110 protein-coding genes, 1 pseudogene and 1 riboswitch (2 of these 112 cut by a window edge) are annotated in these 113,093 nt (G+C 65.5%); of the genes and pseudogenes, 39 read left to right on the top strand and 72 right to left on the bottom strand.

Annotated elements, in window-relative coordinates:
- The 6 genes from J3485_RS04720 to rfbB all read right to left on the bottom strand — a co-directional run.
- A protein-coding gene (locus tag J3485_RS04720; protein ID WP_206951401.1) for an SDR family NAD(P)-dependent oxidoreductase crosses the window boundary here: on the bottom strand, window positions 1-391 show its 5' portion. Its footprint begins 326 nt before the window's first position; the window shows 391 of its 717 coding nt (coding positions 1-391); it begins with the start codon at window positions 389-391; its stop codon lies off the left edge, out of view.
- Window positions 392-401: 10 nt separating this feature from the next.
- Complete coding sequence (locus tag J3485_RS04715; protein ID WP_242538483.1) at window positions 402-1,202, bottom strand: aldolase/citrate lyase family protein; 801 nt, start codon at window positions 1,200-1,202, stop codon at window positions 402-404.
- Between the two features lie 191 nt (window positions 1,203-1,393).
- On the bottom strand, window positions 1,394-2,320 hold the full coding sequence (gene rfbD, locus J3485_RS04710) for a dTDP-4-dehydrorhamnose reductase (RefSeq protein WP_206951399.1): 927 nt from the start codon (window positions 2,318-2,320) through the stop codon (window positions 1,394-1,396).
- Window positions 2,321-2,331: 11 nt separating this feature from the next.
- Window positions 2,332-2,886, bottom strand: a complete 555-nt coding sequence (gene rfbC / locus J3485_RS04705) for a dTDP-4-dehydrorhamnose 3,5-epimerase (RefSeq protein ID WP_206951398.1) — start codon at window positions 2,884-2,886, stop codon at window positions 2,332-2,334.
- Window positions 2,883-3,764 carry a glucose-1-phosphate thymidylyltransferase RfbA gene (rfbA, locus tag J3485_RS04700; protein ID WP_206951396.1) on the bottom strand — a complete coding sequence of 294 codons (882 nt, stop codon included), beginning with the start codon at window positions 3,762-3,764 and terminating at the stop codon, window positions 2,883-2,885. Before rfbA ends, rfbC begins: the two co-directional genes overlap by 4 nt.
- A 14-nt stretch (window positions 3,765-3,778) precedes the next feature.
- A complete protein-coding gene (gene rfbB / locus J3485_RS04695) occupies window positions 3,779-4,840 on the bottom strand; it encodes a dTDP-glucose 4,6-dehydratase (RefSeq protein WP_206951395.1) in 1,062 nt (353 codons plus the stop codon).
- A gap of 186 nt (window positions 4,841-5,026) precedes the next feature.
- Here rfbB and J3485_RS04690 point away from each other — a divergent pair, with 186 nt between their 5' ends.
- Complete coding sequence (locus J3485_RS04690) at window positions 5,027-5,875, top strand: symmetrical bis(5'-nucleosyl)-tetraphosphatase (protein ID WP_206951394.1); 849 nt, start codon at window positions 5,027-5,029, stop codon at window positions 5,873-5,875.
- A 224-nt stretch (window positions 5,876-6,099) separates the two neighbouring features.
- Window positions 6,100-6,666, top strand: a complete 567-nt coding sequence (cysC, locus tag J3485_RS04685) for an adenylyl-sulfate kinase (protein WP_206955648.1) — start codon at window positions 6,100-6,102, stop codon at window positions 6,664-6,666.
- 17 nt (window positions 6,667-6,683) lie between these two features.
- Here cysC and J3485_RS04680 read toward each other — a convergent pair whose 3' ends face one another.
- The 8 genes from J3485_RS04680 to J3485_RS04645 all read right to left on the bottom strand — a co-directional run bounded on the left by J3485_RS04680 (window position 6,684) and on the right by J3485_RS04645 (window position 13,450).
- Entirely contained in the window at window positions 6,684-7,502 is an 819-nt protein-coding gene (locus J3485_RS04680) for a lysophospholipid acyltransferase family protein (protein WP_206951392.1), read from the bottom strand.
- 49 nt (window positions 7,503-7,551) lie between these two features.
- Window positions 7,552-8,829: a dihydroorotase gene (locus J3485_RS04675; protein WP_206951391.1), complete on the bottom strand. Its 1,278-nt coding sequence runs from the start codon at window positions 8,827-8,829 to the stop codon at window positions 7,552-7,554.
- A 74-nt stretch (window positions 8,830-8,903) separates the two neighbouring features.
- Window positions 8,904-9,935 carry an aspartate carbamoyltransferase catalytic subunit gene (locus J3485_RS04670; RefSeq protein ID WP_206951390.1) on the bottom strand — a complete coding sequence of 344 codons (1,032 nt, stop codon included), beginning with the start codon at window positions 9,933-9,935 and terminating at the stop codon, window positions 8,904-8,906.
- 92 nt (window positions 9,936-10,027) lie between these two features.
- Entirely contained in the window at window positions 10,028-10,543 is a 516-nt protein-coding gene (gene pyrR / locus J3485_RS04665; RefSeq protein ID WP_206951389.1) for a bifunctional pyr operon transcriptional regulator/uracil phosphoribosyltransferase PyrR, read from the bottom strand.
- The gene (gene ruvX / locus J3485_RS04660; protein WP_374192434.1) at window positions 10,530-10,961 is read right to left on the bottom strand and encodes a Holliday junction resolvase RuvX; all 432 of its coding nucleotides are present in this window, start codon (window positions 10,959-10,961) and stop codon (window positions 10,530-10,532) included. Before ruvX ends, pyrR begins: the two co-directional genes overlap by 14 nt.
- Window positions 10,961-11,539, bottom strand: coding sequence for a YqgE/AlgH family protein (locus J3485_RS04655; protein ID WP_206951386.1), 579 nt, complete (start codon window positions 11,537-11,539; stop codon window positions 10,961-10,963). The genes ruvX and J3485_RS04655 overlap by 1 nt, the downstream gene beginning before the upstream one ends.
- A gap of 300 nt (window positions 11,540-11,839) precedes the next feature.
- Complete coding sequence (locus tag J3485_RS04650; RefSeq protein WP_206951385.1) at window positions 11,840-13,219, bottom strand: hypothetical protein; 1,380 nt, start codon at window positions 13,217-13,219, stop codon at window positions 11,840-11,842.
- A 60-nt stretch (window positions 13,220-13,279) separates the two neighbouring features.
- Window positions 13,280-13,450, bottom strand: a complete 171-nt coding sequence (locus J3485_RS04645) for a rubredoxin (RefSeq protein ID WP_206951384.1) — start codon at window positions 13,448-13,450, stop codon at window positions 13,280-13,282.
- Window positions 13,451-13,714: 264 nt separating this feature from the next.
- Between J3485_RS04645 and J3485_RS04640 the strand changes: the two genes are divergently transcribed.
- Complete coding sequence (locus J3485_RS04640) at window positions 13,715-14,581, top strand: hydroxymethylpyrimidine/phosphomethylpyrimidine kinase (protein WP_206951383.1); 867 nt, start codon at window positions 13,715-13,717, stop codon at window positions 14,579-14,581.
- A 192-nt stretch (window positions 14,582-14,773) separates the two neighbouring features.
- On the opposite strand, the gene groL is transcribed toward J3485_RS04640, so the two are convergent.
- The 9 genes from groL to J3485_RS04595 all read right to left on the bottom strand — a co-directional run bounded on the left by groL (window position 14,774) and on the right by J3485_RS04595 (window position 20,796).
- On the bottom strand, window positions 14,774-16,414 hold the full coding sequence (gene groL / locus J3485_RS04635; RefSeq protein ID WP_206951382.1) for a chaperonin GroEL: 1,641 nt from the start codon (window positions 16,412-16,414) through the stop codon (window positions 14,774-14,776).
- Window positions 16,415-16,459: 45 nt separating this feature from the next.
- Window positions 16,460-16,750 (bottom strand): co-chaperone GroES, encoded by a 291-nt coding sequence (gene groES / locus J3485_RS04630; protein ID WP_206951381.1) that lies wholly within the window; start codon window positions 16,748-16,750, stop codon window positions 16,460-16,462.
- 309 nt (window positions 16,751-17,059) lie between these two features.
- Entirely contained in the window at window positions 17,060-17,416 is a 357-nt protein-coding gene (locus J3485_RS04625) for a hypothetical protein (protein ID WP_242538482.1), read from the bottom strand.
- A 123-nt stretch (window positions 17,417-17,539) separates the two neighbouring features.
- On the bottom strand, window positions 17,540-18,007 hold the full coding sequence (locus tag J3485_RS04620; RefSeq protein ID WP_206951380.1) for a hypothetical protein: 468 nt from the start codon (window positions 18,005-18,007) through the stop codon (window positions 17,540-17,542).
- Between the two features lie 273 nt (window positions 18,008-18,280).
- The gene (locus J3485_RS04615; protein WP_206955646.1) at window positions 18,281-19,078 is read right to left on the bottom strand and encodes an anti-sigma factor family protein; all 798 of its coding nucleotides are present in this window, start codon (window positions 19,076-19,078) and stop codon (window positions 18,281-18,283) included.
- Window positions 19,078-19,596 (bottom strand): sigma-70 family RNA polymerase sigma factor, encoded by a 519-nt coding sequence (locus J3485_RS04610; protein WP_206951379.1) that lies wholly within the window; start codon window positions 19,594-19,596, stop codon window positions 19,078-19,080. Before J3485_RS04610 ends, J3485_RS04615 begins: the two co-directional genes overlap by 1 nt.
- A gap of 27 nt (window positions 19,597-19,623) precedes the next feature.
- Window positions 19,624-19,773 carry a hypothetical protein gene (locus tag J3485_RS04605; RefSeq protein WP_206951378.1) on the bottom strand — a complete coding sequence of 50 codons (150 nt, stop codon included), beginning with the start codon at window positions 19,771-19,773 and terminating at the stop codon, window positions 19,624-19,626.
- A 271-nt stretch (window positions 19,774-20,044) separates the two neighbouring features.
- The gene (locus J3485_RS04600) at window positions 20,045-20,314 is read right to left on the bottom strand and encodes a hypothetical protein (protein ID WP_206955877.1); all 270 of its coding nucleotides are present in this window, start codon (window positions 20,312-20,314) and stop codon (window positions 20,045-20,047) included.
- Window positions 20,315-20,379: 65 nt separating this feature from the next.
- Window positions 20,380-20,796 (bottom strand): MarR family winged helix-turn-helix transcriptional regulator, encoded by a 417-nt coding sequence (locus J3485_RS04595; RefSeq protein ID WP_206951377.1) that lies wholly within the window; start codon window positions 20,794-20,796, stop codon window positions 20,380-20,382.
- Between the two features lie 253 nt (window positions 20,797-21,049).
- Between J3485_RS04595 and J3485_RS04590 the strand changes: the two genes are divergently transcribed.
- The gene (locus J3485_RS04590; RefSeq protein WP_206955645.1) at window positions 21,050-22,039 is read left to right on the top strand and encodes an LLM class flavin-dependent oxidoreductase; all 990 of its coding nucleotides are present in this window, start codon (window positions 21,050-21,052) and stop codon (window positions 22,037-22,039) included.
- A 113-nt stretch (window positions 22,040-22,152) separates the two neighbouring features.
- On the opposite strand, the gene J3485_RS04585 is transcribed toward J3485_RS04590, so the two are convergent.
- Window positions 22,153-22,821 (bottom strand): DUF2239 family protein, encoded by a 669-nt coding sequence (locus J3485_RS04585; RefSeq protein ID WP_206951376.1) that lies wholly within the window; start codon window positions 22,819-22,821, stop codon window positions 22,153-22,155.
- A 253-nt stretch (window positions 22,822-23,074) separates the two neighbouring features.
- Between J3485_RS04585 and J3485_RS04580 the strand changes: the two genes are divergently transcribed.
- The 4 genes from J3485_RS04580 (at window position 23,075) to J3485_RS04565 (ending at window position 26,294) form a co-directional block, all read left to right on the top strand.
- Window positions 23,075-24,052: a metallophosphoesterase family protein gene (locus J3485_RS04580; RefSeq protein ID WP_374192433.1), complete on the top strand. Its 978-nt coding sequence runs from the start codon at window positions 23,075-23,077 to the stop codon at window positions 24,050-24,052.
- Window positions 24,049-24,444 (top strand): cupredoxin domain-containing protein, encoded by a 396-nt coding sequence (locus tag J3485_RS04575; protein ID WP_206951374.1) that lies wholly within the window; start codon window positions 24,049-24,051, stop codon window positions 24,442-24,444. The genes J3485_RS04580 and J3485_RS04575 overlap by 4 nt, the downstream gene beginning before the upstream one ends.
- Window positions 24,445-24,637: 193 nt before the next feature.
- Window positions 24,638-25,312: an RNA polymerase sigma factor gene (locus tag J3485_RS04570; RefSeq protein WP_309476976.1), complete on the top strand. Its 675-nt coding sequence runs from the start codon at window positions 24,638-24,640 to the stop codon at window positions 25,310-25,312.
- On the top strand, window positions 25,299-26,294 hold the full coding sequence (locus J3485_RS04565) for an anti-sigma factor family protein (protein ID WP_206951372.1): 996 nt from the start codon (window positions 25,299-25,301) through the stop codon (window positions 26,292-26,294). Before J3485_RS04570 ends, J3485_RS04565 begins: the two co-directional genes overlap by 14 nt.
- 84 nt (window positions 26,295-26,378) lie before the next feature.
- Here J3485_RS04565 and J3485_RS28805 read toward each other — a convergent pair whose 3' ends face one another.
- From J3485_RS28805 to J3485_RS04515, 8 genes are all read right to left on the bottom strand, one after another.
- The gene (locus J3485_RS28805; protein WP_242538481.1) at window positions 26,379-28,415 is read right to left on the bottom strand and encodes a hybrid sensor histidine kinase/response regulator; all 2,037 of its coding nucleotides are present in this window, start codon (window positions 28,413-28,415) and stop codon (window positions 26,379-26,381) included.
- Window positions 28,416-28,586: 171 nt separating this feature from the next.
- Window positions 28,587-29,171, bottom strand: a complete 585-nt coding sequence (locus J3485_RS04545) for a PqiC family protein (protein ID WP_206951370.1) — start codon at window positions 29,169-29,171, stop codon at window positions 28,587-28,589.
- Window positions 29,168-30,490 carry an MlaD family protein gene (locus tag J3485_RS04540; RefSeq protein WP_206951369.1) on the bottom strand — a complete coding sequence of 441 codons (1,323 nt, stop codon included), beginning with the start codon at window positions 30,488-30,490 and terminating at the stop codon, window positions 29,168-29,170. Before J3485_RS04540 ends, J3485_RS04545 begins: the two co-directional genes overlap by 4 nt.
- Window positions 30,487-31,692 (bottom strand): paraquat-inducible protein A, encoded by a 1,206-nt coding sequence (locus J3485_RS04535; RefSeq protein WP_206951368.1) that lies wholly within the window; start codon window positions 31,690-31,692, stop codon window positions 30,487-30,489. The genes J3485_RS04540 and J3485_RS04535 overlap by 4 nt, the downstream gene beginning before the upstream one ends.
- 168 nt (window positions 31,693-31,860) lie before the next feature.
- Window positions 31,861-32,094: a YXWGXW repeat-containing protein gene (locus J3485_RS04530; protein ID WP_206951367.1), complete on the bottom strand. Its 234-nt coding sequence runs from the start codon at window positions 32,092-32,094 to the stop codon at window positions 31,861-31,863.
- Window positions 32,095-32,190: 96 nt separating this feature from the next.
- The gene (locus J3485_RS04525; protein WP_206951366.1) at window positions 32,191-33,339 is read right to left on the bottom strand and encodes a DUF1501 domain-containing protein; all 1,149 of its coding nucleotides are present in this window, start codon (window positions 33,337-33,339) and stop codon (window positions 32,191-32,193) included.
- A 3-nt stretch (window positions 33,340-33,342) separates the two neighbouring features.
- Window positions 33,343-34,731 (bottom strand): DUF1800 domain-containing protein, encoded by a 1,389-nt coding sequence (locus J3485_RS04520; RefSeq protein WP_206951365.1) that lies wholly within the window; start codon window positions 34,729-34,731, stop codon window positions 33,343-33,345.
- Between the two features lie 161 nt (window positions 34,732-34,892).
- Window positions 34,893-35,222 (bottom strand): YbjQ family protein, encoded by a 330-nt coding sequence (locus J3485_RS04515; protein WP_206951364.1) that lies wholly within the window; start codon window positions 35,220-35,222, stop codon window positions 34,893-34,895.
- A gap of 179 nt (window positions 35,223-35,401) precedes the next feature.
- Here J3485_RS04515 and J3485_RS04510 point away from each other — a divergent pair, with 179 nt between their 5' ends.
- Complete coding sequence (locus J3485_RS04510) at window positions 35,402-35,887, top strand: aminoacyl-tRNA deacylase (RefSeq protein WP_206951363.1); 486 nt, start codon at window positions 35,402-35,404, stop codon at window positions 35,885-35,887.
- Window positions 35,888-35,919: 32 nt separating this feature from the next.
- Here J3485_RS04510 and J3485_RS04505 read toward each other — a convergent pair whose 3' ends face one another.
- The 4 genes from J3485_RS04505 to J3485_RS04490 form a co-directional block, all read right to left on the bottom strand.
- Window positions 35,920-36,444, bottom strand: coding sequence for a periplasmic heavy metal sensor (locus tag J3485_RS04505; RefSeq protein ID WP_206951362.1), 525 nt, complete (start codon window positions 36,442-36,444; stop codon window positions 35,920-35,922).
- Entirely contained in the window at window positions 36,441-36,899 is a 459-nt protein-coding gene (locus J3485_RS04500; RefSeq protein WP_374192405.1) for a hypothetical protein, read from the bottom strand. Before J3485_RS04500 ends, J3485_RS04505 begins: the two co-directional genes overlap by 4 nt.
- A 20-nt stretch (window positions 36,900-36,919) precedes the next feature.
- Window positions 36,920-37,528, bottom strand: a complete 609-nt coding sequence (locus tag J3485_RS04495; protein WP_242538664.1) for an RNA polymerase sigma factor — start codon at window positions 37,526-37,528, stop codon at window positions 36,920-36,922.
- Between the two features lie 84 nt (window positions 37,529-37,612).
- On the bottom strand, window positions 37,613-37,876 hold the full coding sequence (locus J3485_RS04490) for a hypothetical protein (RefSeq protein ID WP_206951359.1): 264 nt from the start codon (window positions 37,874-37,876) through the stop codon (window positions 37,613-37,615).
- 100 nt (window positions 37,877-37,976) lie between these two features.
- Between J3485_RS04490 and J3485_RS04485 the strand changes: the two genes are divergently transcribed.
- Window positions 37,977-38,192: a DUF3311 domain-containing protein gene (locus tag J3485_RS04485; protein WP_206951358.1), complete on the top strand. Its 216-nt coding sequence runs from the start codon at window positions 37,977-37,979 to the stop codon at window positions 38,190-38,192.
- Window positions 38,189-39,664: a sodium:solute symporter family protein gene (locus J3485_RS04480; protein WP_206951356.1), complete on the top strand. Its 1,476-nt coding sequence runs from the start codon at window positions 38,189-38,191 to the stop codon at window positions 39,662-39,664. The genes J3485_RS04485 and J3485_RS04480 overlap by 4 nt, the downstream gene beginning before the upstream one ends.
- A 37-nt stretch (window positions 39,665-39,701) precedes the next feature.
- Here J3485_RS04480 and J3485_RS04475 read toward each other — a convergent pair whose 3' ends face one another.
- On the bottom strand, window positions 39,702-40,907 hold the full coding sequence (locus J3485_RS04475; RefSeq protein ID WP_206951355.1) for a glycosyltransferase family 4 protein: 1,206 nt from the start codon (window positions 40,905-40,907) through the stop codon (window positions 39,702-39,704).
- Between the two features lie 322 nt (window positions 40,908-41,229).
- Here J3485_RS04475 and J3485_RS04470 point away from each other — a divergent pair, with 322 nt between their 5' ends.
- Window positions 41,230-42,018 carry a sulfite exporter TauE/SafE family protein gene (locus J3485_RS04470; protein WP_206951354.1) on the top strand — a complete coding sequence of 263 codons (789 nt, stop codon included), beginning with the start codon at window positions 41,230-41,232 and terminating at the stop codon, window positions 42,016-42,018.
- Between the two features lie 131 nt (window positions 42,019-42,149).
- On the opposite strand, the gene J3485_RS04465 is transcribed toward J3485_RS04470, so the two are convergent.
- Window positions 42,150-43,901, bottom strand: a complete 1,752-nt coding sequence (locus J3485_RS04465; RefSeq protein WP_206951353.1) for a S10 family peptidase — start codon at window positions 43,899-43,901, stop codon at window positions 42,150-42,152.
- 588 nt (window positions 43,902-44,489) lie between these two features.
- Window positions 44,490-45,722 (bottom strand): oligosaccharide flippase family protein, encoded by a 1,233-nt coding sequence (locus J3485_RS04460; protein WP_206955642.1) that lies wholly within the window; start codon window positions 45,720-45,722, stop codon window positions 44,490-44,492.
- Window positions 45,723-46,022: 300 nt separating this feature from the next.
- Between J3485_RS04460 and J3485_RS04455 the strand changes: the two genes are divergently transcribed.
- Entirely contained in the window at window positions 46,023-47,435 is a 1,413-nt protein-coding gene (locus J3485_RS04455) for a glycosyltransferase (protein ID WP_242538480.1), read from the top strand.
- 43 nt (window positions 47,436-47,478) lie between these two features.
- Here the strand turns inward: J3485_RS04455 and J3485_RS04450 are convergent, their stop codons facing one another.
- Window positions 47,479-48,771 (bottom strand): acyltransferase family protein, encoded by a 1,293-nt coding sequence (locus J3485_RS04450; protein ID WP_206955640.1) that lies wholly within the window; start codon window positions 48,769-48,771, stop codon window positions 47,479-47,481.
- A gap of 340 nt (window positions 48,772-49,111) precedes the next feature.
- On the opposite strand from J3485_RS04450, the gene J3485_RS04445 reads away from it, so the two are divergent.
- Both J3485_RS04445 and J3485_RS04440 read left to right on the top strand, forming a co-directional pair.
- Window positions 49,112-50,512, top strand: a complete 1,401-nt coding sequence (locus tag J3485_RS04445) for a hypothetical protein (RefSeq protein ID WP_206951351.1) — start codon at window positions 49,112-49,114, stop codon at window positions 50,510-50,512.
- Window positions 50,509-51,669, top strand: a complete 1,161-nt coding sequence (locus tag J3485_RS04440) for a glycosyltransferase (RefSeq protein ID WP_206951350.1) — start codon at window positions 50,509-50,511, stop codon at window positions 51,667-51,669. The genes J3485_RS04445 and J3485_RS04440 overlap by 4 nt, the downstream gene beginning before the upstream one ends.
- On the opposite strand, the gene J3485_RS04435 is transcribed toward J3485_RS04440, so the two are convergent.
- Together J3485_RS04435 and J3485_RS04430 are read right to left on the bottom strand one after the other, a co-directional pair.
- Entirely contained in the window at window positions 51,659-53,380 is a 1,722-nt protein-coding gene (locus tag J3485_RS04435) for an FAD-dependent oxidoreductase (protein WP_206951349.1), read from the bottom strand. The two genes, J3485_RS04440 and J3485_RS04435, sit on opposite strands and share 11 nt — an antisense overlap.
- 160 nt (window positions 53,381-53,540) lie before the next feature.
- A complete protein-coding gene (locus tag J3485_RS04430) occupies window positions 53,541-54,275 on the bottom strand; it encodes an LbetaH domain-containing protein (protein WP_242538479.1) in 735 nt (244 codons plus the stop codon).
- Window positions 54,276-54,450: 175 nt separating this feature from the next.
- Between J3485_RS04430 and J3485_RS04425 the strand changes: the two genes are divergently transcribed.
- The 6 genes from J3485_RS04425 (at window position 54,451) to J3485_RS04405 (ending at window position 59,919) form a co-directional block, all read left to right on the top strand.
- A complete protein-coding gene (locus tag J3485_RS04425; protein WP_206951348.1) occupies window positions 54,451-55,020 on the top strand; it encodes a hypothetical protein in 570 nt (189 codons plus the stop codon).
- Window positions 55,021-55,278: 258 nt separating this feature from the next.
- Entirely contained in the window at window positions 55,279-55,398 is a 120-nt protein-coding gene (locus J3485_RS29630; protein ID WP_445267848.1) for a lariocidin family lasso peptide, read from the top strand.
- A gap of 149 nt (window positions 55,399-55,547) precedes the next feature.
- Complete coding sequence (locus J3485_RS04420) at window positions 55,548-55,781, top strand: hypothetical protein (RefSeq protein WP_206951347.1); 234 nt, start codon at window positions 55,548-55,550, stop codon at window positions 55,779-55,781.
- Entirely contained in the window at window positions 55,771-56,262 is a 492-nt protein-coding gene (locus J3485_RS04415; RefSeq protein ID WP_206951346.1) for a lasso peptide biosynthesis protein, read from the top strand. Before J3485_RS04420 ends, J3485_RS04415 begins: the two co-directional genes overlap by 11 nt.
- Window positions 56,240-58,168, top strand: a complete 1,929-nt coding sequence (locus J3485_RS04410; protein ID WP_206951345.1) for an asparagine synthase-related protein — start codon at window positions 56,240-56,242, stop codon at window positions 58,166-58,168. The genes J3485_RS04415 and J3485_RS04410 overlap by 23 nt, the downstream gene beginning before the upstream one ends.
- Entirely contained in the window at window positions 58,165-59,919 is a 1,755-nt protein-coding gene (locus J3485_RS04405; protein WP_206951344.1) for an ABC transporter ATP-binding protein, read from the top strand. The genes J3485_RS04410 and J3485_RS04405 overlap by 4 nt, the downstream gene beginning before the upstream one ends.
- Here J3485_RS04405 and J3485_RS04400 read toward each other — a convergent pair.
- The 9 genes from J3485_RS04400 to J3485_RS04360 all read right to left on the bottom strand — a co-directional run bounded on the left by J3485_RS04400 (window position 59,858) and on the right by J3485_RS04360 (window position 72,094).
- A complete protein-coding gene (locus J3485_RS04400; RefSeq protein WP_206951343.1) occupies window positions 59,858-61,132 on the bottom strand; it encodes a glycosyltransferase WbuB in 1,275 nt (424 codons plus the stop codon). The genes J3485_RS04405 and J3485_RS04400 overlap by 62 nt on opposite strands.
- Window positions 61,129-62,316: a glycosyltransferase family 4 protein gene (locus J3485_RS04395; protein ID WP_206951342.1), complete on the bottom strand. Its 1,188-nt coding sequence runs from the start codon at window positions 62,314-62,316 to the stop codon at window positions 61,129-61,131. Before J3485_RS04395 ends, J3485_RS04400 begins: the two co-directional genes overlap by 4 nt.
- Before the next feature lie 6 nt (window positions 62,317-62,322).
- Entirely contained in the window at window positions 62,323-63,276 is a 954-nt protein-coding gene (locus J3485_RS04390) for a GDP-L-fucose synthase family protein (protein WP_206951341.1), read from the bottom strand.
- 10 nt (window positions 63,277-63,286) lie between these two features.
- Window positions 63,287-64,414, bottom strand: a complete 1,128-nt coding sequence (gene gmd / locus J3485_RS04385) for a GDP-mannose 4,6-dehydratase (RefSeq protein WP_206951339.1) — start codon at window positions 64,412-64,414, stop codon at window positions 63,287-63,289.
- 58 nt (window positions 64,415-64,472) lie between these two features.
- Entirely contained in the window at window positions 64,473-66,716 is a 2,244-nt protein-coding gene (locus tag J3485_RS04380; protein ID WP_206951338.1) for a polysaccharide biosynthesis tyrosine autokinase, read from the bottom strand.
- A 79-nt stretch (window positions 66,717-66,795) separates the two neighbouring features.
- Window positions 66,796-67,944: a polysaccharide biosynthesis/export family protein gene (locus tag J3485_RS04375; RefSeq protein WP_206951337.1), complete on the bottom strand. Its 1,149-nt coding sequence runs from the start codon at window positions 67,942-67,944 to the stop codon at window positions 66,796-66,798.
- Between the two features lie 58 nt (window positions 67,945-68,002).
- On the bottom strand, window positions 68,003-69,400 hold the full coding sequence (locus J3485_RS04370; RefSeq protein WP_206951336.1) for an undecaprenyl-phosphate glucose phosphotransferase: 1,398 nt from the start codon (window positions 69,398-69,400) through the stop codon (window positions 68,003-68,005).
- A gap of 36 nt (window positions 69,401-69,436) precedes the next feature.
- On the bottom strand, window positions 69,437-70,945 hold the full coding sequence (locus J3485_RS04365) for a mannose-1-phosphate guanylyltransferase/mannose-6-phosphate isomerase (RefSeq protein ID WP_206955639.1): 1,509 nt from the start codon (window positions 70,943-70,945) through the stop codon (window positions 69,437-69,439).
- A gap of 150 nt (window positions 70,946-71,095) precedes the next feature.
- Entirely contained in the window at window positions 71,096-72,094 is a 999-nt protein-coding gene (locus J3485_RS04360) for a GlxA family transcriptional regulator (RefSeq protein WP_206951335.1), read from the bottom strand.
- Window positions 72,095-73,240: 1,146 nt separating this feature from the next.
- Between J3485_RS04360 and J3485_RS04355 the strand changes: the two genes are divergently transcribed.
- From J3485_RS04355 to J3485_RS04345, 3 genes are all read left to right on the top strand, one after another.
- The gene (locus J3485_RS04355) at window positions 73,241-75,253 is read left to right on the top strand and encodes a hypothetical protein (RefSeq protein WP_242538478.1); all 2,013 of its coding nucleotides are present in this window, start codon (window positions 73,241-73,243) and stop codon (window positions 75,251-75,253) included.
- Between the two features lie 175 nt (window positions 75,254-75,428).
- The gene (locus tag J3485_RS04350) at window positions 75,429-77,522 is read left to right on the top strand and encodes a hypothetical protein (RefSeq protein WP_242538477.1); all 2,094 of its coding nucleotides are present in this window, start codon (window positions 75,429-75,431) and stop codon (window positions 77,520-77,522) included.
- Between the two features lie 191 nt (window positions 77,523-77,713).
- Window positions 77,714-78,826 (top strand): helix-turn-helix domain-containing protein, encoded by a 1,113-nt coding sequence (locus tag J3485_RS04345; RefSeq protein ID WP_206951333.1) that lies wholly within the window; start codon window positions 77,714-77,716, stop codon window positions 78,824-78,826.
- 60 nt (window positions 78,827-78,886) lie between these two features.
- Here the strand turns inward: J3485_RS04345 and J3485_RS04340 are convergent, their stop codons facing one another.
- The 7 genes from J3485_RS04340 to xdhA all read right to left on the bottom strand — a co-directional run bounded on the left by J3485_RS04340 (window position 78,887) and on the right by xdhA (window position 88,344).
- Complete coding sequence (locus J3485_RS04340; protein WP_206955636.1) at window positions 78,887-79,840, bottom strand: LysR substrate-binding domain-containing protein; 954 nt, start codon at window positions 79,838-79,840, stop codon at window positions 78,887-78,889.
- 35 nt (window positions 79,841-79,875) lie between these two features.
- Window positions 79,876-80,517 (bottom strand): DsbA family protein, encoded by a 642-nt coding sequence (locus J3485_RS04335; protein ID WP_206951332.1) that lies wholly within the window; start codon window positions 80,515-80,517, stop codon window positions 79,876-79,878.
- A 28-nt stretch (window positions 80,518-80,545) separates the two neighbouring features.
- Window positions 80,546-82,126, bottom strand: coding sequence for a TAXI family TRAP transporter solute-binding subunit (locus J3485_RS04330; RefSeq protein WP_206951331.1), 1,581 nt, complete (start codon window positions 82,124-82,126; stop codon window positions 80,546-80,548).
- Between the two features lie 65 nt (window positions 82,127-82,191).
- Entirely contained in the window at window positions 82,192-83,307 is a 1,116-nt protein-coding gene (locus tag J3485_RS04325; protein WP_206951330.1) for an NADH:flavin oxidoreductase/NADH oxidase, read from the bottom strand.
- 425 nt (window positions 83,308-83,732) lie between these two features.
- Window positions 83,733-84,299 (bottom strand): xanthine dehydrogenase accessory protein XdhC, encoded by a 567-nt coding sequence (gene xdhC / locus J3485_RS04320; RefSeq protein ID WP_206951329.1) that lies wholly within the window; start codon window positions 84,297-84,299, stop codon window positions 83,733-83,735.
- Window positions 84,296-86,707, bottom strand: coding sequence for a xanthine dehydrogenase molybdopterin binding subunit (gene xdhB, locus J3485_RS04315; RefSeq protein WP_206951328.1), 2,412 nt, complete (start codon window positions 86,705-86,707; stop codon window positions 84,296-84,298). The genes xdhC and xdhB overlap by 4 nt, the downstream gene beginning before the upstream one ends.
- A 77-nt stretch (window positions 86,708-86,784) precedes the next feature.
- Window positions 86,785-88,344 carry a xanthine dehydrogenase small subunit gene (gene xdhA / locus J3485_RS04310; RefSeq protein ID WP_206951327.1) on the bottom strand — a complete coding sequence of 520 codons (1,560 nt, stop codon included), beginning with the start codon at window positions 88,342-88,344 and terminating at the stop codon, window positions 86,785-86,787.
- A 279-nt stretch (window positions 88,345-88,623) separates the two neighbouring features.
- On the opposite strand from xdhA, the gene J3485_RS04305 reads away from it, so the two are divergent.
- From J3485_RS04305 to J3485_RS04295, 3 genes are all read left to right on the top strand, one after another.
- Window positions 88,624-89,832, top strand: coding sequence for an MFS transporter (locus tag J3485_RS04305; protein WP_206951326.1), 1,209 nt, complete (start codon window positions 88,624-88,626; stop codon window positions 89,830-89,832).
- A gap of 299 nt (window positions 89,833-90,131) precedes the next feature.
- Entirely contained in the window at window positions 90,132-91,526 is a 1,395-nt protein-coding gene (locus tag J3485_RS04300; RefSeq protein WP_206951325.1) for a selenium-binding family protein, read from the top strand.
- On the top strand, window positions 91,495-92,199 hold the full coding sequence (locus tag J3485_RS04295; protein WP_309476975.1) for a hypothetical protein: 705 nt from the start codon (window positions 91,495-91,497) through the stop codon (window positions 92,197-92,199). The genes J3485_RS04300 and J3485_RS04295 overlap by 32 nt, the downstream gene beginning before the upstream one ends.
- A gap of 24 nt (window positions 92,200-92,223) precedes the next feature.
- Here the strand turns inward: J3485_RS04295 and J3485_RS04290 are convergent, their stop codons facing one another.
- Together J3485_RS04290 and J3485_RS04285 are read right to left on the bottom strand one after the other, a co-directional pair.
- Window positions 92,224-93,441 (bottom strand): pyridoxal-phosphate-dependent aminotransferase family protein, encoded by a 1,218-nt coding sequence (locus J3485_RS04290; RefSeq protein ID WP_206951324.1) that lies wholly within the window; start codon window positions 93,439-93,441, stop codon window positions 92,224-92,226.
- A 166-nt stretch (window positions 93,442-93,607) separates the two neighbouring features.
- Complete coding sequence (locus tag J3485_RS04285) at window positions 93,608-94,129, bottom strand: plasmid fertility inhibition factor family protein (RefSeq protein ID WP_206951323.1); 522 nt, start codon at window positions 94,127-94,129, stop codon at window positions 93,608-93,610.
- Window positions 94,130-94,292: 163 nt separating this feature from the next.
- On the opposite strand from J3485_RS04285, the gene J3485_RS04280 reads away from it, so the two are divergent.
- Complete coding sequence (locus tag J3485_RS04280; RefSeq protein ID WP_206951322.1) at window positions 94,293-95,114, top strand: crotonase/enoyl-CoA hydratase family protein; 822 nt, start codon at window positions 94,293-94,295, stop codon at window positions 95,112-95,114.
- Between the two features lie 87 nt (window positions 95,115-95,201).
- Here J3485_RS04280 and fahA read toward each other — a convergent pair whose 3' ends face one another.
- From fahA to J3485_RS04260, 4 genes and pseudogenes are all read right to left on the bottom strand, one after another.
- Complete coding sequence (gene fahA, locus J3485_RS04275) at window positions 95,202-96,515, bottom strand: fumarylacetoacetase (RefSeq protein ID WP_206951321.1); 1,314 nt, start codon at window positions 96,513-96,515, stop codon at window positions 95,202-95,204.
- On the bottom strand, window positions 96,512-97,861 hold the full coding sequence (gene hmgA, locus J3485_RS04270; protein WP_206951320.1) for a homogentisate 1,2-dioxygenase: 1,350 nt from the start codon (window positions 97,859-97,861) through the stop codon (window positions 96,512-96,514). Before hmgA ends, fahA begins: the two co-directional genes overlap by 4 nt.
- A gap of 50 nt (window positions 97,862-97,911) precedes the next feature.
- On the bottom strand, window positions 97,912-98,127 hold the full coding sequence (locus J3485_RS04265) for a hypothetical protein (protein WP_206951319.1): 216 nt from the start codon (window positions 98,125-98,127) through the stop codon (window positions 97,912-97,914).
- Window positions 98,128-98,220: 93 nt separating this feature from the next.
- Window positions 98,221-98,448 (bottom strand): annotated as a pseudogene (locus tag J3485_RS04260) (DUF2783 domain-containing protein); the annotation flags it as partial.
- Window positions 98,449-98,665: 217 nt separating this feature from the next.
- Between J3485_RS04260 and J3485_RS04255 the strand changes: the two are divergent.
- Window positions 98,666-99,481, top strand: a complete 816-nt coding sequence (locus tag J3485_RS04255; protein WP_206955633.1) for an EAL domain-containing protein — start codon at window positions 98,666-98,668, stop codon at window positions 99,479-99,481.
- A gap of 40 nt (window positions 99,482-99,521) precedes the next feature.
- Here J3485_RS04255 and J3485_RS04250 read toward each other — a convergent pair whose 3' ends face one another.
- A complete protein-coding gene (locus tag J3485_RS04250; RefSeq protein ID WP_206951318.1) occupies window positions 99,522-100,349 on the bottom strand; it encodes an IclR family transcriptional regulator in 828 nt (275 codons plus the stop codon).
- Window positions 100,350-100,452: 103 nt separating this feature from the next.
- On the opposite strand from J3485_RS04250, the gene J3485_RS04245 reads away from it, so the two are divergent.
- The 4 genes from J3485_RS04245 (at window position 100,453) to J3485_RS04230 (ending at window position 103,210) form a co-directional block, all read left to right on the top strand.
- A complete protein-coding gene (locus J3485_RS04245; protein ID WP_206951317.1) occupies window positions 100,453-101,643 on the top strand; it encodes an acyl-CoA dehydrogenase in 1,191 nt (396 codons plus the stop codon).
- Window positions 101,644-101,821: 178 nt separating this feature from the next.
- Window positions 101,822-102,124 carry an ElaB/YgaM/YqjD family protein gene (locus J3485_RS04240; protein ID WP_206951316.1) on the top strand — a complete coding sequence of 101 codons (303 nt, stop codon included), beginning with the start codon at window positions 101,822-101,824 and terminating at the stop codon, window positions 102,122-102,124.
- Between the two features lie 150 nt (window positions 102,125-102,274).
- Window positions 102,275-102,661, top strand: a complete 387-nt coding sequence (locus J3485_RS04235) for a phage holin family protein (RefSeq protein ID WP_206951315.1) — start codon at window positions 102,275-102,277, stop codon at window positions 102,659-102,661.
- Between the two features lie 156 nt (window positions 102,662-102,817).
- Window positions 102,818-103,210 carry a DUF3318 domain-containing protein gene (locus tag J3485_RS04230; protein ID WP_242538476.1) on the top strand — a complete coding sequence of 131 codons (393 nt, stop codon included), beginning with the start codon at window positions 102,818-102,820 and terminating at the stop codon, window positions 103,208-103,210.
- Between the two features lie 62 nt (window positions 103,211-103,272).
- On the opposite strand, the gene J3485_RS04225 is transcribed toward J3485_RS04230, so the two are convergent.
- The 7 genes from J3485_RS04225 to glyA all read right to left on the bottom strand — a co-directional run bounded on the left by J3485_RS04225 (window position 103,273) and on the right by glyA (window position 108,339).
- Window positions 103,273-103,818 carry a type IV pilin protein gene (locus tag J3485_RS04225; protein ID WP_277991590.1) on the bottom strand — a complete coding sequence of 182 codons (546 nt, stop codon included), beginning with the start codon at window positions 103,816-103,818 and terminating at the stop codon, window positions 103,273-103,275.
- A gap of 99 nt (window positions 103,819-103,917) precedes the next feature.
- Window positions 103,918-104,535: a pilus assembly PilX family protein gene (locus J3485_RS04220; RefSeq protein WP_206951313.1), complete on the bottom strand. Its 618-nt coding sequence runs from the start codon at window positions 104,533-104,535 to the stop codon at window positions 103,918-103,920.
- Window positions 104,532-105,380, bottom strand: coding sequence for a PilW family protein (locus J3485_RS04215; protein WP_206951312.1), 849 nt, complete (start codon window positions 105,378-105,380; stop codon window positions 104,532-104,534). The genes J3485_RS04220 and J3485_RS04215 overlap by 4 nt, the downstream gene beginning before the upstream one ends.
- Entirely contained in the window at window positions 105,380-105,847 is a 468-nt protein-coding gene (locus J3485_RS04210; protein WP_206951311.1) for a type IV pilus modification PilV family protein, read from the bottom strand. Before J3485_RS04210 ends, J3485_RS04215 begins: the two co-directional genes overlap by 1 nt.
- Window positions 105,844-106,431 (bottom strand): GspH/FimT family pseudopilin, encoded by a 588-nt coding sequence (locus J3485_RS04205; RefSeq protein WP_206951310.1) that lies wholly within the window; start codon window positions 106,429-106,431, stop codon window positions 105,844-105,846. Before J3485_RS04205 ends, J3485_RS04210 begins: the two co-directional genes overlap by 4 nt.
- A gap of 174 nt (window positions 106,432-106,605) precedes the next feature.
- Entirely contained in the window at window positions 106,606-107,085 is a 480-nt protein-coding gene (gene nrdR / locus J3485_RS04200) for a transcriptional regulator NrdR (protein ID WP_206951309.1), read from the bottom strand.
- Between the two features lie 6 nt (window positions 107,086-107,091).
- Window positions 107,092-108,339 (bottom strand): serine hydroxymethyltransferase, encoded by a 1,248-nt coding sequence (glyA, locus tag J3485_RS04195; protein WP_206951308.1) that lies wholly within the window; start codon window positions 108,337-108,339, stop codon window positions 107,092-107,094.
- A gap of 160 nt (window positions 108,340-108,499) precedes the next feature.
- Window positions 108,500-108,599, bottom strand: a riboswitch (ZMP/ZTP riboswitch).
- 279 nt (window positions 108,600-108,878) lie between these two features.
- Between glyA and ybgC the strand changes: the two genes are divergently transcribed.
- From ybgC to pal, 6 genes are all read left to right on the top strand, one after another.
- Window positions 108,879-109,349 (top strand): tol-pal system-associated acyl-CoA thioesterase, encoded by a 471-nt coding sequence (gene ybgC, locus J3485_RS04190; RefSeq protein ID WP_206951307.1) that lies wholly within the window; start codon window positions 108,879-108,881, stop codon window positions 109,347-109,349.
- Window positions 109,350-109,502: 153 nt separating this feature from the next.
- Window positions 109,503-110,180: a protein TolQ gene (tolQ, locus tag J3485_RS04185; protein ID WP_206951306.1), complete on the top strand. Its 678-nt coding sequence runs from the start codon at window positions 109,503-109,505 to the stop codon at window positions 110,178-110,180.
- Between the two features lie 10 nt (window positions 110,181-110,190).
- The gene (gene tolR / locus J3485_RS04180; RefSeq protein ID WP_206951305.1) at window positions 110,191-110,640 is read left to right on the top strand and encodes a protein TolR; all 450 of its coding nucleotides are present in this window, start codon (window positions 110,191-110,193) and stop codon (window positions 110,638-110,640) included.
- Window positions 110,637-111,659, top strand: a complete 1,023-nt coding sequence (gene tolA, locus J3485_RS04175; RefSeq protein ID WP_206951304.1) for a cell envelope integrity protein TolA — start codon at window positions 110,637-110,639, stop codon at window positions 111,657-111,659. Before tolR ends, tolA begins: the two co-directional genes overlap by 4 nt.
- Window positions 111,660-111,770: 111 nt before the next feature.
- A complete protein-coding gene (gene tolB, locus J3485_RS04170; protein WP_206951303.1) occupies window positions 111,771-113,063 on the top strand; it encodes a Tol-Pal system beta propeller repeat protein TolB in 1,293 nt (430 codons plus the stop codon).
- A gap of 19 nt (window positions 113,064-113,082) precedes the next feature.
- Window positions 113,083-113,093: the beginning of a peptidoglycan-associated lipoprotein Pal gene (pal, locus tag J3485_RS04165; protein WP_206951302.1), read on the top strand. The gene runs 502 nt beyond the window's last position; only the first 11 of its 513 coding nucleotides appear in the window; the start codon lies at window positions 113,083-113,085; the stop codon falls past the right edge of the window.

Here is a 113,093-nt window from a genome sequence, read left to right as displayed (position 1 = left end):
GCCACATCGAACTGACCACGCACAACCGCGCACCGTCGGCGGCAACCCGTTTTTGGCGCAAAAGCGCGTTCAACGAAGCCAATACGAACAAGACGTTCGCCTCGTACATCTGCTGATGCCGAGCCGCATCGAAATCCTCGATGCTGTCGTTGCAGTTATCGCCTTGCGCCCAAACAACGGCGTCCAATTCGGCGAGCGCGGCAGGCGGTTCGGGCTGGTCGAGCGGGGACCACACCACATGGGCCCAGCCGCATGCGGCATCGACCCGATTGGGGGCACGCCGACCGATGCCCAGCACATCCCAGCCGCGCTGCGCGAACCAGGCCACCAGCGCACCGCCGATGGCCCCGGACGCACCGAAGATAGCGATTCGAGGTCGCTTCGATGACACTACCGGCCTCTTACTTGGCGTTCAGAACGTGCCAACGCTCTTCGAGCATGCGAATGCGCTTGTCGTCTTCCTTCTCGATCAAGCCATAGTATTCGCGCTTGTTCTGCAGCCACAGCAATTCGAAGTGAACCGCTTGCAACAGGCCCTGCTCGATGCTCGGCTGATCGACTGCGCCCGCCGAGAAAATGATCTTGCGCGTCTCGAAGCGCGTGAGATAGTTCGCACGCAGACGACGCAACGCCGGCAGGGCATCCATCGACACGCCGCCGCCGACCACGAGCTCCAGCCCCGTTTCCTTGGCGGCCGTGCCGGTGCTCACCGCGTAATCGGTCACCTTGTCGCTGTTGATGTCGTCACGCGAATAGCCGTTGGAGAGCGAGAAGTCGACACGACCGAAAACCACACCATTGAGGCCATTGGGAACGCTCGCGGCGTCTACGAGGCCCTTCAGGTTGTTATATCCGGTGATCGTCTCGAGATTGAACAGGAATTTCGTATCCTGTTGCTCTTCAGCCGAATAAACCTTATTCTTAGCTTCAATGAATTTGCTGACCGCATACGGCGATTCGATCATCGGCGCGATGATGTATTCCACGCCAATCTGCTTGCTTTCGAGCAAGTCGCGAATGGCTTCGCAGCCACCGATCTTCAATCCAACGCCGACACCAGCCTTGCGCGCGATTTCGATCAAGCGCAACAATTCATCGACACGCGTGCCTTCGGCTTCGAACTCGGCCTTCACTGCGAGATAGCCGAATTCTTCCTTCCCGCGACGCAGGATTTCCAACATCTTTCGTTCGCGACTATTCATCAACAACTCCTTTCAATAAAAGCGATACCGTTCTAATCGGCGCAAACCCTGCGACCGGGCGCGAACGTACACCTACCCGCGATCTTCGGCAAGGCTGGAAGTGTACAAGCAAACCCGCCCCCTGGAAAGGCTGGCATCCCTGCTGTTGCCTTACATTAACCAACTGTTACATGCACTCGAGTGCCCTTCTCTCATTGCTTGGTCTCGCGCATTTGCATGCACAGGCGTAGAGCGTCGTCCCAGCGCGGCACACGCAATCCAAACGCGGCTGTAAGCTTTTCCCCAGACAAACGCGAATTGGCTGGCCGTTTCGCAGGAGTTGGATAAGCAGCCGTCGAAATCGGCAATACTTGCGGTACACGCGATAATTCATCGGAATTAATTTCAGCGAAAATTGCCGATGCAAAGCCATGCCATGAGGTCGATCCGGCTGCGGTCAAGTGGTAGGTGCCCGTGCGTGCCGCCCACCATTCAGGCATGTGCCGCGCGGCAAACCCCTGCGCAACCACGTGCGCCGTCAGCGCGGCGATCGTATTGCTCCAAGTCGGCGCGCCGAATTGATCGGCCACGACCTTGAGCTCCGGCCGCTGCGCACCGAGCCGCAACATGGTGAGCAGGAAGTTCTTGCCTCGCAGACCATACACCCAGCTCGTGCGCAGCACGAGGTGTTGCGCACCGCTGGCCGAAACAGCCTGCTCGCCGGCCAGCTTCGTCCGCCCATAGGCGTTCTGCGGATCGGTTGCGTCATCTTCCAAATACGGCGTCGTCTTCGCGCCGCTGAATACGTAGTCGGTCGAATAATGAATCAGCGCAGCACCCAAGCGCTTGCTTTCCTCTGCAAGCACAGCCGGCGCTTCGCCGTTGATGCGCATGGCAAGCTCGAACTCTTCTTCTGCCCGATCGACCGCCGTGTATGCCGCAGCATTGACGATGACATCGGGCCGCACGTCGCGCACGACGCGCCGAAGCCCGTCGAGATCCGACAAGTCGCATCGCGAACGATCCAACCCAACGACACGGCCAAGACCCTGCAGCGCACGCACGAGTTCGAAACCCACCTGCCCGTTCACGCCCGTCACCAACAAAACACGCTCATCGCCAGGCTCGTGCGTCGGCATTTCCGTCCCCATCACGCAAAACACTCGGCATCGGCCAACCGCTTGCCGGCCGTGTCCTTCGCGGCGAGCACGGGCTCGAACTCGATGGGCCATTCGATCCCGATGTCCGGGTCGTTCCAAAGCAGCGTCCGTTCGTGCTCCGGGTACCAGAAATCGGACGTTTTGTAGAGAAATTGCGCCGACTCGGACAGCACGACGAAACCGTGTGCGAAGCCGGGCGGTATCCAGAGTTGGCGGCGGTTATCGCCCGAGAGCACGACGCCCTCCCACTTCCCGAACGTCGGCGAGCTGCGGCGCACATCCACGGCCACGTCGAACACTTCGCCCTCGGTCACACGCACGAGCTTGCCTTGCGGATGGTGGATTTGATAGTGCAGGCCCCGCAGCACGCCCCTGGCTGAGCGAGAGTGATTGTCCTGCACGAATTCGACGCCGGGTTGTACCTGCTCGGCGAACTCGCGCGCGTTGAAGCTTTCGAAGAAGAACCCGCGTGCGTCGCCGAACACCTTGGGCTCGATCAGTTTGACGTCGGGAAGCGCGCTAACGGGAGTGACTTGGATACTCATGCGACTTGATTGGTGAGAATGCTTTGCAGATAGGCGCCGTAGCCGTTTTTCGCAAGCGGCTGAGCGAGCTTGAGCAGTTGCTCGGCATCGATCCAGCGCTGGCGATAAGCGATTTCCTCCGGACAAGCGACCATCAACCCCTGCCGCTTCTGCAACGTGGAGATGAACGTCGCCGCTTCGATCAACGAATCATGCGTGCCGGTATCGAGCCATGCGTAGCCCCGGCCCATGATTTCGACATTGAGCTGTCCATCGGCGAGATAACGCGAATTGACGTCGGTGATTTCGAGTTCGCCGCGCGCCGAGGGCTTGATGTCGGCCGCGATGTCGCACACTTTTTCGTCGTAGAAGTACAAGCCTGTCACCGCATAGCTGGAGCGCGGGCGAGCCGGCTTTTCCTCGATCGAGCGCGCGCGAAACTGCGCATCGAACTCGACGACGCCGTAACGCTCCGGGTCCTGGACGTGATAGGCGAACACCGTCGCGCCGCACGCTCTGGCATCCGCGCGTTCGAGTTGCGCGGCAAGATCGTGCCCGTAGAAGATGTTGTCGCCGAGAATGAGCGCCGACGGCTCGCCGCCGACAAAATCGCGGCCGATGACGAACGCCTGCGCCAACCCGTCCGGGGACGGCTGCACCGCGTATTGGAAGCTCATCCCCCATTGGCTGCCGTCGTGCAGCATCGCCTCAAAGCGCGGCGTGTCCTGCGGCGTCGAAATGATGAGCACGTCGCGCACGCCGGCGACCATCAGCGTCGACAGCGGATAGTAGATCATCGGCTTGTCGTAGACGGGCAGAAGCTGCTTCGATACGACGTGCGTGATCGGGTAAAGCCGTGTGCCCGAGCCGCCTGCGAGAATAATGCCTTTGCGCGCCATAGGTTTCGCTCTCGTCAACTGCGCTTCGCGTAGTTCGTCTCGACCCACTTCCGGTATTCGCCGGATGCGACCTCGTCGACCCACGTCTGATTTTCGAGGTACCAGTGTACCGTTTCGGCAAGGCCGCTTTCGAACGTATGCGCCGGCTTCCACCCGAGCTCGCGCTCGAGCTTGCGCGCGTCGATCGCATAGCGCCGGTCATGGCCGGGGCGGTCTTTGACGAACGCGATTTGATCGCGATGGGAGCCGCTCGGCTTCGGCCGTGCACCGTCGAGCAAATCGCAGATCGCCTGAACGACTTCGATGTTCGTCTTTTCGTTCCAGCCGCCAATGTTGTAGGTCTCGCCGGGCGTGCCGCGCGCGAGCACTTCGCGCACGGCGGCGCAATGGTCGCCGACGTACAGCCAATCGCGCACGTTCCGTCCGTCTCCGTAGACGGGCAGCGGCTTTCCGGCGATGGCGTTCGCGATCACCAACGGAATCAGCTTTTCCGGAAACTGATATGGGCCGTAGTTGTTCGAGCAGTTCGTCGTCAGCACAGGCAGCCCGTACGTGTGGTGGTAGGCGCGCACGAGATGATCGGAGCCGGCCTTGCTGGCCGAATAGGGACTATTCGGCGCGTATTGGGACGCCTCGGAAAACGGGGGGTCGGTGGGCGACAACGATCCGAACACTTCGTCCGTCGACACGTGCAGGAACCGGAAGCCGGCTCGGGCGGCGTCGTCGAGGCCGCTCCAATAAGCGCGCACGGCTTCGAGCAGCGTGAAGGTCCCAACGACATTGGTCTGGACGAAATCGGCCGGGCCGTGAATCGACCGATCGACGTGGCTTTCCGCGGCAAAGTGCACCACGGCCCGCGGCCGGTGCTCCGTCAACATCGCCGCGAGCGCGGCGCCGTCACCAATATCGGCCCGCACGAAAACATGCCCCGAATTGCCTTCCAAGGACTGAAGCGTGCGCAGATTGCCCGCGTAAGTCAGCTTATCGACGTTCAGCACGGCCTCGTCCGATCGGCGCAACCAATCGAGCACGAAGTTGGCGCCGATGAAGCCGGCACCGCCGGTTACCAGAATCATGGAGTCCCTTTGGAAAACGCTTGGCGAGCGATCATGTAAAAGCTTCCGTACAATCGGGTCATGGAATCGACGGCTCGAACGCTCGTTCGCAAGACTGCGGGGAGCGGAAAGGCTCGATTATAAAGCCCGCTCGTAACACTCGCGAAGCGCAGCGAAACTCGACGCGCGCCGCGGCCGACATAAGTCATGATCACAACCCTTGCTACCACACCGTTCGCTTTCGGCGATCTTCAAGGCTGCCATACCCCCTTCAAGCGCCTGCTCTCGCAATTGCCGCTCGCGCCCGACACGCCGCTCTGGTTTGCCGGCGATCTCGTCAATCGCGGCCCCGATTCCTTGGCAACGCTGCGCGACGTCATGGCTTTGGACGAGTCCGCGCGCGCGGTGCTCGGCAATCATGATCTGCACCTGCTGGCCGTCGCAGCCGGCATTCGACCGCTAAAAAAAAGCGATACGCTTGCCGACATCCTCGCCGCACCCGATGCCGGTGAGCTGATCGACTGGCTGCGCCATCGCCCGTTCGCGCATTTCGAGCGCGACCTGCTGATGGTTCACGCCGGCGTGCTGCCGCAATGGGACGTCACGCTCGCGCTCGAGCTCGCTGACGAACTGCAATGCGCGTTGCGCTCGCCGGATTGGAAACAGACGCTCGCGCAGTGGTACGGCAACGAGCCGCGTCGATGGAGCGCCGATTTGAAGCGGGCGGACCGCCAACGCGTCGCATTCAACGCCTTCACGCGCATCCGGTTTTGCACCCCGAACGGGGAGATGGAGTTCGACTGCAGCAATGGGCCCGACGCGGCTCCACCCGGCTACCTGCCTTGGTTCGACGCCCCGGACCGGCGCACAGCCGACGTCACCGTCGTATTCGGCCACTGGGCCGCGCTTGGGCTCATGCTGAAAGACAACCTGATCGGGCTCGATTCTGGCTGCGTATGGGGCAATCGCCTGTCCGCGGTACGACTGGCCCGCCTGCCCCACGAACGCGAAGTGATCCAAGTCGCGTGCGACGGTTGCGTTTCCCGCCCCGAATAGCGCCGCGGCACCCACACCCGGCGGCTCGTAGGGCTCGTAGGATTAGCGGAGCATTAAGTATTTGGTTATGCAGGATTAAACACTTGGTAATGGTTGTAAGCGGTCAAGTGCTTTGTCCCCCACCGCGTTGCTTCATACAATCGTCTTATTGCACTGGGCCGCAGACGCGGCCCTAGTAGGAGACACATTTGCAACGCACTCTTCACACTCTCGCTCCCCACCCGATGCCGCAGACCGATATCTCGACGCGCGAGCCGGGCGGCGTGCTGTGGCTGACCGGCCTGTCCGGGGCCGGCAAGACGACGCTGGCCAAGGCACTGAAGCAACGGCTGACCGACGAACGCTGCATGGCGGTCGTCCTAGACGGAGACGTATTGCGCACCGGCCTGAACGCCGGCCTCGGCTTCAGCAGCGCCGACCGCCGAGAAAACATTCGCCGCACGGCGGAGGTTGCATCGCTGTTCAAGGCCGAAGGCTTCGTCGTCATTTGCGCTTTGATCTCCCCGGCGGCCGCCCAGCGCAAGCTGGCCCGCGCGATCGTCGGCGAGCGTTTCTTCGAAGTACACGTGAGCAGCGATCTGAGCGTATGTGAAGCGCGCGATCCGAAGGGGCTCTACGCAAAAGCGCGTAGCGGCACGCTAGCCGAATTCACCGGCGTCTCCTCGCCCTACGAAGTGCCGACCGCTCCCGACCTGGCGCTCGATACGCGCCATTCCAGCATTGCCGAGTCGCTCGACGAGCTGGACAGTTTCGTTCGCAGCCATATTCGCCTCGCACGGTCGCAAGGCTGACGCCATCGGCATCGCGTTCACGAATCCGCTGACGCGGCCGGACCGGCTGGGAGATCGGGGCTTTGCGCTTCGCGAGGCACCGATTCCGGCGGCGTCTTCGTTCCCGCTTGCAACATCGCCAAACCGGCCGCCACCACCTGCCTCGCCTGCGCCGCCAGTTCGCGCCTGTCGCCGACCGGCGCGATAGGCTCGCCCACGTATAAATGCGCCGTCACCGGCCCGTTGCGCAGGAGCGTGTCGAGCGATTCGAGTAGCGACGTGTCGCCGACATACGCGGGCGCGGTCGATTGGCGCCCTTGCGAATCTTCGTATAGCAGGCAGATCGGCTGGACGGCACATTGAGCCGCGAGGGCCGCCTGGAATAGGTTCGAGTGAAACGGCAGCAACGCGAGGCCGTCCGACGTCGTGCCTTCGGGAAACATGCAAACGCAGCCGCCGGCTTCGAGCCGAGTAGCCAGCTCATGCATGATCCGTTTTGCGTCCCTGCGCTTTTCGCGTTGCAAGAACACGGTATCGAGCTGAGCCGCGAGCCAGCCGATGACGGGCCACGCGCGCACTTCCGCCTTCGAGACGAACGGTGTCGGCCGCCACGCATTGATCACGTAGATGTCGATCCACGAAATATGGTTGCCGACGACGAGCGTGCGTTGGTCGAGCCGCGCCGCGTCGTTGTGTACGACGAGCCGCATGCCCACGAGTTCGAGCAGCTTCAGCGACCAGATGCGATTGATCTCGACTCTGCGCGCAGCCGTGAGTCGCGGAAAACGCGTCGCCACGATCCATGCGCCACACAGCAGATGGAGCGCAAGCCGAAGCTTGGCAAGCATGACCCTCATCGCGATGCTCCCCTGCGTTTGCCTGCGCGCTGCACGCCTGTCACGCCTGTCACGCCTGTTCGTACGCCACGTGACCCGCGACGATCGTCGCGCGCACGCGCGCCGGCAGCTCGTAGCCGAGGAACGGCGTGTTGTGCCCTTGGCTCTTGAGCGCGCGAGGCTCGACGCGCCAATAGGCATTTCGGTCGAACACGCAGATGTCGGCCGCCGCCCCCACCTCCATGCGGCCCACGGGCAGCTTGAGGACGTTCGCCGGCTCGACCGTGATGCGGCTCAGTGCCCGCGCGAGCGGCAGCCGCGCCTCGTCGGCCCACTTTACCGTCAGCGAGAGCAGCAACTCGAGGCCGGTCGCGCCGGGCGTGGCCTCAGCGAACGGCAGCAGCTTTTCATCGTCGTCAACGGGCGTATGCGCCGAACAGATGGCGTCGATCGTTCCATCGGCCAGGCCCGCGCGAATCGCCTCGCGATCGCGCTGTGCGCGCAACGGGGGATCGAGGCGGAACTGAGAATCGAAGTAGCCAATGTCGACGTCGATCAGATGAATGTGATTCGCGCTGACGTCGCACGAAACGGGCAGCCCCTCGGCCTTCGCCTCGCGCACGAGCGCAACGCCCGCGGCCGACGACAAGTGCGACAGGTGAACGCGCGCGCCCGTTGCTCGCGTCAGCTCGAAAATCGTATGCAATGCGATGGTCTCGGCCGCCACGGGCACGCCCGACAAGCCCAAGCGCGACGCGAGCGCGCCGCTTGCCGCCACGCCACCTTGCGCAAGGTAGGCGTCTTGCGGCCTCAGCCATACCGTATAGCCGTAAGTACTCGCATATTGCAGCGCGCGCAGTAGCACTTTCGTATCGACGACGGGCACGTCGGCTTGCGTGAAGCCGATGCAGCCGGCTTCGGTCAGCTCGACCATCTCGGTGATCACGGCACCCTTCAATCCGACCGTCAACGCGCCGAGCGGATGCACGTGTGCGCGATGCAGCTTGCTCGCGCGAAACTTGAGCATTTCGACGAGCCCGGGTTCATCGAGCACCGGGTCGGTGTCGGGCGGGCACGCGAGCGTCGTCACGCCGCCGGCCACGGCCGCCGCCATCTCGGAGTCGAGCGTCGCCTTGTGCTCGTAGCCGGGCTCGCGCAGCCGCGCCGACAAATCGACGAAGCCGGGTGCAACATCAAGCCCCTTCGCGTCGATCGTCTTGTCAGCCTTGAACCCAGCGGGCGCCGCGCCGATCGCGGCGATGGCGCCGTCGGCAATGAAAACGTCCGCCCGTCGCTCGGTGCCCGCTTGCGGGTCGATCACCGTGCCGCCTTCGATATGAATCTTCATGCGCTGCCTTTATTGTCTTTCCGTCGCTCTTCTTGCTGCCGCTTCCGTGCCGCTCGGGCTTCGATGCGGCTTGCTCAATCGTTGTTGCCGGCGACGATGCTCATCACGGCCATGCGCACCGCGATGCCGAACGTCACCTGACTCAGGATCACCGATTGCGGGCCGTCGGCCACCTGCGAATCGATCTCCACGCCACGATTCATCGGGCCCGGATGCATGACGATGGCATCGGGCGCGGCGCGGGCGAGCCGCTCGGGCGTGAGCCCCCAGCTCTTGAAGTACTCCTGTGCCGAAGGCAGCAACGCGCCGCTCATCCGCTCGTTCTGCAAGCGCAGCATGATGATGACGTCGACGTCCTTGAGCCCTTCGTCGAGGTTGTGGTACACGCGCACGCCAAGCTCTTCGAGGCCGCCCGGCAACAGCGTGCGCGGGCCGATCGCCCGCACCTCGGGTACGCCGAGCGTCGTCAGCGCGTGAATGTCCGAACGCGCCACGCGCGAGTGCAGGATGTCACCGACGATCGCCACGCGCAGATTCGTGAAATCGCGCTTGTAGTGGCGAATCGTGTACATGTCGAGCAGCCCCTGCGTGGGATGCGCGTGGCGCCCGTCGCCGGCGTTGATCACGTGCACGTGCGGTGCGCAGTGTTCGGCGATCAGATACGGCGCGCCACTCGACGCATGGCGCACGACGAACATATCGGCGTGCATGGCCGACAGGTTGTTGATCGTGTCGAGCAACGATTCCCCTTTGCTCGTCGACGATGCATTGATGTTCAGATTGAGCACGTCGGCCGATAGACGCTTCGCGGCGATCTCGAACGTCGTGCGCGTGCGCGTCGAGTTTTCGAAGAAGAGGTTGAATACCGACTTGCCGCGCAGCAGCGGCACCTTCTTGACCTCGCGATCGGTCACGCTCACGAACTGCTCGGCCGTGTCGAGAATGTGCGTGACGATCGCGCGCGGCAGCCCTTCGATCGTCAGCAAATGCTTGAGCTCGCCGTTTTTCGTGAGCTGCGGATTGCCTTTCAGGAAGCCGTAGCGAAAGCGTTCGGCGGTTGAAGCCTCGCCGCTCTGATCGGCGCGGCCCGGGGTGGCGGTATTCATGATCGGTCTAATTCAAACGGAGAGGGACGACACGCACGCCGGCACGATACGCGCGCTGTCGAAAAGCGCCGGCGGCAAGTTCGGCGCACGGTTCAATCGGTGCGCTCTTCGGTGCGGAACGTGAACTGCATCTCACTGCCGCGCTCGAGCACGAGCGTCGCGTCGGCGCGAATTTCCGCGTGCGCGCCCACGAAGCGCGCTTCGACCGGCATCTCGCGGCCACTGCGCTCGGCGAGCACGGCAAGCTCGATCGCGGCGGGACGCCCGTAGTCGTACAGTTCGTTGATGGCGGCGCGCACCGTGCGGCCCGTGTGCAACACGTCGTCCACGAGCACGATGCGCCGGTTGTCGACGTCGAACGGCAACGAGGTAGGGCTGGCTTGGCTGTGCAATCCTTTTTTGGCGTAGTCGTCGCGATGCAGCGCGACGTTCACGACACCGAAAAACGTCGCGCCGAGATCGCGCGCGAGACGCTCGGCGAGCCATGCGCCACCGCTGTAAATCCCCGCGAGCACGGGACCGTCGGTAGCCGCGAACGATGCGCCATAGGCGTCGCGGATCTGCGCGAGGAGCGTCCGATAGGACGCTTCGGCATCAGTGCAACTCATCGGAAAGCCCGTCCAGATACTGTTGAAGAATGACGCGCGCCGCCTCGGCATCGCGCATCTGTGCGGCAACGCCGCTCTCGCGCATGTCGAGATCGGCCGCCACCGAGCTGTAACGCTCGTCGACCCACGCGACAGGCAGATTGAAACGCCCGTTCAACTGATTGCCGAAACGCTTGGCGAGCTGCGTCATGGCGTGCGGCGTGCCGTCGGGATGACAGGGAAGCCCGACGACGAGCGCATCGGGCTTCCATTCACCAATGAGCTTGCCGACCGCTTCGAAACGAAACTCGCGATCGCGATTCGGCACGACGACGAGCGCGCGCGCCTGCCGCGTCAGCGCGTTACCGACCGCAACGCCGATGCGCTTTTCGCCGTAATCGAACGCAAGCAGCGTCGCCTCACGCCCGACGCCTTTCATCATGCGTGACCCGCGTCGCCCGAGAGCATCGACGGCGTCACCCCGAGCAGCGCGAGTGCGGCCTCGAAACGATGGTCCGCCGGCACGTCGAAAACGATCGTCGGATCGGCTTCGACCGTGAGCCAGCCATTGCGCGAGATCTCTTCCTCGAGCTGCCCCGCCCCCCAGCCCGCATGGCCGAGCGTGAGCAAGAAGCGCTGCGGGCCTTTGCCGCTGGCAACGGCTTCGAGGACATCCTTCGACGTCGTCATTTCGAGGCCGCCCGTGACGGACATCGAGGACGTATAGGCGCTGCCTTCGACGCTCTCGTGCAGCACGAAGCCGCGCTCGGTTTGCACCGGGCCGCCGAAGTACACGGGAACATGAAGCAGCGGCTCGATCTCGAGCTTCAGATCGATGCGGCTGAAAAGCGATTCGAGATCGATGTCGGTCGGCCGATTGATGACGAGACCGAGCGCACCGCGCTCGCTGTGATCGCAAAGATAGACCACCGTTCCTGAAAAAGTAGGATCCGCCATATTGGGCATGGCGATCAGGAACTGGTTGGTCAGGTTGATGCGATCGTTACTCTTAGGCATGGTTCGAATTTTAGCAAAGACGGTGCATGTTGGACGCCGCAAATGCGCGCCGGCACGCAGGGCGGGCCGTCGGCACAAACACGGCGCATCGAACGCGCCCGCCCAAAGCGGCCCTCACATTGTCCGCACTCTATCATGCATGCCGACGGCGCCCCGCTGCTTTGACCGCTTGGGAGCGCGCTCGTACCCCTTCAAGCGGCGTGTCGGAGCGCGGTTGCGATGCGAAATGGCTGTAACGGGATGGGGAAAACGCTTTTGTGTCCGGCGATAAGGCGGTGAAACTTCGAAGTCTTGCAGCGCTTAAGACATCGAGGATGCCGGCGCGGTAGCGGTAGCGGGAACGGCGCGCTCGATCGCTTGCGTCAACAAAGCGAGCGGCACGGCCGAATCGGGCGGCGCGACGCCGGCGGCAACACGCAGCAGCATCGCACGCAGCGCTTCCCCCGCCTGCTCGACCGGCCGCCGCGCAGGGATCGACAGCGCGGATCCGACGCGCACCGCATAGGCATGCCGGCGCCACGCGAGACCGAGCGCGTCCGCCAGCAGGGCGACGTGGCCAAGACCCAGCGCCTGCGCCGCGGCGCCGAGCCCATAGGCAGCCTGCGCCGCGTGCTCGGCCGGCGCCGCATCGGACGCCGCCGCCGCAAACGCCGCATCGGTGCTCATGGTGAGCGCCGCCATCGACGCGTCGGCCGTTTGCAGGAAATCCTCGTACGCATGGACGTTGACGGACACCACCCCCAACTCGCGCATGACGGCCCCACCCGCCGCCGCTTCCGCCTCGGCTTCGGCCGCCCCCCGCTCCCAGGCGACCTCGGATGCCTGCGTCGCCGCGACGTGCCAGTCGACCGTCAAGCCGTAATCGTTGAGCAACGCCACCGCGTCGGCATCTTCGGCCGCCGCGCCGTAGAGCGCGTAATCGCGCCATAGCAGCGCGAGCGACGCCCGCACGAACGAGCGTGGCGCCAACTGCAAGCCATGCCCTTGCTCTGCGAGCAGCAGATTGCAGCGAGCGTAGAAACGCTTGGCCTCGGGATCGCCCGCTTGGGCACGCCCGTTCACGCGCAACGTGCGCGAGCATGCGCCGGCCAGGCGCCAAACGTCGTACGTATCGGCGCCGGCGAGTTCGGCCACGCAGGCATCGAGTTCGTCCAGCGCGGCCCCCGCGGCGTCATGCCCCTTCAGTACGGGCAGTAGCGCCTGCTCGTAACGCGCGCGCACGCCAGAGCGCGTTGAAGCCGAGATCGCACACAGGCTGGCCGGCGCGATCGGCCGCCCCGCAAGGGCAAGATCCTCGAGTGCCACGACATAGCCTTGGGTATGGTGCGCAACCTGCGCATTCAATTCGCGATAGTGAGCGAAGAGCGTCGGCGAGCAAGCAAGCTCGCGTAGGTTGTGACGGGTCAGGGCCGCGTGGAAATCGGTGAGTGCCGCACGAAATTGCGGCAGAAAGGCGCCGTTAGCGAACGGCGAAGCCAGCACGAGCGCATCGGTGAATCGCTGCGAGGCCAGCCAACCGGCCTGACGCAGCGCCTGTGCCGCCCGCAGCAACGGCCCGACGACCGCGATCTGCGCTTCGCTGGCCTGCAGCGCCTCGGCCAGCGCGGCCTCGGCTTCGCGCACCGCCGCGCCGCGCGGGTTCGGCAAGGCCTCTAGGCTGGGCAGGTCAACGGATGTCATGGCGTCGGGGGCATGCGAAGCAGGTCGAGCGCAAGGGGCTCATACCGCTTCGGCTCGCAATCAGATCTGAACCATCTCGAAATCTTCCTTGCGCGCGCCGCATTCGGGGCACGTCCAGTTGATCGGAACGTCTTCCCAGCGAGTACCCGGGGCGATGGCTTCTTCAGGCAGACCGGCCTCTTCGTCGTAGATCCAGCCGCAAATCAGGCACATCCACTGTTTATATTCCATTCTTGTGTCGCGTCGAAAGATCCGTTGATCAAAGAGCCATGATGGTACCGTTTTGGGGTGCCGCTGGCTAGGAATCCGAGCGAGGCGGGCCTTCGGGGACGGGGCGTCGTCCATCGGTCTTCGCCTCGGCACCTAGCGCGGCTGGCCGCGCAAACGCGCCATCGGCCGTGCCATCCGACCGAATTAGGCCGCATAATGAACCGACCGCGCAGGCGCGCCGGCCGGCCCGCCGCTCTCGGCTTTCACGATAATCGCTCCTACTCCATGCAAAGCGCCGCCCCTCCGATCGTTCTGACCTTCGGCTTATCCGACCCCACCGGCGGCTACGGCCTGCAGGCCGACCTGCTCACGCTCGCCAGCATGGGTTGCCACGGCGTAACGGTCCTCACGGGCTATACGGTACGCGATTCGGCCACCTGCGACGAAGTGACAGGGCTCGACCCCGACGTCGTCGCCACGCAAGCGCGCATGCTGCTCGAGGACATGCCCATCGCCGCATTCAAAGTGGGCGCCGCGACGCGCGCGGAAGTGGTCAGCGCGATCGCCGAGGTCGTATCCGACTATGACGATATCCCGTTGATCCTCGCGCCCGACTTCACGGTCGACGACGAGCACGTGTTGGCGGCTGACGAGTTGCGCGAATCGTACGCCGATCTGCTCGCCCCGCAAACGACGGTCCTCATCGCCGATCAATCGACGCTCATTGCGCTCGCGCAGCCGGACGGCGATGCCGAAGCACCGAGCTTGGACGGCGCGATCGCGCATTTGCTGTCGCAAGGCGCCGAGTACGTGTTGTCGACGCAAACGGGCACGCATCGGTTCGTCAATACGCTGTTCAGCGAAGAGGGCCAACTGCGGCAGGACATGTGGGACCGGCCGCAACATCGGCTCATGGGAATCACGGACACGCTCGGCGCGGCCGTGGCCGCGCTGCTCGCGAACGGGCAGGAACCTGCCGATGCGGTGCGAGAAGCGCAGGAATATTTGTATCAGGCGGTGCGCCAGGCATTTCGTCCGGGCATGGGCGCGTATTTGCCGGATCGTTTTTTCTGGGCGCGCGACGACGACGATGCGCCCTCGCCGCCGCTAATCAGCGGAGATCCATCGAAACATAAGTCGTCTCGCCCCTAGCCTAACCGCTCCGCCCATCGACTCTCGAGACGAATGCGCCCAAAGCAAGTGCGCTCGGCTGGCCCGGCATTCATTTCGAAGGGAATAAAAAAAACCCGCATCGCTGCGGGTTTTTTTATCGGCTGGAGGGACGCACCTTGCGGCGCGCCTCTCATGCGATTTCGGCAGCCAGCCTGAGCCGGCCATCCGAAATTACATGTCCATGCCCATGCCGCCCATGCCGCCGGGCATACCACCAGGCATCGGGGCATCCTTCTTCGGCAGTTCGGCAACGGCTGCGTCCGTCGTCAGCAGCAGGCCTGCCACCGAAGCGGCGTTTTGCAGCGCCGTACGCGTCACCTTCGTCGGATCGACGACACCGGCTTCCACGAGGTCGCCGTACTCTTCCGTCGCAGCGTTGAAGCCGTAGTTGCCCTTGCCTTGCGCAACGGCTGCCACGACGACACCCGCTTCCAGACCGCCGTTGATCACGATTTGACGCAGCGGCTCTTCCATCGCGCGCAGCACGATCTTGATGCCGGCGTCTTGGTCGGCGTTCGCGCCCTTCAGGCCGTCGATCGCCGTGCGAGCGCGGATCAGCGCCACGCCGCCGCCAGGAACGATGCCTTCTTCAACGGCAGCGCGCGTAGCGTGCAGCGCGTCTTCGACACGCGCCTTCTTTTCCTTCATTTCGACTTCCGTCGCCGCACCGACCTTGATGACGGCCACGCCGCCCGCCAGCTTCGCGACACGCTCTTGCAGCTTTTCGCGGTCGTAGTCGGACGTCGCTTCTTCGATTTGCGTACGGATTTGCTTCACGCGCGCTTCGATGTTCACCGCTTCGCCGGCGCCGTCGATGATCGTCGTGTTTTCCTTGCCCACTTCGATGCGCTTGGCTTGACCCAGCTCTTGCAGCGACGCCTTTTCGAGCGTGAGGCCCGTTTCCTCGGCGATCACTTGGCCGCCCGTGAGGATCGCGATGTCTTCGAGCATCGCCTTGCGACGATCGCCGAAGCCCGGCGCCTTGACCGCAACGGTCTTCAGGATGCCGCGGATGTTGTTGACGACGAGCGTAGCAAGCGCTTCGCCTTCGACGTCTTCAGCGATGATCAGGAGCGGACGGCCAGCCTTGGCCACTTGCTCGAGCACCGGCAGCAGATCGCGAATGTTCGAAACCTTCTTGTCGTGCAGCAGCACGAACGGGCTCTCGAGGACGGCGACTTGCTTGTCCGGATTGTTGATGAAATACGGCGACAGATAGCCGCGGTCGAATTGCATCCCTTCGACGACTTCGAGCTCGTCGGCGAGCGACTTGCCGTCTTCGACGGTGATCACGCCTTCCTTGCCGACCTTGTCCATCGCTTCCGCGATGCGATCGCCGATCGACGTATCGCTGTTCGCCGAGATCGCGCCCACTTGAGCGATTTCCTTGCTCGTCGTGCAGGGCTTGCTGACCTTGCGCAGTTCTTCCACGGCGGCGTGCACGGCCTTGTCGATGCCGCGCTTCAGATCCATCGGGTTCATGCCCGATGCGACGTACTTCATGCCTTCACGCACGATCGACTGAGCCAGCACCGTGGCCGTCGTCGTGCCGTCGCCGGCGTTGTCGCTCGTCTTGGACGCAACTTCCTTGACCATCTGCGCGCCCATGTTCTGGAGCTTGTCTTCGAGCTCGATTTCCTTGGCGACCGACACGCCATCCTTCGTGACCGTCGGGCCGCCGAAGCTGCGTTCGAGGACGACGTTGCGACCCTTCGGGCCCAGCGTGACCTTCACCGCGTTCGCAAGGATGTTCACGCCTTCAACCATCTTGGCGCGAGCGCTGTCGCCGAATACGACGTCTTTAGCTGCCATCTTCTAACTCCTTGAAATCTTTGTGGAATACGGTTCTGGACGGGGTTACTTCTGAACGACCGCCATGATGTCTTCTTCGCGCATCACCAGCAGTTCCTGGCCGTCGACCTTGACGGTTTGGCCTGCGTACTTGCCGAACAGGATGCGATCGCCGACTTTGACGTCGAGCGCGATTTGGTCACCCTTATCGTTGCGCTTGCCCGGCCCGATCGCGAGCACTTCGCCTTGATCCGGCTTTTCGGCCGCGGCTTCAGGGATCACGATGCCCGAGGCGGTCTTGGTTTCCTGATCCAAACGCTTCACGATGACGCGATCGTGCAAGGGACGAAGGTTCATGCTTACTCCTCTCTGGGTTTGAGACTGAAGAACGCTGAAAGTAAGGCCGCCGGAACGGCCCGGACGGATTTTTTGTTAGCACTCAAGTGCAGCGAGTGCTAATTATATGGACCGAGTGGGGCAAATTCAAGGGAGGACGAGAAGGACTTTTGGGGTGCCCGCTATGTCAGCGAGGGAAGAAACGAGGCAATGTGGAGCAACGACATCGAACCAAGGGATAACCCTAGGATTCTGTCCCACTGAGGCCGAGCGTCGGGCAAACGTCGATTGGGCCACGAACCGGCTGCAATCGTTCAATTGTTCGAAAGGTTATTTGCCTGCGCCGGTGGACGGTAGGCAAGTAAGCACGAGCACGCTACCTTTGCTCGTCACGGCCCGGACAATCGCCGCATGAGATAGAGACAGGCTCGGTCCGCATGACCATTGCGCAACGAGATCGGCTTTGCAAGCATTGGCCTGTCCGCCTCCCATCGTCGGATCGATCGCGTAACGGCAGGTCTCGAGCGAATCGCAATGTGCCGCGAGATCGCGCGTGACGTTGCCGCGATGTGCGCCGCAGTTGGCGCCGTAAGTGCCGGATTCGATTCGAATGGATTGTGCGAACGCATTCGCTCCGAATCCCAGCATCGCGGCGAGACACATGACCGAGCCGATCTGTCGAAGCATGGCAACCTCGCTCTGGCGGATCGCGCGTGCGATCTCGCCTAAGTCAACTCGCCCGATTGCAACGATGCCGGCCATCCGCCTTGCAGCACGCGCAATGCGCTTGCCGCACGCGGATGGATATCCCTAACGCCGCATCATCCCGCCGCCGAACCCGCGCGCCCCGCCCGCGCCTCCATGCCATCCCGCCGCGCTGGACCAACCACCGCGCCCATGGCCGAAGTGGCCGCGATTCATCGGATGGAAACGGTGGAAACGGTCGACGAATACGAACGAAGCGCCAACGCCGAGCACCACCGGCGCGCCCCAAAACCATGGTCCATCATAATAGTAGTAAGGGTACGGGTAGCCGGCGACAGGATAGAGATTGCCGGCTTCGTCAGTCTGCATGATCTGCCACGTGCCGTCCGGCTGCTGGCACGCCCAACCGCTGATCTGCTGTTCGGCACCGTTGATTTGCGCGTGGCCCGTGACCGGCTGGCATGCCGGGCTGGCCGCCGGGGCGTCGGGATAAGATTGCGCGGCGGCCGGCAGCGCGGAGCCCACTCCAACGCCGCATATCGTCGCGAGAATCACATAAAAGGTCTTGCACATGATTTCGCCCTGCTTCGACCTCCAGCACTGCAGCTCGCACACGCGCGCCAGCGCCGTAAAGACGCGGTCGGTTCGCCTCGGCACGGTGCGCACCTTCACGACGAGTTCCCTACGATGCGCACGAGCAAGCAGTAAACGACCGGCCGCGCGGCACTATTCCGCGTCGGCGAGCGAACGCAGCGCGATTCGATTACCGTTTGTTTCCGCGATGGCCGCGGTGTCGTGAAACAGCAAGGCGCTGCGCAATCTGCACTTGCGCTCACAGCGGCGTACTCATTCCCAGCTCTCGGGTCGGCCGCCTAGCGCACCGCAGACCTCGATTGCGATGGCGCGAAGCTTGTCTTCCGAGATGGGCCCCGAGAGCGCATAGCCCATGTGGTCGTTGACCCAGTAGAAGGTTCTTCGGTTGCCGTCGCGAAAGAGCCGAAACGCTGTCTCATCGCGGGCCACGCCGGTGACGTAAAGCGTGAGGCGCTCTCCGCTCCGGTTCTCGTACATGAATTGCGCAGCCGGCCCCGCTTCGCCCGGCAGCAGGCGCCCTCCGACCAGCGAATAGCCGTATTCCTGCAGTGACGGCACCGACAATCGCCGGTTGAGCCGCGTGGACAGCCACGCAACCAGATGCGCTTCCTCGTTCGCCGCCACTTCCACGGGATGACGCCGCTCGGGCGCATACACCGCGTAAGCGATGTCGGCGCGCCTGGCGAAGCTCACAGGCTCGTTGTGGTTCCAGCCTCGTGTAACCGGTCCGATGAACGATCCGATCGTCAGTGCAATGCCGGCACCCGTCACCAACCAGGCCACGGATCGTGCAAAGCGCTGCCACGCGGGCCGCGGCGCGTGCACCACGACGACCGCGGGCCCCTCGCGGGCGGGCCCACTGCACAAGACTTTGAGCGCGGACTTCTGAGCGCGCCACGCCGCGACCCGCCGGGCCGCTTCGCTGTCTCGCGCCAGATGCGCCTGCACCGGCGCGCAAGCCGAATCGGGCAGTTCGTCGTCGACGAATGCCGAAAGCGCGAGCAGATCGGGCAGGCGTTCGCTCGAAGAGCCGAGATCGTCGTGGTTCATCATGGATTTCTCGCTACTGACAGGGGCGCGCGCTCGTGCGCCGGCCCCTCCGTGAGCATCTCGCGCATATGTTCACGCGCACGAGAGAGCCGCGACATCACCGTACCGATCGGCACGCCGAGCACCGCCGATGCCTCCTGGTAGCTCAACTCTTCGACGCACACCAGCAACAGGACTTCGCGCTGCTTGAGCGGCAGGGCATATAAGGCGCGCTGCACGTCGCGCAAGACCAGTCCGTCCACCTCGCCTGGCGGCGCCTCGAGATTGCGCCACGGTGCGCTCTCCTCGTCGATGGCGATTTCGCGGCGCCCGCGCAATTGGTCGATGTAGAGGTGTCTCAGGATCGTCAGCAACCACGCGCGCAGGTTGCTTTGCGGACGAAACGCCGTCCAGCGCGCAAGCGCACGCTCCGCCGTATCCTGTACCAGATCGTCGGCCCACGCTGCGTCGCCCGTTAGTGCGCGCGCATAGCGGCGCAACTGCGGTAGCCACGCAATCACATCGGCTTCGAAACTCACTCAGCGATCACGGGAGACACCCCGGACTCAATAGCCGCCAGTACCACCGCTGCTGCTGCCACTGCTGCTATCAGACGAATTCATGCCGCCGCCGGTGGAGCATCCGTTCGTCACCACGGAGGCTATCGCCAACGCCAGCATCACGCAAACAGCCGAAACAACGCGGGAAATTTTCATCTGCACGCTCCTCACGTTCCGCTGCTAGAAAACGTCGCAGCAAAAAACACGGCTGGAACATCGCTGTCCAGTTCCAGACGACCTGATGATCGCGCAACGCATCGGATCATCGTCCGCAAGAAACGCTTCGGGCCACGTGTTTATTCCAAAACGCAAGAACGGGCATTCCGGCCGGGTTCGCGCCGAACGCTTTCCGAGGGGAACGTCATCGTCCGTTGCCCGCGCGAGCCGATCACGCGACACGCGTCGATACGCATCGATACGAACGCGCTCAATCCGGTCGAAACAAATCGTATCCGCCGAGCGCGAGCACCGCGCACACCGCAATCAGTGCGACGCTATGTCGGCCGAAATAAAGTACGCACGCCGCAAGCCAACTGGTAGCGCAAAAAGCGGCGATGCGCATCATCTCGGATGGAAGACCCATGTCAATCGTCGTATCGCCGTGCCGGGCGGCCACTTCCTTCGCGGCCATCGTACGCACGGCACGCGCCGGCACTGCCGCCTCCCGCACTTGTCCCTGTAAGTCGGTGTCAGACATGTCGTTACTCCTTCGTTTGTTTACTTAATTAGCTATGCAACTATTGCGTATGAAAAATGATCGTTTCACTTCAAGGCCGAACGCACCGCACGGATCTTGTGCACCGTCTCAGCAAATGCCGCACCACCCATCTGCGCCTTCAACCTCGCCGTCACTTCACCGCTGGCATCGTTCAACCGCTGCTTGATCGCAAGCGCCTGCGCTGTGGGGTAAATCGCCACTTCGCGCCCGTCCCCTTCCACGCGGCGACGTTCGATGTAGCCGCGCGCCTCGAGACCGTCCAGCGCCCTCGTCGCGGTGGGACGCGCGATCGACAGCATGTCGGAAACTTCGTGCGCCAACATGCCCGGGCGGTCGAGAATCGCCCGCAACATGAAACCCTGCGGCGGCGTCACGCCGAACGGCTCGAAGGCTTCGGCCCATTCGCGCTCGAGACGCCGGGCCAACGCCGACGTGTTGAAGTAAAGGCATTGATCGAACATGAACCGAACTGTAGTTCAAGTTAATTAGCTATGCAACCATATCCACACGATGTCCGTGCCATGCGATCCGGACGCCATGCGCCGCCGCCCACACGACGTCGATCGATCGGTGCCCCTCCTGGAAATAGGGCCTCTTTTCCGCAGCCAGCAGCGATGCGGGCCGTTTGGCACAATGCGCTCTCCGTTCTCTTTGCTGCCGCCGCAGCGTCGCCGCACCGCATGCGGCGGCTCGCTTCGCGGCACGATCTCGATGATGATCCCGTTCTCGGTCCTCGATCTCGCACCCGTCCCGCTCGGCAAAACGCCGGCCGATGCCTTCCGCCACTCGCTCGAGCTTGCCCAGCACGCCGAGCGCTGGGGCTACCGGCGTTTTTGGCTTGCCGAACACCACAACATGCCCGGCATCGCGAGCGCGGCGACGGCTGTCGTGATCGGCCATATCGCCGGGGGAACGCAGACGATCCGCGTCGGCTCGGGCGGCGTGATGCTACCGAACCACGCGCCGCTCGTGATCGCCGAGCAATTCGGCACGCTCGCCTCGCTGTATCCGGATCGGATCGATCTCGGCCTCGGCCGCGCCCCCGGCACTGACCAAACGACCGCCCGTGCGCTGCGGCGCGATCTGCACGACAGTGCGGAGCGGTTTCCCGACGACGTGCTCGAACTGCAACGCTATTTCGCCGACCCCGTTGCCGGCCAGCGCGTGCGCGCCGTGCCCGGCGCCGGCTTGAACGTGCCCATCTGGCTACTGGGCTCGTCGCTGTTCTCTGCCCAACTGGCGGCGGGGCTCGGCCTGCCCTTCGCGTTCGCGTCGCACTTTGCCCCCGATCATCTGCTGACGGCACTCCATGTCTATCGGTCGCAATTTCGTCCGTCGGCAGCGCTTGCCAGGCCCTATGCGATGGTCGGCGTGAATCTGTTCGCCGCCGAAACGGATGCCGAGGGCGAGCGTCTTTTCACGTCGCTGCAGCAGCAGTTCATCGCGCTGCGGCGCGGCACGCCAGGGCAGTTGCCGCCGCCGGTGGACGAACTCGACGCGTCGGAGATGGAATTGGCCAACGTCCGGCGTGGGCTCGCCTGCTCGGCCGTCGGCAGCGCCGAGACCGTTCGCGCGGGGCTCGAATCGATCATCGCCCAAACACAGGCCGACGAGTTGATCCTCACCGCGCAGATCTACGATCATGCCGCACGGCTCCGATCGTTCGAAATCGGCGCGCAGGTGCGCGATGCGATGACGGCCTAAACCAAACGTCGAACGACGATGCGGCCACGCCATCGCAGCCGGTAACAGGTTGTCCGGAACACGAGCATCGCAACGAACGCGGCGGCGGACAAGCACCCGACAGCGGCCATGCGTCAAGGCAGCGGTTCGGCCGCGGGTGTGAGCCGCGTCGCGTCGCCGAACGCAAGCCACTCGATATGGCGGCGCAGGTCGACGGGCCAATCGGCGGTGAGCGTGTTTACGCGGGAGGCTTCGTCGGCGAACAGCGCGCGCGTTGCTTCTTCGAAGCCGGCCAAATCGCCGGCCATCGCGGACATGAAGTGGTAGGCCCGCTCGTGCGCCGCGCGCCGCGCATCTCGCTGTGCATGCTTATGACGCGCTTCATCCACGAGCTTGCGCAGCGCCACCGACGCTCCGCCAGGCTGCGCGCCGAGCCACGCCCAATGCCGCGGCAACAGCGTGACCTCGCGCGCGATCACCCCGAGCTTGGGTCGGCCCCGGCCCCGGCCTCGCGTCGCGGCGTCTTCGCCGGCACTCGCCGGCGCTTCATCCGACTGTGGCGGCACGATCGGCGAACATGCCCCCGGCTCCTCGCTCAGCCGCGCCCGCACTTGCTCGTCGGTGCCCCTCGTGTCGACGTCGATCGAGCGGCCCGTCCGGTTATCGAAAATGAGAAGGGGGCCCGCCGAGCCTTCGATACTCGCCCGCTTGGTGGCGAGCGCGACCGTCGTCAGCGTTCCCGACGCGAGATGGCGATGGCCGTCGAAACTCGTAAATAGGCAGGGCTCGAGCAGATGGGACACGGGATGCTCCGAAGGAAAAGGTTGTCGAATATTATCCGGGTGAAATTAACATGTCAATTAATACCCGGATGAAATAATAAGACCCTGGGGCTCGACTCCTCCACCGAGTTCAGCCATGGATTCCGCGAGCGACACCACAAATCGGCTGCGTCGGGAATATCGGCGGCGCTCATCCGGTCATCCACTCCGAGTGCGGTGCTGCCATCTCACGCACGGCGCCTCAACGCACATGGCGCACTCATTTTCGGAGGAGATGAACATGGATCACGATGACGACCGCAGCGGCCGCGCGCCGATAGACCGCCGCCGCTTTCTCGAATGTATGGCGTGGGCCGGTGCCGGCACGCTCTGGACGATGCACGCCGGCGTGTTGCAAGCCCGCACGCTCGGCAGCCCGGGCGATGCCGACGCAGCCGCAACAGCCGACGCGCTAAAGGATGCTTCCTTCAGCTTCGTGCAGATCAGCGATTCGCATATCGGCTTCACGAAAGCGCCGAACCCCGACGTCGCGGGCACGCTCAAGGCCGCGCTCGCGCGCATCGATGCGCAACCCGAACAGCCCGACTTCATCGTCCATACGGGTGACCTGACACATCTGTCGCGCCCCGACGAGTTCGATACCGTCGATCAGTTGATGCGCGGCTCGCGCACGCAGCGCGCGTTCTTCGTGCCCGGCGAGCACGATGTCATCGGCGACAACGGGCGCGAGTTCTTCCGTCGCTTCGGCGAAAAGCAGACCGAGGGCGGCTGGTACAGCTTCGATCATCGCGGCGTGCATTTCGTCGCGCTCATCAACGTGCTGAATCTGAAAGGGGGCGGCCTCGGCTGGCTCGGCCCCGATCAGATCGCCTGGCTCAAGCAGGATTTGGCATCGCGCTCGTCGGAGACGCCGATCGTCGTATTCGCGCACATGCCGATGTGGTCGCTGTACCCGGCCTGGGGCTGGGGCACCGACGACGCGGGCGAAGCGCTCGCGATGCTGCGCCGCTTCGGCTCGGTCACCGTGCTCAACGGCCACATCCATCAAATTCAGCAGAAGGTCGAAGGCCATGTCACGTTCTATACGGCGCGCTCGACCGCCTATCCGCAGCCCGCGCCGGGTGTGGGGCCTGGGCCCGGGCCGCTCAAGGACGTGCCGCCCGGCCAACTCGCGGCCTATCTCGGCGTGCGCGAAGTGCGCCACGTGCAAGCGGGCAGCACGCTCGCGCTGACCGACGAGGCCTTGTCATGAAAGCGTTCGCTCCCGCTCGCCGCTCGCTCTTTCTTGCGCTCGCCGCCACGCCCGTTGCCTTGCTCGCGGCGGCTAGCCTGGATCACGCTGCCTTCGCCGCGTCGAATGGCGGCGATACGGCCATCGCCGGCACAAGCAACGCCACCTACCGCATCGAGATCCAAGGCTTCGCGTTTTCGCCGAAAGAACTCACGGTGCCGGCCGGCGCCCGCATCGTCTGGATCAATCGCGACGACGAACCGCACGCGATCGTCAGCGCGGCCGGTGCATTCAAGCCGTCACAAGCGCTCGATACGGGCGACTCGTTCTCTACCGTGCTCGACAAACCGGGCAGCTACGCCTACTTTTGCGGCATCCATCCGATGATGGTCGGCAAGATCGTCGTGCGCTGAGATGGACGAGCTCTACCCAGGCCGCCCCGGCACCCGCTCGATCTCACCGCGTGCCGTGCGCGACGGCGCGCACGCGGGAGCAGGCAGGTGCCGTGCCGCCGGCCGCGCGACGGCGACCGACGCAATCGAGCCGCGCGGGAATAAACTCGGCCCATCTTCGGTATCGCAGCGGTCAATCCAGGAGGCGCCTACGGTGGCCGAGACCGACAAACAAGCGAGTGCCGCGCACGGCGAGCGCAATCGCACCGCGCACGGCGAGCACGACGAGCACAACGAGGCCGAGCGCAGCCGCCGCTTTCAGCAACTGGCGCTGCCGCATCTCGATGCGGCGTACAACCTCGCGCGCTGGCTCAGCGGCAACGCCGCCGACGCCGACGACATCGTGCAGGAAGCGTTCGTGCGCGCCTTCCGCTTCTTCGCTACGTTCCGCGGCGAGAATGCGCGGCCCTGGCTGCTCGCGATCGTGCGCCGCACGTGGTACACGGAATGGCAGCGGCGCACGCACTCGCGCGAAGTCGCCCCGCTCGATGACGAGTTCGACGAGACGAGCCTGTTCGATCAGACCGCTTCGGCCTACGCCGATCCGCAAACGCTGCTGCTGCAAGGCGAACACGCGCGGCTCGTGCACGAGGCGCTCGCTCGCCTGCCCGTCGAATTTCGCGAGGTGCTGATCCTGCGCGAACTCGAGGACATGAGCTATCGCGACATCGCGGTCGTCGCGGATCTGCCGATCGGCACGGTGATGTCGCGCCTTGCGCGCGGTCGACGCAAGCTCGCCGCGCTGCTCGCGCCTTTGCGCGACGAAAGCCCGAGTATCGACACGGGCATCGACACGATCGCCAAGGAGAGCCCTGATGGACTGCAATGAAGCCCGCCCGCTGCTCGATGCCGCCGTGGACCGCGAGCTGTCGGCCGCCGAGGCGTTGCGCGTCGAGCAGCATTTGGCGACATGCCCCGCTTGCCGGCGCGAAGCGCAGGCGCTGCAGGCCGTCAGCCACGCTGTGCGCGCGACCGATTACTTCCGGGCCCCCGATGCGCTGCGCGCTCGCATCGTCGCCGCCTTGCCGGCCATCGAGCCCATGCGGGAACGGATCCATGAAGACGCGGCGGCGACGACGACACCGCCCCTCTCGCAGCCGAGTCCCGACGAAGCGCCTTCCCGCGAGCGCGAGACGCGTGCCAGACAACGCCGCCCCGGCGTGCTCGGGTGGGCCGGGATTTGGGCCGGGATTTGGGCCGCATGGCGCACGCCGCGCGGCGCACGGGCCGGCTCCGACCCTGTTCGCGGATCCGGCGGCGCGCTCGGCTGGCCATCGGGCGGCGTAGCGGCAGCCGCTGCCGCTACTATCGCAGTCGCGCTTGCCGCGAGCATCGCGCTCGTCGCGCACCGTCCCGCCGGCGCGAGCACCGCCTTCGTCGACGAACTCGTGGCGAGCCACGTCCGCGCGCAACTGTCGGGACACGACATCGACGTCGTCTCGTCCGATCAGCACACGGTCAAACCTTGGTTCAACGGCCGCCTCGACTATGCGCCGCCCGTCGAGGATCTCGCCGCCGACGGTTTCGCGCTCACGGGCGGCCGCCTCGATTACGTCGGCCACCATCGCGTCGGCGTGCTCGTCTATCGCTACCGCAAGCACGTCATCGACGTCTACGTGATGCCCGAGCAAGACGTCGGCGCACCCCAAGCGCCGACGACGCTGACGAGCGACGGCTACGCGCTCGCCAGTTGGCGCGACCACGGCATGATCTGGTGGGCGGTCAGCGATGCCGAGCCGGCCGTACTGGCGCAATTGCACGCGGCGCTCACGGCACGCTTGAATCGGCCGACACCCGGTGCGGCGGGATAGGGCAACGGCAGGCAACGGCGGGAAACGACGGGAAACCGCTGCGCGCGACGGGGAAATGCGGACGATCGCAGTGAACCGCGCGCGTCAGCCGCCCGCGTTCGTGCGCGCGCACGGGGACAGTGTGTCGATGAGGCGCAGCAACCGCGACGGATCGAGCGGCTTGACGAAGTGATGATGAAAACCGGCGGCGCGGCTGCGATGCCGGTCGGCATCCTGCCCGTATCCCGTCAGCGCGACGAACAGGCATCCCCGCCCCGCCCGCTCGGCGCGCAGGCGTTGCACGAGTTCGTAACCGTCCATGACGGGCAAGCCGATGTCGATGACGGCAATCTCGGGCTCGAAGCGCGCCACGACTTGCAGCGCCGACGCCGGATCGTAGACGGCTTCCACCTGATGCCCGCATTCCTTGAGCAATTCTGCAAGCGCCTGTACGCCGTCGACGTTGTCGTCGACGAGCAGGACACGCCGCCTCGCCGGCGCTTGCCGGACCGCCCGATGCAGCGCCGGGCTCGCGCCGTGGCGGCTGCGGCCATCGGCTGCAGATGCCTCGTCGGCAGCCTTCGCTGCCGGGCCGCGCGCGTCGGATGCGGCACGCTCGCCAGGCACGCGAATGACGAACGTGCTGCCGCGCCCGGGCCCCTCGCTCGCCGCACTGACGCGGCCGCCATGCATGTCGACGAGGTTCTTCACGCGTGCCAAGCCGATGCCGAGGCCGCCCTCGGCCCGATCGAGATTGCGCTTGCCTTGGAAGAACAAATCGAACACGTGCGGCAGCATGTCGGGGGCGAGCCCCATCCCGTCGTCGCGCACGCTGACCGCGATCATGCCGCTCGCCTCGCGCCTCGCCGCAAGTTCGACGTGGCCGCCCGCGGGCGTGTAGCGCGCAGCATTCGTGAGCAGGTTCGAGACGACTTGCGCGAGCCGCGTCGCATCGACGGTCCATACGAGGTCGCGCTCGACCTCGAGCGTGAGCCGATGCCCGCGCTGCTCCAGCAGAAAGCTCGGCATCTCGACGGCGTTCGTCAGCACGTCGGCCACGCGCACCGACTGCTTCTTCAGTTCGATCTTGCCGCGCGTGATACGCGAAATGTCGAGCAGATCGTCGACGAGCCGCACGAGATGGTCGACCTGCCGCGCGATGATGTTTTGCTCGCGCACGGTACAGCCTTCGGTGCGCATGTGCATCAGCCGCAGCGCGGTGACGATCGGCGAGAGCGGATTGCGCAGTTCGTGGCCGAGCATCGCGAGGAACTCGTCCTTTGCGCGGCTCGCCTCCCGCAGTTCGGCGACGAGGCGCTCGCGCTCGGCATGCGACTTCTCGAAGCGGGCGCGAGCACGAACCTGCTCGGTCACCTCCACGGCCACCGCGATGACGCCGTCCACCGTATGGCCGCTCAGGCGCAGCGGTTCGAAATGAAACGTGAAGTAACGCGGCTCGAAGGCGCCGTCGGATCGCGTCATGTCGATGCGGAAATCCTCACGCACGACGTGTTCGCCACGTACGAACGCCGCATTGAGCAGTGCGCCGATCTCGCTCTCGTGCTGCGCTTCGGGGAAGACGTCGGCATAGCATCGGCCCGTGAGCTCGGCATAACCGGCCAGTTCGCGAAAACGCGTGTTGGCCAGTTCGAAGACGTGTGCCGGGCCGCTCAGCAAGGCCGCCGCGACAGGCGCGTTCATGAACAGCGCGTCGCGCTGGCGCTCGGCGGTTTGCCACTTGATGCGATCGGTCGCATCGCGCGTGAAGCCGCGCGTGTAGAGCAGGCGGCCTTGGTCGAACAAGGCATTGGCATGCAGCAGAACGTGCCTCACGCGGCCGTCGCGGCAACGCAAGCGCACGAGTTCGTCGCGAATCGTCTCGCCGGCGCACAGCTTTTCGAGAATCGTTTCGATGACCGACGGGTCGAAGTAGAACTCGCCGATCGGATGGCCGACGTACTCGTCGTAGTCGTAGCCGAGCAGATCGAGTTCGGCCGCATTGGCCCAAAGGATCGTGCCGTCGCCGGCAATCCGATGCAGACCTTCGGCGGCGTTTTCGACGAAATCGGCCAGTTCGCGTTCGCGCTGCAGTAGCGTCGCTTCCGCTCGGCTGCGGCGTTCCACTTCGCGCTCGAGCGCCATCGCCTTCTGCTGCCAGAGCGCGACGAGCCGAACGGATTCCCGCCCGGAGAAGAGGAAGACGTCTCGGCCGACGATAGGTCGGAGAAGCCGTTCTCATGATGGTTCGCAGCAAGCATCGGACCCACGGCAGGTGTATCGGCGGGCCCGCCACTTTTTCTTCGCGCAGCGGCTTCAACGCTGCGTCGCGAGCGAAGCGGCGATGCGATCGGCCACGCGCCCGAGCACGCGGCTCAGCGCGTCCGCGATCGCGGGCGAATCGGCCGACGACATCGGCTCGGTCAACGACACGTTTTGAGTCATCACGGCTCGCGGGGGCTCGCCGGCGGTCAGCGTCCAACTCCCCTCGAACGTCATCCGGCCGTTCGTGTTCGCGCGCAAGTCGAGCACGGTGACGACGATGCCGCGCGCACCCGCGGGTGCCGGCGCATCGGGCAGCACGAACGATCCGGGCGGCAAGCGCGCCTCCAAGTCCTGCGCCAGCGCGCCCCGGATCATCGGCGCGAGCGGCGCCCCCCAATGGTCGTTGTCGCGCACGGCGAGCCGGTACGCCGCGTCCTGAACGACGATTTCCGGCCGGTCGAGCGAGGGCGGAATGCGCACCGCACCGAGTTGGACCGGGGCCATGCGCGCCGCCGCCGTGGCAAGCGGCGCGCTCGGCGGCACCGCGTCGAGCGAAAAATAGCGCGTTGGCGGGCTCTGTCCGCACGCAGCCAGCGCGAGCGCGCAAACGAGCCCCACCGTCGTTTTCAGCGTCATTGCCCGCTTCCTCCTTTGCCGCGTACGAGCGCCTCCGGATGTCGATCGAGATAATCGGCGAGCGCGCGCACCGAGCGCGCCATGTCCGTCAACTCGCGCAGCGCTTCGGGCAGATCGTTCTGGCGCATCGGGTCGCCGCCGATCGTGCGGTTCGCGGCCGCAACCGCGCTGTCGGCTTCGCTCGCCGTTTGGCGCAGCTCGTGTACGAGCGGGCCGACTTGCGGCGAAACCTCGCGCAAGGTGCGATCGACTTGTTCCACCGAGCGGTCGAGGTGATCGAGGGTATCGGCGATTTGCGGCGACGACGACAACGTGCGGATGCGCCCCGCGATACGGCGGATGTCGTCGCCGGTCTGCTTGATCGGCAATGCGTCGATCTTCGTCATGACGCGATCCGCTTTCGTCATGACATCGTCGGCTTTCGCCATGATCGCGTCGACGTCGCCCGACGAAACGCTCGGAATATTAGTCTCCCCGTCGCGCGCGGCCAGCATCGCGCTCGGCGCGCCCGCAACGAAATCGAGCGTCACGCCACGCGAGCCGATCAGCGGCGGATCTTGCGTGAGCCGTGCGCGCAGGCCCGTTGCGATCAGGTGCCGCAGCATATCGTCGACAAGGGGCCGCCAATTGCCGTCGGCCGGCATGGCGGTATCGGCAAGGCCGAGCTTCGTCGCATCGAGCGCGATCTCGACGGGCGTATCGAGCGTGCCGGTGCGCGCGTCGTAATGGAGGCCGACATGCTCGACCTCGCCAACGCGAAAGCCGCGCAGCCGTACCGCCGCGCCTTCGTCGAGCTGGCCGACGGCGCCTGGAAAGCGAATCACGTACTTCACGGCCGCGCCGCCGAGCGCGTACTTGCGGTCGCTGCCGAGGTAATGGCGCGCCGGCGCGCCGGGCCCCGGCTGCATGACGATCTCGGGGCCGCCGATCAAGGCCTTCGCCGAGGACGGATCGCTGAGATCGAATTGCGCGCCCTTCACCCAAAAGCGCGTGCCGGCGCGCAAGTAGGGCTTGGCGCTGCGGTTCACCTCGATCTTGACGTCGACGTGACGGCCGTCGTCATCGAGCGCCACATCGCTGACTTCGCCCACCTTGACGCCATGCAGCGAGACTTCGGTATCGTCGGCCTTCATGCCGTATGCGTCGGCGAAGACGATCGTCACCGTCTCGCCGCCGTGCACGAGCGCGCGAACGCCGAGCCAGCCCGCCACGCCGAACGCGGCGATCGGCACGGCCCAAATCCAACCGGGCCAACGCGTGCGCCGTACGTCGGCCGCTTCGGTGCGCCGCTCCGCAGGCGCCGGCGTTTGTTCGTTCACGTTCGCCTCGCTTGCGCGGCGTCCCACATCAAACGCGGATCGAACGCGCGCGAAGCGGCCATCGTCAGGATCACAACGAGCGCGAACGCGGTGGCGCCGTCGGCGGGCCGCGCATTGGCCACGCCGTCGAAGCGGATCAACGGGACGAACGCTGCGATCGTGAAGACATCGACGTTGGACCAGCGCCCGAGTTCGTCGATGAGCCGGTAGAGGAACGTCTTGGCACGCAAGTGGCGTTCCGAGCGACGGATCACCGAGACGATGAACCATGCCATGCCGGCCAGCTTGGCGAACGGAATCGCGATGCTCGTGCAAAAGATGAGGATGCCAAGCGGCCACAAGCCGGCCTCGAACAGTTCGGCCACGCCGTCGACGATGCGATGCGTGACGTCGTGCCCGAGTTGGAACGACACCGTCATCGGATACAGGTTCGCCGGAAACGCGAGCACGAATGCGGCGAGGCTCAGCGCCGTGGCGCGCGCAACCGCATTAGGCTTGCGTTTGCGCAACGTCAGCGCGCAACGCGGACACGGGCGTCCCGCGTCTTCTATCGGCGCAACCAGATCGCAAGCCGTGCACGAGAGTACGCGTTCGCCCGGCGTCACGTGCCGCTCGGGCGCGATTGCACGCCAAACGGTGCGTTGATCGAGCGTGGCCCGCGTCAGCATCGACATGAACGCGGCCGCGATGAAGCAGTAGCCGCCCGCGTCGATCGAGCCCGTCAGTTCCTGCGTGACGCGCGTGTAGCCGACGAAGCAGCCGACCAGGAAGACGTCGGGCATGGCCCAAGCATCGAGCCAGATCGTCCAGCGATAACAGCGGCCGAGCCAGCTAGGCCGCCAGCCGCGCAGCACCGCCGCGAGCACCACCGATAACGCGGAAAAGCGCACGAGCGGCAGCACGACGCCCGTCAAGCCCAGCACGATCGCCAACAATTCGAAGCGATCGCGCCACATATAGACGATGCCCGAGCCGAGCACCGCGGAACGCTCGGCGCCGAGCATGTGCACGGTCATCAGCGGCGATAGGTTGCCGGGCAGCAACAACGCGAACGTCGCCAGCGAGCACGCCAGCGCCGCGCCGATCGAGCGGCCGCTCGCGCGCTCGAGCGGATAGTGGCAGATGCGGCAGCGCGCGAGCATGCGGCCGGCCAATGTCGACGTGTCTGCGAGCGCGCCGCATTCGGGACAGCCGATCGTCATGCCGTCTCGCGCGCCGATGGGCACCGCGCCGCGCCGCGCGCGGCAGACAAACGGGAACTGCGTCGCATCGTGTTGCCTCCGTGCTCGCGAACCCCGGTAAAGGGGACAAAGGGGGACCAAATCGAAGCGAGCAAGCGGCGTTCCCGAATGGGGTCGGCAACGGGATCGTCAGTTCGGCATCCAGTGGCCGTGGATCCATTCCCAACGGCCGGCGCGCCACGCGTAGTGGCCCTTGACCCAGTGATAGCCGGGCGCGGGCGCCGCCGGCACGACTTCGACGAGCGGCGCGGGCTGCGGCGGCCGCGCGGGCTCGACCACGCAGGCCGCGAGCGACATCACCGCCGCCGACAGCAGGAGTGCGAGCGACGCGCGCGAACGAACGGGCGTGAAACGAATGGTCATGGGGTAAATCTCCAAATAGCGCGAAGCCGCGCGATACGTTGAGGAAAAAGATTCTTTCTAACCAAAGCGCAAGCCGTGGCTTCCGATCGCCCTCGCTCAAGCGGTGACGAGCCCCGTCACCGGTTTGGCCGCCTGCGTCTGCGGAAACAGCGTCGCCGCGGTGCGATGGGGATCGAGGCCGAACGTTTCGCTCGCCGCGCCGGCAATGACGTCGTCGAGCGACATCGTCGGCCGCAGGTCGCGCCCTTGGTAAAGATCGGATGGACGCAGCCCCGGCCAATCGGCCAGCACGCGGCCGCCGCGTACCGCGCCGCCCATGAGCATCGCCGCCGTGCCGGTGCCGTGATCGGTGCCGGCCGTACCGTTGACGGCGGCCGTGCGGCCGAACTCGGTCGCGACGACGATCGTCGTCTTTTCCCACACGGGGCCAAGGCCGTCGTACATGGCGCCGACCATCGCATCGAGCGCTTTGAGTTGCGCCGCGAGGCGCGGGTTTTGGCCGCTGTGCGTGTCCCAGCCGAGCGTTTCGATCATCGCGATGCGCGGGCCGTCCGCCCGCGCGAGAAAGCTCGCGGCGACCTTGCCGATGCCAGCGGCGTCGCCGCGCGCGCGCGTGCCCCCCGCCATATCGCGCGCGGCCATCGCCGACTGCCATAGCGGCCCCAGTTGCGCGTCGTGCTCATAGAGCGCGCCCACGCGCATCAGCAAATCGTCGGATGCGCTCGGCAAGGCGGATGGCGCATACGACGCCACGTCGACTTTGCCGCGCAGCGCGAGCGGCACCGTCGGCGCAAACGCGATCGCTTCGGCGCGGCTCGGGCCGACGAGCGCGACGAGACGGTTCAACCACCCGTCGCGCAGGCTGTATGGTGCATTGCCGCCCGTCTCGAGCACGTTTTGTCCGTCGAAGTGCGAGCGGTCGCGATACGGCGTAGCCACCGCGTGCACGAACATCGCTTGCTTTTGCGCATAGAACTGCGCCGTGCGCTGCAGCGACGGATGCAGCGCGAACGTCCCATCGAGCTTCGTGGCGCTCGACGCATCGACGGCGATCGGGCCGCGCAACGTCGCGTAGGCCGGCTCGGCGTACGGCACGACGACGTGCAAGCCATCGGCGGCGCCGCGTTGAATGATGAAGACGAAGCGGCGTTCGGACTGAACGCTCGCGAACACCATCCGCGGCGCGACGAGCATGGCGCTCGCACCCGCGGCCGTGACCTGCAAGAATTTGCGGCGAGACATCATCACTCACCTCCTTTGAAAGTCGGGCGAGACGAGCAGCAGCGCGAGCGCCGTTTGCGCGCTTTCGGCACGCGAGACGGCGAGCGCCGTGGCGGGGCTCAACGAGCCGGCGGTCAGCTTCGGGCCGAGCGTGCGCGCATCGACGCGATCGCCGACGCGCGCGGCGATCCGCTGCGCGAGGTCGACCCGCCGCACGAGCGCATCGGGCGCAGCCCAGCTCGCGGCGATGTCGTCGTAACCGGCCGGCGAGCCGGGCCGCCAGACGGGCTGGCCGAGCTGCGTCAGAATCGGCGCCGCTTTGACGCCGTCGAGTTCGCGCGCGCCTAGGCCGCGCAGCGTCGAGATCGTCCAATCCCACGGCGTCTTGAACTTGACGGGCGTGCTCGCCCACGTCTCGGGCGATGCCACGAGCGCGCGATAGACCGTCGGCAGATCGCCGCCGCTCGACTGAAACGCTTGGGAGAGCCGTGCGACGAGAGCCGCGCTCGGGGTGTCGCCGGCGAAGTGTCGCGCGAGCTTCTCGGCGATATGATTCGCCGTGGCAGGCGCCGCCGCCAAATCGTGCAGGACCGCGAGCGCTTGCGCCTCGCCGCGCTCGGCATAGCGGCGGCCCATGATCGTACGGGCGCCGGGCTCGTGCAGCCCCGGGCGGAAAACGAAGCTGCCCGGCGCACCGCCCGCGCCTTTCGGGCCGACGATGCTCCAGCCCGTCAACGCGCGCGCGAACTCGGTGACGTCGTTCTGCGTATAGCCCGTGCGGACGCCGAGCGTGTGCAACTCCATGATTTCGCGCCCGAGATTCTCGTTCAGGCCGCGCTGATGCTGGGGATCGCGCGCGTCGGCGCGCATCGCCGCCTTACTGTCCGGCCCGACCGAGCGCACCTGATCGAGAAACACCTGCATCGCGGGATGGCGTTCGACGGCGAGCAGCATGTCCTCGAAGCGGCCGAGCACGTGCGGGCGAATCGCCTCGGTTTCGAACGCGCCCGCGAGCGCCGCTACTTCGGGCTTCTCCGTCGAGATCGCGAAGTGGTTGCTCCAAAAGAACACGAGCCGTTCGACGAACGGCGTGCGCGTCGTCAGCGCGCTTTGCACGCGCGCGGCGACCGCGTCGCGATACCCATCGCGCACCTGCGTACGCAGCATTTTCTTGGCCGCGACTTTGGCGTCCGAGTCGGCGCTGCTCGCCACCTGCTGCCGCGCGGCGCCGAGCGATTGCGCGATCGATTGCGAATCGGGTAACTGCGCCCAGGCGGGCGGCTTCGGATCGTATCGATCAAATTGAGCGAGCAGCCATGCTTTCGGGTCGGGCGGCGGCGACTCGTCGTCGCGCGCGCCGAGGCCGAAGCGGTTCAGCGCGATGGCCGCCTCGGTCAGATGCGGTGAATCGGTCATGTTCCCCCACTCCCTATCGACGTGGTATCGACGTTGCGTCGGTACGCTGCTTAAACGGAGCGTGCGCGCGATACCCGTCGCGCCGAATGAAAAATTTTTCGAGGAACGGCCGGACGCCGTCCGTCAGCTCAACCGCGCGGCGCGACGAGGTGCCGTGCCGGTCAGACCGACGCCGAGCGCCGCACCTGAACCGCGGTGCCGTAGCAGAGCACTTCGGTGACGCCCGTCGCGATTTCGGTGGCGTCGTAATACACGGCGATGATGGCGTTCGCGCCGAGTTCGGCCGCATGTTCGACCATGCGCTCATAGGCGTCGGCTCGCGCACGCTCGCACAGCGACGTATAGAGCGTGATATTGCCCCCGAACAGGGTCTGCAGCGACGCACCGAATGCGCCGACGACCGAACGCGAGCGCACGACGATGCCGCGCACGACGCCGAGCGAGCGCTCGATGCGCTGCGAGCGATGGAACGAGGAGAGCGGATCGTTCATGTTTTCGTTGTCCTTTCGCTTTCGATGTGTCGACGTGTCGCCGGGCCATTGCCGGGCCGGCAAAACCAACCCGGCCTGGCTGGCACCTGTGCGCAAACGGCCTATTCTATGAGAACGCCGTGCTCGCGCGTGCACATGCCGAGCGTGGTCGATCGCTCTTTCCTCCGACGGAGGTCACCATGTCGATGTCTGCCACCCTCGAGGCATGCCTGCAGAACAAGGGCTGCCGCTACGAAGTCCTTCACCACCCTTACAGCCACTCCAGCATCGAGACGGCCGCGGCCGCGCACGTGCCCGGCGAATGTCTGGCCAAGACGGTTTTGCTCGAAGACGAAAAAGGCTATGTGGCCGCCGTCCTGCCGTCGACGCACGCCGTTCGGCTATCCGAGATCTGGGAGATGACGGGCCGTCATCTGACGCTGGCCAGCGAAACGGATATGCGCGAGTTGTTCAAGGATTGCGAGCCCGGCGCGTTGCCGCCCGTATGCACCGAGTACGGGATGATCACCTATCTCGACGAAAGCCTTGCGCAGCAGTCCGATATCTATTTCGAAGCCGGCGATCACGAGGAATTGGTCCACATGCAAGCCGACCAATTCCTTGCCTTGATGGATCGCGCGGAACGCGCAAACTTCGCGCACCGGATGCAAGGCATTTCGATGTAGCGCCCTGCGCAGCCGCCTTGCCGCCCCGCCGCTCAGTGCGGGGCCGACGACGCTTGGTCCGGCGCGCGCTGCTGTTTCGGGGACGGCGGCGGCGGTAGCCGCCATTGCCCGCGCAGCGTCAAGCCTTGCGCGAACGTGACGCGTTCGGCCGGCGTCAGCGTGGCGACGAAATCGGCGACGGCCGTCTCGACACGCTCGCGCAGCGCGCGATCGGCATCGCGCGTGGTGGCAAGCGCGTCGTCGAGCGCTCGGCGATCGAATTGCGGCGCCGCCACGAGCCGTAGCACGTCGCGCCGCCCCTCGCGGGCTTGCTGCGCGAGCGGGCGCCCGTCGCGGCGCGCCAGCCGCAGCGCTTCGACGAACTGCCGCTGCCGCTCGGGCGAGAGATCCTGCGCGGCATAGCGCAGCGCCTGCGGCGTCGCGGCCCGCGCGGCAGCGGCCGGCGCCATGCGCTGCGCCATGAACCAGCGATAGGTACCGCCCACGATGGCGCCGACGAGGAACACGTTGACCACCAGCGAGCCGACGCACAACGCCTTGATCACCCGCGTCGTCATTCGACACTCCCGTCGGTACCCGGCGTGTCGAATCCGAATCCCGTCGACAGATAGGAAGGCTCGTGCGCCGCAATCGGCCGCTCGCCGGCCATGATCAGAAACGACATCGCCATCGCGCCGGCCACGAGCCCCGCCACCCCGGCACCCGCGATCGCCGCGCCGGGAAGCCACCAACGCCCGGGCCGCGCGCCGCGCGCCGGCCGGCGGCTCGCCGTACTCGCGGCACCCGCCGAGGCGACGATGCGGCGCTGCAGCGAACGGCCGGCCGGTGCGACGGTATCGGCCGACAGGCACGCGTCGAGCGCAGCGGCCGCGGCAAGCCGCGCCTGCGCCTCGTGCGGATACGCTTGCGCGAACGCGCACGCCGCCGCGCGTTCGCCTTCGGGCCAGCGGTGCGGGTCGGCGCCGTAGGCGTCGACGATCTGGGCGAATCGTTGGGGGGTCATCGTCGTCATCGATCGATCCTTGCAAGTGCTCATCGTTTCCGTGATGCGGGAATGGCCTCGGCCTCGGCCAACTGCGCGCGCATGCCGCGGCGAGCACGCACGAGCAGGCTCTCGAGCGCCTCGACGCTCAAACCCATGAGGCCGGCCGCTTCCGCGTTCGACAGTTCTTGGAAGTAGGTCAGCACGAGCGCTTCGCGCTGACGCGGCGGCAACGCCGCCAGCGCGGCACGTACGCGCGCGCCGTGCTGGCGTGCCTCGAGCGCGACCTCGGGCCCGCTCGGCGCCGCTCCGGCGTCATCGAAGGGCGCCTCCTCGAGCGTGTCGTCAGGTGTCTCGCGCCGCCGCCGCAACCGGTCGTAGCACAGGTTCATCGCGACCCGGTGCAACCAGGTGTCGAAGCGCGCCTCGCCCTCGCGCCAGTGCGGCGCCTGCTTCCACACGCGCATGAATGCCTCTTGCGCCACGTCTTCCGCCTCCATGCGATCGCCGAGCATGCGCGCGGCCAGCGCCAGCAGACGCGGCAGCTTGCGTGCCACGAGCTGGCGCACCGCCGACGCGTCGTCGCGCGCCACCCGAGCCACGAGCTCGGCGTCGGGATCGACTTCGCTCAACGCCGGCCGCTCCCCGAACGCGGGCAACGGCCGGCGACGGACGAAACCGAACCGATGCGGCACTGCCGCACGATCGAAGCGTCTTCGCTTTTCACCTTTGAACTCCCGTCGTCATCGCCATCGTCCGATCCGCAAAATCAACCCTTTCAATCCCGGTTCACCTCTTAAACGGACGCCGCCGCAAAAACCCGTCGCGAGGCAGCCGAAGTTGGCCGAAAGGGCGAAATGGGCGAAAAGGGCGAAAAGGGCCGAAGCGGCGACTCGCAGCCTATCGTAACTTCCGTCATATTCATCGCACATTTTTTTGAAACTGTTTACGGCTTGAACAGAACCGGAATAGAGTCGGATGGCAAGACCGCTGTCCTCCTGCGCCATCCTTCGTACCGAGCGCCCCAGACCTGCCGCTGCGCGTCAGGCCCCGGCGGGGCCGAGGAACGTGGGGCGGCCCGACGTTTCCTTGAGAGGAGTGATTTTCATGGTTCTTCGGTTTCTCGCCGTGCTGCCGTTCATCGGCATCTTGCTCGGCGTCCCATTCGTCAACCGCGTCGAGCCGCTTATCCTCGGCATGCCGCTCGTGCTCGCCTGGATCGTGTTCTGGGTCGTCATGAGCGCCGTGATCATGGCGTTCGTCTATAAGCTCGATCCGACCAACCGCGCCGGCGGGCAGCCCAGCGAGGAGGCCGGATCATGAGCAGCGCGCTTCTCATCATTGTCGCCGTCACGCTCATTGCGCTCTGGCTCGGCGTGCGCGCCCGCCGCGGCCACGACATGAACCTCGAGCAGTGGTCGGTCGGCGGACGCAGCTTCGGCACGGCGTTCGTCTTCCTGCTGATGGCGGGCGAAATCTATACGACGTTCACGTTCCTCGGCGGCAGCGGCTTCGCCTACGGCAAGGGTGCGGCGGCTTATTACATCCTGTCGTACGCCACGCTCGCCTACATCCTTTCCTACTGGCTGCTGCCGCCGATCTGGCGCTACGCCAAGTCGCATCGCCTCGTCTCGCAACCGCACTTTCTCGCAAGCAAGTACGCGAGCCCTTCGCTCGGCGTGCTCGTCGCGATCGTCGACGTGGTCGCGCTCGTGCCGTACCTCGTGCTGCAGTTCAAAGGGCTCGGCATCATCGTGGCAACGGCCTCGTACGGCGTGATCTCGCCCACCGCCGCGATCTGGATCGGCGCGATCGTCGTCACGGCCTATGTGACGATCTCGGGCGTGCGCGGCTCGGCGTGGAATTCGGTCCTGAAAGACACGATGATTCTCGCGGTCGTCATCTTCCTCGGCGTGTACTTGCCGATCCATTTGTACGGCGGCTTCGCCCCGATGTTCCATGCGATCGATACAGCCAAACCGGGCTTCTTGACGTTCCCCGCAAAAGGCTCGAGCGTCGCTTGGTTCCAATCGACCGTGCTGCTCACCTCGCTCGGCTTCTTCATGTGGCCGCATACGTTCGGCTCGATCTTCACCGCGCGCGACGAGCGCATCTTCCGGCGCAATGCGGCCGTGCTGCCGCTCTATCAGCTCATCTTGCTGTTCGTCTTCTTCGTCGGGTTCGCGGCGGCGCTGAAGGTGCCGGGCCTGAAGGGCAGCGACATCGACTTGTCGCTGTTCCACTTGTCGCTGCAAACGTTCGATCCGTGGTTCATCGGCGTGATCGGCGCAGCCGGCGTGCTGACCGCCCTCGTGCCGGGCTCGATGATCCTGAACGCGGCCGCGACGCTGCTCGCCAACGACGTCTACCGCGGCGCGGTCGACCGGCAAGCGAAGGACGCCACCGTCGCCAAGCTCGCCCGCGTACTCGTGCCCGTGATTGCGCTCATCGCCGTCTACTTCACGCTGCGCGGCGGCGAAACGATCGTGGCGCTGCTGCTGATGGGCTACAGCTTCGTGACGCAGTTGTTCCCGGCCGTCGTCACGAGCTTGGCCGCGCGCAATTGGGTGACCAAGCAAGGTGCGTTCGCCGGCATCGCGGCGGGCGTGGCGGTGGTCGCCTACACGACACTCACGCATGCGAGCATCGGGCAATGGTTCCCATTCTTGCCCGACAAGCTCAAGGACATCAACATCGGCCTCGTTGCGCTCGTGCTGAACGTCGTCGTGCTCGTCATCGTCAGTGCCGTGACGCAGCCTCGCGCCGCGGAACACTCGCAGGCCCGCACGCTATGAGGCTGGGCCGCCCGGCCAAGGCGACGTAGAAGTAGACCTAGCCGAGCACGCGCCGCGCGATCTCGAGATATCGGCGCGCGGTGTCCTCGAGCCTCAAACCGTCGAGGCGACGCGGCGAACGCGGCTGGGCGAGCGCGTCGGCCAGCGCGCAGCCGAAGGTCTCGACGTCCGCCGTGTCGACGAGGCGCACACCCGCGTAGCTGCGCGCGAAGCTGAATGCGGGAATCGTATTAGCGACGATCGGAATGCCCGATGCGAGCGCCTCGAGAAAGCCGACGCTGTTCGCTTCGAAACGCGACGGCATCGCGAAGACGTCGGCTTGGGCAAGCAGATCGGGCACGTCCATACGCGGCCCGTCGATTCGGATGCTCGATGCGAGCCCGAGCGTGTCGACGAGCGAGACGATGCGCGCATGATAGGCACGGTCCTCGACGACACCGCATAAATGCAGCCGCGTGCCCGGTTCGCGCGCCAGAACCTTGCGAAAGGCGTGCACGGTGTCGAGTTGCCCCTTCTCGGGCATATAGCGTCCGATTTGAACGATGCACCGCGCGGGTCGCGTGTCGGTATGGCCGTCGGCATCGTCAACCGCATCGCTCGCATCGGCGGCATTGCCCGCATTGCCCACATTGCCATTACCTACCCGCACGCCCCGGCCCTCGTTGGAACCGCAAAGCGCCGACGCGGCGTTCGCGGCGTCGGCCATGCCCGCGACGCCGGTCGCATGACTGAACCGATCGACGTCGACGCCGTTGGGCACCACGAACAGCGCGGGATGCCGACCGATCACCGCCGCATACTGATCGACGTTGCGCTGCGACACGCCGACGACGGCCCTCGCTCGCCGCGACAGCAGCCGCTCGGCCCGCCCGAGCCATCGATGCTCGGTGAAATCGTTCGTTCCCGAATGCATGACGAAGACGATCGGCGCAGACAGCGGCAATGCGCGCGCATAGAGCGCCGGAATGGTGGTATGGGCGAAGACGATGTCGGGCGCGAAGCGCCGGATCGTGCGATAGAGAAAAACGAGCCGCGCGAAGTGCTCGTGCCGCCTCGCGGGAAAAGCACACTCCACCTGATGCGCGGCCAATTCCCGCGCGGCATCGGCGAAGTCGCCCTCGGCCGGCAGGAGCGACGCGATGCAGACCGTATGGCCGCGCCGCCGATGATCGATCGCGATGCCCTTGACGAGCATCTCCGCACCCGAGAGCCGCGGCGCGAGGACTAGCTGAAGGATGCGCATGAGGCAACCGGCCTCCACCGGCACTAACCGGCATCACCCGAACCCTAGCGCACCCACCCCTGCCTGCGTTCGCCATCTTCTAGTCGTCTTCGGCCGCGGCGCCGCGGCGAGCCCGGGCGCCTTCGCCGAGTGCGCCGCGCGCCGGCGATTTGCGCCCAGCGCGACCGATAAACCCGCTTTAGCGAAAAATCGCTCCAGTTGTCACCGTGTTATCGCGGTTTGTTCTAACGATATGGCCGATCATTCTAACGAATCTTACGGCCCCAGCTTAGAATCGGGCACTCATATTCCCGCGGCCGCGCCGCCGATTCAGAATCGCACGATGCTTATGCCTCACATCAACTTGATCTACTCCGCTTCCGGCCTCGGCGTCGGCATTCTAGTCGGGCTCACGGGCGTAGGAGGCGGATCGTTGATGACTCCGCTGCTCGTGCTGATCTTCGGCGTGCATCCTGCCACGGCCGTCGGCACCGACCTGCTCTACGCCGCCGTCACGAAGGCCACGGGCACGCTCGTGCACGGGCTCAAGGGGTCGATCGACTGGCGCGTCACGGGGTTGCTCGCCAGCGGCAGCGTGCCGGCCGCCGCGGTGACGCTATTGCTGCTCCATCGCTACGGCGCACAGTCGCATGCGGCCACGTCGCTGATTCAGCACGTGCTTGGCGCGGCCCTCTTGATCACTTCGATCGCGCTCATCTTCCGCCCGCGGCTCGCAAAACTCGCGGCGCGTAAGCCGACGAGCACGAGCCCCGCGCGCACGGCGCTGCTCACGGCGCTAACGGGCGCCGTCCTCGGCGCACTCGTGTCGCTGACGTCGGTCGGCGCCGGCGCGATCGGCGTGACCGTTCTGCTGCTGCTTTATCCGGCCCTCGCCACCTCGCGCATCGTCGGCTCGGACATCGCCCATGCCGTGCCGCTCACGCTCGTCGCGGGCATGGGCCATTGGCTGCTCGGCTCCGTCGACATCGTCATGCTGGTTTCGCTCCTGATCGGCTCGGTGCCGGGCATCGCGCTCGGCAGCCATTTTTCCGCCCGCGCGCCCGAAGCGCTGCTGCGCAATCTGCTCGCTGTCGTCCTCGTGCTCGTCGGCGCGCGGCTCGTCTGGGTGTAGCGATCGAAGGACGGCCCCGGCTCCCGAACGGCAGCCGTCCTCGACACGACACGCTTGCCCATGACCTAAGGACGGTGACTCAGGGCCGCCGACTCAAGACCGCTGACTCAAGGCCGCTGACTCAGAGCCCGTTACCGAACGCCGGGCGGATGCTGCCGATTCAGCACGCGCATCAGTGCCGGACGGTTGGTCATCACGCTGTCGTAGAAGCTCGCGAGGTCGCCCTTCATCGCCGTGCGCGACGCATCGTCGAGGTAGATCATGTGGCCCGACGGATAACGGCGCGTGACGATGTTCGACTGTAGCGACGGATCGATCGGCATGCTCGCGAGCGTGAGCGCCGTCTGGAAGAACGGTGTGACCGCATCGAAGTAGCCGTTGGCCGAGAACACCTTCAAATCCGGGTTCAGCGTCATCGTCGCAGCCAGATCGCCGGCCGTATAGAGCGCGTTGCCGCCGCCCTTGGCCGCGCCCGTCGGATCGACGTGGCTGAAGTCCCAGTTATTGAACACCTGATCGTTCAAATCCACGAACGACGACGTGGATGTGTACTTCAGGCTGTTGTGCAGATAGTCGTTCCACTCGACCGTGTAAATGCCCGCGACGTTCGTGATCGACGGATCGTTGCTGCCCGCGTCGGGCAGGATGAACGGGCCGATGCCCGTATTGATCGACGTCGCGCGCCCGTCGTACTGGCCGATGGCCGTGCCCGGGACGAGCGTGCCGAAGAAGTTGCCGAATCCGGCCGGATTGCCGTCCTGCTGAATCAGCGTCATTGGATCGATGCCGAGGTACTGCTGCATCTGCTGCGCGATCGGCAAGGTCATGTTCAAGCGCGTATTGACGAGCCCGTTGTCGGCCGGATTCGGCGCTTGCACGAGCGGCATCAGCGTGTTCCTCGCGTAGTTCATGACGTGCTGCATGTAGGTCGGCAGGTCGATCGACCGCTGTGCGACGCTGTCCTTCTGGTAGTGGTAGGCATCGGCGGCCAGCGTCGGGAACAGCCCGATCGCGCTCATCGAATTCGCGTAGTCGAGAATCGACGACTGCAGCGTGATCCCGTTCAACTCGATGCCGTCCTCATGGAGCACCCATGAGAGGACCGCGCTGCGCGCCGTGCCATACGACTCGCCGAACAGAAACTTCGGCGAATTCCAGCGGTTATAGAGCGTCAGATAGCGCTGGATGAAGCGGTCGATCGAGCGTGCGTCTTGGTCGACGCCCCAGAAGTCCTTGTTCTTGTACGGCGCGATGGCTGCCGAATAGCCGGTGCCGACCGGATTGATGAAGACGAGGTCCGAGTGGTCGAGCAAGCTGTCGGGGTTGTCGAGCAGTCGATAGGGCGCCGGCGGCGTGAAGTTCGGAAATGAAGACTGGATGCGCTTGGGCCCGAACGAGCCGAGCAGCAGATAGACCGACGACGAGCCCGGGCCGCCGTTGTAGAAGAACGTGACGGGGCGCGGCTTGCTTGGATCGGGATTGTCGGCCGTGTAGGCGACGTAGAACATCTTCGCGTTCGGCTGCGACGTCGACGCGTCGATCGTCGTCAAATGGCCGGCGCGCGCCGTGTACGCGATCGTCTTTCCGCCGATCGTCACCGTGTGATGCGAGAGCGCAACGCCCTCGGTCGCATCGGCCACCGAATCGTTGGGGCCGGTGCCGTAGATGTCGGTGTCCGTCAGCGCCTGATCGACGGGCGGCGTTGCGGCCGTCGGCGAAGCCGAATTGGCGGCCGCGCCGGCGGCGTTTCCCGTCGAGGAATCGCCGCCGCCGCACCCGGCGAGCAAGATTGCCGCGACGGCCGCCGCCGCGAACGGGGCCCATTTGGCGGAGATCGGCGAAACCGATTCCGCGCCGCTTCTCGATAACCGAATTTTCTTCATATTTATTATCGCCTTTATAAATAAAGCATCTCGAGCACCACCGCCTGAAACGCATGTTCCGGGCGATTCATTCCAATCATTTTCCACATCTACCCATTGACACCTTTAAAAATTGCCACTCGACATCTACTTCAACCGATCCTTTGATTCAGACCCGCTAAACAACTTCTCCCTCATCGCACATCGAATCGAAAGTCGTGCAACGCACCGCTTCAAATGCTTAGATTGAGCATGCAAAGTTCAATACGGGTCAGTCCAAATACGTGAATCAAAACACCTACAATCTAATCATCACGCATGCACCTCCACACGCCAAATGAGTATCCCAACGGCGACATTTCGCCGTTTAAAATTCATCAAAAAAAGATAAAATAAATTCACGTCTCATACACCTATCTACAATGATGAGAACATTCAAACCGACTGATCCGTCAGTCTCATCATTCTTTGATCGATGAGCGTGAAGATCGAAAGAAAGGTCTACCAACGTGGAAAAGCCGACGATCGTGAAGCGCAGCGCAGACGTTTTTTGCGTGGGCGAGCATCCGCGCCCACGCGTCGGCGGGAGCACGGGCAATGCGATCGCCCTTAGCTACGCAGCGCCCGGTAGAACATCCAAAGCCCCGCCGTCGCAAGGCCGGCGGTCATGCCCCAAGCGATGCCCGTCACGCCCCACTCGCGCATCGCGACGGGCACGATCGCAAACAGCACCACGACCTGCATCGCCGACGCCTGCGCGGCCGTGCGCGCATCGCCCCGAGCGCGCAAATAGGCAACGAGCACGGCAATGAGCGCGCCAAGCGCCATGTTGACGACGAAGATGCGAAAGAGCGGCACGGCCGGCATCCAGCGCGGACCCAGCACGAGCGCGAACAGCGGCCCGGCCAGCGCACGTAGGATCACGACAACGAACGCGACAGCGCACGCGCCCAGCGCGAGATAGCGTTTGAACAGCCGCGCGGCCCGCTTCGCGTCGTCGCGGTGATGCGCGGCAAACGTGGGAAACAGATACTGCGACAGCGCGATCGCTGCATCGGCAAGCAGCATTTGCGCGAGGCGCGACGACATTTGATAGGCCCCGAGTTGCGCCGGCCCGAGCATCTTGCCGACGACGACCTTGTCGAACTGATTGAGGATCAGATTGACGACGCTACCCGCCCAAATCCAGCGCGAAAAACCGATGTAATGGCCAATGCCCGACCAGCGCGGCACGAGCGGCGGGCGCGGCGTCAAGACGGCCCACGTCAGTGTGCTCTTGAGCACTTCGCCGAGCAGCATGCCGATCAGCACCGAGGCGGCACCCACCCCCGATAGCGCAAAAGCAAGACCGGTACAGCAATCGGCGAACGCCGCGCCGATCTCGATCGCCGCGATGCGCGAGAAGCAGCGCTCGCGCTGCACGACGTAATAACCGGGCGAAGCGAGGCCGCGCACGAGCGGCAGTGCCGCGGCCATTTGCAGCAGCAGCGATCGCCCCAAATGAAACTGGCTCGCCATGAACGGCGCCAGCGCGACGAGCAAGAGCGCCACGCAAACGCCGCGCACGACGAGCGTCGTGAACACGGCGCCGAGCTCGTCGCGCGTGGGCGTGTCCTTGCCTTGAACGACCGCTTGCGCGAGGCCCGTATCGGACAGCGATTCGGCGATCGCGACGGCCAGCAGCGCGACGCTCACGCTGCCGATCGCCGCCGGCCCGAGCAGGCGGCCGATCGCGAGAAACTTGATCGCGACGAGACCGCGCACGGCAACCTGCTGTGCGAGCACCCAGGTCGCGGCGCTCGGCGCAAGGCCCGCGCGCATCGACGCTGCCGCCAGCCGCATCGATCTCGCTCTGTTGCCGCGCAATGTATTCACGTTCGATTGGATATTGGATCCGCGTCGTTGAACGAATCGGGCTACGCCACGCAAAGGCCTTGCGAACGACAAAGTAACGCGCCGACGCCGCCGAAAAGCGCCATCTCGTAGTGGCGATCCGCCATCGGATGCCCGGCGGTGCGCGCATGCGTAAATCGACGACAGATTGGCGGCCGGCGCCTAGCGGCCAGTGCTACCGTTCTCGCGAGCGGCGCCGCGACGCATGACGTGCCCCGCCATGCGCAGCCTCATGGATTCCTAGCGACGATGCCGCAAACGCTGCCCTCCTCGACGACCGACGCCACCGCCCATCCGCTCGCCCGCTCGCCCTTGCTCGACGCCGTGCGCGCACACGCCCCCGCGCTCCCGGCTCCGGCAACATCGTCCGCCGCATCGCCCATCGCATCGCCCCCAACAACGACAGTGCGCGTACCGCGTACACAAGCGGCCCCGCCATCGCGCCCCACCGTGCTCATCGTCGAGCCGAACTTCACCGGACATCGCTGGCGCTACGCGCAATGGGCCGCCGAAGCATACTGCGCGGCCGGCCTCGCTTGCCTGATCGCCACGACGCCGTCGAACGAGGACCATCCGCTCGCCCGCAAGCTCACCGCCGAGCGCCGGCCTGGACTCGAGATTGCGTTCGTCGACGATCCCGCGCCCGCGGGGGCGATCGCGGCCCATGCCGAGCGCGTGTCCTACGTGCGCTACCACCGCTACTTCGCGCACGCCTATGACTGCCTCGGCGAGTGCGCGCCGATCGCGCTCGTCGTCGTCCCTTACGTCGACTACTTTCTCTACGCCCTGCCGTTTCTCGGATCGCCCTTCGGCGATACCCCTTGGATCGGCATCACGATGCGCGCGACGTTTCATCATCGATACGTCGGCGTGAAAGCGCCGGATCGCCCGCTTGTCAATGCAGTAAAGGCGCAATTGTTTCGACGCGCGGTCAAAGCGCGCGGATTGCGCACGCTGCTGTCGATCGATCCGACCTTGCCCGAATGGAGCGCCCGTGCGCTGCCGCGCCATCGCGCCGCGATCGCCTACCTTGCCGATCCGTTTCCCGATGTACGGGCCGACGATCCGGCAGCGGCGCGCTCACGGCTCAATTTCGGGCCGGGGCCGCATTTGCTCGTCTACGGATCGGTCACCGGCCGCAAGGGCATCCGCGAACTCGTCGTCGCGCTCGAACGCATGGAGCACGCACCGACGCTCGTCGTCGCCGGCGAACAGGACGAGTCGACACGCGCATTCCTGCATTCGCATGCGCCGTGCTTGACGCCGGCCCCAGTCATCGTCGATGGCTTCATTACGAACGACGACGAGTTCGATCTGTTCTGCGCGTGCGACGCCGTCTGGCTCGGCTATAAAGGCCACTACGGCATGAGCGGTGTCCTCGTGCAAGCCTATCGATTCCGCAAGACCGTCATCGCGACGTCGGAAGGGTTGATCGGCTGGTTCTGCGCCGGCGGTGCGCTCGGACCCGTGCTCGACGATCTGTCGCCCACAGCCATCGCGCGCGCGATCGACACGGCATTGGCCCGCGCCGATCGTGCCGATGGCGCCAACAGTCGCCCAGATGCGCCCCATCATGAGACGCTGCTCGAACGCAATACGCTCGACGCATTCAAACGCACGCTGTGCGAAGCGGCGACGGCGGCAATCGTCAGCAGAAAATAGATAGGTGTCCTAATGATAGGAATGTCTATTCGATTCTCGCTACCTATTTAGGACTCCTCATCACATCGCTTACGAAGGCTGCCCGCTGGCCGTCGGCCGCACGTCCGTCGATAGGCGGCGGCGCCACGGCCACGCTTGCCGCGCGCCCCGCACCAGCCACACCTGCCACGCCTACCGCGACGACCGGCAGCGCCTGTGGCGCCCGCGCCGTCTCCCGCGCCGGCACATGCGCCTCGCGCACAACGGGGAACAACGCATTGCGCAGCCGCAGGAACGGAAACTCGACCGCGCGCGTTGTAACGTAACCCGCGCCTATCGCGATCGCAGCCTGCACGACGAGCACGGCGGCCCAGATGACGAGGCGAGGCAGCCCCGCCGTCGTCGCCGTCGCGATGAACGCTTCGCCCGGTGCGAGCGCGATCGAATGCCAGAGGTAAATGCCGTACGAATACACGCCGACCCACGCCACGGCGCGGAACCACCAGGCACGGCGGATCGCGGCGGCATGCTCGAGCATGAGGACGATCAGCGCGACGAAGCCGATCGACTGAATCGTATAGCCGATGCTTTCGTCGAGCGCGTAGTGCGGTGTGCCGAAGCCGAGCCACGCGATCAAGCCGACGACGAGCGCGACGAGCAGCCACGTGCGGCGCGCGAACTGCCGATACGCCTCGGGCGCCATCCAATAGACGGCGGCCAGCATCACGCCGGCGAGCAGGCTGTCGATGCGGTATTGCGTGTAAGCGAAGGCGGCCTCGAGGCGGCCGTCGGCCACGGCGAGCGAGCGCATCGCGAGCACGGTCAGGCAAACGATGCCGAGCACCGCCACGATGGCGCGCGCGCCGAGCCGCCAGCGCACGAACACGAGCAGAACGGCGGGCAGGAACAGATAAAAATGCTCCTCGACGGCAAGGCTCCACGTTTGCGAAATCGACGTGCCGAAGTAATTCTGCAGATGCGTGAGGTTCTGCACGAGGAAGCTGTCGAGCGGATGACGGCGCACGATCGCGTGAAACGCGATCAGCACGTAATAGGCCGGCCAAATCTTGAAGATCCGCCGCACGATGAACCGGCGCGCGTCGATCGCACCACGCTCGGCATATTGCTTCAACAACAGGCCGCCGACGAGAAAGCCGCTCAGCGTGAAAAACAGATTGACGCCCTCGCGACCGAAATGCGTGAACGGATACTGCGCGATCGATACGACGGCAAGGCCCGGATCGACCGAGCGAAAGTGGTACCCCATCACGGCGATGATCGCGATCCCGCGCAAGAAATCGAGCTCGATCATGCGATCGCGCACGATGGCCTTCGCTCCCCCGAACGGATTCGTCATCATCGTCGATTCCCTCTTCGGCTCAACGGTCTGCTCAACGGCCTGCTTCGATTCGGCCCTTCGATCTTCGGCTGCGCGATGCGGAGCCATCCGCCAATATCCCGGCGCAAGCCGACAAGATCTTTCCGCACGCATCGGCACGCGCCCTGCCGCCTTGTCGCACCGCGATCGGTGCGGCACGTCCGGCCGCGTTGGCCGAACGCTAGACCTGCGCCGCCAAGCGCTAGGCGCGCGCCGCCAAGCGACGACCCGGCACCCGTGCGAGCGGTATAGTCGGCTCGTGCATCGGGCCTGCGACCATCAACGGGCCATCCCGCCAACGAATAGGAAGCGATCCGACATGACAGAGGCGCGATACCGATTCGCATCGGGGGCACGCCAAGCGGCACGCAACCCGTATGCGCACTTATGGATCTGGCTGTTCGTGTTTCCGCTCGCCATGGACTACAAGGCGGCGGCCACCGGCGATAGCCATCTGGCGCAGATTCTATTGACGATTCCCGTCCTGGGATCGGGCGTCATCCTCGCCCTGATCGGGCCTCGCTTTCGCGAACGTTCGCGGCTGCGCACGGTGGTGACGCTCTCGCTCATGCTCGCCGTGCCCGCGAGCATCGTCACCCAATGGCTGCAAGAGAACAGCGCCGGCCAATACCTGCGCGTGCTGCTGCCGTTCGCGCTATTTCAACTCGGCTTCGTCGCCGCTTGCCGCCCCTGGCAGGAGGCACGCTTGGAGCAGTTCGAGAAGGCCCTCCTTTGGGCCAACGTCATCAGCCTCGCCTTCACTTGCCTTTACGGCCTGCTCGTCGCCGGATCGCTCGCGGACGTGCGCTACCGTATCGTTTCGGTAACCTTCCTCGGTCTGCAAGCCGTGCTGCTGCACGAATTCGTGATCGCCAAGCGTTATACGGCGCTCACGCTCGGCCTGTTCATGGCGACGGTCATCATCGAACTGTTGAGCGTCACGCGCTCGCTGCTCGTCGGTACCGCGTTGCTGTTCGCGCTGGCTGCCTGGATGAGCGCCGCGGGCACGCACCATCTCGCGCGCACGGCGCTGCGCGCGGCGCTCGTCGCCGTCATGCTCGGCGTCATGGCGCTGGCGGCGGCCGCATGGTTCCCAGGCGTGACCGAGCACTGGGTGCAACGCGTCGACTTCGCGAAAACCGGCACGCGCAGCGGCGAAGACCCGACGACGATCACGCGCCTTGCCGAAATTCGCAACCAATACGACCAAGTCGTCTCGACGCCGCTCTCGCTGCTGGTCGGAGAGGGCTATGGCCACGACTATCGCTACTCGCCGGCTTACCTGCCCGATCTGGCCGGGCAGATAAGCAAAAAGGACTTCTACGCGGAACACGATTGGGCCGCGGGACACAACTTCTGGGTCTATCAGTTCTTCGCGGGCGGCCTGTTGTTCGGGCTCGCCTTCCCGCTTGCGCTGCTCTACGCGCTCGCGCGCTGTACGATCGCCTATCGGCGCTGGCGCGTGTATGCCCCCGACGCGCCGCAACTGCCCGTGCTCGGCCGCGCGATCTTACTCACGGCGGCGCTGCCGGCCGCCTCGATCGGCGGCAATCCGCTGGGCCCACGGTTTTCCGGGCTCGTGTTCGGCGTCGGTCTCGGGCTCATGGTCGCCATGCACGCACAGTTGGCGCAGCGCGAGGCCCGCTCGGTTCGCCGTGCCGCCGCATCGACAAGCTCCCCAAGCTCACCACGTCCGCGCGTCGGTGCGGTCGCCTCATGAAGCTGCTCAACGTCCTGCCCACGCTCGACCCCGCCGCGGGCGGGCCGGTGGAGGGCGTAAGCCAATGCGCGCTCGCGCTCGCAAAGCTCGGCCACGTCGTCGAGGCGGCCACGCTCGACGCGCCCGGCACCGCGTTTCTCGCCGATGCACCCATGCCCGTTGCAGCGCTAGGCCCCGGGCACGGCAAATACGGCCGTGCGCCGCGCGCGCCGCTCTGGCTGCGCGAGCACGCGCCGCGCTTCGATGCCGTCATCGTTCATGGCCTCTGGCAATACCACGGCTTCGCGACGCGGCAGGCGCTGCGCGGGCTCCACGTGCCCTATTACGTATTCCCGCACGGCATGCTCGATCCGTGGTTCAAGAGTGCCTATCCGCTCAAGCACGTCAAGAAGTGGCTCTACTGGCCCTGGGGCGAATACCGCGTATTGCGCGATGCGCGCGCCGTCTTGTTTACGACCGAAGAAGAGCGCTTGCTCGCGCGGCAATCGTTCTGGCTCTATCGCACACGCGAGCGCGTCGTCTCGTTCGGCGCCGCCGCGCCGCCCGGCGATGCGGCGCGCCTGCGCGATTGCTTCTTCGCGGCCTACCCGACACTGGCCGGCCGGCGTCTGCTGCTGTTTCTCGGCCGGCTTCATCCGAAGAAGGGCTGCGACCTCCTGCTGCGTGCCTTCGCACGTGTCGCGACGACGGAGCCGCTGCTGCATCTCGTCTTTGCCGGCACCGGCGACGGCGACACCGTTGCGCAGCTTCATACCCTTGCCCGCGAACTCGGCATCGCCGAGCGCGTGACTTGGACGGGCCTGCTGCAAGGCGATTGCAAGTGGGGCGCGTTCGGCGCGAGCGATGCCTTCGTCTTGCCGTCGCATCAGGAAAACTTCGGCGTCGCTGTCGTCGAGGCGCTCGCCAGCGGCACGCCGGTCCTCATCTCCGACAAGATCAACATTTGGCGCGAAGTCGATGCCGATCGCGTGGGTTTCGTCGCATCCGATACGGTCGAGGGCACGCTGATCAATCTGCGCCATTGGCTCTCGCTCGATCCGTCTTCCGCTGCCCGCATGCGAACGCGAGCCGCTGCCGCATTCGCGGCGCGGTTCACGATCGATGCGCACGCGCGCACTCTGCTTCAAGCCCTCGCGCCGCCCCCGTTCAGTGCTTGACGATGCGCGCGAGCACCGCGGCGAACGGCAACGCATCCACGAACGGCGCTACCGCGTCGCCGGCTGGGGCACACGCCGGTTTCGAGGCGGCCACCGCGTCGGGCGTGCGCAGCAAGTGCACGAGATGGTCGGCCAGACGCAGCGCCAGCGCGGCAATCGTGATCGTCGGAAAATTGGCGCCGACGGTCGGAAACACGGAGCTGCCCGCAACGAACAGATTGTCGATGAGGAACACTCTGCAATCGCGATCCACGACGCCTTCCCGCTGCGAATCGTGCATCCGCGTCGTGCCCATGTGGTGCCACGTGCCTTCGAGTTCGGCGGGCCAAGCGCGGCCTTCCAGCGGCGGGTCGAGCACGACCCGCGCGACGCCGCACGCTTGCAGCTCTTCAGCCAGTAGCGCGAACGTGCGATCGAACGTGCGCTGCGCGAGCTCGGTCAGCCGCCATGCGACCTTCACGCGCGGCATGCCGAGCCGATCGCATTGCTCGCCGAGCGTCACGCGGCTGTCGCGGTTCGGCTGTGCTTCCACGATCGCCTGCAGCTTGACGTCGCGGATCAGCGCGCGCGGCTGCAGCAGGCGGGTCAATCCGAAGCCGGCCGTATCGACGGGATGCCGGAGCATCGTCGCGAGGTCTGCGCTCAAGTGCCAGCCGGGCTGATCCTTGTTCAGCAACGCCTGCTTGCAGCGGATCAACGCCTCGGCGCCTTCGCTGCCCTCGCCGTAGAAAAGCGAAAAGAACCAGACCCGCGAGTTGAGCAAGCGCTCACGCTGCAGCACGGCGGGGGTCAATGCGAATTGGGACGAAATGGGCGTACCGTGAGCCGACACCGCGGCATTTTGATAGTGATACTTGATGTCGTAGAGCTTGTTGCGCGACCAAGCCGGCGCGAAGCGCACGCTCGCCGACATGATGCGCGGATGATCCATGAAATACCGGCCGACGTTGTCGTAGGCGTTGCCGAGGCCGGCCGCTTGCACACGATTGGACGCCAGCAGCAAGCGCGCGTTCTCGATACCGCCCGCGGCCAGTACGAAACGCTTGGCCGCGACGGTCATGCGCCGGCCCGTCAGCGTCGTCACTTGAACACGCGTGACGTGAGACGCATCGGCATCGGTATCGACGTGCACGACGTTCGCATGCAGAAACACGCGAATGTGCGGCGAGCGCTCGAGATCGCCGCGATAGAGCTTGCCGAAGCGCGCGGGCGGGCTGAATTGCGCGATCGTGTCGCGCACGTTGCCGGTCACGAGCGGCAATCGTTTGACGTCCGCGCGTCCGATCGATCGCTCCCAGAACGACGGCTCGAAATCGTTCGGTCCGAGCTTGAGCAGCGCGTGCGTGCGCGCGTAATACGGCGCCAGCTCGTCGAGCCCGAACGGCCAACCGCTGCCGGGCACCCAATCGCGCTTCTCGAAGTCCCACGGATCGAGCGGCCGGCACCAGCCGCCCCAGCAATTGCTGCTGCCGCCGAAATAGCGGCTGCGACTGCCGTCGGCGAACGCGTAAGGCAAGCCGACGTTCTCGCCGCGGTAGAGATCGCGCGTATCGTCGTCGGGACGATAGCCGCCGCTTTCGAGCAGACACGTGTCGATCCCGCATCGATCGAGTTCGAGCGCGAGCGTGATCCCGGCGACCCCTGCACCGACGATACATACCGTCGTTTCGATCTCTCGGCCTTCGTCGATGCCCCGTGTGTCGATGAACATGGCTGCTCCCGCTTTTCCCTAATCTTCGGGCCGCCGTGCCGCATTTTCCCGACAAGATTTCGGCGCTTACCGCCACGGCGACGTAAGCTCGCATCGAGCTTGCGGTCGCGCGCGAAGCGCGGCCGGCGCAACGCGCGCGCAGGTCGGCGATAACGGCGCATCAACTTTCGGAGGGAAAGCGAGGGCGAATGAAGCGGCAGGGATTGCCGCCGTAGACGCCGCCGGGCGCGAGCGAGCGATGGACGACCGAGAGCGGTGTCACGAGGGCCGAGCGTCCGATGCGCACGCCCATCTGCACGACGCATTTCGAGGTAATCCAAACGCCGTCCTCGATAACGATCGGCGCGACGCGCAGGTCCATCGTCGCGGCGGCATCGTGCGAACCCGTCGTCAGAAACGCGCCTTGCGACAGGCACACGTGCGAGCCGAGGCGGATCGGCGCTTGATTGTAGAGCCAGACGTCGACGCCGAACCAGCAGTGATCCCCCACTTCGAGATTCCACGGCGCCTTCACGCGCAACGGATGTACAAAACGGCAACCCGTACCGATCTTCGCGCCGAACAGCCGCAGCAGTGCGATGCGCAGCGCCGAGCTGGGATTGAGCTTGTTGTTGACGACACACGCCTCCAACACGAACCACAGGGCTTGCACGAGCAACCCGCGCCCCGCGACGCAGTTGCCCTTCCCGGCTCGACCGAGGTCGATGACGGGGATGGGTTCGGCGTTCGCGTTCGGATCTGCTTCGACGTTTGCATCCGCGTTTGCAGGGCGGTCGCCGACCAACGTGCGGCGTATGCCGGTCGTGCTCGATGCGTCAGACGAAAGAGGTTCGAGCCTCACGCTGATCCGCCTGCCCTGGGTGGCATGCTCGACGGATTCGATCGGGCGGTTCATATCGGTTCGCACCACCATGTTTCGTGCTGATTTCAGCGACGATTATCGTGCGCGAGACGCGCCTTTGCGTGCAACGGCCCCGGCGGATGGCGGCGGCCGACGGTGTTTTGGCGGGGCGTGCAGCAGCCCGCGCGCGAGCATGAGAAGCGTGCCAATGGGAGCAATGGAGGCGACCGTGACGACCGGTTGTCGAAGGGTGTGGCCAGCGCTGCTTGGGCCGCTGCTTCGCGCGCTGCTGGGTGCGGCGCTCGGTGTATGGCTCGGCACCGCGGGCACGCTCTGCGCCCAAGCACAGCAGAATGCGAACGTCCCTGCCGGCACCAACGGGCAAGCGCAACGGACAACGCCCGAGGACAGCGATGCGGCCGCGCGAGCCGAGGCGGATCGACTCGAAGCGGTAGGCGGCGACCCCGAGGCGCTGCTCGGCGCACCGGCGCCCCCGGGCGATCCTTACAGCGCGGCCTTCGATTCGCCAGAACGTACCGAGCAAGCGCTGACCGGCACGGAACAGGTGCCGCGCGGCGCGCTGGCGGGAGGCCGCTATGGGCCGCAGCCGGCCGCTAAGGTCGGCGCGCGGCCGCTCGTAGCGGCGGGGGGTGGCAACGGCAACGATGACCCGCGTAAGCCCTATGCCAACAAGGCCGACCCCGGCTCGCAAACGCCGCTGGGCTCGGCGCTGTCGATCTATCACGGCTCGGGCGACGTCGGGAAGGCGGTAGGACAGGTCTATAAGATGCCCTGGTAATCGCTAGGCTTTAGGGAAACTTGAAAATACGAATAAATAGGACTGCTTCCGAGTACCTCAATATTTTTATGATTTACCCCGCATTTCCATCGGGCACGCACGCGCGGGCATACGGAAATTTCGGTTCCATTTCTCAATAGAAGAATAACTCCACCATCCGTTATAGCCTTTCGTTTTTATTACACGGACAATCGAACCGTCTCACGAACTGCATCGCATTCGTGAGACGCTCATTCACTTACTTATTGCGGAGTCATTATGATTGCCACCTCGATTACGCCAACGAAAATCATCGCCTATGGCTCGTTCCTCTCGGTCATCCTATCCAAGAAATCTCGTCCCGGCGACGGCATGTTCGGACGTGGCCTGAAAGGATAGTTATCTTCAACCACATTGCTGGCTAACTGCTCTCCTCCTGGGCGAATGATTTCTCTCTGTTCGCCCGAGCCGCGTACTGTTCAACGAACATGCCGACAACTTACGACACGCCGCCCGAGACGCGGTTTTCGATCGCGACGACCGACCACTTGACCCTCGACAACGAGCTCATCGTATTCAGCGCCAAACATCAGCAATATTTTGGTATCGAAGGTGCGGGGCGCTCGGTTTGGGACGTGCTCGACTGGAAATGTCCGCCCATGTCCGAGTCTGAGATCGTTGAACTCATCGTCGGAGAGCAGCGTGCTTCCGACGATGCCGCAGCGCTCATTCGAGAAGCGATTCATCTGCTGCTCGATTTGGGAGTACTCCGTGAAGCATGACGTGCCAATGATATTGGCTCTGCACGGGCTCGTGCGAGCGATCTTGACGAATCATTCGATAGAAGACGGTTATCTAATCATCTGCAAGTCTCTTTTTCCCTCATTTATCTTCAGAACCACGACATATGTACAAGGAACTGATTCCGTCGATCTGCAGAGCATATGCGATGCAATCTATCGTCTCGACGAAAGCGAACTCAGCTATGCATCTTGCTACTCCGCGTGCATGGTTGCGCAGATCGTCGCAATGACATACGGCATCCCCGCCGAAATCATTGTTGGCATCAAAAAACAGGACAAGAAGCTCCTCGGTCACGCATGGCTCGAGTACGCGGCCAATGGGCGCACGCAGATCGTCAACCCCCGAGGCGCCGATCCCCGCGACTTTACCGAGATCAAGCGACTTACCCCCGAAACCACCATTCAAACCTGGATGAAGGAACGTGCGATTCTGGACAATGCTCCTACGGTATACGCGTGAAGACACGCAACGCTATGTCGAAGCGCTGCTCTCGCAGTTCGAGGCAGTCGAGGTCGACGCGCTACGCCGCATGGACAGCCCCGGCGGGACCCTGCTGCAAATCGACACATTGCTGAAGCCCGCCCATTACCCCCGTTGCGCCCGCTACGTCCATCACACCCAACGCCCGCGCGCGATGCCGCTCGTCGGCAACGTCGCCTATACGGGCTGGGCGCGCGATACCTCAGACGGCCGCCTCTATTCCGCGCTCAGGGACGATGTCATCGCCACCGCACCCTCCGCGCAGTTGCTCATCGGCGAGTTCAGTTTCGCGAGCCTGAGCGCGGACACCGCCACCGCCGCCACCGATCACTATGCAACGCATCCCGTCTACTACTATCGCGGCGCGGGCAATCGTCTCATCGTTGCAAGCGATTTACGGCTGATCCTCATCGCGCCGCAAGTGGACGTCGCCGTCAGCGAACCGGCCTGCCGCTATTTCCTGAGCCACACACTGATGGTCGGCGAAAACGAATCGCCCGAGGGCATGACGTTTTTCAACGGCATCAAGAAGCTTTCCCCCAGCGGCATGCTGACGGTCGACCGCCGCACAGGCGATGTCGCCGTCAGCGCACGCGCCGATGCGCTCGTGCCTGAAAACGTCGACAAAATCGGCCGGCGCGATTACGTCGATGCATTCAAACAAACGCTCGATCAATGCGTGGGGGACCGCCTCGCCTCAGGCGCGAGTGCGTTGCTGCTGAGCGGTGGCATCGATTCAAGCACGGTGCTCGGCGCATGCCTTGCCTCGAACCATCCGCCGCCGATGTCCATCACGATGAGCTTCAACGATGCAGACCTCGTCATGAGCCAAGACGACAAGCTGCTCGAAGCCCTGTTTGCGCAGCGCGATTTGCCGCATCGGATGCTCTATGCGGATCATCTGCTCCGGCTGCCGTCCGAGGCCGATCGGCCCGTGTGGGTCGACGGTCCCGACACTTGCGCCAATCCCTTGATCAAGGAGGCATACGCCTATTTGGTCCAGCAAAACACACCGCCGGGACTCGTCATGACGGGCGAAGGGGGCGACGCGATACTCGGCGAATCGATGCACGAATGTATCGTCGACTCGATCCGGGCCGAACACGGTATCCGCGCGGCACATCGCTACCTGACCGAGAATTGCGGCCATCGCCCGCGCTCGCGTGCCTACTATCGGCACCTGCTGAACTCAGTCTGCCCAGCGCTGGCGTATCTGGATTGGCGACGCGGCGCTCGCGCGCCGGACCGGCTCGCCGCACCGCCCTACCTCGCGCCGGCGTTGTCGTCCATAGCACGCGAACACGCCGCGACACCGCCTCGCTCGCCGCGTTTCAGGTTCGTGGGGCACCATGCGACGCACGCAATGCTGTTCCCGCGCGCGTCGTACTTCGATTCGCTCAATACGCTCTGCGTGCATTCCCATCCGTTCCTCGATCCTCGAATGATCGCATTCGCGCTGTCCACCCCACCGCACGTCCATCACGACTATCAGCGGCTGGACCGCGCCAACCCGTACGCCGTATCGAAACGGCTCGCGCGCGCCGCCTATCGAGACCAGCTCCCGGATTTCATCCACGGCAAGACGCACAAGACGAGCTATGCGCTGATGGCGCGACGCATGTTTCACAACAGCGCCGCGGCGCTGTATCGCTTGACGGAAAAGCCAATGTTGCTCCATCGAAGCGGGCTCGTCGATCAACCGTCGTTCCGGCGGCATCTGCTCGCCTACATCGTCGCGACGGAAGATCCGAACGCCGATCTCGGCACTCACTATCACTTCATCCGTGGAGTCGCCGACCTCGAAGCATGGCTGCGCCGATTCTCGCGTCCACGCACGCAACTCGCTGCGGATCTATCGATCCGTCCACTGTGCGCGCTCCTATGACGAATCGCTTTACCTCGTTGAGTCGCAACCTGTTCGATTCGTTGTCGCTGATGAGGCGCGCGGCGCCGCGCGCGTTCTACTCGACCATTGCACTGAACGCGATGGCCGGCCTCGTTCCTGCCGCGCTCATATACTTTTCGGCGCAACTCATTTCGAGGTTGTCGGCCGGCCATCCCGTCGCCACCGTTGGCTCACTGATCATCGCTTACGTTTTGCTGAGCGCCATGGGTGACAGCCTGTCCACCATCTCGAGCTTCGTGCTCGACACGCTGCGCGATGCCGTGCGCATGATATTGAAGGCCGACGTCAACCGCGTGGTATCGACCTTTCCGGATCTGAGCGTGCACGAAGACAAAACGCTGCGCGAAACAGCTGTCCTTTGCGCCGGCGCCGGCGACGCGATTGGCGACCTTGTCGGCCACCTCTATGCCGTCAGCCTCGGCGTCGTGCTGATCATTCCCGTCACGCTGATGACAGGTGCGACTGCTTGGTGGATACCATGTCTGATGCTCGCCGGCATGGCGCCGTTCATGCTGCTTCGCGCAAGGGCCGAGCACGCGAGTTGGGACGTGCAGGAAAGCTACGCATCCACGTTCAACGAATTGCGCATTCTCGAACGCGTCCTGACACAACCGGAGTTCGCCAAGGACTTGCGCGTGTATGACATGCAGGCGCCGCTGCTCGCGCGATGGCGCAATCGGTACGGCGCGTATTTGGTCACGGCGCGGCAGGTCCGCACGCGCAATGCAATCAAGCTGACGTTCGCATCGCTGATTGCGGGCATTTGCCTGGGCATACCGTTGTACGCGATTGCCGCCGGCTTCCATGACGGACGCTTCGGCGTTGCCGATCTCGCCATTTTTCTCGGGGCGCTCGTTCAGCTACGTGACGGACTCGCAGCGATCGTCTACAACGTTGGCGATCTGCTCGGCGTTTGCTACAGTATGCGGCCCTATCGAGCGCTGCTGGCCGAGCATGCTTCGCGCAAACAGAACGAGCGACCGAGCACGACCGAGGCAGAACGCGCATCGCACGGCGCACCAGCCCTGAGGCTGTCAGCCGTCGCTTTTCGTTACCGCGATGCACACGAGCACGCGTTGCGTCACATCGACTTGCACGTTCGCCACGGCGAAACGGTGGCGCTCGTCGGAGACAACGGCGCCGGGAAATCGAGCCTCATGAAATTGCTCGCCGGCTTTTACGAGCCGACACAGGGCACGCTCGAATGGGGACGATCGGACGGCCGTCGGCCGGGCATCGTCGCCGTCTTCCAAGACTTCGCCCGCTTTCCGCTGAGCGCGCGCGACAACCTAGCGCAAGGCGAACGCAACGACAGCGCCCTACGCGAAGCGTTGCGAGCCGTCGGACTGCATGATCTGGCCGCGCAGCCCGACACGCCGTTGACGATGGAAGTGGAAGACGGCGTCGATCTCTCCGGCGGGCAATGGCAACGGCTCGCGATTGCCCGCGCACTCGTACACGCTCGCGACGCAGACGTCCTGCTCTTCGACGAACCGACGTCCGCGCTCGACCCCGAATCGGAAGCCGACGTCATGCGTCTCGTCTTGGCGGCCGCAACCGGCAAGACGATGCTCATCGTCAGCCATCGCCTCGCGCTGACGCGCTTCGTCGACCGCATTGTCGTGCTCGAGCGCGGACAGATCGTCGAAAGCGGAACGCACGACGCGCTCATCGAGGCGGACGGAAAGTACGCGCGGATGTTTCAGTCTCAGGCCCAGTTCTATCGATGAGCGCCCCATACAACCGCTGCTCCAGCCGCTCCATCACCGCATCGGGCGAGAACGCCTGCATCGCATAGCGCCTCGCGGATTCGCCCAGGCGCGCACGCATCTGCGCATCGTCGGCCACCGCCTCGATCGCGCGTGCAAGCGCCGGCCCGTCGTCGGGCTCCACCACAACCGCGCGCCCCGCCAGGGTGTCCGCAAGCTGCGTCCCCTCACGCGCCATCGCGACGATCGCACGCCCGCTCGCCATCATCCCCGCCAGCTTCGACGGCATCACGAGATCGGCGGCGTCGGCGCGCTGCGGCAGCACGTGCACGTCCGCAACGTTGAGTAGCTCGTTGAGTTGCGCCGCGGGCTGCAGCCCGATCAGCACGCAATTGGCAAGGCCCGCGCATTGCCGCGCCACTTCCTCGCGCAACAACCCGTCTCCGCAGAACACGAAGCGGATATCCGTGCGCCGCTCGAGCAACGCAGCGGCCGATACGAGATGTTCGAGCCCTTGCTTCGCACCCATGTTGCCCGCGTAGAGCACCACCTTCTCGTCGTCCGATATGCCGAGCGTCTGCCGATACACGCTGGCCCGATCGAGCGGCCGGATGGTCGTCACGTCGACCCAATTGGGCAGACACAGCACGCGCGACGGCTCCACGCCAAGCATCAGCAGCCGCTCCACCATCTTCGGCGAAATCGACGAGACGACGTCGAATCGATGCAGCACGGCCCGTTCAAACGCATGCGCCACACGCGCCGCATGCGGCTGCACGAGCAAGCCCAGCCCGAACGCGGCGTCGACTTCGAAGTCCTGCACGTGCAGCCACGCCCGTGCCCGCGTCGCGTGCGCGAGCGCCAGCGCCGCCGGCGCGCACAGCAGCGTCGGCGCGATCGCGATCACGACGTCGGGGTGCCAGCGCCATTGTGCGAGCATCGGCAGAATCGAGGTCAGTGCAAACGACGCCAGGTGAGCCACGCGCGTCGCTCCGCGCGGATGCGACGGTACCCAGAGCGGCGCGCGACGCACCGTGACGCCGCCCCGAACTTCGCGGCCGTAGCGCCACGCCGACCATCCCGCCGCAACCCGCCAAGCCGGGTAATACGGCGGCGCGCAAACGACATGAACCTCATGTCCGCGCGCGGCCAGCGCCTCGGCCATTTCGGCCGTGTATTTGCCCGTTCCCGTCAGTTCGGGCGCGTAATTGAGGCCATAGAGGAGCAGCTTCATCGTCCGATACCGCTCGCACGCGAAGCCGTGCAGCCGTCGCGGGGCTCGCCGAGCATCGTCACGCAGCCGCGCTCGATGTTCACCGCCGCCGAGCGCGGGTCGAAGCGCGCGATGCGCGACATGCAGGCGCGCGCCGTGCGCTGCGCATCGCCGAAACGCGCGATCGCATCGATCAACGTGCGCGCAAGGGCCTCGATATCGCCCGCCGGAAACGAGCATCCCGTCTCGCCCTCGACGATCAACTCGGGCATACAACCGCACCGATCGCTGACGACGGCCGGGCAGCCATGGCTCAACGCTTCGTTGACGACGAGCCCCCACGGCTCGCTATGACTCGGCAGCACGAGGCAGGTCGCGCCGAAGTATTCGCGCGACAACGGTTCGTCCTGCTGGCTGCCGACGAAGCGCACGGCATCGCTCAAGCCGAGCGCGATCACACGCTCGTCGAGCGCATCGTGGAGCACACCGGTGCCGACGATGCGCAGCGTCGCATCGGGCAACGCTTCGCGTACGCGCACGAACGCATCGAGCAGCGTGCCGATGCCTTTCTCTTCCGACAAGCGGCCGACATAGAGCAGCACGGGCGCGGCGTCGCGCCGCGCCGCCAAGCGCTCGTCGAGGGCACGTTCGGGCAGAAACGAGCGCGGCAGCGCGGCGGCTTGGCACGGCACGAAGATCCGCTCGCGCTTGGCGCCGAGCGACATCAAGTACTCGCGGCTGCGTTCGCCGAAGCCGAAGTAGCCGTCGCACAGCGAAAAGAAGATGCGCTTCGGAATCGACGTCATGAGCCGGCGCGGCCGGTCGAGCGCAGTCGAATCGCAAAACACGGCGCGCCGCTTGCGCGTCACGATGCACGCGGCGAGCATCGCCCAATATTCGGGCCGATGGTAGCCGGGCAACACGACGAGCTCCGATTTCGTCTTCAACACTTCCGACGTGAGCCGCGCGATCATCCGCCATGTCGGTACGTCGTCGTAGCATCCGTCGAACAACTTGCGCATCGGATAGCGATGGAACGAGTAGTCGACGTCGGAGAAGCCGAGGCGTTCTGTCTCCGTATCGGCGATCTGCACCATCGCGTAGCGAATCGTGCCCGACGCCGACAGGTTGTAGAGCGCCGTGAACACGGCCCCTTTGTGGCGCGACCAGACGACGTTGTGAAAGATCGTCACTGTGGCTGTCATGCTGGCTCATCCGTTCGAAGCCGCATCGAGCATGCGATGCTGCGCGGCATATTGCGCATAAGTGGCGCGAATACCATCGGTCAAGCCGATCCTCGCGCGCCACCCCCTGTCCGTCAGCAGGGATACGTCGAGCAGTTTGCGCGGCGTCCCGTCCGGCTTCGTTCGATCGAAGATCAATTCGCCGCGAAAGCCGACGACCGCGGCGATGCGCTGTGCCAGTTCGCGGATGGTGAGGTCGGTGCCGACACCCACGTTGAACACGCCGTCGCTCACCTCATGCTCGAGTACGAACCGCGTCGCGGCCGCTAAGTCGTCGACGTGCAAGAACTCGCGGCGCGGCTCGCCGGTGCCCCACACGGTCAGCGTCGCCGCCTGCGCGAGCTTCGCCTCGTGCGCCTTGCGAAGCAGCGCCGGCAGCACGTGGCTGCCGGCTGGGTCGTAGTTGTCGTTCGGGCCGTAGAGATTGGTCGGCATCAACGCGACATAGCGCGTGCCGTACTGGCGGTTGTAGGCCTCGCACAGTTTGAGGCCCGCGATCTTCGCGATCGCGTAGGGCTCGTTCGTCGGCTCCAACGCGCTGCTCAGCAGATATGCCTCGCGAATCGGTTGTGGACACAGCTTCGGATAAATGCACGACGAGCCGAAGAACACGAGGCGCTCGACGCCCGCTCGGCGAGCGGCGTCGATCACGTTCGTCTCGATCGCAAGGTTCTCGTAGATGAAGGTTGCGGGCTTCGTCGAATTGGCCAGAATGCCGCCGACACGCGCCGCGGCCAGCAGCACGACGTCGACGCGCTCGTCGGCGAAGAACGCGCGCACGGCACGTTGATCCGTCAAATCGAGCGTTGCATGATCGCGCGTGACGAGATTGCGATAACCGTGCGATGCGAACTCCCGCACGAGCGCGGAACCCACCATGCCGCGGTGGCCGGCGACGAAGATGCGCGTGTGCGAATTCATCGTCTCGCTCTCACTCGTGATGCTCGAGCGTCTTGAAGCCGGCCATCGTCACGAGCGCGTCACGCCGCGCGATCTGATAGTCGGCCAGCGCCATCTCGCGCACGAGCGCGGCAAACGGCGTGCGTGGCTGCCAGCCGAGGTTTTCGCGCGCCTTCGAACAATCGCCGAGCAGGGTTTGAACCTCGGTCGGCCGAAAATAGCGCGGGTCGACGCGCACGATGACGTCGCCGGGCGACACGCGTGTCTCGCGGCTGTCCACGTGTTCGACGAAGGCCACTTCATCGAGCCCGCTCCCTTCGAACCGCACGACGATGCCGAGTTCGGCCGCCGCGCGCTGCACGAATTCGCGGACGCTGTACTGCTCGCCCGTCGCGATGACGTAATCTTCGGGCACCGCTTGCTGCAGCATCAGCCATTGCATCTCGACGTAGTCGCGCGCATGCCCCCAGTCGCGCAACGCGGACAAGTTGCCGAGATAAAGCTCGCGCTGCAGCCCGACGGCGATGCGCGCCAGCGCCCGCGTGATCTTGCGCGTCACGAACGTCTCGCCGCGCACGGGCGATTCGTGGTTGAACAAGATCCCGTTGCAGGCATAGATGCCGTACGCCTCGCGATAGTTGACGGTGGTCCAATAGGCGAACAGCTTGGCCACTGCATAAGGGCTGCGCGGATAGAACGGCGTGCTTTCGCGCTGCGGCGTTTCCTGCACGAGCCCGAACAACTCGGACGTCGATGCCTGATAAAAGCGCGTGCGCTGATGGCAGCCCAGCATGCGGATCGCCTCGAGGATGCGCAGCGCGCCGAGCCCGTCGGCGTTGGCCGTGTACTCGGGCTCGTCGAACGACACGGCCACGTGACTCTGCGCCGCGAGGTTATAGATCTCGTCGGGCTCGACGATTTGAATGACGCGCAAGAGGCTCGTGGAATCGGTCAAGTCTCCATGATGCAGATGCAATTGCCGATCGGCATCGCCGACCTCATGCGGATCGTGATAAAGGTGATCGATCCGATCGGTATTGAAAAGCGAGGTACGACGCTTCAGGCCGTGCACCTCGTAGCCTTTGTCGAGCAGCAACTCGGCCAGATACGCGCCGTCCTGCCCCGTCACGCCCGTGATCAATGCGACCTTGCGTTTCATTCGTCGATCCTCGTCAGTCGTCGACATGCGCAGCCTGCCGCACGCCGCGTCGATGTGGTCATTCGGCAATGCTGTCGTAGCCGTAGTACCCCCCTTTGTAAGACCCTCCGAGCAGCGGCATGGCCGGCGGCACGTCGGTCAGCAGCACGCCCTTCAAGTTCACGCCGCCCGTCTCGAGCCGTTTGGCCGTTTCCTCGATCTCGCCGATCGGATGCCGGCCATAGCGCACGACGAGCAGCGTCGTGCCCGCGTACTTGCCGATCAGCGTCGAATCCGTGACGGCGAGCACGGGCGGGGTGTCGATGATGACGAGGTCGTAGCGGCGCGAGAGCGCCTCGAGCACTTCGCGGAAGCGATCGCTCATCAAGAGCTCGGACGGATGCGCCGGCAGCGAACCCTTCGCCAGCACGTCGAGCCCCGGCAGCACTTCGCGCGCGATCGCGGCTTCCGGGTCGCCGCCGCGCAGCACGTCCGAGAGCCCCGGCTGATGCCGCACGCCGAAGTGCGAATGGACTTCGCCGCGCCGCATGTCGCCGTCGATGACGAGCACGCGTTTGCCGGCCGACGCGACGAGCGCGGAGAGGTTGACCGACAGGAACGACTTGCCCGCGTCGGGGCGCGAGCCCGTCAGCATGACAATGTTGTTCGGCGCCTGATCGAGCGAGAGCTGCAGCGACGTGCGCAGGCTGCGCACGCCCTCGACGGCAATGTCCTGCGGCGACTGCGCGGCCAGCACGTGGAGTCCCTGGCGGCGCATCATGACGTTTTGCTGAAGCCGCAACTGCAAGCCGCTGCGCGGCACGACGGCGAACACGGGCACGCCGAGCGCGCCCTCGATCTCGTCGGCGCGCTCGACGCCGCCATAGAGCGACTTCCTCACGAAGGCAGCGACGATACCGATGAACACCCCGCCGCCGAACGCGATGAAGATGACGAGGAAGCGCCTAGGCCAGATCGGCTTATCGGGCGTCTCCGCGAAATCGACGACGCGCACGTTGCCCACTTGCCCCGCCTTCGCGACGCGCAACTCCTGCGCGCTATTGAGCATGTTCGTATAGAGCTCGGTATCGACGCGCACGTCGCGCAGCAGACGCAGCGCCGTTTGTTCCGTATCGGGCAACGCGGCGACGCTCTTGGTCATCTCCGATTGCGCGCCCTTGAGCTGCGCGATCTGCGCGTCGAGCGCGGCGACGGCCGGATGGCTCGACGTGAAGCGCTGCGAGAGATCGGCGCGCTGACGCTCCAGGTCGGCCAGCTTCGTCTTGTTGTCGACGACCTGTTGCAGCAGCAGCCGGCTTTCCTCGCTCAGATCGACGGTGCCGTGATTGTTGCGGAACGTGTTGTAGCGATCTTCGGCCGCGTCCAGTTCGCGCCGCAGCTTCGGAAGCTGTTGATCGAGAAATGCGAGCGTGTGCTCGGCCTCGGCGGAGCGACGATCGACGTCTTGCTTGATGAAATGCCGCGCGATGCCGTTGACGACGTCGGCCGTCAGCGCCGGGTTCGCGCCTTGCAGGACCAGCGCGATGACGCCCGACTGCAGTGCCGTTTCTTTCACGGAGAGTTGCTTTTGCAAGCGCTCGACCGTATCGAGCGTCGACGAGCGCGCGAGATCGAAGCGCGTGCCCGGGCGGCTCGTCAGACGATCGACGTGCACGCGCACGGTGCCCGCCGCCGTTGCGCCCGTCACGTCTTCGCCGACGCGCCCGCTCGCGATCGCGATGCCGTCGGGATCGCTGAGCGAAAACGCGCCGTCCTCGCCCGCCGTCAGCGTGAACGTTTTGCCGAACAGCGCGCTCGGCACGTCGAGGCTCGCCACGTCGATCTTCTCGTTGCCCCAGGCGAAGCCTCCGAGGTCCATGAACGGCGGCATCGTGAAGCCGAATTTGCCCGTCGTCAGCGCCGTCAGCAAATGGCCGACGACGGGCGGCGTATGCGGCGCCGCATCGATGTCCAGACGCAGGTCGCGCACGGTCGCCTCGGTCACGAGCCGCGACTTGAGCAGCTCGATCTGCGCGGCCGTCGTCGCCTTCGTCTCGAACATGCGCGAGAGCGGCTCGATTTGCTGCCGCATATCGGCGGCCGCGCCGTTGTCGGCGTTCGGGGTGTCCTCGACTTGAATGATCGCGTTGGCCTCGTACACGGGCCGCGCAAGAAACGCATAGGCCGAACCGAGCGCCGTCACGGCCAGTGTGATCGTTGCGATCAGCCGCCAGTTGGTCGCGATCGACTGGAGATAGTCCGATAGGCGAAGCTCGTCGCCCGACGCGAAATCCGTGTAGCGATGCTCGAAATTCATAGCCATAGTGGTCGCTCGCATCGTTGGCGCGCCGCCGCGCTCGGGGTTGGCGCGCCGCCGCGCTCGGGGTTGGCGCGCCGATTGATCACTTCGTGACGATCGCCGCCGTCAAACCCGCATTGATCGCCGGCAAGAACAGGCTGAGCACGCGGTTGAACTTCACGAGCGCGCCGTTATCGACGTAGACGACGTCCTTGGGCTTGAGCTCGAACTGATTGGCCAGCACCATCGACACGGGCGAAGTCGCATCGAGGTGATAGATCTGCGGGTTGCTGCCCGTGGAATCGCGGATCACGAAGAGCTGCTTGGCCTCGGCCGTGCCCGGATTGAGGCTGCCCGCCTGCGACAGCGCCTCGGCGAGCGTGAGTCTGCCGTCGCGCATCGGCATGATCGTCGCGGGCTTGTTCACCTCGCCCATGACGTAGACGCCGTTTTCATCGCGCGAGCCCACGTGCACCATGTCGCCGGGACGAAGCACGATCTCCGACGGGCTGTGCCCTGCCCGCACGAGCGCCGCGAAACTGATCGGGTAGGTCTTGCCGTCGCGCACGAGCGTCACGCGGCTTTGGTCGGCCGCATCGGTGAAGCCGCCTGCGCGGCCGAGGGCCTCCGTCAGCGTCATCGGAATGTCGTTGACCTGCACGGCGCCCGGCTTGCCGATGTCGCCGTCGATATAGATTTCCTTCGCGCGGAACGAGGCGACGCGCACGGTCACTTCGGGACTCTTATAGACCTTGCTGATGCGCGAAACGATCTTGTGCCGGATTTGCTCGATGCTGTCGCCGGCCACATGGACGGTGCCCGCATACGGGAACTCCACGTTGCCCGATTCATCGACGACGAAGCCCGGCGCCGCGTCGTCGGTACGCGTCGTCTGCGTGGGCTGCCCGAGGGCGGCGGCGAGTTCGGGGTGATCCCAAACGGTGATCTGCAGCACGTCGCCGGGACCGACGCGATACGGCGTGGGCTTGCCGAACAGCGCTTGCGTCTGGTCCGAGATCGGATGCATCTGGGCCTGTTCGTTCATCGTCCGAATCAGCTTCAGGTTGATGTCCGTGATCGGCACTTGGACGTTTTGGCTCGGCTCCGTGCTGTACTCGCCGCCGGACTCGGGGACGGTAGGCGGCGTCACCATGCGCTGGCCGGGCACCATCGAGCATCCGGTGAGCACCGCGACGAAGGTCAGGACTGCTAACGATAAAGCGGTGCGAACGTGTGGGTCCGAGTCAGACATGATGTCCTCCATGCCGGTTATTCGTGTCTTCGTGACGTGCGCTGCGCAAGCTGCGGCGCTAGTAGGCATTGCTGTGCGTAAACCCCTTCACGACCGTCGCCGCGATGATCCGCATGTCCAGGCCGAACGACCAATTGCCGAGGTAATAGAGATCGTGTGCCACGCGCCGCTCCATCTTTTCGATGCGGTCGGTTTCGCCGCGATAGCCGTTGATCTGCGCCCAGCCCGTGATGCCGGGCTTGATCCGATATCGATGGATGTAGCCGGCGACGACCTTGCGATACAGATCGTCATGCTCGAGCGCATGCGGACGCGGGCCGACCACCGACATATCGCCGCGCAGCACGTTGAAAAACTGCGGCAGCTCATCGAGACTCGTGCGGCGCAGGAACGCGCCGAGCGTCGTCACGCGCGGGTCGTGGTGCACCGCCTGGTGCAGGACGCCGGGCGGCTCGGCGTGCATGCGCATCGAGCGGAACTTGTAGATCGTGAAGACGCGTCCGTCCGCGCCCTTGCGCTTTTGCTTGAACAGCACCGGGCCCGGCGACGAGAGCTTCACGGCCAGCGCGATCGCGATGAGCAGCGGCGCGATCCCGATCAGCGCGCAGGCGGCGAAGACGCGATCGAAGATTTCCTTCACGAGCAGCGCGCTCGGCGACATCGGCGACGCGACGAGATTGATGGCCGGCACGCCGAGCAGATCGATCACGCCGCCGCTCTCGAATAAGGCGAGCGAGCGCACGTCCGGCATGAATCGAATGTTGACGAGATCGTCGCGAAACTCGCCGACGACGCGCAAAATCGTGCGCTCCTCCGACAGCGGCAGCGCGAGCCATACTTCGTGCAGATCGCTGCCGCGCACATAGCGCGCGAAGGCGTCGAGATCGGTGAAGCGCCGCGGATTCGGCTCGGCCCCATCATCGACGACGAGCGGCGCCTCGGGGTGCGGCACGTAGACGGCCGCGGCCCGAAAACCCGTGGCCGGCGCCGCCTCGATCCGCCGCAGGATGGACGCGCAGTGCGTCCCCGCGCCGACGATCGCCACTTGATGCAGGTTGATGCCGGCGTGGCGCAAACGAGCGAGCACGGCATGCGCCGCAAGCCGGTAGCCGATCAGCAGCGCACCCGCGAGCGCGCTCCAATAGACGAACCACAATCGCGACACGTAGTCGATCTCGCGCAGCGAGAACATCGCCGTCAACGCGCACGCTTGCACGACCAGCCACGCGAGCGCGACCTGTCCCGCCAACATGCGCTTCGCGCGGCCCCGCCACGAGTCATAGACGCCGAATGCCGGAAAGAGCACGAGCACGCAGGCGGCCGTCAGCACGACGAACGGCGCGATGAAATCGTGCTGTCCGCCTCCGGCGAAACGGATCTGCGAGGCCAGCGCCGCCGCCGCGAGCACGAGCGCGACGTCGGACAAACGAGCCAGCAAGCCTTGAATCTCACGCATTTGCTCACTCCGCAACGAACCGGGCTTCCCCTACCCTCACGGGTTCGCCCTATCACTCGGACAGCGGCCGTAGTTGTCTTCGAAGCGCACGATGTCGTCCTCGCCGAGATAAGCGCCCGACTGCACTTCGATGATTTCGAGCGGCACCTTGCCCGGATTGCCGAGCCGGTGTCGCACGCCGAGCGGAATGAACGTCGATTCGTTCTCGCTCAAAAGAAACTCTTCGTCGCCGCGCGTCACGAGCGCCGTGCCGCGCACGACGACCCAATGCTCGGCGCGATGGTGATGCATCTGCAGCGAGAGGCGCGCACCCGGCGCCACGACGATGCGCTTGACCTGAAAGCGGTCGCCGTGATCGATCGAGTCGTAAAAGCCCCACGGACGACGCACTTTCCGATGGATCTCGGCCTCGGGCGCATGCTCGGCCTTGATGCGCGCGACGAGGCCCTTGACGCGCTGCACGTGCGAGCGATCGGCCACGAGCACCGCATCGGGCGTTTCCACGACCACGACGTTCGTCGTGCCGACGCAGGCGACGAGGCGGCTCTCCGCGTGCGCGAACGTGGAGGTGGCCCCCTCGAACACGACGCGCCCGCGCGCGACGTTGCCGTCGTCGTCTTTGCCGAGCGCGTCCCAGACCGCATCCCATGAACCGAGGTCGGACCAGCCCGCCTCGAGCGGCACGACGACGCCTGTGCACGGCGCGTCGGGACGGCCCAGGCGCTCCATCACCGCGTAGTCGATCGAATCGGCCGGCGCCCGCTCGAACGCGCTCGCCGCAGGATCGAAGCGCGCACCGTGTGTCGCGCCTTCGGCAACGGCCGCGCGACACGCCGCGTGCATTTCGGGCTGGACGCGCCGGAGCGCTTCGAGCCACACCGATGCGCGCATCACGAAGATGCCGCTGTTCCACCAATAGGTGCCATCCGCGACGTACTGCGCGGCCAATTCGGCGGGCGGCTTTTCGACGAAGCGATCGATCCTGTGGGCACCGTCGCGGAGCGGCTCGCCGATGCGCACATAACCGAAGCCCGTGTCGGGACGCGTCGGCGGCACGCCGAGCGTCGCGATCTCGCCGCGCTGCGCATGCCGGGCGGCCAATTCGACGGCTCGCTGCAACGCCTTCACGTCGGCGATCGCGTGGTCGGCCGGCATCACGACGAGGATCGCATCTTCGGTGCCGTCGCCGCTGCCGTCGCGCTCGCGCACGAGCATCGCGGCGAGCGTCAGCGCCGGAGCGGTATCGCGTCTTGCGGGCTCCACGATCAAGCGCGGCGTCACGCCGCTCGCGCGCAATTGCTCGTCGATGATGAAGCCGTGCTCGTCGCCGCAGACGACGAGCGGCGCGTCGGCCACATCCCAACCCTCGGGGAAGCCGTCCATGCGGCGGACGGTGGCTTGCAGCAGCGAACCCGGGCCGATGACGTCGATGAGCTGCTTGGGGTAGTGCTCGCGCGACATCGGCCACAAGCGCGTACCGGAGCCGCCCGCGAGCACGACCGGAATCAGGCGCCGACAGGGCGCTAGCGCGGGGTTCGGACGCATGGCTGCACTCGGCGCCGCGCGCGCTTCGCTCTTGTCGTTCTCGGCGGCGCGCGCCTCGGGCAAGCTCGCCGCGGCGAGCGGCGGCGCACCGCGCGTGCCACCGGCGTGCTCGTATCGTCGCAGATCGAACCGCATGCCGATGCTCCTCGCTCAACCGCCGCTCGTGCGGCGGCTTTGCATCCGAAACTCGGTCGGCGAGATCATCATCCGCTTACGGAAGATCTTCGCAAGACGATCGCCGTTGCCCATGCCGCTGCGGCGCGCGATCTTGTCGACGGGCAATTCCGAATCGACCAGCAAACTGCAGGTGATCGCCAAACGCGCTTGCAACAGATAGTCCGACGGCGTCATGCCGAGTTCGAGCTTGAAGCGGCGCAGGAAATTGCGCTCGCTCATCGCGGCCACCTGCGCGGCGTCGGCGATCGAAATGGGGCGCTCGCAGTTGTCCTGCAGCCAGCGTGCGGCCGTGCGAATCTTGTCGCCGGCGCTGGCCGCCCCGCCATCGCCGAGCAGCGGCACGAAGCGCGCGCTCGAGCCCGGCATCAGCCGCTCGGCGACGCCGCGCGCAACGTCCAGGCCGAGGTCGCGCTTGACCATCGACAGCGCGCCCTTCATCGGTTCGAGCCGCTCGTCGGTGTCGAGCGATTCGTCCTCGCGATGGGCCTGCCGCAAATAGGAGCCGAAGTGATAGATCCGGTCGACTCCGTCTATGCCGGCCGCGTCGAGCAGCAAACTGCCCTCGCCGATCGAGCGGATGTTGGCCGTCTTCGTCTGTACGCGACGCAGCCAACCGATCAACCGCTCATCGCTCGCAGCCGCGTGCGCGCCCTTGCCGCCGGCGATGAACAAAGCGTCGAAACCGGTGTAGTGGCGCGCATCGAGGCCGTCGGTCCATACGCGCACCGAGGAGGCACAACGCACGTTGCCGCCCTCCGCCGACAGGAACGAAATGTCGTAGGCATGCGAACGATTGACGAGCGTCGCGGCGAGCTCGTTGGCCACGTGGAAGACTTCGGCAACAAGACCGGCGCCGAGCAGCGAAAAGCCGTCGAACAGCACGATCGCGATCCGCCGCGTGGCGCTCGGCGCGTTTTGCGCACGAGCGCGCCACCATCCCATGAGTGCGGGTTCGGTACTCGCGTAAGGCATGACATTTCCCTCACGAATCGTTGCCGGCATGGCGCAGATCGTCTCGCGGTGCAGTGCATCGTAGGCAGTACCGATGCGCGCTGCGGATACCGTGACGTAATTCGGCGACATCTTGTCGGATAGATTCCGGCGGATACCGCCTAATGCTTTAGCCGATGTTTACGGCCCGTCGCCCATGCCTGGGCAAATCGGACAAATCATCATGAAACCCGTCGCTTTCACCCGGCAATTAGCCGAAAAGCGCCAAGCCGTCTCGGCAAAACCCATGCCGAGCGCAATGCGTCTCAAACGCGCAGCTTCCCCGATTCGTCTTATAGGCCAAGGTGATCTTGAAGATGCCGGCTTCGAACGAGCCGATCGCAACCGTGCGCGCCGCCGCATGTTCGCTGCGTCCGAGCGGCGAGCAAGCATGCGTACGCACGAGAGGATACAAGTGGGACGATAGACGCTGCTCCGCCATCGCTGTGTTGTTGAGACCACATTGACGGACAACAGAAGACAGATAGTTGGCGGATCAGGGCGGCACTTCGTTCGCCGTTTCGTCTTTCCTATTATCAAAAATCGAGCGAAACAATTTCATTGCATGTTTCATTCATGATTCATTTTCGTTTGATTGAATTTCTCAATTACCGATTAAGAATTTTTGAAGATATGTATTTCTATTTTTCATCCGATGGTCATTCGAAAACGGGCGATAGACCATCGATGCGCGGCGGCCTGCGCGCCGCGGCGCAGCATGCAAGCGCGTCAGCGCCTGTTCATCGAGTCCCGGAGAGCGCCGACATCCGTTCGCGCACCGCGCGCAAAGCGGTAATGCCTACCGCATGCCGGGCGCGCATTCGTCGGGCGATTCGTGCAGGATCGCCCGTACTCAGCGGACCCCGACCCGCGCGAGCGTAAAAATCCGCCATCGCGGCGTGCGCAAATCGACTAGATTGAACGCTCCTAAAAGTACCGCAAAGCTTGTAGTCTCTCGCCCAACGATTCGTATGAAATCAGCGTTTCGTTAGACCACAGCGCGGCTTCGGCGCGCGCCTCTCCCATTGATGTCGCCTTCGGCGGCCCCACGCGCATCGCCTTGCCGACGCGCGGCGCCCTTCCTTTGCCTATCGCGAAGCCTCGGCGCACCGAACACGACCACGATCGATGACGCAACCCTTACCGCTTCACGCCCGCCGCACGCATCTGCAGCGATGCGCGGCCGCCGCCTTTCTTTCGCTCTTGACCGCGTGCAGCGGCGGGGGCGGCTCAGGCACGGGAACCCCTTCGAACGCCGCATCGAGCAACAGCGCTAGCACGCAAAACGTGGCCCCGGCCTCGACCACGCCGATCGTCGCCGCGGGCGGCGAGACGTTGACCTGCGGCCAGCCGTCGGCGCCGACGAGCGCCGCCGGCACGGGTGCGACGATCGAGGCCGATACGCCCGGCAGCGACGGCACACGCACGTTCGCATTGAACAGCGCGTTCAATCTCGCGATCACGACGCGGGCCGCGCAAAGCGATACGGTGTCGTGGCAGGTGCTCGACGATTGGAACGTCGTGCGCGCCAGCGGACACTTCCCGGTCAATTCCGGCGCGCAGACGGTGACGCTCAGTTGCTCGTCCACCCTCGCCGGCTACTTTTCGGTATCGGCCTCGCTCGTCTCGTCCGGCACCGCGCTCGCCTCGCTCGGCACGCGGCCGGCTGGCATCGCGACGTTCGGCGTGCGGCCCGACGTATCGTCGACGCTACCGGCCGTCGCCTATGCGTACGAAGACCAGCACCGCTTCGGCGGCCAAGGCACCGATTACCTGGAGCCGGGCCAGACCTGCTGCAGCGGTGACGGCTACCGGCCGCTCGACCCCGATCTCGGGTTGTCGTGGGCCAACGACACGCGCAACTGGTACATCGAAGAGCCGAACGGGGCGAACACGTTCGCCCCCGGCACGAATACGCTGGCGTCGTATTTCAAGCCGGGCGACATCATGCGGCTGATCCAGCTCGACGGCATTCCGGGTTGGGCGAGCCCGACAGGCGCGCAAACCGAGGGGTATGCGCCGACGTCGGAGCCGGCCTTCCAGAACTATGCGAGCCGCGTCGGTACCGATTCGGCGCAGATTCGCGCCGCTTACTTCCCCAACCAATCGCACAACTACTACCAGATCACCTGGGAGCCCGACGGCGGCGGTCCAACGCAATGGAAAGACACGGACGCGAACTTCGTCGCCATGTATCAGGCGGCTTACACCGGCCTGCATTCGACCGATCCGAACGCCGTCGTCATGGGCGTGACGGCCACGATGGTGCGTACCAATACCGCGTGGCTCAAGCGGCTCGCGCCGCTCGGCCTCGCCCAGTATCTCGACGGTCTGACGATTCACGGCTATTACGATGCCGGCACGTCGCCCTCGCATCCGCCCGAGCGCCTCGCGACCGACCCCGATCCGGCGACGGCCGCCAACGCCCTGCCCGCATCGATGCGCGAGCTGCGCGGCACGATGACGCAAATGCTCAAGCCGGGTGCCAAACTCTTCGTCACCGAAACGGGCATCAGCTACGACGCGGGCACCTCGTACGGCCCCAACTATCCGACGCCGAACGTGCTGTTCGCGCACGGGGCGGTCGTCGCGCGTACGCATCTGATCTTGCTCGGCGAAGGCGCCGACATGAGCTACATCTTCTATTCGTCGGACACGCCCGATTCGCCGCCCGGCTACGGCATGTTCTTCGATCTGAACGATGCGAACGGCACCTACGGCGCGAGCAACATCAGCCCGAAGCCGGCTGCGATGGAAGTCGCCGCGATGACGCGCATCATCGACGGCACGACCACGCTCGGCTATCTGAACACGGTACCGGCCGGCGTCTACGGGTACGCCTTTCAAAGGCTGAACGGCGGCAAGATCGTCACCGCCCTTTGGACGCACAACAATGCGTACTGGAACACGACGTCGGGCTTCAGCACGACCTACAACGTGCCGTACACGCTGCAAGTCGATGCGGCCGGGACCTCGGGAAGCGTGACCGTGCTCGACGCCATGGGCAACGCCGCCAGCCTGCCTTACAGCAATGGCCAAATCGCGCTCACGCTGACCGAGTCGCCGATCTACGTCGTCTCGACGAATGCATCGGTGATGAAAGCCAATGTAACGGTGCCGTCGGGTTACGTCAGACAGTAAGGACTACTAAGAAATACCGCGCCCCGGTTCGGGCCGCCAAGGACTGTCGAGTGCTGCCAAGCAATGCCGGCAGCGCGGCCCGACCCGCGGTCGCCCCCGTTCCGTTCGGTCGACCACGGACACAGCGGGTGTTGCATGGTGGAGTCTGGGGTCGCACATCGGCCCGATTCGACTCATGCTCCCCGCTATCCTTGCCGTTCGCGCAGAGAACGAACGCGGCCTCCGCCGCGCGGCGCACACCGCGACGGCACGAGGGCTGTCGCGCATCGGCGTGCGCTGCAGCCCGCGCCGCGCCTGCTTCACCTTCGCCGCCGTTGCGCTCCTACTCTGCGTTTCGCTCGCGGCATGCGGGCGCACCGATTCCGACGCGAAGCGCGGCGAAACCGCATCCGACGCCGCGGCGTCCGCCGTCTTCACCAGTACGCTGCCGACCCACGGCACGCTCAGTTGCGCGATGCCATCGGCCGCATCCCCCGCTTCCGACACGCAAACGCAAGCCCATATGCTCGGCGACGGCATCGATGCCGACACGCCCGGCAGCGACGGCACACGCCTGTTCGCGCTCGGCGTGCCATTCACCGTGACGCTCACGGCACGGACACCGAAAGCCGATACCGTCGATTGGCAGATACGCGATGCCTGGAACCTCGTGCGCGCGGCCGGGCGGCTGAACGTGGACGCCGGCACACAGACTTTCACGCTGCGCTGCACGTCGTCGCGCGCGGGCTACTTCGCCGTGATCGCCTCGCTCGTTCACGGCGGCCAGCGGCTGCCGCGACGCGGCACCCGACCCGCGGGCATCGCGACGTTCGGTGTGCTGCCCGACGTCTCAGCCGCGTTGCCGAGCGTTTCGTATGCGCACGAAGACCAGCACCGCTTCGGCGGCCAAGGCGCGAACTATCTGCTCCCCGGGCAACGATGCTGCGACGGCGACGGCTATCGTCCGCTCTATCCGGCACTGGGATTGTCGTGGGCCAACGACACGCGCAATTGGTACATCGAGGAGCCCGAGCGGCCCGACACGTTCGAGCCCGGGCGCGACACGCTCGCGCCGTATTTCCGCCGGGGCGACCTCATGCGGCTGATCCAGCTCGACGGCATTCCCGGCTGGGCCAGCCCGACCGGCGCGCCAACGCACAGCTACGCGCCCGTCTCCGAGGCGGCCTACCGCAGCTACCTGAGCCGCGTCGGCGCCGATTCGGCTCAGATCCGCGCCGCCTATTTTCCCGATCAATCGAGCAACTATTACCAGGTCACCTGGGAGCCCGACTACGACGGCGGCCTGCCGTGGCGCGATACCGACGCGCATTTCGTCGATCTGTATCGCGCGACCTACGAGGCGATCCACGCAACCGATCCGCAGGCGGTCGTAATGGGCCCGACGAACGCATCCGTGCGAGAGAACGCGCACTGGTTGAAACGCCTCGCGCCGCTCGGCATCGGCCGGTATCTCGACGGTCTGACGATTCACGGCTACTACGACGTGGGCACCTCGCCCTCGCATCCGCCCGAGCGCCTCGCGACCGACTCCGATCCGGCGACGGCCGCCAACGCCCTACCCGCGTCGATGCGTGAATTGCGCGCCACGATGACGCGCATGCTCAAGCCCGGCGCAAAGCTCTTCGTCACCGAAACGGGCATCAGCTACGACATCGGCTCGAAATACGGCAGCGACTATCCCACGCAGAACGTGCTGTTCGCCCAAGGCGCCGTCGTCGCGCGCACGCACCTGATCCTGCTCGGCGAAGGCGCCGACATGACCTATGTCTTCTATTCGTCCGACATCCCCGAGTCGCCGCCAGGATACGGCCTGTTCTTCGATCTCGAACACACGAACGGCGCCTACGGCGCGAGCGACATCAGCCCGAAGCCGGCGGCCATGACCGTCGCCGCGATGACGCGCATCGTCGACGGCACCACGACGCTCGGCTATCTGAACAACGTCCCGGCCGGCGTCTACGGCTATGCGTTCCAACGGCTGAACGGCGGCAAGATCGTCACCGCTCTTTGGATGCACGAGAACGCCCATTGGAACGCGACGTCGGGCTTCAGCGAGACCGACGGCGCGCCGTACACGCTGCAAGTCGATGCCACCGGCGCGTCGGGACGCGTGACCGTATTCGACGCGATGGGCAACGCTGCCGAGCTGCCCTATCGCAACGGCCGTGTCGCGCTCACGCTGACCGAATCGCCGATCTATGTCGTCTCCGGCAATGCGGCGGCCATGCGAGCGAACGTCACCGTGCCGGCCGGCTACGTCGCCAAATGAAGGGCGAGCGTGAAGGCCGCAACGGCAGACGATCGCCGATGCCTCGCCTGTCGCAGTATCGAAGCCATCTGACAACATCTCGCGTTTTTCCGACTCGGTGACGGTACGCGCGCCGCCCGCGCATACCATGCGACGCATTGGACTCGCATCGCGTGCTTTGCGAGCGCGCAGCGGCGCTCCACTCCCCCTCCATGGCCAAACGCATCGCTATCCTCATCTTCGACGGGTTTTCGCTCGTCGAAGCGAGTTCCATCGCGGAAGTGTTCCGGCTCGCCGACGAGATCGAGGGCGAACGTGTGCGCATCGAGCCTGCGCCGTCGCCTTGGCTCTCAGGCGGCCCACCTCGGGGCGGAGCATCCGCAAGCGCGGATGAACGCCCGGAGGAAAGCACGAGCGGCGGGTACGGGCCGCTCATTGGACGGCGGCCGATCGGCGTGCGCGAGGCGGCGGAACCCTATGCGATCGTCGTCGTATCGGGCACGGGCGGCAGCATCGCGAGCAGCGCGACGATGCGCGTCTGGTCCGACAATCTCGATGCCTATGCGGCGTCGGGCTTGCACGCGCTGTTCGTTCCCGGCGGAAGCGGCGCCGCACGGCTCACGGCCGACGAATCGTTCCTGCGCCGCCTGCGCGCCGCGATGCAGCACACGCGCGTGGTCAAGGCGATCGGCGAAGGTGGCGCGATCGTGGCCGCGGCGGCGGCGGTGGCGACAAACGGCAAGGCCGACCCGGCAGCGGGCGCGCCGCTCGCGCTTGGGGCAGTGGCCGCGGCCCATGCCCCCTATGCGGCAACGCACGGCGAGCATACCGTCGCGCTCGACGATCCGCTCGGGCCCGTTGCCGCGGCACTCTCGATCGTCAAACGCGACCGCGGCACCCAAGCGGCACGCGCGATCGCGGACCGATCGGCGCCGGGCGCATGGCGCAGGCTCGGCGCGGTGCTGGGCGAACTCGACGAAGGCGGCACCCGCGAAAAGATCGATACCGCCGCGCGCTGGATCCGCGAGAACTACGGCCAACCGATCTCGGTGGCCAAGGCGGCGGAAGTGGCATCGATGAGCGAGCGCAGCTTCTTGCGACGCTTCAAATCGCAGATCGGCATCACCCCATCCGAGTACTTGCTGCGAGCGCGGCTCGACGCGAGTTGCTCGCTGCTCGTCGCGACCGATCTGCCCGTCGACAAGATCGCGCGCCGCTGCGGCGTCGGCAGCGGCGACGGACTCGCCAAGATATTCCGCAAACGGTTGTCGATTTCGCCGACCGAGTATCGAATCACCGAACGGCGGCGCGCGAGACAACACTGAGAGGGACGGACGTGCGCCGTTACGGCCAGGCTCGCGCTCCCTTCGCCTGCACTGCGCTGCTCAGTCTCCCTTTTGGCGCGAACGCACGGTCAACTGTTCCGACACCTCGTCGACGAGCGTGCGCAGCCACGCGACGTCGTGCGGCCGGTCGGGCTGCGGATGCCAGAGCTGATAGCACTTGATGCGCGGAAACGGGATCGGCGCATCGCACACGGCAAGCGGCAGCATGCGCGCATAGTGCGTGGCGAAGCGGCGCGTCGTCGTGAAGATCAGATCGGAATGCAGCAGCACCTGCGGCACGAGCCCGAAGTACGGCAGCGTCGTCACGATGTGCCGCGCGACCCCCGCCCGCGCGAGACCGATCTCGATCGCGTTGCGCCGCGCCCCGCTATACGGCGTGGGTGCCAGATGCGCGGCCGCCAGATAAGCCTCGCGCGTCAGCGGCTCGCGCGCGAGCGGATGATCGGCGCGCATCATGCACACCACCGTATCGCTGAACAGATCGCTGCGCGCGAAGCGCGCGTCGGGCTTCGGCCAATTGCCGACCACGAGATCGAGCTCGCCGGCTTCGAGCGCCGCCCCATGATCGAGCGCGGGATTGAGCGAATCGATCTCGAGCCTTGCCTGCGGCGCCGCTTCGCGAAAACGCGCGATCAGCGTCGGCATGAAGAAATCGTTCAGGTAATCGGGCGCGGCAATACGGAACGTACGGCGCGTGGCGGCCGGATCGAAATTGCCGTGCGGCGTGGCGACGAAATCGACGTCGCGCAGCACGCGTTGCGTCGGCCCGAGCAGCGATGCCCCGAATTCGGTCGGCACCATGCCCGATTTGCCGCGCACGAGAATCGGGTCGTTCAGTACCTCGCGCAGCTTGCGCAGCGCGGTGCTGATCGCGGGCTGCGTTTGATTGAGCCGCAGCGCCGTTTGCGTGACGCTGCGCTCGGTCAGCAGCGTGCGCAGCACGCGCAGCAGCCAGACGTCGAGCGCGTCGGTCTGTCGTTCCTCGTCGAATATCGGGTCCGCTCTGCTCTCGCGGCGTGTCGGCTGCGTCACGACGCCATCCCGTTCGGCAGCGCGCTCACGCGCATGACTTCGGGCGATTCGAGCCAGCCCGGCGAGCGCGCGCAATAGAGCACCATCGGCAGCGCGTCTTCGCCCCAGAACAGTTGCCGATGGAGCCGGAACGTCGGCACGCCGAATACGCCGAGCGCGATCGCATTATCGAAATTGCGCTGCAGGCGTGCTTTCGTGTCCGGGTGCTCGATGAGCCGTTCGCCGTGCGGCAAGTTCAGCAACCGGCACAGATCGGCGAAGCCGTCGGGCGTCGACGGATCGCGCCCGTCGCGCCAGATGAAGCGGAAGATCGTGCAGACCGTGGGCACATCGGCCTCGATCGCGGCGGCGAGCAGCAGCACCTTCGTCGAATCGAACGGATGAGCAGGCGGCATCTTGAACGCGATGCCGAGCTGCTCGGCGCGAAACAACGCGTGGCGATGCACGAACGCGCGCTTTTGCGGGATCTCGTTCGCGGGACGCTGCCCCCAATGCCGATAGAGCGCATAGACCGAAACGGGCACGAGCGAGAACGGCATGCTCGGCCACTTTTCGTGCTGCTCGAGCAGTAGGTACGAGAACGGCGACACGAAGTCGTAAAACCACAGCGGCGAGGCCGCGTCGATCGGTTGGGTCATGAAGATCTCCGGTTCGCACGGACTCATCTTACGCGCCGCCCGCCTCGGTGTGCGTGCGCTCGTCGTACGCCTGCACGAGTCTCGTCCGCACGAATCCGATATGTTCGCGCAGCACGTAGAACTGATCGGCATAGGAGAGCGGCATCTTGAGCCGGTTCACGGCCGCTTCGATCTCGACCAGCTTGGCAAGCGACGCGGCGCGCTCGTCATCGGTCGCATTGTCGTCGAGCGCCGAGCGCTCGATTGCGATCAAGGCGCCGTACCACCGGTAGATGCGCGACTTCACGCGCCACGCGTACAGGGATGGAATCAGCTTCGCGCCGGGGATCAGCACGACGACGATCGGCACGATCAGCACGATCAAGCGATCGACGAGACTGGCCAGCCAGAACGGCAGCATGCGATACAAAAAGCTCTTGCCCGACTTGTAATAGCGCGAGGCGTCGTCGCTGATCGGAAAATCGTGCATGACCGGCGACGGGAATTCGCCCGCGTGTTGCAGCAGATTCGCGCGGCCATGCACCTCCTTGGCCGCTTCGATCAGCAGGTCCGACAACGCCGGATGCAGCGAATCGCGCGCCACGAGCTCGGCCGTCGGCGCAACCGTGTGCACGGGGGCGGGCGGCAGGTTCTTGCCGAGATCGAACGCGCCCATCGGCAGCTCGATGTCGGTCAAGTACGGGAAGCGGCGCGCATAGGCCTGCGCCTGGGCGAACGAGAACAACCGCACGCCCGGCGTGCGCAGCAGGCGCGCCATCACGGGCGGCTGCGCCGAATCGCCGGCCAGGAACGCGGCATCGATCTCGTGCGCCGTCAGGGCGCGGGCCGCCGCTTCGCCCGTCAGCGGCAACAGCGCCGTACTCCCGCCCGGCGCGATGCCGTTCGCTTGCAGCAGCGCGAGCGCCAGCGCGCGCGTGCCGCTGCCCTCGGGGCCGATCGCAATCCGCTCGCCGGCGAAGGCCGACAAGCGCGAGCGCTCGCGCCCTTCGTAGAAGATCACGAGCGGGACGTAGGACACGCTGCCCAGCGAAACGAGTTGCTCGGCGGAATCGTCGCTCGAGGCCGTACTTGGGGCCACCGCGCTCGACGCCACACTAGAGGCCGCTCTTGACGCCGCGCTCGCTGCGCCAGGCGTGGCCGATGCGCTTGCCGCACCGTCGTTCGTCGCCGATGAGGTCCCCACCGTGCTCGCCGCGTGCGCGGAAGCCCCGCTCGCCGCGGTACCGGCCGAGGACGCGCTCGCCCCCGGGGCCGCCGCTTGCGCGGCGAGCGTCACGCCGCTCTGCACGAAGCCGACGTCAACGTCGACGTTCGGATCGGACAGCCGCTCGAGGTTCTGCAGCGATCCCTCCGACGGCAGCACCTTCAGCGTGATCCCGTTGCGCGCGAGGATCGTCTTGTAGCGCTGCGCCGCGTTCCAAAACGAGCTGCCGGGCGGCCCGGCCGTAATGATCAGCGTATTGGGCGGCGCGGGCTGGATCAGACGAATCGCGAGCCAGATCGCGGCGGCCGAGATCGCGAGGATCGGCCCCGTCGAGACGGCGAGATCGCGCCAGGACACCGCGATGACGCGTGCCAGGAAGCGCGGCGGCCGCGGTGGGCGCAGCATGCGCGGCACCTTCGGCATGCGAGGCAGCCGCGGCTTGCGCGGCGAGCGATGATCGTCCGGCATCGTCAGCGTTGCCCGAACCCGGCATCGATGAATAGGTCCTTGTATTCGCGCGGCTGCGAGCGCCAGTACTGCTTCGGCGCATGCACGCGCGCGCCGAGCTCGACCGCCGCGTGCCACGGCCAGCGCGGATCGTAGAGCATCGCGCGCGCGAGCGACACGGCGTCGGCCTCGCCGTTCTCGATGATCGCCTCAGCCTGCTCCGGTTCGGTGATGAGACCCACCGCGATCGTCGGCAGGCCCACGTTGGCCTTCACGCGCTGAGCGTACGGCACTTGATAGCCGGGGCCGAGCTTGATCGCCTGCTGGGGCGAGACGCCGCCCGTCGTCACGTGAATCGCCGCGCACCCGCGCGCCTTCAACGCCTGGGACAGCGCCACGGTGCCATCGATGTCCCATCCGCCCGGCACCCAATCGGTCGCCGAAATACGGGCCCAAACCGGACGCTGGGCCGGAAAGGCCGCGCGTACGGCCTCGAACACCTCGATCGGAAAGCGCATGCGGTTTTCGAGGCTGCCGCCGTACTCGTCGTCGCGGTGATTGGCGAGCGGCGAAAGAAACTGGTGCAGCAGATAGCCGTGCGCCGCGTGGATTTCGATGCCGTCGATGCCAAGCCGCGCCGCCCGCTGCGCGGCGGCCACGAAATCGTTGCGCACCTTGTCGAGGCCCGCGCGATCGAGCATGACGGGCGGCTCCTCGTCCTGACCGTGCGGCACGGCGGAAGGCGCGACCGTCTTCCATCCGAGCGGCGCGTCCGAGCGAATCTGCGCGCCGCCGTCCCACGGTGCGTGGCTCGAGCCCTTGCGGCCGGCGTGGCCGAGTTGCATAGCGACGGCGATCGGCGAATAGGTGCGCACGGCCTTGAGCACGCGCGCGAGCGCCGTTTCGTTTTCGTCGGAATAAAGGCCGAGGTCGCCCGGCGAGATGCGGCCTTCGGGCGAGACGGCCGTTGCCTCGAGAATGAGCATGCCCGCCCCCGACAGGGCAAGGTGGCCGAGGTGGATCATGTGCCAGTCGGTTGCCGAGCCGCCTTCGGCCGAGTATTGGCACATCGGCGCGATGACGATGCGGTTGGACAGGACAAGATTGCCGAGGGTCATCGGCTCGAATAAGCGGCTCATGGCAAGTTCCTCGTTCGGTTGGCGAGCGCGGCAAGCGCGGGCTGACGGGGCGCGCTCGGGCACAGCTGGGCCGGGAATGCCGCCGGGGCAAACATGCCCCGCTGCGCTGCGCATCGCCGTGCAGCATAAGGGATGCCGCGAGAAAATGCTGCCGCCGCGCTCGCGCGGCGTAATCGAACGATACCGGGAATGCGGGGCGACTTTCGGCTCGGCCGGGGACGGAACGCCGCGGGCGCGGTGCGGGCCACCGCTACTAGCGGGTGGCCGCGGGCTCTACGTAACGACTCGGGACACTAGGAAACGGCGCACGGGTGAAGGCCGAGCGAAACGCCGGCATCACCGAAAGAAAGGCATCCGAAGCGACCCGCCACGGCGACGAAGCTCGTCACGCGAAGCCGGCCAGGCGGCCGGCGAGCGCTACAAAACTACGAGAACGCCGCAGTGAGCGTCGAGATGGCTCCGGTAGCGGGACGTGCCGCGCCAGCCAATCGCGCGCGTACCTGCATGAGCTCAGCACACACAGCCACCGCAATCGAAGCCGGCGCTTTATCGACAATCCCCGGCACGCCGATCGGGCACACCATCTCGTGCATCCGTTCGGGCCCGACACCGCGTTCGATCAAGCGGCGCTCGAACTTCACGCGCTTGGTCTTCGAGCCGATCATGCCGAAGTAAGCGAAATCGTTGCGGCGCATGATCCGCTCAGCCAACGCAAAATCGAGCGCATGGTTGTGCGTCATGACGAGAAAACAAGCCCGCGCGGGAGCCGCATCGATCACGGCCTCGGGCGTATCGGTGGCTTCGATCTGCACGTTGGCCGGCACTTCGTCGGGGAAGCACTCGTCGCGCGCATCGACCCACTCCACCACGCACGGCAGCATACCGAGCAGCGTCACGAGCGCGTGGCCGACGTGCCCCGCGCCGAACAGCACGACGTGCAGCGGCGGCGCGAGCGGATCTCCCGCGAGCGAGCCCCCTTTGCCCCCTCTCATGCCGCGCTCCCCGCGGCTACCTCGGCGTCCGCGCCCTGCGGCAAGCCCGCGCGCGCCGCACGCACGGCGGCCACCGCCTTCAGGATTTCCTCGGCCGTCGCCGGCGCGTTGAGCGGCGGGTTGACCTCGTAGTCGCCCACGCTCGCCACGGCATCGCGAATCGCAAAAAACACCGAGAACGGCAACAGCAGCGGCGGCTCGCCGACCGCTTTCGAGCGGTGGATGCTGTCCTCCGCGTTGCGGTTCTTGAACAGCCGCACGCGCAGATCAGGCGGGCAGTCGTTGACCGTCGGAATCTTGTAGGTCGACGGCGCATGCGTCATGAGCTTGCCGCCCGCGTTCCACCACAGCTCTTCGGTCGTGAGCCAGCCCATCCCTTGGATGAAGCCGCCTTCGACCTGCCCGACGTCAAGCGCCGGATTAAGCGAATCGCCGACATCATGCAGCGCATCGGCACGCACGACGCGCATCTCGCCCGTCAGCGTATCGATCACCACTTCCGACACGGCCGCGCCGTAGGAGTAGTAGTAGAACGGCCGGCCTTGCAGCTTTTGCTGATCCCAGTAGATCTTCGGCGTCGCGTAAAAGCCGTCGGACCACAATTGCACGCGCGCGACATAGGCCTTGGCGATCACCTCTTCGAACGGGAGGGCGAGATCGCCGACGTAAATCGTGTCGCTTTCGAACACGACGTCGCCCGGCTGCACCGCCCCCTCGCCGAATCGTTCGGCCACGAACTTCGACAGCCGATCGCGCAACTGGCGCGCGGCGTCTTGCGCGGCCTTGCCGTTCAAGTCCGAGCCCGTCGAAGCCGCCGTCGCCGACGTATTGGCCACCTTGCTCGTATCGGTCGCCGTCACGCGCACGCGTCCGAAGCCGATACCCAACTCGTGCGCAACGACTTGCGCGACCTTCGTGTTGAGCCCTTGGCCCATTTCGGTGCCGCCGTGATTCACGAGCACCGAGCCGTCCGTGTAGATGTGCACGAGCGAGCCGGCCTGATTGAAGTGCGCGACGTTGAACGCGATGCCGAACTTCACGGGTGTGATCGCGATGCCCTTCTTGAGCACGGGGCTCGTCGCATTGAACGCGCGCGCCTGCTCGCGGCGGCGGCGGTAGTCGCTCGTCGTAACGAGCTCCTCGACGAGTTCGTGAATGACGTTGTCCTCGATCGTCTGCCCGTAGGGGGTGACGTTGCGTTCGGTCTTGCCGTAGAAGTTGCGCCGGCGCACCTCGAGCGGATCGAGCTTCAGCGAGCGCGCGACGTCGTCCATGATGTACTCGATCGCGAACGCGCCCTGCGGGCCGCCGAAGCCGCGAAACGCAGTGTTCGACTGCGTGTTCGTCTTGCCGCAAAAGCCCGCGATGTCGACGTTGGGCAGCCAGTAGGCATTGTCGAAGTGGCACACCGCGCGCGTCATCACGGGGCCCGACAGATCGGCCGAGAAGCCGCAACGCGACGTCATGTCGACCGAGACGCCCTCGATTACGCCGTCGTCGGCATAGCCTACTTCATACCGATAATGAAAATCGTGGCGCTTGCCCGTGATCATCATGTCGTCGTCGCGGTCCGGGCGCAGCTTGACGGGGCACAGCAGCTTCCAGGCCGCGAGCGCCGCGCAGCAGGCGAACATCGCCGATTGCGATTCCTTGCCGCCGAAGCCGCCGCCCATCCGCCGGCATTCGATCAGCACGTTGTGCGAGGCGACGCCGAGCACGCCGGCAACGTGGTGCTGCATTTCGGTCGGGTGCTGCGTCGAGCACCACACGTGCATGCCGTCGTCGTCCTTCGGCACCGCGTAGGAAATCTGCCCTTCGAGGTAGAACTGCTCCTGCCCGCCGAGCAAGAGTTCGCCGGCATTGCAATGCGGCGCGTGCGACATCTTGGCCGCCGGCTCGCCGCGCACGAGCTTCATGGGCGGCAATACGGACTGATTGGCCGCGCGCGCCGCTTGCGCCGTCAGCACGGCCGGCAGATCCTCGAATTCGATTTGCGCGCGGCGCGCGGCGAGGCGTGCCGTGTTGTGCGAGGTCGCGACGACGATGAACATCGGTTGCCCGACGTATTGCACGAGGCCGTCGGCCAGCACCGGATCGTCATGAATGATCGGCCCGCACTCGTTATGGCCGGGAATATCGTCGGCCGTGAAGATCGCAACGACGCCGGGCGTGGCTCGCACGGCGTCGAAGTTCATCGACACGATTTTTGCGTGCGCTTTCGGCGACATTCCGAGCGCCGCGTGCAACGTGCCCGCGACGAGGGGGATGTCGTCGGTGTACGTGGCGCGACCGCTCACGTGCAGATGCGCGGATTCGTGCGGGCGCGACACGTGCACTTGGCGAAACGCCGCGCGCTCGCGCTCGTCGCGAACGAGTTCGGTCAAAAACGGTTCGGCTTGCTTGTTCATTGCTGTCTCTCTTACTGGCTTTTCTGGGCGCTCGTGCGTCTCGTCTGGCTGGCTGCTTGCGCGGGCGGTCTACACGCTCAGTTGGGCGTCTCGAGATCGACCAATCGCACGTTCAGCGCTTCCGGCGGCAGCGGATCGTTGGGACGCGTCTCGAGCCAGAAGCGATAGAGCACGTTTTGCGCGGTCCGCAAGCGGTAATCGCTCGTCGCCCGCATATCGGACAGCGGTGCGTAATCGCGGGTAAGCGCCTGCATCGCCGCTTGCGCCGTCGCTTCGTGCCAGGTCGCGTCGGCCAGCACGCCTTCCGCATGCGTGGCGCGCTTGGGCGTCGCGGCCATGCCGCCGAACGCGATGCGCGGCGAGCGGATGGTGTCGCCGTCCGCGATGAACGAGAAGGCGGCGCAGACGGCCGAGATGTCGGAGTCGAAGCGCTTGGAGAGCTTGTAGGTCCTGAAGCGCAGCGCCTCGCGCGCCCCGGTGCGCGTCGGCACCTTCAGCGCGGCCACGAACTCGTGCTCGGCCATGTCCTTCTTTTGATAGGCGAGGTAGAGATCTTCGAGCGCCAACTCGCGCTCGATCTCGCCGCCGCGCAGCACGACGTGCGCGCCGAGTGCGATCAGCCCCGGCATCGAATCGCCGATCGGCGAGCCGTTCGCGACGTTGCCGCCGAGCGTGCCGGCGTTGCGGATCGGCAGCGAGGCGAATCGCTTCCACATTTCGTTGAGTTCGGGGTAATGGCGCGCGAGCTCGGCATAGGCGCGCTCGACCGTCACCCCGGCGCCGATCTCGATCCAATCGGCCGACGTTTCGATCCGTTGCAGTTCGGCGACGCGGCCGAGGTAGATGATGTCGCCGAGCGCACGCATCTGCTTGGTGACCCACAGGCCGACGTCCGTGCTGCCGGCGAGCAAGCGCGCGGCCGGCCGCTCGGCCTTGAGCGCGGCGAGCGCGCCGACCGTGCGCGGTGCGTCGAACGCATCGCCGCCATGCTCGTAGTGGAACGTGTCGTCGCGCTCGAGCGACGCCAGCGTCCGGGCGAGCGCAGGGACGTCGATGGGCGCCACGGGGCGCGGCAGCTCGAACATTTTTTCGCCGGCCTCGATGATCGGACGATAGCCCGTGCAGCGGCAGAGGTTGCCCGTCAGCGCATCGGAGATTTCGGCGCGCGACGGCGGGCAGGCGGCAGCGCAGTCGGCCGTGGCCGAGCCCGCACAGGCCGGCGTGTCGCCGGGCGCAGCGCCTTCGCCGCCGTGCTTACGGTACAGCGCCCACATCGACATGATGAAGCCGGGCGTGCAAAAGCCGCATTGCGAGCCATGGCAGTCGACCATCGCCTGCTGCACGGGGTGCAGCGTGCCGTCGGGCTGGCGCAGGTCCTCGACCGTGAACAATGCCTTGCCGTCGAGCGTCGGTAAAAATTGGATGCAGGCGTTGACGGCCGAAAACCGCACGCCGCCCGTCTCGTCGCGCTCGGCGACAACGACGGTACAGGCGCCGCAATCGCCCTCCGCGCAGCCCTCCTTCGTCCCGGTGCACTGCACGTCCTCGCGCAGGTATTGCAAGACCGTGCGCGTGACGGGCACGTCGCTGACTTCGCGGATGGCGTGGCGATGATAGAAACGGATCGATTGGCTCATGGTCGTGGAAGCGGAAACCTGAAGACACGCTGTGTTTGACGTTGATCGAAAACTATCACCACCAATATGCGTAACCCATAGGTGGCCTCGCATGCCGCTCATATTCTTGCGCCGATATGTCAGCACGCTCTTTTGCCCCGTTCTCGGGCCCTTTTTGGCATTCCGCACTGCAAAGAAACCGGTTCCATGTCACAATGGCACCCTCACGCCATACTGTCGGCCTGGCTTCAAGTCTCGTTTTCCCTTACCATGGCCGCCGCACCGTCATTCCGTTCGCCCATGTCTGCCGCCTCGCCCGCCTTATCCGATCGCGCCGCCACCGCCCAGATCGTTCCGATCGTCTTCTTCACGTTCATTTGCTATCTGATCATCGGGCTGCCACTGCCCGTACTGCCCGGTTTCGTTCAGAGCGAGCTCAAGCTCGGCTCCGTGCTGGCCGGCGCGGCGGTCAGCGTGCAGTATGCGGCGACGCTGTTCTCGCGGGCGCACGCGGGGCGGTTTTCCGACACGTTGGGGCCCAAGCGGGCCGTTATGATCGGGCTCGTGGCCTGCGCCGCGAGCGGCGTGCTGCTCGCGGCGGCGGTCGCTTGCCACGCTTGGCCGGGGATCAGTCTGGTCGTGCTGGCGGCAAGCCGGCTCACGCTCGGTTTCGGCGAGAGCTGCGTCGGCACCGGCGCCATCCTCTGGGGCATCGGCCGCGTCGGTGCCTCGCACAACGCGCGCGTCATTTCGTGGAACGGCATCGCCACCTACGGCGGCTTGGCGATCGGCGCGCCCATCGGCGCCACGCTCGACCATGCGCTGGGGCCGTGGGCGCTCGGCGCGGCAACAGCCGTGCTCGCGGTGCTCGGCTACGTGCTCGCCCGCCGGCTCGGCGCCGTGCCGCTCGTGCACGGCGAGCGCATGGGCTACGCGAGCGTTTTCATGCGCGTCCTGCCCCACGGCATGGCACTGGGGCTCGGCGCCGCGGGCTTCGGCTCGATCGCGACCTTCATCGCGCTCTACTACGCGGCGCGCGGCTGGCCGCATGCGGCGCTCGCGTTGACCCTGTTCGGTTCGTTCTTCTGCCTGTCGCGCCTGCTGTTTCATAATTCGATCCGCATCTACGGCGGCTTTCGCGTCGCGCTCGTCTCGTTCGCGTTCGAATGCGCCGGCCTCGTCACGCTCTGGCTCGCGGGCACGCCCGATGCGGCGCTCGTCGGCGCCGCCGTGACGGGCTTCGGTTTCGCACTCGTGTTTCCGTCGCTCGGCGTCGAAGCCGTCGAACTCGTCCCGCCGGCGAGCCGTGGCGCGGCACTGGCCGCTTACTCAGTCTTCTTCGATCTCTCGCTCGGCATCATGGGGCCGCTCGCCGGCTATGTGGCGGGGGAATTCGGCTATCCATCGGTATTTTTTGTGTCCGCGATCGCAGCGGCGGCCGGCGCTTTCGTGTCCTTCAGCCTTTACCTGCGGCAGGCGCGCGATCGCGGTATCGCCGCGGCGCTCTAAGCGAAGCGTTCGCAACGGGCGTCCTGCGTCGCGCACGGCGACGTGGGACGCCACGCTTGCATACCGCGCAATCGCGCCCCTTCGCGGCGTCGGTATTTTTGCTTTATTCGGGATGCCGATTGGGACATCGCACAATTTCACCGCATCCAATTAAATAACAACCACCAGAATTGATAGGCTAAATGGCGCAAAAAATTCCGCGCGCCATTCTTTTATTCTTATTCGATTTTGTTTCTTGCATTTTCCACCGATCGACTTCTACGATAATCGCTTCGCCCCCATAAACGAGGAAGAGGCTCATGTCGTCCTGGAAACCCGATCCGACGTTCTACCCTTCCGCACGCCTTGCCGCCGAAGCACCGAAGGAAACGCTGGCTTATGTCGCGAGCTTCGATCCCACGCGGCGTATTCCCGACGAGTTGGCCGTCGTCGATCTCGATCCCGGCTCGTCCGATTACGGCAAAATCGTAGATCGCATCGCTATGCCCAATACCGGCGATGAATTGCATCATTTTGGCTGGAATGCATGCAGTTCGCATCTTTGTCCCAATGCACCGCATCCGCATTCCGAGCGTCGCTATTTAATCGTGCCCGGGCTGCGCAGCTCGCGCATTCACGTGCTCGACACGAAACCCGATCCGCGCCGCCCGCGCATCGTGCGCGTGCTCGAACCCGACGAAGTCGCGCGCAAATCGGGCTACACACGGCCGCACACGGTTCACTGCGGCCCGCAAGGCATCTTCGTGGTTGCACTCGCGAACGCCGAAGGCGATGCGCCCGGCGGCATCTTCCTCATGGACCACGACACGTTCGACATCCGCGGCCAATGGGAAATCGATCGCGGCCCGCAGCGGCTCGCCTACGACGCCTGGTGGCATCTGGGCTTCGATACGCTCGTCTCGAGCGAGTGGGGGCTACCCGATACGTTCGAGAACGGTCTCGTGCCCGAGGTGCTGCTCGGCGGCAAATACGGCCATCGGCTCCATTTCTGGGACTTGAACACGCGCAAGCACAAACAGACGATCGACTTCGGCGAAGAGAATCAGCTCGTGTTCGAGTTGCGCCCGGCGCACGATCCCACCCGAGCGCACGGCTTCGTCAATTCCGTCATCAGCCTGAAGGATCTGTCGGCATCGATCTGGACCTGGTATCGCGAGGGCGATCGCTGGGCCGCGCGCAAAGTCATCGAAATTCCAGCCGAGCCCACCGATCCGGCACTGCTGCCGCCGATGCTCAAACGCTTCGGCGCCGTGCCGCCGCTCGTCACCGACATCGCGCTCTCGCTCGACGACCGTTTCCTGTTCGTCGCCTGTTGGGGTACAGGCGAAATGCGCCGCTACGACGTCTCCGATCCGCATCACCCGGAACTCGTCGGCTCGGTAAGGATCGGCGGCATCGCCGCGCGCGCCACGCACCCGCGCGCCGGCAATCGGCCGCTCAACGGCGGCCCGCAGATGGTCGAAGTGAGCCGCGACGGGCGCCGCGTCTATTTCACGAACTCGCTGTACGGCGCCATCGACGAGCAGTTCTACCCCGACGGCATCGATGGCTGGATGGTCAAGCTCGACGCGCCCGCGGGCGGCGGCCTCACGTTCGATCGCGAGTTCTATCTCGAATGGCCGAAGACGCATCGGCCGCATCAGATCCGGCTCGAAGGCGGCGATGCGTCGTCCGATTCTTACTGCTATCCGTAAGCGCGCCGAAGCGATGAATTGGATCTCGAACGCGAGCGCGGGCGCCACCGCAGCCGGCTGGCTCGCCGTCGTCGGCAGCGGCGTCTTTCACGGCGTCAATCCGGCGATGGGCTGGCTGTTCGCCACGGCCTTGGGATTGCAGCGCAACAGCCGCACGGCGCTAGCCGCGGCGCTGCCGCCGCTCGCGCTCGGTCATGCCGCGTCGATCTTCGCCGTGACCTCGTCGGCCCTCGCGCTGGGACTCGAGGTGCACGCCGCCTCATTCAGGCTCGCGGGCGGAATCGTATTGCTCGGATGGGCCACCTATCACCTGCTGTACGGCCATCGGCATCGCGTGCGCGTCGGCATGACGGCCGGCTTCGTGGGGCTCGCGCTATGGTCGGCGGCCACCGCCACCGTGCATGGCGCGGGGCTCATGCTCGTGCCGGCGCTGATGCCGATTTGCGGCGCTGCGGCCAAAGCGGGCGTCGCCGGCATGGCGGGCACGCTCGGCCCCGCGGCGCTCGTCACGCTCGTGCATACGCTCGTGGCGTCGGCCACGAGTGCGACGATCGCCTTCGCCGCCTATGAGTACCTCGGCCTCGGCATGTTGCGGCGCGGGTGGATCAACTTCGACTGGATCTGGTCGGGCGCGCTCGCGGTGACAGGCGCGGCGCTGCTCGCACTAGCGTGAGGGCGATGAGCCGCACCGCTTGGCTCAGCGTCCGCGCGCGTTTCCCGACAGCGATTGCTCGAGCGCCGCGACGCCGGCCGGCAAGTCGATGCGCGCGCCGAGTTCGAGCATCGTGCGGCCGAGCGCGTGCAGCGTGCGAAAGAGGTTGTGCTCGCGGCACTGCTCGCCCATCTGCCCGATGCGCACGATCGGCAAACCGAACGAGCCCGCGATTTCCACCTGGTGATGGCGCGAGATGTGGCCACACACGTCGGCAGGGCTCAGCGCTTCGGGCATCGAGATGCCGATGACCGAGTTCAGCCGGCACGGCTCGGGCGCGAACAGCGAGAGCCCCATCGCCGAGACCCCCGCTTGCAGCGCGAGCGAACACTTGAGATGGCGAGCGAAGCGTTTTTCGAGGGTCTCGGCGCAGACGAGCCGCAGTGCCTCGTGCAAGGCGAGCACGCCAGAGACGGGCGCCGTGTAGTGATAGCCGGCGTTGTGCCAAAAATTTTCGGCGAGCGAGGCGTCGAGGCACCAATGGGCGTTCGGCTGTGCACGCGTCTTCATGCGGTGCCAAGCCGCGTCCGAAAACGCGACCAGCGAGACGCCCGGAATCGACGACAAACCCTTTTGCCCGCCCGTAATCACGGCGTCGATGCCCCAGGCGTCCATCTCGAGCGGCATCGTGCTCAGCGTGCAAACGGCATCGACGACGACGAGCGCGCCGGCCGCCTTCGCGAGCGCCGCGATCTCTTTGAGTTGATGATTCCAGACGGTATTCGAGGTCTCGCCTTGCACGATGGTCACCACCTCGGGCTGCTCGCGCGCAAGCGCCTCGGCGATGTCGGCAAGACTCGCCACGGCGCCGTCGGGCACGTCGAGCGTCGCCACCTGTGCGCCGCAGCGCCGGGCCATTTCGGCCATCCGCGCGCTGAAAAAGCCGTTCTTGATCGAGAGCACGCGCGTGCCGGACCATGCGAGATTGGAAATCGCCATTTCCATCGCCGCCGAGCCGGGGCCGGCCACGCCCAGAACCCACTTCGAGCGCGTCTGGAAAACGTAGCGCGCCATCTCCTTCACCTGCCCGATCACCTTCGACATCGTCGCCCCGAGGTGATTGATGACGATCGCGTTCGCCTTGGCAACGGCGGCCGGAATCGGCACCGGGCCGGCGCCCATCATCAACAGCGGTTCTTCGGGGAGGATCGCGTCGAGCGACACGACGTCGGGACAAGGGATGGAGGGCTCGGTGCTGGACATTGGGCTATGCGTGAAGGCGGTTCGGGAAAGGAAGTCGCGCATGGGCGCCGCGCTCGGCCGCAATGGTGCGGTGCGGCGACGCGAATCCCGATCATTGCCCCATTTTGGGACGTCCGCAAGTATTTTCGACCGATTGCGGCGCCGGCCGGGCCGATCCGGGCTGGTCTTACCCCCGTGCGTCGTCAGCGGCGGACAACTCAACATATCCACACAGGCTAGCTAGCAACGCCGCCTCCCGCTCGTGCACTTCCACGGGAAACGCGGCCGCACCCGCGTGCGCCAAATAGCGCGCCCGGTGCTGGCCGTTACGAAAGGCCACGACACCTTCCCGCTTGAGCCCGAGCAAGCCGAGCAGCCCACGCACGCGGCGTGTCTCGATCGTCACGTAAGGCATCGCCGGAATGCGTTCGTTGTCCGGATCGAGAAAGTCGCGAATGCCCTTTACCTTACCGCTGTGCCAATCGCCGACGGGCGGCAGCACGTAATCGGTGTCGTCGCGCGCGGCGCATTCGAGCAGCTTGCATGCATCGACGACGACGACGCGATGACGGCTCTGGTCGTCTTCGAAGATGCGCCTCAGACGCACGTGGTCGTAGTACGGGTGAGCGGGAATCGGGACGAGCCAAACCGGACCGCGACCGGTCGAAGGAGCGAGAGAAACCGCACGGATGGATGCGGATGTTGGCATGACGAACGTATGATTGTTGGAACGCCCGGCGCGGCCTGGCCGGTCCCCGGCGGTCGTTTCGCCGAGGAAACCGCGAAGGCTATCGTCCGATCATGACAAAAATGTGACGGATGCGACAGTTTCGTCTGATTTTCTCTCGGATCTGTCCTACGAAGGAGGACCGATGACGGTAGAGAGCTTAAGCCCGCACGTTCGGATCGAGGCGTTCACCGAGGGTGTCGCAACGATCGTGCTCGATCGGCCGCATTGCAAGAATGCCGTCGACGGTCCGACCGCCGCCGCGCTGGCCGCCGCGTTCGAGCGCTTCGAAGCCGAGGCGGCATGGCGCGCCGGCGTCCTGTTCGGCGCGGGCGGCACGTTCTGCGCGGGGGCCGACTTGACGGCCATGGGCATTGAAAACCGCCGCAACGCCGTTCGCCCCGACGGTAGAGGGCCGGGCCCGATGGGCCCGACGCGGATGGCGCTTCGCAAGCCTGTCGTCGCGGCGATCGCCGGCCATGCCGTCGCCGGCGGCTTGGAGCTCGCGGCGATGTGCGATTTGCGCGTGATGGAGGAAGACGCCGTTCTCGGCGTGTTTTGCCGGCGTTTCGGCGTGCCGCTCATCGACGGCGGCACGATTCGGCTGCCCCGTCTGATCGGCCTTTCGCGCGCGCTCGACTTGATTTTGACGGGGCGGGCCGTGGCTGCCCCGGAGGCGCTCGCGATCGGCCTTGCCAATCGCGTCGTGCCGAAGGGCATGGCGAGAGAAGCGGCCGAAGCACTGGCCGCACGGTTGGCGGCCTTTCCTCAAGCGGCGCTCCTCGCCGACCGCCGCTCCGCCATCGAAAACAGCTCGTTGGACGACTTCGCCGAAGCGCTACGCCGCGAAGGCGCCGGCGGCTATCGCGCGGTGTTCGACGAAGGCGTCGCCGGCGCGGCGCGCTTTGCCGCGGGGGCTGGGCGTCATGGCGAACCGGCGGACGACGGCGGGACCAGCCAGCCGTAGCCCTCGGCCCAGCCCGCCCACGGCCCGCGCGGGCCGAAAGCCGCACCCTAAACCCGCGCGACCGCCGTACGACGTCGGTCGAGTCCGTCAGCCGCGCGCCGGCAGGATCTTGCCGACGCACGTGCCGAAGCCGACGCGATACCCGTCGCCTTGGCACCAGCCCGCGAGCGTCAGCTCGTCGCCGTCGACGATGAACGTGCGCGCACCGCCCCCCTCGAGCGCGAGCGGCCGCGCGCCGTTCCAGGTGAGTTCGAGCAACGAGCCGAACGAATCGGGCGCCGCCCCGCTGATCGTGCCCGAGCCCATCAGGTCGCCCACGCGCGTGTTGCAACCCGAGACGGTGTGATGCGCGAGCTGCTGCGCCATCGTCCAGTACATCTGCTTGAAGTTCGTGCGCGCGATCGTCGTTGCCGCATCGGCGCCTTCGGGCCGCAGCCGCACTTCGAGCGCGAGATCGAATGCATGGTCGCCCGTGTGCCGCAAATACGGCAACGGCTCCGGCGTTTGCTCGGGCTGCGCGACGCGGAACGGTTCGAGCGCATCGAGCGTCACGATCCACGGCGAGATCGTCGTCGCGAACGTCTTCGCGTTGAACGGACCGAGCGGCACGTATTCCCACTGCTGAATATCGCGCGCGCTCCAATCGTTGAGCAGCACCATACCGAAGATGTGGTCCTCGGCCTGCGCGCAGGCAATCGGCTCGCCGAGCGCATTGCCGCGCCCGACGATGAAGCCTGTCTCGAGCTCGATGTCGAGCTTGCGGCACGCGCCGTAGATCGGCCGGTCCTGATCGGGCAGCTTCAACTGCCCCATCGGCCGGCACACGGGCGTGCCGCTGACGACCACCGACGACGCGCGCCCGTTATAACCGATCGGCATCTCCGACCAATTCGGCAACAGCGCATTCTTCGGGTCGCGAAACATCGTACCGACGTTCGTCGCATGCTCCTTCGACGAATAGAAATCGGTGTAGCCGGGAATATCGACGGGCAAATGCATCGCCGCGTCGCTCATGGGCACGAGCACGCGCGCGCGCAACGCCGCATCGTCGCGCAGCGTCGAGCACGCGGCATCGAGCAGCGCGCTCAATTGGACCCGCACGCTGCGCCACACATCGCGTCCGAGCGCGACGAACGCGTTGAGCGACGGACGCGAAAACACATCGTCATCGGCATCGAGCGCAAGAAGGCCGGCAACGCGCAAAGCGGCCAGATCGACGATCGCATCGCCGATCGCGACGCCCGCGCGCGGCGCACCGTTGCGCTGGTCGCTGAAGATGCCGAACGGCAAATTCTGAATCGAGAAATCGCACGCCGCATCGTTTGCCGAGGCGAGCCAGCTACGCTTGGCGGGGTCGCGCGTTTGCAAGAGTGGGTTCGACAGATCACTCGCCATGCTCATCGTTGCTCCGCGTTGAAGTGCTTTTTCAGGCCCTGCCAGCACTCGAAGTAATTCGCTTGCAGTTGTGCGCTGTCGAGCGCGAACTGCGTCGGCTTGAGCAACGTGCGCGTCTCGAACATGAACGCGAGCGTCGCAGCCACCTTTTGGGGCTTGGACGTATCGATCGCCGAAGCCTTCTCGAACGTATCGGCGTCGGGACCGTGGCCCGACATGCAGTTGTGCAGGCTCGCGCCGCCCGGCACGAAGCCTTCCGCCTTGGCGTCGTAGACACCCTGCACGAGCCCCATGAACTCGCTCGCGACGTTGCGGTGGAACCAAGGCGGGCGAAACGTATCCTCGGCTGCGAGCCAGCGCGGCGGGAAGATCACGAAGTCGATCGTGTCGACGCCCGGCGTATCGCTCGGCGATTGCAGCACGAGAAAGATCGACGGATCGGGATGGTCGTAGCTGATCGAGCCGATCGTATTGAAGCGGCGCAGGTCGTACTTGTACGGCGCGTAGTTGCCATGCCAGGCGACGACGTCGAGCGGCGAATGGTCGATGTCGGCGCGCCACAAGCGACCGTTCAGCTTCGCGATAAGTTCGAACGCGCCCTCGCGATCTTCGTAGGCGGCATGCGGCGTCAAAAAATCGCGCGGATTGGCAAGGCCGTTCGAGCCGATCGGCCCGAGATCGGGCAGCCGCAGCAGCGCGCCGAAGTTTTCGCAGACATAGCCGCGCGCGCGGCCGTCGACGAGCGTCACCGCGAAACGCACGCCGCGCGGAACGACGGCGATCTCGGATGGTTCCAACTCGAGCACGCCCATTTCCGTCGCGATCCGCAACCGCCCTTCCTGCGGCACGATCAACAACTCGCCGTCGGCGTTATAGAAAAAGCGATCCTGCATCGACCGATTCGCGGCGTACAGGTGAATCGCGCAGCCCGACATGGCCTCGGCCGCGCCATTGCCGGCCATCGTCACGAGCCCCTCGACGAAGTCGGTCGGATCACTAGGCATCGCGAGCGGGTCCCAGCGAAGCTGATTCGGGGGCGTGGGCGGCGTGTCCGCGAAGTTCGCGACGAGTCGCGGCGCGGCGCTCGTACGCGGCACGAACGGCTCGAACGGCCGGTGCATGGCCGCGGGCCGGATGCGATACAGCCACGTGCGGCGGTTGTGGGCGCGCGGCGCCGTAAAGGCCGTGCCCGAGAGCTGCTCGGCGTAAAGCCCGTAAGGCGCGCGCTGCGGCGAGTTGCGGCCGACCGGCAGCGCACCGGGCAGCGCCTCGGTGGCGAATTCATTCGCGAAGCCCGACTGATAGCCCAACTGATCGCCGGGTTGCGGATCGCGGCGAGAGGCATCCTGCATGACGTAGTTCTCCGTTGAAACGATAAAGCGATGCGCGGCGGGCGCAGCAATCAAGCGGCGGCCGGCGAACCGGCGCCGCGTCCACGCGTCGCGCCGGCAAGCACGAGCACGAACACGGCCACGAGCAACCAAGGCAGCACATGCGCGACGCCACCGATGACGAGCGCAAGCGCCGTCAGCAGCATGAAATGAAACGCCGGGTGGCGCGTGCTCTCGAGTACGCGCTCGACTTCGACGATGTCGGCTGCTGCCGCCTCGATGCTCATCGGTCATGTCTCCTTTTTTTGTGTGACGTTTTGGGTGGCGGCTGAGGGAACGTCGGAACGAACGACAGCGGCATCCTCGGTGCGCGCGCCGGGCATTTCAGCCGCAACGACGGTCGGCACGTCTTGCCGGGCCAATGCCATCGCCTCGCGCAATACGCCGAGGTCGCCGATGTGATTGGCAAGCAAGAGGATCAGCTTCGCGTTGACGAGCGCGCTCGCCGCTTCGGTCAGATCGCGATGCATGTCGATCAGCGCTTCGTAGAAAGCGTCGGGATCGGGCAGCCGCGGATCGGTCCGCAAGCGAGCGCCGCCCGCACTCATGTCCGTGCTCGTGGTCATCGACAAGGCCCTCCTCTCGCCCGGCAAGCAGCGACGATCGGTCGCGAAATTGAATTTACGAATAGTAAAACGGATTACGTATAGTTAAATCAACGTAAACCCCGATGGTGCGATCGAGGACACTATCGATATAAGTAATTCGCTGATGCCGATGACGCGCAGCCTGTTACTATCGTCGCTGCGTGCCTCTTTCTCCCCGATGATCCCGCCGACCATTCCCGAGCTCGTTGTGCGAGCCGCCGATCACCCCGCTTTGCGCGAGCATGTATCGCTCGACGAATGCGAGGGGATCGCCGTTGCCCGCTTTCAGGGCGTGCGGCTGCAAACCGCTTACCAGTCGATCTTCGACGTGAGCATGAGCGGCATGCAGACGCTTTGGAGCTCGCCCGAGCAGGCCGACCGCTTCGGCGACGAACTCGGATTCCAAGCATTGACGGAGCGGGCGGACGGCACGGCCTTCGACCCGTTCGACACCGTTGCCGACGACCGCGAGCTCGTCGTGCTCGATCGCTTGGCGCGCACGCTGCATGCGATCAACTTCTTCGGCGCCCAGCGTCACGGCATGCTGTTCCTGCGCGTCCACGAACGGTTGCTCAAAAGCGTGAAGTACGACCACGGGCAGCACTTCTCATCGGTGCTGATATCGTTCGGGCTCAGCCCGGCACGCGTGATCATCGAGCTGCCGAGCGCGGCCGTCGCGCACCGCACGTTTCTCGGCCATCTCGTCAACAGCTACCAGCGCTACGGCTTCAAGGTGGCGGGCAATCTGCCCAATGCGGGACACATCCTGTCGATCTCCGAGATGGCCCGGCTCGACTTCATCAAGATCGACGGCGGGGCCGTGCTGCGCGACGCGATGGCCAAGCCGCTGCTCGGCTACGCCAATCGGCTCGGCATCCCGCTGATTTTCGATCGCGTCTCGAACGAGGCGCAGTTCGACACGCTGCAACAGTTCGGCGCCCGCTTCGTCCAAGGCCCCTTGTTCGAACCGAAGAAAGCCTGCGTCGAACGCTAAGCCCTAAGTGCTAAGCGCTGAACGGCGAGCGACAGGCGCATCAGCGCGCCTGTCCGAGCCGCCGTGCGAGTGCGCGCAGACGCGGCCCAATGCGCTCGCGAAACACATCCGCCCCCATCGACGAGGCCGGCCCGCTGCAACTCAGCACGAGCCAACGGCCGTCCCGCGGATCGCGAAACGGCACGGCCACGGCATTCACGTCCTCGTGCCAATCGCGAAACGAAAAGCAACAGCCCTCGCGCGCGTAAGCCTCGATCTCGCGCCGCGCCGCGGCCATGCTCGCCGGGCCGGCACGCCCTCTTTCCGCCGACGCTTGCAACTCCGCGAGCAGCGCCTCGCGCTCCGATTCGCCGATGACGGCCAGGTAGGCGCGCCCCATCGAGCTGGTCAGCATCGACAGCCGCGACCCCGAAGCCAACCCGAGCGTCAACGCCGTTTCGCTGCGAAGCGTCTCAAGATAGACCATGTCGAGCCCATCGCGGCAGCCGAGCGAGACGGCCGCGCCCACCTCACGCGCCAGTGCGCGCATGTGCGGACGCGCGAGCTCGAGCGTGTCGGTGCCGGCCAGCAGACCGAAGCCGAGCGAGAGCACGCCCGCGTCGAGCGCGTATTTGCCGAGCGCTTCGTCGAGGCGCAAATAGCCGAGCACCGTCAACGTGTAAGCGAGCCGATTCACGGTGGCCTTCGGCAAACCCGTGCGCGCAACGAAATCGCGATTGCCGAGCAGCGTGTCGCCGGGCCGGAACGCGCGCAAAAGCTCGAGCCCGCGCGCGAGCGCGACGACGAACTTGCGCTCGTCGACGCCTTCGGGCAGCCCCGGTGTATCGGCTGTGGAGCCGGTTGAAGAGAGCGCGGTGGATGCGGGCATCGGTGGATGTTAAACTCGAGCGTGGTTTGCAAAACAGTGTTCCGCATAGCGGAACTTTAGTCAAGCTAGTCCAGCACTACGCAAGCATGGAAAGGAGATGACGATGGCCGACACCGCCCGGTTCCAGTGGGACGACCCGCTGCTGCTCGATCAGCAGTTGACCGAAGACGAACGGATGGTGCGCGACGCAGCGCGTGCGTACGCGCAGGACAAGCTGCTGCCGCGCGTCACCGAAGCGTTCCGCCATGAACGCACCGACATCGAGATTTTTCGCGAGATGGGCGAGCTCGGTCTGCTCGGTCCAACGATTCCCGAGGCATACGGCGGGCCGGCGTTGAGCTACGTCGGTTACGGCCTCATCGCACGCGAGGTCGAGCGTGTGGACTCCGGATACCGGTCGATGATGTCGGTCCAATCGTCGCTCGTCATGGTGCCCATCTTCGAGTTCGGCTCCGACGCGCAAAAGGCGAAATACCTGCCCAAGCTCGCGACCGGCGAATGGATCGGCTGCTTCGGCTTGACGGAACCGAACCACGGCTCGGATCCGGGCAGCATGGTCACGCGGGCACGCAAGGTCGATGGGGGCTACTCGCTCTCGGGCTCGAAGATGTGGATCACGAATTCGCCGATCGCCGACGTTTTCGTGGTCTGGGCGAAGCTCGAAGAAGACGGCTCGGATACGATCCGCGGCTTCATCCTCGAAAAAGGCTGGAAGGGCTTGAGCGCCCCGGCGATCCACGGCAAGGTGGGCCTGCGCGCGTCGATCACGGGCGAGATCGTGCTCGACGAAGTGTTCGTCCCGCAGGAGAACCTGCTGCCGAACGTGAGCGGCCTGCGCGGCCCGTTCACCTGCTTGAACTCGGCCCGCTACGGCATCGCATGGGGCGCGCTCGGCGCCGCCGAGTCGTGCTGGCACACGGCGCGCCAGTATGTGCTCGACCGCAAGCAGTTCGGCCGCCCGCTCGCGGCCAACCAATTGATTCAAAAGAAGCTGGCCGACATGCAGACCGAGATCACGCTCGGCTTGCAAGGCGTGCTGCGCCTCGGCCGCATGAAGGACGAAGGCACGGCCGCGCCCGAGATCACGTCGATCATGAAGCGCAACTCCTGCGGCAAGGCGCTCGATATCGCCCGGCTCGCGCGCGACATGCTCGGCGGCAACGGCATTTCGGACGAATTCGGCGTCGCGCGTCACCTCGTCAATCTCGAAGTCGTCAATACGTACGAAGGCACGCACGATGTCCACGCGCTGATCCTTGGCCGCGCGCAAACGGGTATCCAAGCGTTCTTCTGACGAATCGGACGGTTATCGCCCTTTCGGTCACCCGCTTCTCGCGCGGGCGGCCGCGCTTGCCTAACGCGCTTGCTCTTAGCCCGGGAACAATTCATGCGTAGCGCAACGCATACGCAGCGCGCCGCCGATCGGCCTATCTTTGGTACGATGCACGCGTGGACGATACAAGGGGGCTCTAATGTCGGAAGTCAACAAGGAGAGATTGATGTCGGATATCAGAACCGTCCTCGCAGACGCCGAGGATCTGTTGAAGCAAGCCGCGAACGCAACAGGCGAGCGCGCCACCGAACTGCGCGAAACGGCGCTCGGCCGCCTCAAGCAAGCGAAGGACAAAGCGGCGGACGTGCAGGTCGTCGTGGTGGAGAAAGGCAAGAAGGCCGTGCGCGCTACCGATGACTACGTGCACGAGCGCCCCTGGACGGCGATCGGCATCGCGGCCGGCGTCGGCGTGCTCGTCGGCCTGCTCATCAACCGCAAGTAACCAGGCTCGCGCACGAAGGGCGGCTCGCGCCCTTCTTTTACGTTCCTCGCGCGGCTCTCGTGCCGGGCGTGGCCGACGCCGGGTGCGGATGCTCCGGCTTGGCGCCGCTGTCGCACCCGGTTGTCGCATTGCATGCTTTCTCGCCCACCCATGCCAAACGATACCCATTCGCCGCATGCCAGCCACGGGCCGTTGCGCCGCATGATCGCATCGGTGTTCGCGCTGCTTCATACGCGTCTCGAGTTGATCGGCATCGAGTTGGCCGAAGAGCGCGAGCGGATCATCGCCGTGATCTTCCTCGGGCTCGTTGCCGTCATGTTCGCGATGATGGCGCTCATCGGCTTGACCGCGCTGATCGCCGTCGCCTTCTGGGACAGCTACCGTTTGCAAGTACTGGCCGGCATCACGGCCGTCTATGCAATCGGCGCAGTGATCTGCGCGATTCGCGCGCGCAGCGGCTTGCATGCCGCACCGATCGTCTTCGAAGCCACGCTGCATGAATTCGAGAAGGACCGTGAGATGTTCCGCGAACCGTGAGCGCATGCGCGCTCGCGCATCACGTATTGCGCCGCGCGCATGGCCACGATTCTCGGCCCTTTGGACGACCGAACCCTTGCCCCTATGAGCCAAACCCCATCGCCCAACTCGGCGTACCGCAGGCGCTCCCCGGTGCGGGACGCGAGCACCTTGCAGATGCGTGCCGTCCGCAAGGAGTTGCTGTTGCTGCGCGCCGACGTCGAGCGCGCGGAGTTCGCCCAAGCACGTGCCGAGCTTCATCGAAAGTTCGCGAACCTCAGTTGGATCAAGCTGCTCGTGCCGGGGCTCGGCGGGCTGCGCGGCAAAGGCTCGGGCCGCAGCGTCAACGCGACGCTCAGCGACTGGGTTCTGCATCATCCGCTCGTCAGCTCGCTCGCTTCGTTCGTCTTGGCCAAGCCGTTACGCGCGACGGTGGCGGCCGGCGCCAAGCCGCTGCTCAAGTGGGGTACCATGGGGGCCGTCGCTTGGACGGGCCTGCGCGCGTGGAGCCGCTTCTCGCGCAAGCGGCGCGGACAAACGGCTGCGGATGATGCGAACGATCACTCGTAGCGTCGGGTTGTCGCAACGAGGCATCGCAACGAGTCGTTGCGTCGCGCCTTAAGCGGCTCGCCTTAAGCGGCTCGCCCCGACCAGCACGCATCGACGCCCGCACTATCGACCTCACTACCTAGATTCGAGCGCACGCCCAACCCATCGAGCACGAAGGTGCCGCACGCATCGCCTCGCATCGGGCCGTTGTTAAGCGGTACGGCCCGCAGTTCGTAACCGCCGCCGGCATCCCCGACCGGCAACACGTCCAGCCGATAGACGGCGCGCCCTGTCGCGGGTATCCGGTCGAGACCGGGCGGCAAAGCGAGCGCCGGCACGGGCGCCACGGCGAATGCTCCGGCGGACACGTATTGCGCGGCACGATGCAGCGCGATCACCGCGTCGACTCGATGGCCCCGGGCCGTATAGGTGACGTAAGCCGGCACCGCATAGGCAGCCAGCACGGCCGCCATCGCGAGCGCGATAACCAGTTCGAGCATCGAAAAGCCGCCGATGCGACTTTCTTCGGGGATGTCTTCGGGGATGACGTCCGTCGTAGCGGCGATGCCCGGTGCGACCGGCAAGTCGGATCCGCCGACGCTAGTTCGTCGCTTCTTCGAAGTAGTCATCTCGCAGTTCATTTCATCCCAGTTCCGTCGCGAATTTCCGATTTCAGGCGTAACGATCTCAATCGTTGGTCTTGCGCGCACCGAACAGCCACCGCGCGATCAACTCCCGGTCGAGGCCGTCACGATGCGCCGCCATACGCGACGCTCGCTGCCCGCCTCGCGCACGATCGTGAGTTGGCGCCACGCTTGTGTAGATTCGACCGAGCCGAACCCACGCGCGGTAATCCAGTACGCGCGCGTACCGGGTTCGGGAGCGGGAGCGGGTTCGTCTTCCATGGACACTGCCTCGACCAGACACTGCGGCGCGCGTGCCGATCCGGGCCACAACGGCACCGGCTCGTACGCCGCAAAGTGATCGAATGCCTCGGTCTTCGCCCACCGCGCCGATCCATCGCCAAGCGCCGGCAGTACCGGAGCCACACCCGCTCGCAAGTCGTCGGCACACAGTGCGAGTGCACCGTCCGCCGCTTGCGTCGCGCGTAGATGCTCGTAGATGTTTGCGGCGTAGCGCCTATGAGCGATCGACGCTTCGAGCCAGACGGCGGATGTCGTCAGCATCGCCGACGCAAGCATCAACGCACTCGGCAAAGCCATGCCGCGATGCCGAACGGGAGCGCCCACGCGCGCATAGCCGATCGCCTTCGCCGTGCGCCGGTCCGGCTCGCTGCGGTTGCGCGCCATGCTCGGCAGCCGGGCCGATGTTCGTGTAATCGTCATGGTGCCGCCTCCTGGTTGCGCAGCACGAGATGGCGCGACAGCGACAGCCTCTGCCGCCCGTCCGGACTCTCTACCCGCCTCCCATCGCAATCGACGAACGCACGCGTGCCCGAAGCGCTCCGCCCACGTAAGACGACGCATAGATCGACCGCCACTACGTCGTCCCATTGCATCGGCGCAAGCGCTCGAGCGCGAATCGGCGCATCGGCTCCGCGCAGCCAATAGCCGAGCACCATGCGATCGACACCCTCGACGATAGGCTGCGGCGTGCGCGCGCGCCCGTTGCCCGAGCAATAGAGCTCGGGCGCGTCGCGTCGTGAAGGTTGAGCGACGTAGAACCGGTTGACGATCACCGCATACTCGCCGTGGCGCTCCACACCTTGCCCCAAGCAATCGGTCGGTTCGCCGGACGCACCGCGCCATGTCGCCACCGCGTCGTCGGCGTAGCGGACGACCAGACCGTCCGAGTCCACGCGATCCGCTGGATGCACCGTACAGCCGAGTTCGTCATCCGAGCCGCCGCCCACCGGCCGCGCGGACCGACAGCCGAAGACGCCTGGCGTCACGCGAGCACGCAGCGCCGGCTGATCGATAGGCGCATACCCGGCCATTTGAATGTGCTCCCCGACGAGCGTCAGCGCGGCCGCCCCGGCTTCCCGCATCCTCGCCGCGTCGGCCGCTCGCGCGAACGTTTCACGCTGCGCCTGATAGAGCATCAGCCCGCCCGCCAGCACGACGAGCCCCAGCGCAGCCGCAATGAACCATTCGAGCAACACGTGGCCCGCTTGCCCTCGCGGCCCGTGCGGCCCTTGCGACCTGCGATGCTCCACTGCACGGCAGCGCATCACCGGCCGTTCGCGAAGGGCAGCGCGATGCAATGCGCGTGCGCGCCGGCGCCGGCGCCGGCGACGATGCAAGGGTCGCCGCCCGACGCACGTGCCAGTTCCAACGCGCCCGGCGCCTGCGCCCAATGCACGACGACGGCACCCACATCGCCCGCGCCACCCACGCCGCCCATTTCGCCCATTTCGCCGACGACCGATACACGCGCGCCGGGCAGGGCCGCCGCGGCATGTGCTCGCGAACGCGTGAGCACATGCGAAGACACCTCTGGCAAGCGCATGGCTTCGGCGATCGATACGGCCGCCCATGCAGCCTGTTCGCGATGCGTCTGCACATCGGCATCGCGCAACGCCCCGAGCTGCGCCACGGCGGCGCCGAGGATCGAGGTGGCGAGCAACGCAAGCGCAATGAGCACTTCGAGCAACGAAGACCCTTCGCACGCGCTCGCCTGCTGGCCGACGGCGATCATACCGAAGCGCCCCCTTCGCAGCCGCCGCGATCGAGCCGCGCCCGGCCACCCGCAGCAATACGGACGCATCGGCGCAGCCGGTCGTTTTGCCCGTGAGCGGCGGCCCCCGCGGCCGCGAACTCGAACTTGCGAAAGCCCCCGATCACTTGCCCGACAGGCGGCGTAAATTCGACTTGAGACAAGGCAGCGGCCACCGAGACGCCTGCTGCGCGCCGATACATACGCAGCACTTGGCCGGTGCGCCCCGGCTCGGCGACGACGGCCCAGCCGCAAGACCAGCCGAGCGCGCCACGAGCGCAAGCATGTCCGGCCGGCAAACAGCGCGGCACGCCGTCGAGCGGACACACGACGACGCGCACCCCACGCGCGATCGCCTCACCGCGTGCGAGCCTCAGGCTCGCGAGCAACGCCCTGGCCGCGCCGTCGACACGATCGCGCGCGTGCCATTCGCCCAGCATCGGTGCGGCCGCGACGCCCATCGACGCCGCGAGCGCCGTGACAACGAGCAATTCGACGAGCAAAAACCCGCCGCACCGCCTACGACCGCGCGCGCCTGCGCACCTGCACTCGAATACGTCTCGCATGTCCCGCCACTCCCGTCATCGGCATGTCGCCAATCTAGCGGGTGTGGCAGCACGGCACCATCGTCCGTTCGGCCTAATGGCGCGCGAGCACGCCCGCCGCCGACAATGGCGCATCGTGTCGATCGATGGAGAAAAGATGGAGAAAAAAGCGTGGTGGTAAAACGAAAAAACGAACTAGCGCTTGCGCGTGGCCTTCTCTTGCTTCGGCCGGCGAAACTCCTCGATCACGTCCTCGAATTCGGACACGTCTTCGAAGCGCCGGTACACGGAAGCAAAACGCACGTAGGCGATCTTGTCGAGCTGAAGCAACTCGTTCATCACGAGTTCGCCGAGCCGCTCGCTGCGCACTTCGCGCTCCCCACTGCCGAGCAATTGATACTCGATGCGGGCCACGGCCGCGTCGATCGCATCGGCCGCGACGGGGCGCTTGCGCAATGCGAGCTGCATGCTCGCGGCGATTTTGCGGCGATCGAAATCGCTGCGGCTGCCGTCCTTCTTGACCACGGCCGGCAGCGTCAACTCAACCCGCTCGTACGTCGTAAAACGCTTGTCGCAGGCTGGGCAGCGACGGCGCCGCCGAATGGCGGCACCGTCCTCCGATACGCGAGAGTCGACGACTTGCGTATCTTCGTGCCGGCAGAAGGGGCAGCGCATGGGCGATCAGCGATACACGGGGAAGCGCTTCGTGAGCTCGGCCACCTGTGCACGCACGCGCTCGATCGTCGCGGCGTCTTCGGGGTTGTCGAGCACGTCGGCGATCAGGTTGCCCACTTGCTCGGCTTCCTTGGTGCCGAAGCCGCGCGTCGTCATCGCGGGCGAGCCCAGGCGAATGCCGCTCGTCACGAACGGCTTTTCCGGATCGTTCGGAATCGCATTCTTGTTGACCGTGATGTGCGCCGCGCCGAGCACCGCCTCCGCGGCCTTGCCCGTGATGTGCTTCGCGCGCAGGTCCACGAGCATCACGTGGCTTTCGGTGCGGCCCGACACGATGCGCAGGCCGCGCTTGACGAGCGTCTCGGCCAGCACGCGCGCGTTTTCCGCCACTTGCTGCTGGTACGCCTTGAACTCGGGCGACAGCGCTTCCTTGAATGCGACGGCCTTGCCGGCGATCACGTGCATCAGCGGGCCGCCCTGGATGCCCGGGAAGATCGCCGAGTTGATTTGCTTCTCGTATTCGGCCTTCATCAGGATGACGCCGCCGCGCGGGCCGCGCAGGCTCTTGTGCGTTGTCGTCGTGACGAAATCCGCGTGCGGCACCGGGTTCGGGTACACGCCGGCCGCGATCAACCCCGCGTAGTGCGCCATGTCGACCATCAAGTAGGCGCCCACCGACTTGGCGATTTTGGACAGACGCTCGAAATCGATGCGCAGCGAGAACGCCGAGGCGCCCGCGACGATCAGCTTCGGCTTGTGCTCGTTCGCCAGCTTTTCGGCGGCATCGTAATCGATGTCTTCCGCCTCGTTCAGCCCGTAGCTGACCACGTTGAACCACTTGCCCGACATGTTCACGGGCGAGCCGTGCGTCAGGTGACCGCCGTGGGCGAGGCTCATGCCCATGATCGTGTCGCCGGGCTTGAGCATCGCGAAAAACACGCCCTGGTTCGCTTGCGAACCCGAGTTCGGCTGCACGTTCGCCGCCTCGGCGCCGAACAGCGCCTTCACGCGGTCGATGGCCAACTGCTCGACCACGTCGACGTATTCGCAGCCGCCGTAATAGCGCTTGCCGGGATAGCCTTCGGCGTACTTGTTCGTCAGTTGCGAGCCTTGCGCGGCCATCACGGCGGGAGACGTGTAGTTTTCCGACGCGATGAGCTCGATATGCTCTTCTTGGCGATGATTTTCCTGCTGGATGGCGTTCCAGATCTCTGGGTCGACGTTGGCGATGGTGCTTTGGGCTCTGTCAAACATACGCGTTCCGTTAAGGGTGTACAGGTTGGCCGAATCGTGCGCGGGATACGTACTGCTCGTACGCTTGCGCTGCTGGCGGAAGGCCAGCCCTGACGTGGCGGATGAGTCCGTTACGCGGGCGAGCCAACCGCTGGCGACGCAAACGACGGCGCCTCCATGATTCGGCTGCCCAGGCGAACGGCAAAACGGCACCCTGCGCTTCACGGTGGGTTGCTCCACCTTGACCCCGAAGGGTTTTATCGCCAGTCACGCAGGGATGAGCGCGATAGTGTATGTGAAGCGCACTCAATAGGCAATTGGCCGGGGCCGGAGCAGGCGGGGCCAGGGCTGGCGCCCGAGTCGCGGAGCCTGAGTCACGATTTCGAGCGAATACGCGACGCGACGCGGCGCGGCACCGCACCCACAACGCGCGCGCCAGCCATTAAGCAACCACACCATAATCGGCGGCCCGGCGCCCCGAAACGGCTCGTGCGCCGCCATGGTGGCCGGCGCCAGGCAATTTTGAGACCCGCTCGCGCGTTCCGGTAAAATGCCGGGCCATGAACCAGCCAACCAGCCGTCGCGGCGTGCAATTCAGCTTCGATTGGTCGATCCGCGTCTACTACGAAGACACCGATGCGGGCGGCATCGTCTTTTTCGCGAACTACCTCAAGTTCTTCGAGCGAGCGCGCACCGAATGGCTTCGGGCATGCGGCATCGATCAACACCGGCTCGCGCAAGAGAACGGCGTCGTCTTCATCGTCAGCGAAACGGCCGTGCAGTACCGCGCGCCGGCACGGCTCGACGAGATGCTCACGATCGCGAGCCGCATCGAGCGTCTCGGTAAAGCAAGCGTCGAGTTCGTCCAGGAAGCCCGGCGCGGCGACGCGGTGCTGGCCGTCGGCACGATTCGCGTCGGCTGCGTCGAGCTCGCCACGCTCAAGCCGATCGCTCTGCCCGTCTCCGTATCGGACGCATTGCGCCGCGACCCACGTGCATTTGTAGAGGGCGTGTCAACGGCAAACGTCTAATTTCCGTTGATCACTACGTCGATGAACTAGTATCGTGCCGGTCGATACCAAGCGGGGTTCCGCAGTGAAACGCCAAGACTTTCAAGTGGCCGACTAAACCCTTTCCGCGCCTTGCAGCGACCTCGCCGTTCTGACGCATAAGCAGACTTTTTTATGAACAACGCACAAGATTTGTCGATCGTTTCTCTCGTCCTCAATGCGAGTGTGCTCGCGCAGGCGGTGATGGGCCTGTTGCTGCTGCTGTCGCTGATGTCGTGGACGTTCATCTTCCGCAAGTGGTTTGCCATCCGGCGCGCGCGCGCGCAAACTGAACAATTCGAGCGCGATTTCTGGTCGGGCGGCGATTTGCAGGCGCTCTATCAAAGCGCGGCGAACAATCGCCACACGATCGGCGGGCTCGAACGGATTTTCGAGTCGGGCATGCGCGAATTCTTGAAAGGCAAGGAACGGCGGATCACCGATCCGGGCGCGATCCTCGACGGCGCGCGGCGTGCGATGCGCGCCGCCTTCCAACGCGAAATGGACGTGCTCGAGGCCAATCTCGCCTTCCTCGCCTCGGTGGGCTCGGTGAGCCCCTACATCGGCTTGTTCGGTACGGTTTGGGGGATCATGAACGCGTTCCGCGGCCTCGCGAACGTGCAGCAGGCGACACTCGCGAACGTCGCGCCCGGCATCGCCGAGGCGCTGACGGCAACGGCCATCGGCCTGTTCGCGGCGATCCCCGCCGTCGTCGCCTACAACCGCTACGCGCACGACATCGATCGCCTCGCGATCCGCTTCGAAACGTTCATCGAAGAATTTTCGAACATCTTGCAGCGCCAGGCGCATTAAGGAGTACGCGATGGCCGGCTCCACCAACCGTTCCAGCATGCGCGGCGGGCGCTCGCGCCGCGCAATGGCCGACATCAACGTCGTCCCGTACATCGACGTCATGCTGGTCCTGCTCGTCATCTTCATGGTGACGGCGCCGCTCGTCGCACCCTCGATCGTGAATCTACCCACGGTCGGCAGCGCGGCGCCCCAGCAGCAAACACCCCCCGTCGTCGTCAACATTCGCGCCGACGGCAAGATGAGCGTGCGCTACAAGGACGATGCGGGCGGCTCCGAAGAACAGCAGATGACGCGCGCCGATCTGAACAGCTTCGTGACCGAGCGCGAGGTGTCGCATCCCGATCAGCCGGTCGTGATCGCCGCCGACAAGACCGTGCAGTACGAAGCGGTCATGAACGTCATGTCGGACTTGAAGGCGCGCGGCGTAAAGCGCGTGGGCCTGCTCGTCAAATCGCAATGAATCGCAAGCAGTCCGTCTACCCGCTTCAACCGCCTCGCGAGCGCGGTACGTGGCGAGCGTTCGCCCTCGCACTCGTGATGCACGTGCTGCTCGGGCTCTTCCTCTACCACGGCATCCACTGGCAGAACAGCACGCCGGCCGGCGCCGAGGCCGAGCTTTGGACCGACGTCAATCCGACGCCGACGCAGCCCCCTGCGCCGGCCCCGCCCGTGCGCGTGCAGCCGGCGCCGCCGCCCGTCGTCGACCAAGAACAAGCCGACATCGCACTGCAGGAAAAGAAACGCAAGGAGCAAGAAGCCGCCGTGCGCGCAGCCCAACTCGCTGAAGCGCAACGCCAAAAAGCGCTGCAGGAACAGCAGGCGCAGGAGCAAGCCCAGCGTCAAGCCGAACTCGCCCGTGAACAGGCCGCACAGCAGGCGGCGCAGCTCGCCGCGCAAAAGGCCGCGGCGCAAAAGCTCAAGCAGCAGCAAGCGCAAGCCGAGAAGCTGCGCGAGCAGCAGGAACAGCAAAAGCAGGCGGAACTGAAGAAGCAGCAGGAACAGGAACAGCAGCAGCTCGAAGCCCAGCAAAAGGTCGCGGCGGAAAAGGCCGCGAAAGCGAAGGCGCTGGCCCTGCAGCAAGCCAAGCAGAAGCAGCAGCTCGAACAAGAGCGGCGCGTGCGGCTCGCGCAGCTTCAGGGTATGGCCGCGCAGAGCGAAGGCGGCAACGGGCTCGCGAAAGGCGGCTCGGGCAGCGGCTCGGGCGGTACCGCAACCTCGCCGGGCTATTCCGACAAGGTGCGCAGGCGCGTGAAGCCGAACATCATCTGGGGCGGCGAGACCGCGGGGCTCGAAACGGTCATCGTGGTTCACTGCGCGCCGGACGGCCAGTTGTTGTCGGCCTCGATCCAAAAGGGCAGCGGCAACGCCCAATGGGACCAGGCCGCGCTGAACGGCGTCAATGCGTCCAATCCGATGCCGCTCGACACGAACGGGAAGGCGCCGTCGTCGTTCCTGATCACGCTGCGGCCGGCAAGCTGACCGAGGAAGACACATGCGAGGCGCGACGAATACCGGCCGATCAGGAACGATTCCTGCGTCGCACAGTCTCTTGGCTGTCGTGCCATTTTTTCGTTTTATGGGATTTTCAGCATGAGTTTGATGACGAAGCTAGGCTTGAGGACTTTGTTGGCGTCATGCCTGATCGTAGCGGCCGGCTCCGCCCAGGCGCAGCTCAACGTACTCGTGACGGGCGTCGGCTCCACGCAATACCCGATCGCGACGGCGAACTTCGCCGGTGAAACCGGCGCACCGCAGTCGGTCAGCGAAATCGTGCGCCAGGACTTGCAGCGCAGCGGCAAGTTCTCGCTCGTCGACGCCGGTTCCACGCCTGTCTCCGAAACCGATTCCGTCGATTTGGGCGCATGGAAGGCCAAGGGGGCGAACGCGTTCGTCGCCGGCAGCGTCACGCGCAACGCGAACGGCCAATACGACGTGCGTTTCAGGCTTTACGACACGATCAAGGGGCAAAGCCTCGGCGGCTTGTCCTTCACCACGCCGGCGGACAGCCTGCGGCTGACGGCGCACAAGATCGCCGACTACATCTACCAGAAGCTGCTCGGCACGCGCGGCGTGTTCGCGACGCGGCTCTCGTACGTCGTCAAGGTCGGCAACCGCTATCAACTGCAAATCTCCGACTCGGACGGGCAAGATGCGCACGTCGCGCTGTCGAGCCCCGAGCCGATCATCTCGCCGGCCTGGTCGCCCGACGGCACGAAGGTGGCTTACGTCTCGTTCGAAAAGCGTAAGCCGATCGTCTACATTCACGATCTGCCCACGGGGCGGCGCGTGATCATTTCCGATCAGAAAGGCAGCAACAGCGCGCCCACCTTTTCGCCGGACGGTCGCACGGTTGCCGTCGCGCTGACGCTGACCGGCAATACGCAGATCTATGCCGTCAACGCGAACGGCACGGGCCTGCGCCGCCTGTCGCACAGCACGGGCATCGACACCGAGCCGTTCTATTCGCCCGACGGCCAGTCGATCTACTTCACGAGCGACCGAGGCGGCCAGCCGCAGATCTACAAGATGCCCGCGCAGGGCGAAAGCGCCGGCGCCGCGCAGCGCGTGACGTTCACCGGCAACTACAACACGAGCCCGCGCGTGAGCCCCGACGGCAAAGAACTCGCCTATATTTCTCGCGTCGGCGGTGCGTTCAAGCTCTACGTCCAGGACCTTGAGACCGGCGTCGCCACGGCGCTGACCGACACGACACATGACGAATCGCCGAGCTTCGCGGCGAATGGTCAGTACATTCTTTACGCCACACAGGTGAACGGCCGTGGCGTGCTGGCTGCTGTTTCGACCGACGGTCGGACTCGGCAAATCCTGTCCGTTCGGGGCGGCACTGTGACCGAGCCGTCTTGGGGTCCTTTTATGCAATGACACACAAGGAGAGTAAAAAATGATGTCCAA

Origin of the sequence: Trinickia acidisoli (assembly GCF_017315725.1) — a bacterium.
Classification (GTDB): domain Bacteria; phylum Pseudomonadota; class Gammaproteobacteria; order Burkholderiales; family Burkholderiaceae; genus Trinickia; species Trinickia acidisoli.
The sequence above is the reverse complement of the archived record's forward strand: the minus strand, read 5'-3'. Positions and strand labels throughout refer to the sequence as shown.

Bases quoted from the DNA above. Each gene is read 5' to 3' on its own strand.
- J3485_RS04715 (WP_242538483.1), bottom strand. From the start codon at position 1,202: ATGAATAGTCGCGAACGAAAGATGTTGGAAATCCTGCGTCGCGGGAAG.
- rfbD (WP_206951399.1), bottom strand. From the start codon at position 2,320: ATGCCGACGCACGAGCCTGGCGATGAGCGTGTTTTGTTGGTGACGGGC.
- rfbC (WP_206951398.1), bottom strand. From the start codon at position 2,886: ATGAGTATCCAAGTCACTCCCGTTAGCGCGCTTCCCGACGTCAAACTG.
- rfbA (WP_206951396.1), bottom strand. From the start codon at position 3,764: ATGGCGCGCAAAGGCATTATTCTCGCAGGCGGCTCGGGCACACGGCTT.
- rfbB (WP_206951395.1), bottom strand. From the start codon at position 4,840: ATGATTCTGGTAACCGGCGGTGCCGGCTTCATCGGCGCCAACTTCGTG.
- J3485_RS04690 (WP_206951394.1), top strand. From the start codon at position 5,027: ATGATCACAACCCTTGCTACCACACCGTTCGCTTTCGGCGATCTTCAA.
- cysC (WP_206955648.1), top strand. From the start codon at position 6,100: ATGCCGCAGACCGATATCTCGACGCGCGAGCCGGGCGGCGTGCTGTGG.
- J3485_RS04680 (WP_206951392.1), bottom strand. From the start codon at position 7,502: ATGAGGGTCATGCTTGCCAAGCTTCGGCTTGCGCTCCATCTGCTGTGT.
- J3485_RS04675 (WP_206951391.1), bottom strand. From the start codon at position 8,829: ATGAAGATTCATATCGAAGGCGGCACGGTGATCGACCCGCAAGCGGGC.
- J3485_RS04670 (WP_206951390.1), bottom strand. From the start codon at position 9,935: ATGAATACCGCCACCCCGGGCCGCGCCGATCAGAGCGGCGAGGCTTCA.
- pyrR (WP_206951389.1), bottom strand. From the start codon at position 10,543: ATGAGTTGCACTGATGCCGAAGCGTCCTATCGGACGCTCCTCGCGCAG.
- ruvX (WP_374192434.1), bottom strand. From the start codon at position 10,961: ATGAAAGGCGTCGGGCGTGAGGCGACGCTGCTTGCGTTCGATTACGGC.
- J3485_RS04655 (WP_206951386.1), bottom strand. From the start codon at position 11,539: ATGCCTAAGAGTAACGATCGCATCAACCTGACCAACCAGTTCCTGATC.
- J3485_RS04650 (WP_206951385.1), bottom strand. From the start codon at position 13,219: ATGACATCCGTTGACCTGCCCAGCCTAGAGGCCTTGCCGAACCCGCGC.
- J3485_RS04645 (WP_206951384.1), bottom strand. From the start codon at position 13,450: ATGGAATATAAACAGTGGATGTGCCTGATTTGCGGCTGGATCTACGAC.
- J3485_RS04640 (WP_206951383.1), top strand. From the start codon at position 13,715: ATGCAAAGCGCCGCCCCTCCGATCGTTCTGACCTTCGGCTTATCCGAC.
- groL (WP_206951382.1), bottom strand. From the start codon at position 16,414: ATGGCAGCTAAAGACGTCGTATTCGGCGACAGCGCTCGCGCCAAGATG.
- groES (WP_206951381.1), bottom strand. From the start codon at position 16,750: ATGAACCTTCGTCCCTTGCACGATCGCGTCATCGTGAAGCGTTTGGAT.
- J3485_RS04625 (WP_242538482.1), bottom strand. From the start codon at position 17,416: ATGCTTCGACAGATCGGCTCGGTCATGTGTCTCGCCGCGATGCTGGGA.
- J3485_RS04620 (WP_206951380.1), bottom strand. From the start codon at position 18,007: ATGTGCAAGACCTTTTATGTGATTCTCGCGACGATATGCGGCGTTGGA.
- J3485_RS04615 (WP_206955646.1), bottom strand. From the start codon at position 19,078: ATGAACCACGACGATCTCGGCTCTTCGAGCGAACGCCTGCCCGATCTG.
- J3485_RS04605 (WP_206951378.1), bottom strand. From the start codon at position 19,773: ATGAAAATTTCCCGCGTTGTTTCGGCTGTTTGCGTGATGCTGGCGTTG.
- J3485_RS04600 (WP_206955877.1), bottom strand. From the start codon at position 20,314: ATGTCTGACACCGACTTACAGGGACAAGTGCGGGAGGCGGCAGTGCCG.
- J3485_RS04595 (WP_206951377.1), bottom strand. From the start codon at position 20,796: ATGTTCGATCAATGCCTTTACTTCAACACGTCGGCGTTGGCCCGGCGT.
- J3485_RS04590 (WP_206955645.1), top strand. From the start codon at position 21,050: ATGATCCCGTTCTCGGTCCTCGATCTCGCACCCGTCCCGCTCGGCAAA.
- J3485_RS04580 (WP_374192433.1), top strand. From the start codon at position 23,075: ATGAACATGGATCACGATGACGACCGCAGCGGCCGCGCGCCGATAGAC.
- J3485_RS04575 (WP_206951374.1), top strand. From the start codon at position 24,049: ATGAAAGCGTTCGCTCCCGCTCGCCGCTCGCTCTTTCTTGCGCTCGCC.
- J3485_RS04565 (WP_206951372.1), top strand. From the start codon at position 25,299: ATGGACTGCAATGAAGCCCGCCCGCTGCTCGATGCCGCCGTGGACCGC.
- J3485_RS28805 (WP_242538481.1), bottom strand. From the start codon at position 28,415: ATGGCGCTCGAGCGCGAAGTGGAACGCCGCAGCCGAGCGGAAGCGACG.
- J3485_RS04545 (WP_206951370.1), bottom strand. From the start codon at position 29,171: ATGACGCTGAAAACGACGGTGGGGCTCGTTTGCGCGCTCGCGCTGGCT.
- J3485_RS04535 (WP_206951368.1), bottom strand. From the start codon at position 31,692: ATGACGATCGGCTGTCCCGAATGCGGCGCGCTCGCAGACACGTCGACA.
- J3485_RS04530 (WP_206951367.1), bottom strand. From the start codon at position 32,094: ATGACCATTCGTTTCACGCCCGTTCGTTCGCGCGCGTCGCTCGCACTC.
- J3485_RS04525 (WP_206951366.1), bottom strand. From the start codon at position 33,339: ATGATGTCTCGCCGCAAATTCTTGCAGGTCACGGCCGCGGGTGCGAGC.
- J3485_RS04520 (WP_206951365.1), bottom strand. From the start codon at position 34,731: ATGACCGATTCACCGCATCTGACCGAGGCGGCCATCGCGCTGAACCGC.
- J3485_RS04515 (WP_206951364.1), bottom strand. From the start codon at position 35,222: ATGAACGATCCGCTCTCCTCGTTCCATCGCTCGCAGCGCATCGAGCGC.
- J3485_RS04510 (WP_206951363.1), top strand. From the start codon at position 35,402: ATGTCGATGTCTGCCACCCTCGAGGCATGCCTGCAGAACAAGGGCTGC.
- J3485_RS04505 (WP_206951362.1), bottom strand. From the start codon at position 36,444: ATGACGACGCGGGTGATCAAGGCGTTGTGCGTCGGCTCGCTGGTGGTC.
- J3485_RS04500 (WP_374192405.1), bottom strand. From the start codon at position 36,899: ATGACGACGATGACCCCCCAACGATTCGCCCAGATCGTCGACGCCTAC.
- J3485_RS04490 (WP_206951359.1), bottom strand. From the start codon at position 37,876: ATGGCGCAGGAGGACAGCGGTCTTGCCATCCGACTCTATTCCGGTTCT.
- J3485_RS04485 (WP_206951358.1), top strand. From the start codon at position 37,977: ATGGTTCTTCGGTTTCTCGCCGTGCTGCCGTTCATCGGCATCTTGCTC.
- J3485_RS04480 (WP_206951356.1), top strand. From the start codon at position 38,189: ATGAGCAGCGCGCTTCTCATCATTGTCGCCGTCACGCTCATTGCGCTC.
- J3485_RS04475 (WP_206951355.1), bottom strand. From the start codon at position 40,907: ATGCGCATCCTTCAGCTAGTCCTCGCGCCGCGGCTCTCGGGTGCGGAG.
- J3485_RS04470 (WP_206951354.1), top strand. From the start codon at position 41,230: ATGCTTATGCCTCACATCAACTTGATCTACTCCGCTTCCGGCCTCGGC.
- J3485_RS04465 (WP_206951353.1), bottom strand. From the start codon at position 43,901: ATGAAGAAAATTCGGTTATCGAGAAGCGGCGCGGAATCGGTTTCGCCG.
- J3485_RS04460 (WP_206955642.1), bottom strand. From the start codon at position 45,722: ATGCGGCTGGCGGCAGCGTCGATGCGCGCGGGCCTTGCGCCGAGCGCC.
- J3485_RS04455 (WP_242538480.1), top strand. From the start codon at position 46,023: ATGCCGCAAACGCTGCCCTCCTCGACGACCGACGCCACCGCCCATCCG.
- J3485_RS04450 (WP_206955640.1), bottom strand. From the start codon at position 48,771: ATGACGAATCCGTTCGGGGGAGCGAAGGCCATCGTGCGCGATCGCATG.
- J3485_RS04445 (WP_206951351.1), top strand. From the start codon at position 49,112: ATGACAGAGGCGCGATACCGATTCGCATCGGGGGCACGCCAAGCGGCA.
- J3485_RS04440 (WP_206951350.1), top strand. From the start codon at position 50,509: ATGAAGCTGCTCAACGTCCTGCCCACGCTCGACCCCGCCGCGGGCGGG.
- J3485_RS04435 (WP_206951349.1), bottom strand. From the start codon at position 53,380: ATGTTCATCGACACACGGGGCATCGACGAAGGCCGAGAGATCGAAACG.
- J3485_RS04430 (WP_242538479.1), bottom strand. From the start codon at position 54,275: ATGAACCGCCCGATCGAATCCGTCGAGCATGCCACCCAGGGCAGGCGG.
- J3485_RS29630 (WP_445267848.1), top strand. From the start codon at position 55,279: ATGATTGCCACCTCGATTACGCCAACGAAAATCATCGCCTATGGCTCG.
- J3485_RS04410 (WP_206951345.1), top strand. From the start codon at position 56,240: ATGCTCCTACGGTATACGCGTGAAGACACGCAACGCTATGTCGAAGCG.
- J3485_RS04405 (WP_206951344.1), top strand. From the start codon at position 58,165: ATGACGAATCGCTTTACCTCGTTGAGTCGCAACCTGTTCGATTCGTTG.
- J3485_RS04400 (WP_206951343.1), bottom strand. From the start codon at position 61,132: ATGAAGCTGCTCCTCTATGGCCTCAATTACGCGCCCGAACTGACGGGA.
- J3485_RS04395 (WP_206951342.1), bottom strand. From the start codon at position 62,316: ATGACAGCCACAGTGACGATCTTTCACAACGTCGTCTGGTCGCGCCAC.
- J3485_RS04390 (WP_206951341.1), bottom strand. From the start codon at position 63,276: ATGAATTCGCACACGCGCATCTTCGTCGCCGGCCACCGCGGCATGGTG.
- gmd (WP_206951339.1), bottom strand. From the start codon at position 64,414: ATGAAACGCAAGGTCGCATTGATCACGGGCGTGACGGGGCAGGACGGC.
- J3485_RS04380 (WP_206951338.1), bottom strand. From the start codon at position 66,716: ATGGCTATGAATTTCGAGCATCGCTACACGGATTTCGCGTCGGGCGAC.
- J3485_RS04375 (WP_206951337.1), bottom strand. From the start codon at position 67,944: ATGTCTGACTCGGACCCACACGTTCGCACCGCTTTATCGTTAGCAGTC.
- J3485_RS04370 (WP_206951336.1), bottom strand. From the start codon at position 69,400: ATGCGTGAGATTCAAGGCTTGCTGGCTCGTTTGTCCGACGTCGCGCTC.
- J3485_RS04365 (WP_206955639.1), bottom strand. From the start codon at position 70,945: ATGCGTCCGAACCCCGCGCTAGCGCCCTGTCGGCGCCTGATTCCGGTC.
- J3485_RS04360 (WP_206951335.1), bottom strand. From the start codon at position 72,094: ATGCCTTACGCGAGTACCGAACCCGCACTCATGGGATGGTGGCGCGCT.
- J3485_RS04355 (WP_242538478.1), top strand. From the start codon at position 73,241: ATGACGCAACCCTTACCGCTTCACGCCCGCCGCACGCATCTGCAGCGA.
- J3485_RS04350 (WP_242538477.1), top strand. From the start codon at position 75,429: ATGCTCCCCGCTATCCTTGCCGTTCGCGCAGAGAACGAACGCGGCCTC.
- J3485_RS04345 (WP_206951333.1), top strand. From the start codon at position 77,714: ATGGCCAAACGCATCGCTATCCTCATCTTCGACGGGTTTTCGCTCGTC.
- J3485_RS04335 (WP_206951332.1), bottom strand. From the start codon at position 80,517: ATGACCCAACCGATCGACGCGGCCTCGCCGCTGTGGTTTTACGACTTC.
- J3485_RS04330 (WP_206951331.1), bottom strand. From the start codon at position 82,126: ATGCTGCGCCCACCGCGGCCGCCGCGCTTCCTGGCACGCGTCATCGCG.
- J3485_RS04325 (WP_206951330.1), bottom strand. From the start codon at position 83,307: ATGAGCCGCTTATTCGAGCCGATGACCCTCGGCAATCTTGTCCTGTCC.
- xdhC (WP_206951329.1), bottom strand. From the start codon at position 84,299: ATGAGAGGGGGCAAAGGGGGCTCGCTCGCGGGAGATCCGCTCGCGCCG.
- xdhB (WP_206951328.1), bottom strand. From the start codon at position 86,707: ATGAACAAGCAAGCCGAACCGTTTTTGACCGAACTCGTTCGCGACGAG.
- xdhA (WP_206951327.1), bottom strand. From the start codon at position 88,344: ATGAGCCAATCGATCCGTTTCTATCATCGCCACGCCATCCGCGAAGTC.
- J3485_RS04305 (WP_206951326.1), top strand. From the start codon at position 88,624: ATGTCTGCCGCCTCGCCCGCCTTATCCGATCGCGCCGCCACCGCCCAG.
- J3485_RS04300 (WP_206951325.1), top strand. From the start codon at position 90,132: ATGTCGTCCTGGAAACCCGATCCGACGTTCTACCCTTCCGCACGCCTT.
- J3485_RS04295 (WP_309476975.1), top strand. From the start codon at position 91,495: ATGCGTCGTCCGATTCTTACTGCTATCCGTAAGCGCGCCGAAGCGATG.
- J3485_RS04290 (WP_206951324.1), bottom strand. From the start codon at position 93,441: ATGTCCAGCACCGAGCCCTCCATCCCTTGTCCCGACGTCGTGTCGCTC.
- J3485_RS04285 (WP_206951323.1), bottom strand. From the start codon at position 94,129: ATGCCAACATCCGCATCCATCCGTGCGGTTTCTCTCGCTCCTTCGACC.
- J3485_RS04280 (WP_206951322.1), top strand. From the start codon at position 94,293: ATGACGGTAGAGAGCTTAAGCCCGCACGTTCGGATCGAGGCGTTCACC.
- fahA (WP_206951321.1), bottom strand. From the start codon at position 96,515: ATGAGCATGGCGAGTGATCTGTCGAACCCACTCTTGCAAACGCGCGAC.
- hmgA (WP_206951320.1), bottom strand. From the start codon at position 97,861: ATGCAGGATGCCTCTCGCCGCGATCCGCAACCCGGCGATCAGTTGGGC.
- J3485_RS04265 (WP_206951319.1), bottom strand. From the start codon at position 98,127: ATGAGCATCGAGGCGGCAGCAGCCGACATCGTCGAAGTCGAGCGCGTA.
- J3485_RS04255 (WP_206955633.1), top strand. From the start codon at position 98,666: ATGATCCCGCCGACCATTCCCGAGCTCGTTGTGCGAGCCGCCGATCAC.
- J3485_RS04250 (WP_206951318.1), bottom strand. From the start codon at position 100,349: ATGCCCGCATCCACCGCGCTCTCTTCAACCGGCTCCACAGCCGATACA.
- J3485_RS04245 (WP_206951317.1), top strand. From the start codon at position 100,453: ATGGCCGACACCGCCCGGTTCCAGTGGGACGACCCGCTGCTGCTCGAT.
- J3485_RS04240 (WP_206951316.1), top strand. From the start codon at position 101,822: ATGTCGGAAGTCAACAAGGAGAGATTGATGTCGGATATCAGAACCGTC.
- J3485_RS04235 (WP_206951315.1), top strand. From the start codon at position 102,275: ATGCCAAACGATACCCATTCGCCGCATGCCAGCCACGGGCCGTTGCGC.
- J3485_RS04230 (WP_242538476.1), top strand. From the start codon at position 102,818: ATGCGTGCCGTCCGCAAGGAGTTGCTGTTGCTGCGCGCCGACGTCGAG.
- J3485_RS04225 (WP_277991590.1), bottom strand. From the start codon at position 103,818: ATGACTACTTCGAAGAAGCGACGAACTAGCGTCGGCGGATCCGACTTG.
- J3485_RS04220 (WP_206951313.1), bottom strand. From the start codon at position 104,535: ATGACGATTACACGAACATCGGCCCGGCTGCCGAGCATGGCGCGCAAC.
- J3485_RS04215 (WP_206951312.1), bottom strand. From the start codon at position 105,380: ATGCGCTGCCGTGCAGTGGAGCATCGCAGGTCGCAAGGGCCGCACGGG.
- J3485_RS04210 (WP_206951311.1), bottom strand. From the start codon at position 105,847: ATGATCGCCGTCGGCCAGCAGGCGAGCGCGTGCGAAGGGTCTTCGTTG.
- J3485_RS04205 (WP_206951310.1), bottom strand. From the start codon at position 106,431: ATGCGAGACGTATTCGAGTGCAGGTGCGCAGGCGCGCGCGGTCGTAGG.
- nrdR (WP_206951309.1), bottom strand. From the start codon at position 107,085: ATGCGCTGCCCCTTCTGCCGGCACGAAGATACGCAAGTCGTCGACTCT.
- glyA (WP_206951308.1), bottom strand. From the start codon at position 108,339: ATGTTTGACAGAGCCCAAAGCACCATCGCCAACGTCGACCCAGAGATC.
- ybgC (WP_206951307.1), top strand. From the start codon at position 108,879: ATGAACCAGCCAACCAGCCGTCGCGGCGTGCAATTCAGCTTCGATTGG.
- tolQ (WP_206951306.1), top strand. From the start codon at position 109,503: ATGAACAACGCACAAGATTTGTCGATCGTTTCTCTCGTCCTCAATGCG.
- tolR (WP_206951305.1), top strand. From the start codon at position 110,191: ATGGCCGGCTCCACCAACCGTTCCAGCATGCGCGGCGGGCGCTCGCGC.
- tolA (WP_206951304.1), top strand. From the start codon at position 110,637: ATGAATCGCAAGCAGTCCGTCTACCCGCTTCAACCGCCTCGCGAGCGC.
- tolB (WP_206951303.1), top strand. From the start codon at position 111,771: ATGAGTTTGATGACGAAGCTAGGCTTGAGGACTTTGTTGGCGTCATGC.